The organism is Microbacterium sp. NPDC060132 (genome assembly GCF_042729675.1).
Taxonomy (GTDB): Bacteria; Actinomycetota; Actinomycetes; order Actinomycetales; family Microbacteriaceae; genus Microbacterium; species Microbacterium sufflavum.
Window position 1 is genome coordinate 942,391 of the sequence record NZ_JBHWXU010000001.1, and the last position, 111,215, is coordinate 1,053,605.

Here is a 111,215-nt window from a genome sequence, read left to right on the forward strand (position 1 = left end):
GCGCAGATCGAGCAGGCGGGCTTCGCGCCCGGCAACCAGGTGCCCGGCACGGGCATCTCGCCGGACAAGATGCTGATGGGCCGCATCTTCGCGTACCCCGACGCGCAGCGTCACCGCATCGGCGCGAACTACAACCAGCTGCCGGTCAACCAGCCGCACGCGGCCGAGGTGCGCAACTACCAGCACGAGGGCTCGATGCGCTACCAGTACAACGACGCCGCGCACCGCACCTACCAGCCGAACTCGTTCGGCCCCGCCGGCGGCCCCGAGGCCGACCCGGCGAAGGGTGTCGAGGCGAACTGGGCGGCCGACGGCGAGCTGACGCGCTCCGCGGCGACCCTGCACGCCGAGGACGACGACTTCGGCCAGGCCGGCACGCTCTACCGCGAGGTGTTCGACGGGGAGCAGCGCGCCCGCTTCCTGGAGACGCTGACCGGCCAGGGCCGCTCGATCACGATCGACGCGATCCGCGAGCGCTTCTTCCAGTACTGGACGAACGTGGACGCCGAGCTCGGCGCCGCGCTCCGCGACCGGGTCTGACCCGGGTCGGCGCCCCTCCCTCCGTCATCCGGGGAGGGGCGCCGCCGGCGGGGACCCCGACGAACGCCCCCTTCTGCACCGTGCCCGCAGGAGGGGGTTCGTCGTCGGTGCGGCCGTTGCCGCGCGAGAGGGAGCAGGATGGAGGGGTGGCCGTTCCCCTCTCCGACCTGACCGCGATGCCCGCTCCCCAGCACGTATACGCCCCCGACGGCACCCGGCTGGCGACCTACACGTGGGGTGAGCTCGATGCCCCGGTCGTGGTGGCGGTGCACGGCTTCGCGTCGAGCGCGCGCGACAACTGGGTGCTCACGGGCTGGGTGCGCGAGCTCACCGCGGCCGGCTACCGCGTGCTGGCTCTGGACCAGCGGGGGCACGGCCAGAGCGACAAGCCGCACGAGGCCGACGCCTACGCCATCCGCGCCCTGGCGACCGACGTGGAGACGGTGATGGACACCTACCTCGTCGACGACGCCTTCTACCTGGGCTACTCGCTGGGTGCGCGCGTCGGCTGGGAGGTCGTGCGGGAGCTCCCGCACCGGATCGGCCGGGCGGTGCTCGGAGGGGTTCCCGACGGCATCCCCCTGGCCCGGCTCGACCTGGACGAGGTGCGGGCGTATCTCGCCGACGGCACGCCGGTGACCGACCGCACCACCCAGAACTACATCGCCCTGACCGAGCGCGTGCCCGGCAACGACCTGCGGGCCCTGGTCGCGCTGGCCGAGGGGCTGCGCGGCTCCGGCACGATCGACCCCGACCCGGCCGACGCCCCGACCCGGCCGATCCTGTTCGCGACCGGGTCGAAAGACGCGATCATCGAGGGCTCGCGGGCACTGGCGGCCGCGGCCCCCGACGGCCGGTTCGTGGAGATCCCGAACCGGCATCACTTCAACGCGCCGGGCTCGCGCGACTTCAAGGAAGCCGCGCTCGCCTTCTTCGCCGAAGGCTGACCGCGGTCAGCTCGCGGTGGCGTCCTCACGCTTCGGCAGCACCCAGCCCGCGCGCGGGAAATGGCACGTGTAGCCGTTCGGGTACTTGATCAGGTAGTCCTGGTGCTCTTCCTCGGCCTGCCAGAACGGCCCGGCGGGCTCGATGGTGGTGACGGCCTTCGCCGGCCACAGCCCGGAGGCGTCGACGTCGGCGATCGTGTCGCGCGCGACCTGCTCCTGCTCGGGGGTGAGCGGGAAGATCGCGGAGCGGTAGCTCGACCCGATGTCGTTGCCCTGACGGTTCAGCGTCGACGGGTCGTGGATCTGGAAGAAGAACGCGAGGATGTCGCGGTAGGTCGTCTGGGTCGGGTCGAACACGATCTCGACCGCCTCCGCGTGACCGGGGTGGTTGCGGTAGGTGGCGTGGTCGTTCTCGCCACCGGTGTAGCCCACGCGGGTGTCGAGCACCCCGGGCTGGCGGCGGATCAGGTCTTCCATGCCCCAGAAGCAGCCGCCCGCCAGCACGGCGGTCTCGGTCCCGGGGGTGCGGGTGATGGTTCCGGTGTCGGTCATGACTGCTCCTCAGCGGTGTCGGGGGTGTCGGGTGTCGTGGTGGGGTCCGCGGCGAAGAGGCGGCTGTAGCGACCGTACCCCTCCTCCTCCAGCCTGTCAGCCGGGATGAAGCGCAGGGCCGCGGAGTTCATGCAGTAGCGCAGGCCGCCCTCGGCCGCCGGTCCGTCGTCGAACACGTGACCCAGGTGGCTGTCGGCTCCGGTCGAGCGGGCCTCGGTGCGGGTCATCCACAGCGTGCGGTCGGTCTTGGTGGTCACGGCCTCGGCGTCGATCGGGCGCGTGAAGCTCGGCCAGCCGGTGCCGCTGTCGTACTTGTCGCGGGACGAGAACAGCGGCTGCCCGGAGACCACGTCGACGTAGATGCCGTCGTCGTGGGTGTTCCAGTAGGCGTTGCGGAAGGGCGGCTCGGTGGCGTCCTGCTGCGTCACCTCGTACTGCAGGTTCGTCAGGGCGCTGACCGCCTCGGGGGTCTTGCCGTAGTCGTTCGACATGAGTGGCTCCTTGTCCGGCGCCGCTGGCTGCGGCGTCATAGAGGAGAACCCGTACCGTCCCCGTTTTGGTCCCGCGGGACTGGGAGCGGGCTGTGAGTTTCGCGACGGCTCAGGCGGAGGCGCGCACGAGGTCCAGGTTCGCGGTGGCGGTGCGGAGGATGTCGGCGACCGTGCGGTCGTCGGGGCGGCGCGCGACCTTCAGGCCGAGCCACGCGACGTCGCCGGCGGCGGTGAGGGCCGCCGCGACGTGGGCGCGGTCGAGCAGAGAGCGCGACGCGGGGTGGGTCTCCGCGATCGGGAGGTGCGCGTCGATCCACGGGTACCCGTAGGGGCTCTCCACGGCGGCGGCACCGGAGAGGGCGAGCCCGGTCAGCAGGCCGGACGCCGCGGCGTCGGCGATCTGCGCGGTGACCGCGTCGGCATCGCGGAGCTCGATCGCGGAGCGCCCCCAGTTCAGCCACAGCCCCACCGGGACGTCGGCCAGGCGGATCGCGGCGATCTCGTCCGCGAGGGGCAGGAACCCCTTCTCGGGCGTCCGGTCCGGCACGTGCGCGTCGCAGTGCTCGATCGCCAGGACGGCGCCGGACCAGTCGAGCGCGGTCACCTCGTCGAGCGACCGGGCGAGGGCGGCGGCGTCTCCGGTCGCGCGCGGCGCGGTGTGCAGCGTGACCACGGCCACGTGGGCGGCGCTCTCGTCGCGGAGCCGGACGATGTCGGCGGCCACCCGGCGCAGATCGGCGACCGCGGCCGCACGGCCCTCGGCGTCGGGCGACGCGAGACCGTAGCGGGGGTCCTCCCCCACGCGGCGCATCACGAACGGCACGGGCGTGACCGCGAGCGGCACCCCGGGCACGTGCGCGAGGAACCAGTCGTCGTCGTGCGGGTGGAGGCCGCCCATCCACGGCACCTCGAGCCCCGCGACCCCGGGGAGGGCGCAGAGCGCCGGCAGCAGCTCGGCCTCCAGCGCCGGATCCCACTGGGCGTGGGCGGGCGAGAGCGGGTAGGCGCTGACGAGCAGCGGTGCGGTCACGCCCGGGCCTCCGCGATGCCGTCGACGAACCACGACGTGAGGGTGGACGGGTGCGTGATCGCGGTGCCCACGCACACGGAGGCGGCACCGGCGCGGAGGGCCGCGGCGGCGTGCTCCGGGCGGTGCACGCGGCCCTCCGCCACGATCGGACGGGTGCAGCGCCCGGCGATCAGCTCGATCAGCTCCAGGTCGGGCCCGTCGGTCTTCGGCCGCTCGCCCGTGTACCCGGAGAGCGTGGTGCCGAGCATGTCCGCCCCCGCCTCCTCCGCGGCGACCGCGTCGTCGAGCGAGCCGCAGTCGGCCATGATCAGCGCGTCGGTGTGGGCGCGGAGCCCGGCGATCGTCTGCGCGAGCGTGAGGCCGTCCGGCCGCGGGCGACGGGTGCCGTCGATCGCGACGATGTCGGCCCCGGCATCCGCCACGGCCCGCGCGTGTGCCAGGGTCGGGGTGATGAAGACGTCGGACTCGCCGTCCTTCCACAGGCCGACGACCGGCACCGGGAGGTCGGCGACCGCGCGGATGTCGTCGATGCCCTGCACCCGGATGCCCGCAGCACCGCCGGCGAGGGCGGCCGCGGCGACCTGCGCCATGGTGCGCGGGTCGCGCATGGCCTCGCCGGGGTAGGCCTGGCACGAGACGATCAGGCCGCCGCGCAGCCGGTCGATGGTGTCGGTGAATCTCATGAGTTCCTCCAGGCCGATGCGGCGGCTCCCCGCAGCGGTGCGTCATCGCCGAGCGCACCCGGCAGGATCGGGGTGGACTGCAGCGCGTCGATGGCCTCGGCGCGGTACGCGGCGCGCATCGGACCCCACCACGCCTCGCCGATGTTCGGCACGCCCCCGGTGACGACGAAGCGCTCCGGGTCGAGGATCGTGGCGGCACCCGCGAGCGCACGGCCCACGGCGGCCGCGGACTCCTCGAGCGCGCGCCGGGCCACGGGGTCTCCGGCGGCGGCCGCGGTCGCGACACCGCGGGCGTCGCGGATCGTGGGGTCGCCACCGAGCGACAGGAAGTGCCGGTGCATGCCGATGCCGGAGCCGATCGCCTCCAGGTGACCGCGGCGACCGCAGGGGCAGCGCAGATGCTCGGCCCCGGGTGTCGGGAGGTGCGCGATCTCGCCCGCCACGTGATGGGCGCCGCGCGCCGCGCGGCCGTCGAGGATCAGCCCGGCGCCGACGCCCGTGCCGACCGCGACGATCAGGGCGCTCGCGGCCCCGGACGCCGCGCCGTGGCGGTGCTCCCCGGCGGCATGGGCGTCGACGTCGTTCTGCACGGCGACCACGGCGTCGGGCTGCAGCCGCGGACCGAGGGCCGCGCGCACGAGGGCGGCGAGCGGGGTGCCCGGCCAGTCGGCGAACGTGTCGGTGGCCGACACGATGGTGCCCGTCGACGCGTCGACGACCCCGGCCGTGCCGATGCCGACACCCGCGAGCGTCGTGCCATCGGGGAGCAGCCGCTCGGCCAGCGCGGCCACGGTCGCGACGACCGCGGCCGGCCCCTCGGCGGCGGGCGTGGGGGCCACCTCGGTGCGCAGCAGCACGTCCGAACGGTCGGCGACCGCCGCGGCCGTCTTGGTGCCGCCGATGTCGACGGCGAGGACGACCTCGCCCATCACACCGCGACCGGGAGCAGCCCGAGCTCGTCGAGGATGGCGCGGATGCCGGCGACCGCGTCGGCGTCGAGCGCCTGCACCGTGTCGGCCATGGTCGCGTGGTCGATGATGCCGCGGGCGTGCATGGCCGCCTTGAACGCGCCGACCCCGGTCGCGTCGCCGGAGAGGCCCCGCGGCTGGAACACGATGTCGAACAGGCGGTTGATGCGCTCCTGCTCGGCGCGGGCGGCCGTCCAGTCGCCCTGCTGCGCGGCGTTCCACAGGCGCACGTAGCCCGCAGCCTCGACGTTCGCGAGGCCCGGGACCACGCCGGCCGCGCCGACCAGGGCCATCGCGTCGACCACGACCTCGTGCCCGGTGAGCAGCTGCAGCGGGCGGCCGGCCGCCTCGTTCGCGGCGACCAGGCGGCGGAACGACACGTCGTCACCCGAGGAGTCCTTCACGCCCTGGATCACGCCCTCGGTGCCCAGCTGCACGAGCAGGTCGACCCCGAGCTTCGTGTGCACCCGGACGGGCACGTCATAGGCCCACAGCGGGGCGTCGATCGCCGCGGCGATGGTGCGGAAGTGGTCGGCGACCTCGGCGGCCGAGTTGAGCGTGTACAGCGGGGCGGTGGTGACGATGGCCTGCGCACCCGCCTCGACCAGGCGGCGGGCGGTCTCGATGATGCGCGGGGCGGTCAGCTCGATGGCGCCCGCGATCACCGGCACCCGGCCGGCGTTCGCGGTGACGATCGTGCGCAGCAGCTCGACGCGCTGGTCGTCGGTGAAGTACGCGGTCTCCCCGGTCGAGCCGAGCGCGAAGAGGCCGGAGACGCCCTCGTCGATCAGCCGTTCGACGAGCCGGGTGAGGGAGGCGTGGTCGATCGTGCCGTCCGGCAGGAGCGGGGTGGCGACGGGAGGGACGACGCCGGAGAACGAAGGGGCGGGGGAAGCAGAGGACATGTGTGTGTTCCGGTCGTTTCAGTGGTGGGGTTCGAGCAGCGAGGGCGCGGCGCCCAGCAGCGTTCTGGTGTAGGGATCGGCGGGATCGTCGAACACGCGGGCCGCGTCGCCGAACTCGACGACCTTCCCCTTGTTCATCACGGCGATCTCGTCGGAGAGGTAGCGCACGGTCTGGATGTCGTGGGAGATGAAGACCATGCCGAGGCCGAGCTGCTCCTTCAGGTCGGTGAGCAGGTTCAGGATCTGCGCGCGCACCGACACGTCGAGCGCGGAGGTGGGCTCGTCCGCGACGATCACCTGCGGGTCGAGCACCAGCGCGCGGGCGATCGCGACGCGCTGCCGCTGCCCGCCCGAGAGCTGACTGGGCAGGGCGTCGAGCGCGGAGGCGGGGAGCCCGACGAGCCCGACCAGGTCGCGCACCTTCCGCGACCGGGTCGCGGCGGTGCCGAGGCGGTGGACCTGCAGCGGGTCGAGCAGCGCGTCGCGCACCGTCATGCGGGCGTTCAGCGCGGTCGCGGGGTCTTGGAACACCACCGAGAGGATGCGTCCGAGGCGCTTGCGCACGGCGGGGGTGAACGAGCGCACGGGCTCGCCGTCGAACACGACCTGCCCGCTGGTGGGCTTCTCGAGTCCGATCAGCACCTTCGCCGAGGTCGACTTGCCCGATCCGGACTCGCCCACGATGCCGAGGGTCTGGCCGCGGCGCACCGTGAGGGAGACGCCGTCGAGCGCGTCGACGTAGCGGGGCCGGAACAGCGACGACGCCCGGGTCTTGTAGCGGACGTGCACGTCCTGCAGCTGGATGACGGGGTCGCTCATCGTCCTGCTCCGATCGCCTCGACGGGCGCATCGTCGGGATGCGCGGAGTAGTAGTGCTCTGTGCCCTCGATGTGCCGCCGCACGGGCTCCACACCCGCGTACCGGGCGGGGTCGGACGAGCGCGGCGCGAAGCGGTCGCCCGCGGGGAAGTCGCGCGGCGACGGCACGACGCCCGACACCTGGTGCAGCCGGTCGGATCCGGCCTCGATCGACAGCACGGCCCCCAGGAGGCCCTGCGTGTACTCGTGCACCGGCTGCGTGAGCACCTCGCGCGTGGTGCCCTGCTCGACCACCTGCCCCGCGTACATGACGGTGATGCGGTGCGACAGCTCCGCGACCAGGGCGAGGTCGTGCGACACGAACACGAGCGCGAAGCCGAGCTCGCGCTGCAGCCGCATCAGCAGTTCCACGACCTGCGCCTGCACGGTCACGTCGAGGGCCGTGGTGGGCTCGTCGGCGATCACCAGGCGCGGGTCGCGCGTGAGGGCCATGGCGATCAGCACGCGCTGCCGCTGACCGCCCGACAGCTCGTGCGGGTACGAGGCGAGGGTGCGCTGCGGGTCGAGCCCGACCAGCTCCAGCAGCTCCTCGGCGGTGCGGGTGCCGCCGCGCGAGGTCAGCTGCTTCATCTGCGAGCGGATCAGCATCGCCGGGTTCAGCGAGCTCAGTGCGTCCTGGTAGACCATCGCGATGTCGTGTCCGCGGAGGCCGTTGCGCTCCCTCGGGGACATCTGCAGCAGGTCCTTGCCGTCGAACAGGATGCGTCCGCGGATGTCGGCCTTCGGGTCGAGCAGGCCCATGATCGCGAGCGAGGTGATGGACTTGCCGCAGCCCGACTCGCCCACGAGCGACATGGTCTCGCCGGGGCGCACGGTGAAGCTGACGTGGTCGACCACGTTCACGTCGCCGTGGCGCGGGAAGGAGATGCACAGGTCCTGCACCTCGAGCAGCGGGGCCTGGTCGCCCGCGTAGACGAGGCGGTCGGTGCGGTCCAGCTCGCGGGCGCGCAGCTCGGCCAGGCGCGCGGCGAGCGGCACGGCCTCGGCGGTGGGTACGAGCACGTCGGGCACGCCGCTGGGCACGGACAGGTTCACGGACGTGTCGACGGTGGGGATCACGTGCGTGTCGTCGGGGGCGGCCGCGGCCTCCAGCTCGTGCGTCGACTCCTCGGTGTTCGCGGCGTCCGCGGTGACCTTTCGGGCGCGCGGCGACACCATCGCGTCGGTCATGCCCTCGGACAGGATGTTGAGGCACAGGACCGTGATCATGATGAGGATGCCGGGGAAGAAGGTCGCCCACCACGCACCGCTCATGAGGAGGTTGCGGCCGGCGGCGATCACGTTGCCCCAGGACGGCTCGGGGTCGGGCACCCCGGCCTGGAGGAACGACAGCGAGGCCTCGAACACGATCGCGTCGGCGACGAGCACCGTGGCGAACACGAGCACGGGGGCCATCGCGTTGCGGGCGACGTGCCGCACGATGATGCGCGGGGTGCCCGCTCCCATCACCCGCACGGCGGAGACGTAGTCCTCGCCGTACTGGTCGAGGATGTTGGCGCGCACGATGCGGGTCAGCTGGGGCACGTAGAGGAACGCGATCGTGAGGACCAGCACCGGGAGGGACTTGCCGAACACGGCCACGAACACGGCGGCGAGCGCGATGCCGGGGAACGACATGATGACGTCCATGACGCGCATGAGCGTCTCGGAGATCCACTTGGGCGCGGTCGCGGCGATCGTGCCGAGCACACAGGCGACGGCGAGGGCCACGAGGGTCGCGCCCAGGCCGATCACGAGCGAGTAGCGGGCGCCGTAGACCAGGCGCGAGAAGATGTCGCGGCCCTGACGGTCGGTGCCGAACCAGTGCTCGGGGCTCGGCGGCTGCACGGGGGTGCCCGAGGCCAGCGGGTCGTAGGGCGAGATCAGCGGCGCCAGGACGGCGGCCAGCGCGATGAGCGCGAGCACCGTCAGGCAGATGATCGAGCCGAGGGAGAGGCGGCCCCAGCGGAGGCCGGGGACGGAGAGTCGTTCCGTGAGTCTGCGTCGCATGTCACACCGCCCGGATTCGAGGATTGATGAGCACGTACAGGAGGTCGACGATGATGTTGATCACGACGAACGCGAGGGCGACCGCGAGCGTCACTCCCTGCACGAGGTTGGGTTCGTTGTTGGTGACGCCGTTGAGGATCAGCGTTCCCATGCCGGGGATCGCGAAGATGATCTCGATCACCACGGCCCCGCCGAGCAGGTAGCCGATGCGCAGGCCGAGCACGGTGACGGGGGTGATGAGGGCGTTGCGCAGCACATTGCGGCCGACCACGATCACGCGGGGGATCCCGGCGCCGAGCGCGGTGCGCACGTAGTCGCGGTCGAGCTCCTCGACCATCGAGGTGCGTACGACGCGCGAGAGCTGGCCGATCACGGGGACGGCGAGGGCGACGGCGGGGAGCGTCATGCGGGCGAGCCAGCCCGACGGATCGGTCCAGAAGTCGGGCAGGGGGCCGGACGCCGGCAGCAGTCCGAGCCCGAGCGTGAAGAGCTGGATGAGCAGGATCGCGAGCCAGAACGAGGGCGTGGAGAGGGCGGCGACGCCGAACACGCGGATGACCTGGTCGGGCCAGCGGTCGCGGTAGACGGCGGCGAGCACACCGATCGCGAACGCCACGATCACCGCGATGAGCAGGCCGAGGAAGGTCAGCGCCAGGGTCACGGGGAACGCGCGGGCCACCTCGTCGATCACGGGCAGGCTGCGGGCGGAGTAGGTGCCGAGGTCGCCCTGCACGAGGCCGAACAGGAAGTTCACGTAGCGCACGAACAGCGGAAGGTTCAGTCCGTGCTCTTCGCGGTAGGCCTCGAGGGCTTCGGGGGACGCGGTCTCGCCGAGCGCGGTGCGCGCCGGGTCGACGGGCGAGAACGACATCACGAAGAAGACCAGGAACGTGATGCCGAGGATCATCAGCGGCAGCTGCAGCAGTCGCCGGCCGATGAGGCGGAGCGTGTTGGACACGTGCCGCTCCTTCCGGGTGGGGGTGGTGGCGGGGACGCGCTCTTCGGGCGAGCGCGCCCCCGCGGGGTGGGGCCGGGGCTACTTCGCCGCCACGCCGACGTCGAGGAACGAGAGGCCGGTGGTGGGGACGGGCTGGAAGCCGACGAGCTCCTGGCTGCTCCAGGCGGTGGGCAGCTTGCGGTGGAACAGCGGGTACAGCACGGCCTGGTCGGAGATCAGGTCGAACGCCTGGTCCCAGGTCTTCTGCTGCTCGTCGCCCTCCTGGGTCACGGCGGTGTCGAGGAGCGTGCGCAGCTCGGCGTACTCGGGCGAGTCGGCCCAGGCGGTGCGCGTCTGGGTCCAGACGTTCTCGCCGTACCACCAGTTCATGAGCAGGTCGGGGTCGACGCCGAACACCGACGGGTCACCGGGGGCGATGGCGACGGTGTAGTCGCCGGAGTCGATCTTCTCGTACATCGACGCGGACTGGCTGATGTCGAGCGTGGTGTCGATGCCGATCGCGTCGAGCGACTCCTTGATGAGCGGGGCGACCTCCTTGACCCAGCCGGTGTCGGTCATGCGGAGCGTGATGGCGAGGTCGGCGACCCCGGCCTCGTCGAGCAGCTCCTTCGCCTTGTCGGGGTCGTAGGTGTAGACGGTGGACGCCTCGTGGTAGTTCGGGTAGTCCTCGGGCAGGAACGAGGTGGCGGGGGTGGCGTTGCCGAGCATGCCGGTCTCGATGATCTTGTCCATGTCGAGCGCGTAGTGCAGCGCCTGGCGCACGCGCACGTCGTCGAAGGGCGCGGCCTTCGTGTTGAACATCATGAACAGCAGGCCGAACGACTGCACGCTCTCCACGTCGGCGGAGGCGGCGAGCGCGTCGGCGTCGATGTAGGGCACGTCCTCGATGGCCTGCACGGTGCCGGTCGACATCGCGGTGACGCGGGCGGAGGCGTCGGCGAGCAGGTTCCAGTTCATGCCGGCGGCGAGCGCGGGGCGCGGGCCGTTGTAGTCGTCGTAGCGCTCGAAGACGAGCTTGTCCTCGGGCACCGCGGAGACCAGGGAGTACGGGCCGGACCCGACGGGGTTCGCACCGAAGTCCTCGGGGTCGGCCTCGACCACGGCCTTCGGCACGATCTTGACGACGCCGAGGCGGTCGTCGATCAGCGAGAACGGGTAGTCGGTGGTGATGCGGACCGTGTCCTCGTCGACGGCGGTGACGGTGTCGATGAAGTCGACGAACGAGCGGAACAGCGAGTTGTTGGCCGGGTCGAGCACGCGCTCGTAGCTGAAGACCACGTCGTCGGCGGTGACCGGGTCGCCGTTCTGGAACGTGGCGCCCTCGCGGAGGTCGATCTCGTACGTGGTGTCGTCGACCTTGGTCGGGAAGTCGGCGGCGAGCGCGGGGGCGGCCTCCTGCGTGACCGGGTCGAGGTCGACGAGGCCCTCGAAGATGTGCCAGTTGGCGGAGACCGTGACGGCGCCGGAGGCGACCATCGGGTCGAAGCTGCCGTTGAGCGTGTAGGAGATGCCGGCCTCGATGATGCCGTCGGGGTCGACCTCGCTCGCGGCGGGGCTCTCGTCCGGCGTGCTGGCGGCGCCGCCGCCGCAGCCGGCGAGGGCGAGGGACGCGGCGACCGTGCCGGCGACCGCCATCGCGAATCGACCCGCGCGGCGGCGGGTGATGTGTCGGTTCATGTGTGCTCCAGGGTGAAGGGGGGACATCTTGAGGACATCTGATGTCTGATGTACTCTAAACACACGTTCGATCAGATCACAAGAGTGAGATGATCGGAGCGTTTTCCGTCAGGCACGAGAGGGGCCCCATGAAGTCCACCACGGGGAGGGCATCGCGCATGCGCCGTGCCACGACGGCCGACCAGATCAAGCAGCTCATCCTCACGCGCGGGCTCACCCCCGGCGACCCGCTGCCCACCGAGGCCGAGCTGTGCGAGGAGCTCGACGTGTCGCGCTCCTCCGTCCGCGAGGCCATCCGCACGCTCTCCACCCTCGACATCGTCGACGTCCGCCACGGCCACGGCACCTACGTCGGCCCGATGTCGCTCGACCCGATGGTGGAGGCGCTCGTGTTCCGCGGCGTGCTCTCGCCCGAGGGGTCGCTGCAGGCGCTGCGTGAGGTGGTGGAGGTGCGCCTCGCCCTCGACCTCTCGATGGCCGAGCGCGTGGTCGAGGCCGCCCAGGCACAGGAGGATCCGGAGCTGGACGAGCTCGTGGCCGACATGGTCGACAAGGCCGGGCGCGGCGAGTACTTCCTCGAAGAGGACAGGGCCTTCCACACGCGGCTGTTCGGCGCGATCGACAACCGCCTGGTCGGACAGCTCGTCGGCGCGTTCTGGGACGTGCACACCGCGGTGCTCCCGCAGCTCGGCATCGCCCAGCCCGACGACATCACCCAGACCGCCCAGGCGCACGGCGACATGCTCGACGCGGCACGCGCCGGCGACGTGGAGCGGTACCGCCGGGCCGTGATCGAGCACTACCAGCCGCTGCAGCGCGTGCTCGCCACCGCGGAGGACGCACGAGCCTGACCCAGGGAGTCGGTAGTCTGACCTTCCCCCCACCGGAAAGAGGACTGCCATGTCCGTTGGACTGCTCGCCGTCGTCGACGACATCCTGAGCGCGGCCATGAAGGCCTCCGCCAAGGCCGCCGGCGTCGTGATCGACGACGCCGCCGTCACCCCGCAGTACGTGCAGGGCATCACGCCGGCGCGTGAGCTCCCGGTGGTGGGGAAGATCGCGCTCGGGTCGCTGGTGAACAAGTTCGTCATCATCATCCCGATCGCGCTGCTGCTCACGGCATTCGCCCCGTGGGTGCTCCCCTACCTGCTGATCCTGGGCGGCTCGTACCTGTGCTTCGAGGGTGCCGAGAAGGTGCTCGAGTGGTTCGGGGTGCAGCACGGTCATGCCGACGAGGGCGCGCGCGACGAGCGCAAGCTCGTGTTCGGCGCCATCCGCACCGACCTCATCCTGTCGACCGAGATCATGCTCATCTCGCTGGCCAGCCTCGACAAGGGCCTCGACGTCTGGTCGACACTGGCGATCCTCGCCGTGATCGCGCTGCTGATGACGGTGGCCGTGTACGGCGTGGTCGCGCTGCTGGTGAAGATCGACGACATCGGGCTGAAGATGGCGAAGAACCCGGTGCAGCGGGTGCGCCACACCGGCACCCGGATCGTGCGGTCGATGCCGGCGGTGTTCCGCTTCATCAGCGTGCTGGGCACGGTCGCGATGCTCTGGGTCGGCGGTCACCTGGTGCTGATCAACCTCGGCGAGGTCGGCCTGCACGCCCCCGCCGATCTGCTGCACGCGGTCGAGCACGCGCTCGAACCCCTCGGCGGCGTCGTGGTGTGGATCGTCGACACCCTCATCTCCGCGATCGCCGGCCTCGTGTGGGGCCTCGTGATCGTCGGGATCGTGCTGGGCATCGCGCGCCTCTTCGGCAAGAAGCCGAGCTTCCACGAGGGCGAGACCTCCCCCGCCGACGTCCACGCCTGAGCGCGTCGCGCCCGGGGAGATCGATCGCACCAGAGGAGACCGGTTGCGCCAGGGGATGTCCGGGGTGAAATGTTAGATTTCACCGATGCGCCCACGTCCGCCGTCGCCGATCACCGTCACCTCCTTCGCTGCAGACCGGTGGTTCCGGGCGCAGGGGCTCCCGACCTTCGTGCCCTGGCGTCGCTGGTTCCATGACATCGTGCCGCGGTCGGCGCCGCTCATCGCCGCCGCGTCCGTCTACTGGACCCTCGCGGGCGACGGGATCGACGACTTCTCGTTCGCCCTGCACCTGCTCGTGGAGACCAAGGACGGCACGGGCCTCGCGTTCGCGATCCTCGCCGCGCTGCTGACCAGTCTCGTCCTCGCCTGGGCCGGGTTCGCCGTGGTGCGCGTCACGCTCCGCCACCTGCGCGGGGTTCGACGCACGGCGGCCGCGATGGTGGTCATCGCTCTCTGCGCTGCCGGCGTGATGCTCGAAGGAGGCGTCACCGAGGGCGCGCCCGCAGCGCCGGTCGCGGAAGCCCTCTCGATCGTCGCGGGGAGCGTGCTGCTGGTCGCGTTCGGCGGCGGCGCGCTGCTGTCGTGGGCCACGAGGCTCGCAGCCCGCAACCTCGCCGCGATCGGGCACATGGCGACCATCGCACTTCCCGTCATCCTCATGCTCGTGCTGTTCGCGTTCTTCTCGGTCGAGGTCTGGCAGATGGCATCCGTGCTGTCGTGGTCCGCGCTCGGGCTCCTGGCACTGGTGGTGGCCGCGCTCGCCGGCGCGGTCGTGCTGCAGGTGAGCGCGACCGAGGTCGACCCGGCGACGCTCGCGCTCACCGTCGACGAGGAGCGCGACCTGCTGCGGGGCACACCGGCCGAGGGTCGCCCGGCGTCGACGGATCCGGCGTCGACCGTCGGCCGTCCGCAGCGGATCAACATGCTGCTCGCGATGACCCTCGCGCACCTCGTCCAGGCGGCCGTCTTCGCTCTGCTGCTCGCCGTGCTGCTCGTTCTCATCGGGGCGATCGCCGTTCCTCCGGATCTCGCGCAGACCTGGCTGGGTGATCCCACGTCGGTGCACGCGCTCGTGGTGCAGCCGCTCGTGGTGCAGGGCGTGGCACTTCCGCTCACGGTCAACCTCCTCAAGGCGGCGACGCTGGTCGCCATCGTCTCGGCGCTGCCGTTCGTGTTCTCGGCCGTGAGCGAGAGCCGCTACCGCGCCCGCTTCTCGGAACCGATCGTGGCCGACATGCGGCGCGCGATCCTCGTCCGCGCTGCGCTGTCCGACTCCGAGCGCATCGGCTGACCGCCGGGGCCACGGCGGGTCGCCCGACCAGCCCGGGCGCTGCGCTTCAACCCCCGGCGGGCCGCGCCGAATCGGTCGGCCTCGACCCCGCGGGCCTGTTCCCCACCCTGTCCATGACGCGATGCGCTGGTCACCCCCGATAGAGTGCGGAACGTGACTGCATCCCCGTCTCGACCCTGCTGGTGAGCACCCCATGACCGCCGTGCAGCTCAGGCCAGCCCACGATGCCGACCTCGACACGATCACCGAGATCCACAACCACGCCGTCGTGCACACCACGGCGATCTGGAACGAGGAGGCGGTGGACCGCGCCGACCGCGCCGCGTGGCTCGCCGACCGGACCGCCCGCGGATACCCGGTGATCGTCGCCGCCGACGACACCGGCGTGCTCGGCTACGCGTCGTACGCGCAGTGGCGGCCGCACAGCGGCTACCGGCTCACGGTCGAGCACTCCGTCTACGTGCGGGGTGATCAGCGCGGCCGCGGCATCGGCCGAGCGCTCATGGAGGAGCTCATCGCACACGCGCGCACCGCCGGGATGCACGTGATGATCGGCGGGGTGGAGAGCGGGAACGCGGCGTCGATCGCCCTGCACGAGCGCCTCGGCTTCCGCGAGGTCGGACGCATGCCGCAGGTGGGCGCGAAGTTCGGCCGCTGGCTCGACCTCAGCATGCTGCAGCTCGTGCTCGACGACCGCCCCTCGCCCGACGCGCGCCCCGGCACCGAGGACTGACGCCGGTGGACCTGCTGCAGTGGCTCGTCGACGCCTTCAATTCGCAGTGGCTGCTGCCGGGCGGGCAGACCCTGCTGGTGCGCGAAGTGGTGGGCAACGCGTTCGGGCTGGCGAGCGCGCTCGGCGGCATGCGGCGCAAGGTGTGGGCGTGGCCGGTCGGCATCGTCGGCAACCTGCTGCTGCTGACCGTGTTCCTCGGTTCGGCGCTCAGCCCCGACCCCTCGCTCCCCCACCTGCTCGGCCAGGCCGGCCGGCAGGTCATGTTCATCGCCGTCGCGGTGTACGGCTGGATCCGCTGGCGCAACGCCGAGGGCGGCCGCGTGGTGCCGCGGTGGGCGCCGACGAGCGCCCGCGTCGAAATCGTGCTGGTGATGATCGCCGGCACGGTCGCGCTCACCCCGGTGTTCCGCGCGCTCGGGTCGTGGGAGCCGGTGTGGGCCGACGCCTGGACGTTCGTCGGCTCGCTCCTGGCCACGTACGGCATGGCGAAGGGGTGGACGGAGTTCTGGCTCATCTGGATCGCCGTGGACGTGGTCGGCGTGCCGCTGCTGTTCAGCTCCGGCTACTACGCGACCGGCCTCATGTACGTGTTCTACGGCGTGTTCACCGCGGTCGGGTTCGTGATCTGGTGGCGGGCGCAGCGCCGTGCCGACCACGGGATCGAGATCCTGCCTCCCGACCCCAGCCCCCGACGCCTCGACGAGGACGCCCCCTGACCCGCCGCGACGTCTACGACCGCTGACCCCGCCCGCCGCCCTCGCGATTGTTTCGGTGCGTGTCGGCGGTGCTCGACCGCGGCCCCGTGTGTCCCGTTTCATGGGTCGCATGACCCGACAGATCCGCTTCAACGCCTTCGACATGAACTGCGTCGCCCACCAGTCGTCCGGGCTGTGGCGGCACCCCGACGACCGGTCGCGGCAGTACAACACGATCTCGTACTGGACCGAGCTGGCGACACTGCTGGAGAGCGCGACCTTCGACGGCATCTTCATCGCCGACGTGCTCGGCACCTACGACGTGTACGGCGGCACCAACGAGGCCGCGATCCGCAACGGCGCCCAGGTGCCGGTGAACGACCCGATCCTGCTCGTGAGCGCGATGGCCGCGGTGACCGAGCACCTCGGCTTCGGCATCACGGCCGGCACGGCGTTCGAGCACCCCTACCCGTTCGCACGGCGGCTCAGCACGCTCGACCACCTCACGCAGGGCCGCATCGGCTGGAACGTCGTCACCGGCTACCTGCCCAGCGCCGCCCGCAACATGGGCCAGGAGGATCAGCTCGGTCATGACGACCGCTACGACCACGCCGACGAGTACGTCGAGGTGCTGTACAAGCTGTGGGAGGGGTCGTGGGAGGACGACGCCGTGGTCGAGGACCGCGAGCGCGGCATCTTCACCGACCCCGCCAAGGTGCACCCGATCCGGCACGAGGGCACGCACTTCCGCGTGCCGGGCATTCACATCTCCGAGCCGTCGCCGCAGCGCACCCCCGTCATCTACCAGGCCGGTGCGAGCCCCCGCGGCGTGCGGTTCGCGGCCGAGAACGCCGAGGCGATCTTCGTCGCCGCCCCGTCGAAGGAGGTGCTGGCCGGCACCGTGAAGCGCATCCGCGACGCCCTCGAGGCGGCGGGACGCGACCGCTACGACGCCCGCATCTACACGCTGTTGACCGTGATCACCGCGGCCACGAGCGAGGAGGCGACCGCGAAGCACGCGGAGTACCTGTCGTATGCGAGTCCCGAGGGTGCCCTCACGTTCATGTCGGGCTGGATGGGCGTCGACCTGTCGCAGTACGGCGAAGACGAACCCGTGGGGAACGTGGAGTCCAACGCGATCCAGTCGGTGCTCCAGCACCTGAAGGAGGAGGCGGATCTCGGCCGGGAGTGGACGGTCGGCGACTTCGGGCGACACAACGCCATCGGCGGACTCGGACCCACGGTCGTCGGCTCGGGCGAGGAGATCGCCGACGAACTGCAGTCGTGGGTGGAGCAGACCGACATCGACGGCTTCAACCTCGCCTACGCGGTCACGCCCGGCACGTGGCAGGACGTGATCGAGCACGTGATCCCGGTGCTGCGCGAGCGCGGCGCGTACCCCGAGGAGTACACGCCCGGCACGCTGCGCCACAAGCTCCACGGGCGCGGCGACCGCGTGCAGGACACGCACCGCGCCGCGCAGTACCGCGTGGGGGCGGCGGCGCGGGCCTGAGCGGCGTCAGTCGGCGTCGCGGGAGAACAGGTTCCGCAGCACGAGGAACACCACGACGGCCACGACCGCGACGATCGCGAGCTTCGCGATGAACCACAGCACCGAGAACAGGGCGCTGACGATCCACCACGCGATCACGACAGCGAGGATCACGCCGAGCACGGTCCAGATGTTCTTGGTCATACGTCCAGCCTAGGGGCGCGGGCCGCGGGATCCTCCCCTCCCGGACCGCCGGCTCCGGCGGGCGTCGCGGTGTCCGCGCCGCCCGCGCGGTCGGTGTCGGCGAGCAGTGCATGCAGGCTGCCCGCCGCCGCCAGCAGCGCGACGCTGCGGCGGGTGAGGGCGTCGAGCCGGGCGGCGAGGATGCTCTGCAGCCCTCCGTTCTCGCCGTGCGCCCGCAGCTCCTCCAGGATCCGGGTGATGGCCGGGATCCCGTAGCCGCCCGACCGGAGTGCGGCGACCACGCGGGCCTCGGTGATCGCGCCCGAGCCGTAGCGGCGGGCGCTCCTGCCGTCGCGCATCGGGCGGATGAGCCCCTCGCGCTCCCAGTGGCGCAGCGCCGAGGTCCGCACGCCGAGAGCCTGGGCGAGCTCACCGACCGTCATCTCGTCGGCGTCGTCGAACACGTCGTCGGCGTCGGACACCGCGACCTCCAGACCGCGCAGCGCCTCCCGCAGCCGGCTGCGCTCGTCGGCGAGGTCGGCGTGGAGGGCATCGATGCGCTCGGCGGCCCGTTCGACCGACGACCGGATGAGCATCGGCATGAGCGCGCGGGCCGCCACCGGACCGATGGCCGCGGCGAGCTGCCGGTACGCCCGCGCCGCGGTCTCGTGCCGTGCACCGTAGCGCCGGTAGCCGTTCGCCGCGCGGACCGCCGGGGGAATGATGCCGAGCCGCTCCAGGTCGCGGACCTGCTGCACCGAGTAGCCGACGCTCCGGCCGATCTCCGCCGTGCTCCTGACCCGCTCTGGAGGGTTGCTCACCTGTAACCCCCTGTTCTCCGCAGCCAAGTCTCCATAGGCACTGCAACCGGACCATTGAAGCATGGACAGACAGCAGATCGTCGAGGCCGTGCGATCGTTCGACGGCGCGCTCGCCATGACACCGCAGCCGGGAAGCGAGTTCCCTGAGCTGTCGTGGGGCCGAGGGCGGTGACGGTGGGTACCGCTCAGGGCATGACCGAGGGGCAGCGCCGGACCGTCGCCGTGTGGGCCGCGGACTGCGCCGACCGCGTGCTGCCGCTGTTCGAGGCGGAGGCCCCCGGCGATGACCGCCCGCGCGACGCCATCGCCAGGAGCAGGGCCTTCGCGCGCGGGGAGCTCTCCGCCGCGGGTGAGATCCGGCGGCGGTTCGTGGCGGGCCGGGCGGCGGGGAGTGCCGCGACCCCGGCCGGACGAGCGGCCGCGCGTGCCGCCGCCCAGGCCGCGGGGGTGGCGCACATGGGAGCGCATGCACTCGGGGCGGCCGCGTATGCCGCGGTCGCCGTGGGGCTCGCGCATCCCGACGACCCCCGCGCCCGCGACCGGGAGGTGACGCAGCAGCTCGCCCTCCTCTCCCCCGCCGCCACCTCGGCCCTGCGCTCCCTGCCACTCGTCGGCACCGACACCGCCGGACCGCTCGGCCCCGGGCTGCTGGCCGCGGGCGACCTCGGCGCGGTGATCCGGCGGGTGCAGGCCGCACTCGCCTGACCCCGCTGCACGCCGCGCTTCAGCGGCGATTCAGCGTCGAGCCGCCACACTGGGGTGATGCGGATCCTGGTGGTGGACGACGAGGTGCGCCTGGCGGAGGGCGTGCGTCGGGGGCTCGAGGCCGAGGGCTTCGCGGTCGACGTGGCACACAACGGGGTCGACGGACTGTGGCGGGCACGGGAGACGCGGTACGACGCGATCGTGCTCGACCTGATGATGCCCGGCATGAGCGGCTGGAAGGTGTGCGAGGCGCTGCGGGCGGAGGAGAACTGGACGCCCGTGCTCATGCTCACCGCGAAGGACGGCGAGTGGGATCAGGTCGAGGCCCTCGAGACCGGCGCCGACGACTACGTCACGAAGCCGTTCTCGTTCGCGATCCTGGTCGCACGGCTGCGGGCCCTGGTGCGCCGCGGGGCCGTGGCCCGTCCGACCGTGCTGGAGGCGGGGGATCTGCGCCTGGATCCCGCGGCGCATCACGTATGGCGCGGCGACACGCCGATCAGCCTCACGGCCAGGGAGTTCGCGGTGCTCGAGCACCTGATGCGGCACCGCGGCCAGGTGCTCTCCAAACGCGACCTGATCGCGGGGGTCTGGGACGACGACTTCGACGGCGACCCGAACATCGTCGAGGTGTACGTCGGCCATCTGCGGCGCAAGGTGGACAAGCCGTTCGGGCGCGCGGCCATCGAGACCATCCGCGGGGCGGGCTACCGGCTGGCGGCCGACGGTGGCTAGCCGGTTCCTCCGTTCGGTGCGCGGCCGGACGACGCTCGGCGCGACGGTGGTGGTGGCGGTGGCCCTGCTGATCGGCGCCTTCTCCTTCTACGGCGTGCTCAGCGCGAGCATCCACGGCGCCAGGGAGCGCGCCGCCGAGCAGCGCCTGGAGGAGCTGGTGCAGCGCTTCGAGGGTCCGGGGCGCCCCGGTCCCGAGCTGCTCGACGACGACATCGTGCAGCTGATCGGACGCGACGGGACCGTGCGTCGCGCGAGCGAGGAGGCGCAGGAGCTCCTCGGGTCGGGGTCGCTGCCCGTGCACGACGACCCGCGCAGCTTCGTGATCGACGGCGAGCGGATGGTGGTCGTGTCGGACGACCTCGACGACGGTGAGAGCCTGGTGCTGGCGGTGCCGATGGAGGACGACGCGGAGACGCTCGCCACGGTCGCGACGCTGTTGGCCGTCGCCGTCCCCGCCCTGCTGGTGCTCGTCGCCGCGACCACCTGGCTCGTCACGGGGCGGGCCCTGCGTCCGGTCTCGCGCATCCGCACGGAGGTCGACGGCATCACGGCGGAGCGCCTCGACCGCCGCGTGCCCGTGCCCGAGACGGGCGACGAGATCGCGTCCCTCGCGACCACGATGAACGGCATGCTCGACCGGCTCGACGCCGCCGCGACCGCCCAGCGCCGCTTCGTGTCCGACGCCTCGCACGAGCTGCGGTCGCCGCTCGCGACCATCCGTCAGCACGCCGAGCTGGCACAGTCGCACCCCGAGGTCACGAGCATCCGCGAGCTCGCCGACGTGGTGTCGGAGGAGGGCCTGCGCCTGCAGGGCATCGTCGAGTCACTCCTGCTGCTGGCCCGCCTCGACGAGGGGGTGGCGGGTGCCGCGGAGCCGGTGGACCTCGACGACATCACCCTCACCGAGGTGCGACGCCTGCGCGCGGCGGGGCTCGACGTGGACGGGTCAGGCATCGGCGCCGCCCGGGTGTCGGGCGACCCCCGGCTGCTCGCGCAGCTCGTGCGCAACCTCGCCGACAACGCCGCCCGCCACGCCCGCGGTCGTCTGGCGATCGGGGTCACCACGGTGCAGCAGCACGTGTTCCTGACCGTGGAGGACGACGGGTCGGGCGTGCCGGCGGCCGAGCGGGAGCGGATCTTCGAGCGGTTCGTGCGACTCGACGAGGCGCGCAGCCGCGATGCGGGCGGCAGCGGTCTGGGCCTGGCGATCGCCCGCAGCATCGCGACCGCGGCGCACGGCACCGTCACGGTGGACGACTCGCGATGGGGCGGGGCGCGGTTCGTCGTGACCCTGCCCTCCGCGGACTGAGACGCCGCACGGCATTCCTGAAGAGCGCTTCAGGACGCTTCAGGGTGGCTTCAGCGCCCCCGCGAGACCATCGGGACATGGACGACAAGAACCCCACCCCCGAGAACCCCACCCCGGAGCAGCCCGGCACCCCGGAGCAGCCCGGCACCCCGGAGCAGCCCGCCGCCGCGCAGAGCCCGGCCCCCGCGCAGCCCGACGCGACCCCAGCCGCCGACGCCCCCACCGTTCCGGTCGAGCCGACCGCGCCCGCCGCCGCACAGCCCGCCCCCGCTTCCACGGCGCCCGCAGGCGAGGCGACTCCCCCGGCGAAGCCCGGACGCAAGCGCGCCTTGCTCATCGGCGGTGGCATCGCCGCGGCCGTGCTGCTCGCGGGTGGCGGAGTGGCTGTCGGCGCGGCGATCGGCGATGAGTTCGGCGACGACGACCACCCGTCGATGGAGGGACCGCGCCACGGCGACCACCGCGACGGCGACCACGGCCCCCGCGACGACGACGGTCCGCGCGAGGGCGACCGCGACGACCGGCCGGCCGGTGCGGGTGGACCGGTGACCGGTATCGGCACGGCCTCGATCGACCAGCTGCTCGACATCGCCGAGGCGGCGCGTGGAGCCGCGGACGGCGAGGTGACCTCGATCGACGCGAAGCGCGACGGCACGTGGGAGGTGCAGCTGACCGCGGCCACGGGCGACGAGAGCGACGTGCGCGTGGACGACGACCTGAAGGCGTCCGTCGTGGCGACCGAGAAGGCGGACGACGACGACACGGGGCCGACGCTCACGCTCGACGACGAGACCATCCGGGCGCTGGTCGAGGCCGCGCTCGCCGAGGCCGACGGCATGATCACCGACCTCGACGTCGACGCCGACGATGTGAGCCCCTACGACGCCTCCGTGCTCACGGCTGACAACCGCTCGGTCGACATCGAGTTCGATGCCTCCTTCGCCGTGGTCGGCACGGACCTCGACGACTGAGACGCGGCGGGCGGCCGATACGATGCAGGCATGACGAACTCCGATCCGATCGACGAGGTCTCCATCGGCGGTGAGGTCATCCGCCTCGGCCAGTTCCTCAAGTTCGCCGGTCTGCTCGATTCGGGCGGCGACGCGAAGGAGGTCATCATCGACGGCTTCGTGACCGTGAACGGTGAGGTCGACCGCCGCCGCGGTCGTCAACTGCACGATGGCGACGTGGTCGCGTTCGAGGGCCGGGCGGTGCGCGTCCGGCCCTGAGCCTCCGCCCCCTCGGTCCGCGCCTCCCGCTCGCCCGCGAGCACGAGCGTCACACCCCCGGCGCACAGGACGAAGCCGGCGACGGTGAGCACGGTCAACGGCTCACCCAGCAGCAGTGCCCCGGCGAGTGCGGTGGCCGGTGCGATGAGGAACAGCAGGGCCTGCAGTGCGGTGATGCCCACGCGACGCAGCAGCCACCAGTACAGGCCGTAGGCGCCGAGCGTCGGGAACACGGCGGCGAGCGCGACCGAGATCCAGAACCCCGCCGTGGCCGGAGGGACGAGCGCTCCGGCGAGCAGGGCGATCACGAGCAGCACGACGGCCGTGACGGTGACCTGCACGGCGAGGGTCACGAGGACCCCCGTGTGCGCGGACGACCGCCGCTGCAGGAACGTCCCGATCACGAGGCACACCATCGCCGCCAGGGGCAGCAGGTAGGCCGCGGGAGTGGCCGCGGCGGAGCCGAGCTGGGAGTGCACGACGAGGGCCACGCCGATGGCACCCACCCCGAGCCCCGCCCACTGGGCGCCGCGCACGCGCAGGCCGAGGAGGGGGCCGACCAGGGCGGCGACGACGAGCGGCTGCACGGCGTCGATGAGGGCGACCGTCCCGGTGGCGATGCCGGCCGCGACGGCGCCCCACACGGCGGCGCAGTAGCCGAACTGCGCGAACAACCCGATCGCGGCCTGGACGCCGAGTTCGCGCGGCGTGACACCCCGTGCCGCCCGGGTCGCGCCGACGAGAAGGAGCAGCACGATCGCGAGAAGGACGAACCGCCAGACGAGAAGGGTGAGGGCGGAGGTATCGGCCGTGGCGAAGGCGGCGATCACGAAACCCGAGCTCCACGTGGCGACGAAGGCGACGGCGGCGGCGACGGTCAACGCCCCGTGAAGTATACCGATCTGTTTAATCATGATCCTGACTATACAGGGCGGTATACTCGTGTCATGCCCCAGGAGACCCCGCAGCTCGTTCCCCTCACCCCGGGAGCACAGCGCGTGCTCGACGCGGCGTCCCGGCTGTTCTACGAACGGGGGATCCACACCGTCGGCGTCGACACCATCGCGGCGGCCGCCGGAGTGACGAAGAAGACGCTGTACGACCGGTTCGGCTCGAAGGAGGCGCTCGTCGTCTCCTACCTCCAGCACCGAGACGCCCGCTGGCGCGATCACGTCGCCGCGCACCTCGCCCGCGTGTCGGAGCCGGGCGTCGACCGCGTGCTCGCCGTGTTCGATGCCGCCATCACCTGGTCCGACGAGAACAGCCCCAAGGGGTGCAGCGCGATCAACGCCCGCGCGGAGATCGACGGCGGAGACGACGAGCGCCTCGTGCTCGCCGAGGCGTCGCGGCAGAAGACGTGGCTGCTGTCGGTGTTCCACGAGCTGCTCGCCGAGGCGGGCTTCGACCATCCGGACCGGCGTGCCGAGGCGATGATGCTGCTCTACGAAGGGGCGATCGTCACGGTCGGGATGGGGACGTTCAACGGTCCGTTCCTCGTGGCCCGGGACTGCGCACGGACGCTCCTGGAGCCGGCGTCGCCGCAGGATCGGGCAGCACCGAGCGCACGGTGACGATCGTGAGCGCCACGAGCAGCACGACCAGGATCGTGTCGGCCGCGATGTAGGCATAGTGCGCCCCGTCGGTCCCGGGAGCGGCAGACCCCGCGATCACCAGATCACTGCGGCGGTTGAGCACGGGACGGATCACCGCGACCTCGACGGCGAACACGACCCAGATCGCGGTGAGCAGCACCCCGACGGTGCGTCCGGCGCGCGCCCGCACCGTGACGACCGTCAGCACGAGGAGCACGACACCCGCGAGCACGTTGAGCGCGGTGAAGACCAGGCGCCCGATGCCGAGTCCGATCGGGATGGTCACGCCCGGCGCCAGGAACTTGAGCGGCGCCTCGAGGAACGAGATGGCGACCATCGCGCCGAGCAGGAACGCGGGCAGCAGCAGTCGCAGTGCTGTGGTCAGACGTCCGCCGGTCATGGCCCCACGCTACCCAGGCGGCCGGGAGCCTGCGCAGACGCGGGCCGTGCAATTCGTCGGTTCTCCGACCTGCGCGGATAATAGGTAACATGCCACGTCCTATCGACGCCTACCGCGGTCTTGCCCAGTCGAGTCGCCTGCGGGTCCTCGACGCCCTGCTCGACACCCCGGGGATCGGTCTCGCCGAGTTGTCCGCCATCACCGGCCTGCACGTCAACACCCTCCGCGATCACCTCCGGATCCTCGAGAAGGAGGGGCACGTGCGCTCCGAGGTCGAGCACACCGGCCGCCGTGGACGACCCCGGCTGCGCTTCGCGGTGGTGACAGCGACCGATCGCAACGAGGTCGCGGAGCGGCATCTGCGTGAGGCGATCCGGCACGGCGATCTCATGCGCGCGGTGCTCCCGGCGACCGAGTCCACCCTGCCGACCGACGCGACGCACCAGCTCGACGCGCTCTACCACCACCTGGACGAGGTGGGGCTGGAGCCCGAGGTCGACGAGGAGGCGCTGACGATCGAGCTCGCACCGTGCCGCTTCCACGCCCTGCTCGCCGACGACGGACCGGTCGCCTGCCGCGTGCACGAGGAGCTGCTGCGCTCACTGCTGGAGCGCGCGGGCGGACCGGTCGTGATCGATCGCGTGCTGCCGTTCACCGACGCGCATTCCTGTCGCGTGCACCTCGCCCTGCGCGAGCACGCGGCTCAGGGAAGGGTCTTGCCCTCCAGCGTCGCGACGAACGAGACGCCGGGAGTCGAGCGGTAGTTCAGGTGCGTCGACACGGCGATCACGTTGACGCCGGCGCGCAGCGACGACGCGGGGATCGGGATCACGAGCGGTGAGGCGACCGCGGCGGCCGTGTTCGGCGCCGCGGTGGCGTACGTGGTCGAGGTGACGGCCGTCGTCGGCATGCGGAGCCGGCCGACCTCGACGCCGTTGACCGTCACCACCGCCCCGTCGTCCGCGCGCGCCGTGAGCACCAGGTCGGAGAGCTTCGCGGGGTCGGTGACGGTGAACGACGTGCGGAACAGCATGCTGATGGGGCGCTGCGTGGTGGGGGGTGGCACGTCGACGACCGTCGTGATGCCGCTGCCGAAGCCCAGCGGTGCGGCGCCCTGCCCCCACGCCGTGTCGTCAAAGGCGACGCCGGTCCATCCGGTCGGCCAGGCTCCGGCCGCGTAACGGAAGCGCCAGGCGGCGTCGCTGCGTACGAGCGTGACCGGCACGGGCGTCGCCGCGGGAGGTGTGGTGACGGAGACCGTGGTCGCGGCGGACCGCGCACCGTCCGGCCCGATCGCGACCACCGCGTACGACACCGCACTCCCCGCCGGTGCCGCCGCGTCCGTCACCACCCCCGTCGCCCCTGTCCCCGTGAGCGTCGTCATTCCAGGGCGCGACACCTCCACACCGCTCACCGCACCTCCGGGGCCCGGCGACCACGCGATGTCCACGCTCGTGGGAGACGTGGCGGTCGCGGTGGCCGCGGGGGCGCCCGGAGGGTCCTGCGGGGGGTCGACGGTCGTGCGGCGTGCGGTCATCACCAGGTCGAACGTGCTGTCCGGCGTGCCGCGGTAGTTCACGTGGGCCGAGGCGGCGATCACGTTCGCCCCCTCGCGCAGCAGTCCGGACGGCACCGCGAACACGGCGGGGTCGGCGGTCGCGACACTCGTCGAGCGCACCGCGTCGGCATAGGTCGCGCTGGTCGGCGCGGTCGACTGCAGGTGCGAGGTGCCCAGCAGCGTGCCGTTGACCCACACCGCCACCCCGTCGTCGGCCCGGGTGCTCACGGTCACGCCACTGAGCTCGTCGATGTCGGCGAGGGTCACGGTGGTGCGGAAGAGCATCGCGCGGGCGCGGTTGGTGCTCGGCGGCCCGAGGTCGATCGAGGTGACGGCACCGGTGCCCCATCCGAGTGGGGCCCTCCCCGAACCCCACCCGGAATCATCGAAGCCGAGGGTCGTCCACCCCGTCGGCCACGCCTGCGTCGAGTTGCGCCACTTCCACGTCGACCCGCCCGCGAGCAGCACCTCGTCCGTGCCGGGTTCCAGGTCGACCGGGAGGGTGAAGCGGCTCCCGGCGTCGGTCTCGTACTGCTGGAGGGTCGGCGAGTAGGTGAAGGCGTCGACCGTGCCCGCGGCGGGATCGAACGTGTAGTACCGCAGCCAGCCGTTGCCCCCGTTCGCGCGGCTCTGGTAGTTCGACAGGATCTGGTGCACGGGCGTGCCGCAGGAGTTCGGGTCGGTGCGTCGCGCCTCGCCGATGTCGCCGTCGTGCCAGTGGCCGTTGACGACAAGGAAGATGGAGCAGTTCTGCGACACGAAGTCGTTCCACAGCGTCACCGCGGACACCGGGGTGACGTCGGTGCGGATGACGTGCGTGGCGCGCGTGCCCCCCGTGTTGATGAAGCCGTGCGTGGCGAGGATGACCTTGCGGTCGGGGTGGGCGTCGAGCACGCGCTGGGCCCACGCGAGGGTGTAGGCGGGCGACTCGAATTCGAGGCTCAGCAGCAGCAGCTTCGTGTCGCCGACCGTGAGCAGGCTGTAGCTGTCCTTGTTCTTGCGGTCGATGCCGTCGGGCCCGAACTGGTTCTGCCCCAGGTATCCGCCGTACGACACCGTCGGGCTGTTCCACGAGGCGGCGGAGTACCGGCTCGGCGGGAAGTAGCTGTCGTACGTGCTCGACTCGCCGGTCGTGATGTCGAGGTCGTGGTTGCCCGGCAGCACCGAGTTCGGCACGCCCGCGTCGTCGAGCGTCTTCATGTACCGGCTCGCGCGCTCCCAGTGGTTCACGTTCGGCCACGACTCGACGAGGTCGCCCACCTGGATCACGAACTTCGTGTTGAGCTGCGCGCGGGAGTCGACGATCCACTGCGTCTGCGCGGCCATGGTCTGCTCGTACGTGCTCGACACGGTGTAGCCCTGTGTGTCGGGCAGCACCACGATCGTGAAGGTCTCGTCGGCGGCGGAGGCGACGGCGGGCACGAGCGCGCCGACCAGCATCACGGTCGCTCCGACCACCGCCAGCGCACGACGCCGTGCGCGCGTCCACGTCCCCATGTCGAACCCCAGTCCATCGACTGGCTCCGTCTTACACCCGCCGGGGCGGGAGCCACAAGGGCCTGTGGCGCGAGGTCACGGGAAGAGCTGGTGCAGCACGTCCCAGTCCTCGTCGGCGAGGGCCTGCGTGACCACGGCCTGCCCCTCCGGCGAGACGTCGGGGCCGAGGCGCTGCCACACGACGCGCGCCGCGCCCAGGTCGCCCGCGGCGATCGCGTTCGAGAACTCGATGAACGCGTTGGCGTAGGGGATGGTGGAGGTGCCAGCCTCCGCCTGGAACGGCCCGTACTGGTCGATCCACGGGAGGGCGGGGTCGGGTCGGAGGATCAGCACGTCGCCCGGGTGCACGGTCATGCCGTCGACGTGGTTGTACATCGAGACGGTGACGTAGTCGATGCAGAACCGCTGGCCGATCGCGATCAGGCTGTCGCCCGGGGCGACCTCGTAGGCGACGACCGTGCCGTCGCCGCCGAGCACGGGGGTGCCGTTCGCGAGGTCGGACGCCCCCATCTCGACGAGGTCGCCGAGCAGCTTCGCATGCGGTGCCTCTCCGTCCTGGGCGACGATGTTGATGAGCGAGTTCGTGGTGCACTCCCCCGGACCGCCCGCGGGCACGGAGACGCCGTCGCCGAGATCGACCAGGTCGCCCTCGCCCGGTGCGGACTCCGACTCGTCGACCGCGGCGGGGGCCGGTGCCGGCGCGTGCGTGAACGTCTCGGATGGCGCGGAGACGGCGGAGACGACAGCCGGGACGGCGAGGGCCGCGACACCGGCGACCGCCACCCCCGCGACGACGGCGACGATGGCGCGGGTGCGGTTCATCCCGTCAGCTTGTCAGGATGCGCCCGCCCGCGCCAGCGCGACGGGCCCGGGCGACCGGCGTTCCGTGCGCAGATCAGTTGAAGTCGCCGCCGGGGGCCATGTCGGCGAAGCGGGAGTAGTGGCCCTGGAACGCGACCGTGATGGTGGCCGTCGGGCCGTTACGGTGCTTGGCCACGATCAGGTCGGCCTCGCCCGGACGCACGTCCTTGTCGTACACGGAGTCGCGGTGCAGCAGGATCACCATGTCGGCGTCCTGCTCGATCGAGCCCGACTCACGCAGGTCGCTGATGGCGGGCTTCTTGTCCTGCCGCTGCTCGGGACCACGGTTCAGCTGCGACAGCGCGATCACCGGCACCTGCAGTTCCTTGGCGATGAGCTTGAGGCTTCGCGAGAACTCCGAGACCTCCTGCTGACGGGACTCGACGCGCTTGCCCGAGGTCATCAGCTGCAGGTAGTCGATGATGACCATGCGCAGCCCGGCACGCTGCTTGAGCCGCCGGCACTTGGCGCGGATCTCGACGAGCGTCATGTTCGGGCTGTCGTCGATGTAGAGGGGCGCGTCGTTGATGCGGCCGCGGGTCGCGGCGACCGTGGTCCAGTCGCGCGGGTCGAGCGTTCCCTTGCGCATGTTCTGCAGCGGGATGGCTCCCTCGGCGCTGAGCAGACGCATCGCGATCTCGCTCTTGCCCATCTCGAGCGAGAAGAAGATGGAGGGGAAGTCATGGCCGATGGAGGCGGCGCGCGCGAAGTCGAGCGCGAGCGTCGACTTTCCCATGGCCGGTCGGGCGGCGACGACGATCATCTGGCCGCCGTGCAGGCCGTTGGTCAGCTCGTCGAGCTCACGGAAACCGGTCGGGATGCCCGTCATGGAGCCGTCGCGGCCGTTCGCCGCCTCGATCTCCTCGACCGCCGCGTCGACCGCGACCGTCAGCGGCACGTAGTCCTCGGCGGTCTCCGAACCGGTGACGGAGTAGATCTCGGCCTGCGCGTTGTTGACGATGTCGGTCGCGTCGCCCTGGCCGTCGTAGCCGAGCTGCACGATGCGGGTGCCCGCGTCGACCAGCCGGCGGAGGATGGCCCGCTCCGACACGATGCCCGCGTAGTAGCCTGCGTTCGCGGCAGTCGGCACGATCGAGGTGAGCGTGTGCAGGTAGTCGGCGCCGCCGGCCTTGCTCAGCTCGCCTGTCTTGATGAGCTCGTCGGTGACGGCGACCACGTCGGTCGGCTCGCCGTGCGAGTAGAGCGACAGGATCGCCTCGAAGATCAGCTCGTGCTTCGGGATGTAGAAGTCGGCGCCCTTGAGGGTCTCGATCACGTCGGCCACCGCGTCCTTCGACAGCAGCATGCCGCCCAGGGCGCTCTGCTCGGCGAGGAGGTCGTGCGGCGGGGTGCGCTCGGGCGGACGCTGCCCTCCCAGGCGCTCCTCCGAGATGTCGGCGATCGACACAGTGTTCCCTTCGATGCGACGGTTCCGATGCGGAACTCCGACAGCGGATGACGAGTGGTCGTCGGTGGTTCCACGCCCGCGCGGCGGCCGGTTCCAGACAAACAGGGGCCCCCGACATTCGGTCGCTCGACCACGCTATGAGCGGTCTCCACACGGTGCAACACAGCCTGTGGATAACCATGTGGAGAGCGTGCGGAGAAACGCGGAGTGTCTGTGCAGAACGGGTGTGGATAACCCGGTGGAGTGTGGTGAAGAAGAACTTTTTTATGACGCTTGAACTGGGATTTCTCGTTTCCCCACCCTGTGGATGGAAACGAGCTTAAATCGCGCGTTGAAGGTTTCCCCTGCCGGAGCGACATGTGTAGAACTTGGGGAAAGTCAAGCCGGAAATCCGCCGGGCGCGTCACGATCTGACACCACCCGTCGCGGTTGTAAATGGGCCTGGACAGGGTGGGACCCCGCGAGTATTCTGCTCCCCATCGACACACCCGTATCGATATGGCGTTGCCTTCAGAGGGGGAGGACGACGTGAGCGCTCGAGCGACCCGACGCGGCGTACCCGCCGTCGTTCTCTGGGGTGGCCTCGGCGCGCTCGCGTGGGCCGCACTCACGGTGCTCACCGGTGGCGGATCCGCTCACGCGGACGAGCAGAAGCCCGGCCCGCTCGACTCCCTGACCACCGCGGTCACGCAGACGGTGACCGCCGTGACGGCACCCGTCGTGAACGAGGTCGTCGCCCCGGTCGTGACCCAGGTGGCCGCGCCCGTCGTCACGCAGGTGGTCGCCCCGGTGGTGACGCAGGTGGTCGCCCCCGTCGTCTCGCAGGCGGTCGCCCCCGTGCAGGCCGCGCCCGCCGTCGTCGAGACGGTCACGGAGACGGTCGAGAGCGTGCCGGTCGTGGGGTCGGTCGCGGCGCCCGTGCTCGGCACGGTGACGGACGCGACCTCGTCGGTCGTCGACACCACCACCGACCTCCTCGCGGACTCGCCCATCTCGCGCGTGACCGCACCGATCCTCGACGCCGTCGGCCGCCTTCCGATCGTCGGCGGGATCGTCGTGGACTCCGGCGCGTCCGACCTCGTGACCGAGGTGGTGGGCGTGGTCGATGACGTGACCGGCGTGATCGGCGGCACCGTCGACGAGACCGTGCCGCCCGTGATCGACGGCCTCCAGCCCGGAATTCCGCCGGTGAGCGACGGATCGCTCCCCGCCGCCGCGGTGGCTCTCACCTCCGCGCCCGCGTCCGCGCTGCCCGGCGCGACGACGCCCGGCGTGTCCGCCGCGATCTCCGGCGCCTCCGACGAACGCGCCGAGGGGGCCACGCCGCCCGCCGACCCTGCCGAGGGCGATCACACCCCCACGCCCGGCAACGCACCCCCCGGTGCCCCCGCCGCCCCGTCTTCCTCCGCCACCTCCGGCGGAGGCACCCCGTACGCCCACGCTCGCCTCGGCGACGACGGCGTGCTCCCGCTCCGTGCCTGGGAGCGGGTTGCCGGCGCCTCGGACGATGCCCTCCCCGGCTCGCCCGTCGCCGACACCGACGTCTCTCCTGACTGACTGACCGTCGCGCCATCCCCGCGGATGGCAGATGCCGTGCTGCGCGCGCACCTCATCGCGTGCACCCATCAGACACCCCAGTCATGTCAGGAGAACCATCATGCGTACTTACGCGAAGCGAGCCCTGTGGGGCGCGCTCCTCGCCGGCGGGATCACCCTGCTCGGCGCGACGGCCGCCAATGCGGCCGAGACATCCGGAGACGACGGACTGCTCTCCGGCACCCAGGCGGTGGCACCCATCACGGCGCCGATCACGGTCGTGGACAACGCGATCTCCGTGCTCGGCGATGCGGTGGCTCCCGCACCGGCCCCGGCTCCGGCCCCGGCCCCCGCTCCGGCACCGGCCCCCGCTCCGGCTCCCGCACCCGCTGCGGAGACGGACGGCGGCTCGGGCACCGCGTCGGGAACCCAGGCGGTCGTGACCGTGAACCTGCCCGTCACCGTGTCGGGCAACGCGATCAGCCTCACCGACGACTCCACGACCAGCACCCCGGCCGCCGCTCCACCCCAGAGCGCGGCTCCCCAGGCCCCTGACGCGGCCGGGGTGCTTTCCCTCGACACCGACGGCATGGACGGTGTGCTCTCGGGCACGCAGGCCCTGCTCGCGGTGAACGCCCCGGTGACCGTGTCGGGCAACTCGCTGTCGCTCCTGGGCGACAGCGAGTCGGCCTCGACCGACGCGGAGGCCGCAGCACCGGCTCCCGCGACCGGCGTCGATGCGGGCACCAGCGGTGAGGACGGCACGGCCAGCGGCACGCAGGTCGTCGCCCCCGTGACGGCTCCCGTGACCGTGACCGGCAACGCCATCTCGCTGCTCGGCGACAGCGCCAGCACCGGCGGCACCGGCACCGGCACGGCTCCCACCGCACCCGCGAACGGCGGCAGCCCCGCCACCTCGGGTGAGGACGGCGTCGTCGGCGGCTCGCAGGGCGTCGCACCCATCACCGCCCCCATCGGCGTGACCGGCAATGCCATCTCCGTGCTCGACGACGCCACCGTCACCGGCGGCACCACCGGTACCGGGACCACGGCCCCGACCGCACCCGCGAACGGCGGCGCCCCCGCCACCTCGGGTGAGGACGGCACCGCCAGCGGCACCCAGGTCGTCGCCCCGGTGACGGCCCCCGTGACCGTGACCGGCAACGCCATCTCGCTCCTGGGAGACAACGCCACGAGCGGCACCACCGGCACGGGCGGCACCCCGTCCGCACCCGCCACCGGCGGCATGCCCGCCACCTCGGGTGAGGACGGCACCGCCAGCGGCACCCAGGTCACCGCGCCCGTCACCGCCCCCATCGGCGTGACGGGCAACGCGATCTCCGTGCTCGACGACGCCACCGTCACCGGCGGCACCACCGGCACCGGGACGACGGCCCCGACCGCACCTGCGGCCGGCGGCAGCACCACCACCGGTGAGGACGGCACCGCCAGCGGCACCCAGGTCACCGCACCCGTCACCGCCCCCATCGGCGTAACGGGCAACGCGATCTCCGTGCTCGACGACGCCACCGTCACCGGCGGCACCACCGGCACAGGCACGGCCCCGACCGCACCCGCGGCCGGCGGGATCACCACCGGTGAGGACGGCATCCTCGGCGGCACCCAGGTCACCGCACCCGTCACCGCCCCCATCGGCGTGACGGGCAACGCGATCTCCGTGCTCGACGACGCCACCGTCGCCGGCGGGACCACCGGCACCGGGACCACCCCGACCGCTCCGGCGACCGGCGGCGGGATCACCACCGGTGAGGGCGGCATCCTCGGCGGCACCCAGCTGGGTCTGCCCGTGACGCTTCCGATCACGATCGGCGGCAACGCCATCTCGGTCGTGGGCGAGAGCACCGTGACCGGCCCGGGCACCACGCCCGGAACCGACCCCGGAACTGACCCGGGCACGGACCCCGGTACGGACCCGGGTACGGACCCGGGAACCGACCCCGGAACCGACCCGGGCACGGACCCCGGCACCACCCCCGGAACGAACCCCGGCACCACTCCGGGCGCGTCCGGGATGGCCTGGGCGTCGGGCGCAGCCGTCTCCGGTGAGGCCACCGGTCTCGCCATGACCGGCGGTGCACCGTCGCCCGCGCTGTGGGCGATCGCCGCCCTGCTGCTTCTGGGAGGTGCGGGCCTGCTGCGCCGTCGCACGGCGTAGGCGCTGAGCCCCGGCGGCGCCGGTGTCCTCGGGGGAGGAGACACGGCTCCGCCGGTGCGCGGCAGCGTCCGCTCGTGCGGTGCGTCCCCCGCACCTCCTCTGCCGAGCGCGACGGCCGCGCGACACGCGGATGCCCCGTGGCGAACCGCCACGGGGCATCCGTTCACGCCTGCGCTCAGCTCGTCAGCGCGGGTATCGGCTGACTCGCGTGGGGCTGGTCGCCCAGCTCGGCCTGCAGCTCCCACAGCCGCACCTTGAGCTGCTCGCGCACCTCCGCGTAGGCGGGGTCGTGGTACACGTTCACCAGCTCGTCCGGGTCGGCCTCCAGGTCGTACAACTCCCACTCCGGCGCGAACCGGAACGGCGACGACCCGGGCAGACCCATCCCGTCGCTGTAGAAGTAGATGAGCTTGTGGGCCTCCGTGCGGATGCCGTAGTGCGCGAGCACGTGGTGGTTCTCGTCGTCGTTCTCGTAGTAGCGGTAGTAGAACGCGTCGCGCGTCGGCTCGTCCGATCCGGTCAGCTGCGGAAGGAAGCTCTTCCCCTGCATCCGCTCGTGCGCATCGACCCCGGCGGCATCCAGGAAGGTCTGCGCGAAATCGACGTTCGTCACGATCTGCTCCATCGGGGCCGCGGGCGCGATCCGCTCCGGCCACGACACGAGCAGCGGCATCCGGATCGACTCCTCGTACATGAAGCGCTTGTCGAACCACCCGTGGTCGCCGAGGAAGAAGCCCTGGTCGGAGCTGTACGTGAGGAGGGTCGAATCCCGCACGCCGTGCGCGCCGAGCCAGTCGATCACCCGCCCGACGTTGTCGTCGACCGAGGCCACGCAGCGCAAGTAGTCCTCCATGTACCGCTGGTACTTCCACAGCGCGAGCTCGTCGGGCGTCAGGTCTTGCGGCGGCTCCACCTTGAGGTCGTCCAGCGTCAGGTGCTCCGCGATGCGCATGGTGGCATGCTTCGCCGCGCTCGCCCGGCCCGCGTAGTCGTCCGTGAACGTGGACGGCACGGGGATCGGGTCGCTGTACAGGTGGGCGTGCGCCTCGTCGGGCTCCCACGCGCGGTGCGGCGCCTTGTGATGGATCAGCAGGCACCACGGCTCATCGCCCTCCAGCGACTCGAGCCACTGCAGCGACAGGTCGGTGATGATGTCGGTCGCGTAACCCTTCTCGATGTGCACGCCGTCGGCGGTGAGGATCTGCGGATCGAAGTACTCGCCCTGATCGCGCAGCACCGCCCAGTAGTCGAAGCCCTGCGGATCATGGCCGGGCCCCTCCCCCATGTGCCACTTGCCGACGATGGCCGTGCGGTAGCCCGCCTCCTTGAGCTGCGACACGAACGTCGGCTGGCTCGCGTCGATGGGGGTCACCAGGGTCGAGACGCCGTTGACATGGCTGTACGTGCCGGTCAGGATGCTGGCGCGGCTCGGGGTGCACAGCGAGTTCGTGCAGTAGCAGTGATCGACGCGACGACCGGACTGCGCGATCTCGTCGATGCGCGGGGTCGTGTTCACCACCGACCCGTAGGCGCCGATCGCATGCGTGGCGTGGTCGTCGGTGAGGATCATGAGGATGTTCGGTCGCCGGGCGGTCATCGTGCTTCTCTCTCTGCGGGGCGGTGGTACGCGTCGGTGACGATCTCGGCGGGAGGGGCCGTGAGCCCGGAGAGGTCGATGGGCTCCCAGCGACCGGTCGTCATGGAGCGATAGGCCGCGTCGATCACCGCGTTGTCGATGACGCCGTCGGCCAGGGTCTGCCGCGGCGCGACACCCGCGCGGAAGCTCTCGATGAAGTGCGCGAACTGGCCGTGGTACCCGTACGTGCGCGGCTCGTCGAGCACGGGCCGCAGCCAGCCGCGGGTCGAGCCGGCCTTCTCCCCCACGTAACCGAGCTCCTGTCCCGCGAACGCCGCGAGGGCACCGGGGCCGGTCTCGTCCACGCCGAGCCAGCCGTCCGAGCCGTGGATCTCGCGCCGGTTGTCCAGCCCGGGGCGATGCGTCCAGCCGGCCTCGACCTGGGCGACACGACCGTCGTCGAACCGCACGAGCAGGACCGCGTTGTCCTCGGAGTCCACGTCGTCGCGGTCGAGCCGGTCCCCCCACGCGAAGGCCTCCACGGGGGTCGCGCCCTCCAGGAACCAGCGCCCGACGGCGACACCGTGGCAGCCGAGACCGCGCAGCGGCCCTCCGCCCATGCGCGCGATCTCCCTGGCGTGCTTGTGCGGGCTGCCGTGGGCCTCGCGGGCGCGCACGGTGAGCACCCGACCGATGCCGCCCGCGTCGACCATCGCCTTGGCATGCATGACCGCGGGCGAGAAGACCGCGGTCTCCGCATAGCCGTGCCACACGCCCGCGGCGGTGACGGCGGCGAGGCACGCCGCGGCCTCCGGGCCGCTGCGCCCGAGCGGCTTGGTGCAGATCACGGCCTTGCCCGCGGCGGCCGCGGCCGTCACCGCGTCGAGGTGCGCGTCCTGCGGCACGGCCACGACCACGATGTCGACATCGGCCAGGGCGGCCAGCTCCTCGACGCTGGCGACCACGTCGCGCACGCCGAACCGGCCGGCGAGCTCTCTGCCCCGTTCGGGCGAGCGCGCGGCGAGGGCGACGACCTCGTGGTCGCGCACCTCCGCCAGGGCCCGGAGGTAGAACTCGGCGACGAAACCGGAGCCGACGATGCCGAGCCCGACGGGACCGGTCACGAGCGGTCCTTCATGGCGGCGGCGAACAGCTCGGTGTTGACGAACGACGCCGGATCGGTCATGTCCTCCATGCGACCGGACTGGACGAACACCCGCATGATCGACTCGTACTGCTCGAACGTGGTGCCGTCCTCGTTGTTCGCGAGGATCTCGTCGGACGGCGTCCACCCGGAGATGCTCGCCTGCTGCGTCAGCTGGTCGACCGGGGCACCGGACGCGGCGGAGGCCCACTCGACGACCTGCTCCGTGTCGTCGATGCGGTAGTCGTTCACCTCGGCGTACACCTCGAGGAAGCGCTGCAGGGCGTCGGCCTTGCCGTCGACGGCCTCGTTCGACGCGACCCACGACCCGAGGAACGACGTCTCCGGGAACGAGGCGTTGTCGGCCACCGTCACGGTGTCCGGCACGCTGTCGAGGATCTGCGCGCTCAGCGGCGAGAAGATCGCGGCGATGTCGATCTGCCCGCCGACGTAGGCGCTGACGACGCTCGGCGGGTCGAGCACCACGCGCTCGACGTCGTCGAACGTGAGCCCGGCCTCCAGGAGCGTGAGCGCGAGGATCATCTCCCCCGACCCGCCCTCGGGCACGCCGACGCGCTGCCCCTTGAGGTCTTTCGGATCCTCGACGCCGCTGCCCGGGCGGGCGAGCACCACGTCGCCGAGCGAGGTCTCGCTGGGCACGATCACGGTCGCCTGTCCGGTCGCCGGAAGCCAGGTCGCCCCGGCGCCGATGTACCCGACGTCGATCTGTCCGGCCTGCATCGCCTGGATCTGGGTGGGGCCGTTCGTGAACGGCGTCAGCGTCACGTCCAGCCCGTACTTCTCCCACAGACCCAGCTCGTTCGCGGCGGCGATCACGCCGACGCCGTTGATGCTCGTGTCGATGTAGCCGACGTTCAGGGAGACCGGCTCACGGGCCTCGCCTCCGGCGTCGGACGAGGGGGCCGGTTCGGCCGAGCCCGTGCAGGCGGACAGGGCGATCGTGAGTGCGGTGACGGCCGCGGCGGCGACGGCCGCGCGACGGGTCCGGGTGGGGAAGCGCATCATCGGGTTCCTTACGTGATCGGGTGGGAGTGCGGTGGGTCGTGCGGGTGCGGATCCGCCGGGTCAGGCGGTGGTGGGTTCCGGCTGGTGGTGCACGCCGCGCCAGACGCGGGCGCGGAGGGCGGCGAACTCGGGAGACAGGCGCATCTCCTCGGTGCGCGGGTAGGCGAGCGGCACGTCGATCACCTCGGTGATCCGTCCGGGCCGCGGGCTCATCACGATCACGCGGTTGGCGAGGAACACGGCCTCGTCCACGTCGTGGGTGATGAACACGGCGGTGCGCCGCTCCTGCTGCCACGTCTCGAGCAGGTTCTCCTGCATGCTCACCCGGGTCAGCGCGTCGAGCGCGCCGAACGGCTCGTCCATCAGCAGGATCGACGGCTGCGCGGCATAGGCGCGGGCGATCGCGCAGCGCTGCTTCATGCCGCCCGAGAGCTCCTTCGGCAGCGCGCCGGCGAAGTCGCCCAGGCCCACGAGGTCGAGGTAGTGCTGGGCCACCTGCTCGCGCTCGGCCTTCTTCATGCCGCGGATCCGCAGGCCGAACTCGACGTTCTGCCGGGCCGTGAGCCACGGGAAGAGCGCATACTGCTGGAAGATCACGCCCCGGTCGGGCCCGGGCCCTGTGACGGGTCGGCCGCCCACGAGCACCTCCCCCTCGGTGGGGTCGAGGAGCCCCGCCATCAGGTTCAGCAGGGTGCTCTTGCCACAGCCGCTCGGCCCGACGAGGGTGATGAACTCCCCGTCTGCCACGTCGAGGTCGACGTCGTCGAGGCTGCGGACCGTGCCGCGGCTGGTCTCGTAGTGCTTCGAGACCCCGCGGATCGAGATCATCGCGGTCATTTCCGGACCTCCTGCCAGGCGGTGAGCTTGTTCTCGGCGAAGAGCAGGGCACGGTCCATCGCGAACCCGAGCGCGCCGATGAGGATGATGCCCACGACGATGCGCGGGGTGTCGAGGAACTGCGAGGCGGCCTGCATCATGCGGCCGAGACCGAAGGCCGCCGCGATGAGCTCCGAGGCGACGACCGTGGCCCAGGCCGCGCCGAGGGCGACGCGGGTGCCGACGAAGATGAACGGCAGCGAGGCCGGGACGACCACGCGGAGGAAGATCGTGCCGTCGCTCGCGCCGAGCACGCGAGCCGCGTTGACGAGGGTGGTGTCGACGTTGCGCACGCCCTGGAAGGTGGCGAGCACGCACGAGAGGAACGACGCGAGGAAGATGACGAAGATCTTCGCCGGCTCCCCGATGCCGAGGAACACGATCACGAGCGGGATGAGCGCGAGCGGTGGCACGGTGCGGAAGAACTGCACCCACGGCTCGAGCAGCCCGCGGCCCCAGCGATACCAGCCCATGATGAAGCCGGCGGGGACGGCGACGATCACGCCGAGGAGGAAGCCGATGACGACGCGCTGCACGCTCGCCACGGTGTTCAGCAGCAGGCTGCCGTCGAGCAGTCCCTCCCAGAAGCTCTGCACCACGGCGATCGGCGTGGGGGCGAGCGGGTTGTCGCTGACGACCGCGATGATCCACCACACCGCGATGCCGAGCACCAGGGTGGAGAGGTAGAGCAGCGTCAGCGGTTTCTCGGTGCGGACGGTCGTGCGGCGCGCTCTCGTGGCGCGCGGCACCGAGAGCGTCGTGGTCGCCGTCTCGGGTGTGGCGTCGATCATGGCTCTTTCCCTTCGTTGCGTGGGAGCCCGTTGGTGTCAGCCGACCGGGGCGGTCGGAAGGAGGGGAGGCCCGAACACGAAGGTGTCCAGGGCGATGGTGGCGGCGCCGATCATGCCCGCGTCGGCACCGAAGCGCGGCGGCTCGACGCGGATGCCGTCGCGCAGCACGGGCATGACCTGCTCCGCGAGGGCCGCCCTGACGGGTTCGATCACGACCGGGGCCAGGTCGAACAGCAGTCCGCCCAGCACGATCTGCTGCGGGTTGAGGAGGTTGACCATGCTCAGCAGCGCGGTGCTGAGGTGCCGGACGAGGTCGTCGCGCACCTCCAGCGCCCGCGGGTCGGCGGCCTCGACGGCGGCGACGAAGTCCTCCGTCCAGGTGCGGTCGTCGGAAGCGCGGTCGTCGTCGAGCAGCCCGGCGTCGATCATGCGCCGCCGGAGCACGCCATCGCTGACCACGGTCTCCAGGCAGCCGCGGCCGCCGCAGGTGCAGGTGGGGCCGTCCTGCTCGACGCGCAGGTGACCGATCTCGACCGCGCCGTGCGTGCCGCCGCGGTACTCGGCGCCGCCCAGGATCAGGCCGGCGCCGACACCGGTGCGCACGTAGACGAAGGCGAGGCTCTCGAGCCCCTGGCCGGTGCCGTAGCGGGACTCGCCGGCGGCCATGGCGCGCACGTTGTGGTCGAGCACGACGTCGAGCCCGAGGGTGCGTTCGAAGTGCTCGGCGATCGGCACGTCGGTCCAGCCGAGCGTGGGGGCGGAGATGTTCACGCGGCGGCTCGCGTCGACGATGCCGGCCACGCCGACGCCGAGGCCGAGCACCTGCTCCAGCGAGATGCCCGCCGTGTCCATCACCCGCTGCAGCAGCTCGCCCGCGAGGTCGAGCACGGCCTCGGGCGCGGTGGGGACCGGGAAGCGGATCTGCTCGGACGCCACGACGCGCGAGGTGAGCTCGACCACTCCCGCCTGGAGGAACCCGGCGCCGATCTGCAGTGCGAGCACGTGGTGGGTGCCGGTGAGGGCGACGTCGGTGCTCGGGCGGCCGACCCTGGCCTCCCGGGTGGCGGGGATCTCCTCCGCCACGAGGCCTGCGTCGACCAGTTCCACGACCACGTTCATCACGGCGGCGGCGCTCAGGCCCGAGGCGCGGGACAGATCGCGACGCGACAGCGGGCCGTGCGAGCGCAGCAGCTGCAGCAGCACGCGACGGTGGTGCGCGCGGATCGCCGCGGCGTCGAGCCGGACCTCGGATAGTTTTTTTTGCACGTAGCTAAATAAACAGCACGTGCGGAAATCCTGTCAAGAGCGGATCTTCTCCGCCCGCCTCAGAGGATGTCGTCGACCTCGCCGTGCGGGATGATCGCCGCCCGGTAGCGCTCCACGAGCTCGCGCCAGCCGAAGCCCTCCGTGTACTCGTGCTCGTACACCGCCTCCGTGAAGTGCCACAGCAGGTACGGATGCGCCCCGAGGCCGTACAGCGCCCCGTAGTCGCGCGCGATGAAGGCCGCCCGCTCCTGCGGCGTCAGCGCCCGGTCGTCGGCGACCGCATCCGGCCCGGCGCCGCCCGCCAGCCACCGGTCGACGAAGCCCTCGGTATCGGCGACGTATGCGTTCACGTTGGCCGTGCTCATCTCGACAGCCCGCATGAACTTGCCGATCATGTACCTGCTCACGATGCAGACCTCCACAGGAAGAACGGGCTCGAGGCGAAACGCGACGTGGTGGCCTCCGCCAGCTCGGCCGGGCGGCCCTGCATCGCGGCGAGCGCCGTGACGATGTTCACGTACTGGTAGGTGACGTTGCCCGCCGCCATGATGCGGTCGAACCGGCAGCCGGCGATCGCGGCGTCGAGGTCGCCGTCGCGCATCCACCCGACCGCCTCGGCGTCGAACGCGGGGTCGGGCGAGCCGTTGAACGTGCGCGGCCCTCCGACGTCGGTGGCCATGTGGCCCGAGGTGAGCAGCGCCACCCTGGCCCCGCCGTCCCACGACTCGACCGCGGCGCGCAGGTGATGTCCGAGGGCGGCGAACCGCGCGGCCGAGGGCAGCGGCGGCAGGATGGCATTCGCGTGGATGGGCACGATCGGCAGGTCGAGCTCGGGCCGTACGTACTGCAGCGGGAGCACGAAGCTGTGGTCGAGCCGCCACTCGTGCGACACCGAGAAGTCGATCGCCTCGGGCAGCACCTCGCGTCCGGCGATCTGCGCCGCGAGCTCGGGATGCCCGGTGAGCTCGGCGTACTCCATGCCGAACGTGCGCACCTCGTTCTCGTACGTGCCGTGGTACGACGCGGCTTTGCCGACGATGAACGCGGGCGAGTTGTCGGCGAAGAACTGCCGCACGTGGTCGGTGCCGAGCACGATCAGCGCGTCGACCTCGGCCTCGGCGATCGCCTCACGGATGCGCCGGAAGTTCGCCTCCACCGCGACCAGGTCGGGCGGATACGGCTCCCGCATCGCGCGCCACAGCAGCGGGTTGTGCGGGGTCGCCGCCGCCAGCACCAGTTCAGCCACGGTCGGCTCCCTTCTCCGCGGTCACAGCCGGAACAGCTTCCGCGCGTTGTCGATCAGGATCTTGCGGCGCGACTCCTCCTTGAAGCCGAGCTCGTCGAACTCCGCCATCCACCGGTCCGCGGTCATCACGGGCCAGTCCGAGCCGAACAGCACCCGGTCGGAGATGAGCGAGTCCGCGTAGCGCACCACCTCGGGCGGCAGGTACTTCGGAGCCCAGCCGGAGAGGTCGAGGTACACGTTCGACTTGTGCCACACCATCGCCAGGTTCTCCAGGTGCCACGGCCACGCCGGGTGCGCGCTGATGATGTTCAGCTCGGGGAACTCGGCCGCGACGTCGTCGATGTAGGGCACGGGGCGGGCGTTCTCCAGCCGGTACCCTCCGCCGCCCGGGGTGCCGGCGCCCGCACCGGGGAACCCGGAGTGGAACATGACCACCAGCCCGAGCTCGGCGCAGGTCTCCCAGATCGGCCAGAACCGACGGTCGTTCGCCAGGAACCTCTGCCGCGACGGGTTCAGCTCGCCCACGCCCTTGATGCCGTACTCGTCGTGCATGCGGCGGATCTCGGCGATCGCCGCCTCGCCCTTCCACGGGTCGATGCCCGCGAAGGCCAGGAACACGTCGGGGTGGTCTCGCTGCGCCCGGCCCAGCAGGTCGTTGGGGGCGCCCTTGATCCCGCTGGTCGTCTCCGAGTCGGAGTTGACGATCACGGCCATCATCCTGCTGTCGCGGTACTGGTCGGCCTGCTCGGCGAACGACACGACCGGCCGCTCCCGTCCGAAGTGCGCGGCCATCTGCGTGTGCCGCGTGCCCATCGCCGCGATGAACTCCTCGGTCTGCGGGTGGGTGTGCACGTCGATCGCCACCAGGTCGTCGATGCCGGGCATCAGGCCGCTCCTTCGTTCAGGGTTCCGGCCGCGATGCGCAGGCCGGTCAGCTCCTCGGTGTCGGCCCCGAGCGCGGGCGCATAGACCAGCTCGGGCCGGCCGCTGCGGTGGAACCGGGTGCTCGGCACCGGCACGCGCACCGCGCCGCCCGGTCCCGCGATCTCCTCGACCAGGCCCATGCTCGCGATCTGCGGGTCGTCGAACAGGTCGCCCATCGTGTTGAGCGGGCCGTGCGGGATGTCGTGCGCGGCCAGGCGCTCCAGCCACTCGGCGCGCGGACGGGTGGCGGCGATCTCCTTGAGCACCGCGTCGAGCTCGTCGTAGTTCCGCACGCGCCCCTCCCTGGTCGCGAACCGGGGGTCGTCGGCGAGGTCGGGCCGCTCCAGCACGTCGAGCAGCCCGGTCCAGAACTTCTCCGGCACCGACATGTGGATCACGAACGCCTTGCCGTCGGAGCCGCGGCACGCGTACGCCTGGGCGCGACGCGGACGCGAGTCCGGCGACGACACCTGCCCGGTCTCCAGGAACGCGGAGGCGGACTCGGTGAGGAAGTCGAGCAGCGCACCCACCATCGACACCTCGACGTGCTCGCCCTCCCCGCTCACGTCGCGGGCGTGGAGGGCCGCGAGCACCGCCTGCACCGCCGACATCCCCGACAGCAGATCGGAGAACGCCGGGCCGAGCGGGCGGATCGTGTCGGCGGGGACGACCTGGCTGTACATGCCGCCGGTCGCGGAGATCACCGTGTCGTAGGCGGGACGCTTCGCCGAGGGTCCCGTGGGGCCGAAGCCGGTGATGGAACAGGTGATGACGCGCGGGTTGTGCGCGTGCAGGGCCTCCGGACCGAAGCCGAGCCGCTCGGCGACGCCCGGTCGGAAGTTGTCGAGCACGATGTCGGCGTCGGCGACCAGGGCGAACAGCGCCGCCAGCCCCTGCGGACTCTTCAGGTCGAGCACCACCCCGCGCTTGCCCCGGTTGTACGCGGCGAACTGCGGACTCATGGTCGCTCGACCCTCCCACCGGCGCATCGGGTCGCCCTCCGGCGACTCGACCTTGATCACCTCGGCACCGAGGTCGGCCAGGAGCTTCGCCGCGAAGGGACCGGAGATGTACTGGCCCAGCTCGACCACCCGGATCCCGGCGAGCGCCCCGGCGCCCGGCAGTGCAGTACTCGTCACGTCTGGTCTCCTCTTCGATACCCGTGGTCAGCGCACATCCACGATCACCTTCCCGTCGCCGGCGCGGGGGAAGTCGCGGTAGGCCGTGGCGATGTCGTCGAGCGCGTACCGGGCGCCCGCGAGCGGCGGCAGCACTCCGGCGGCGGCGAGGGCGAGGGCCTCCGCCACGTCGTCGTACCGGGCGCTCGCGGCACCCGCGAGGCGCTTGCGGCGCAGGTAGAAGTCGCGCGCATCGATCCGCAGGTCGGGGTCGACCGAGGCCGAGCAGAACACGGCCCGTCCACCCCAGCCGAGCGCAGCGACCCCGGCGCTCAGCGTGGGGCCGTGGCCGGAGACGTCGAGCACCACGTCGAAGCCGTCCTCCGCGGCGAGGGCGGCCGTGAGGGCGGCGGGATCGGGCGCGTGCAGGAGCCGCTCGTCGCCGACCGGCGTCAGGGGCCGGCGGGAGGCGGCGACCACGCGGGCTCCCCGGGCGAGCGCGATCGCGACGGCTGCGCGACCGAGCGTTCCGCCCGCACCGGTGACGAGGATCCGCTCGTCGGCGGCGAGCGCGGCGATCCGCAGGGCGTTGAGCACGATGGGGGCGCTGTGCACCACGGCCGTGGCGTCGGCGGCGGTCAGGCCGTGGCGGTCGATCGCGTTGCGCGCGGGCACCGCGACGAACTCGGCGGCGCCGCCGTCGCGGTGCACGCCGACGACGGTCTGCGATGGGCAGTCGGCCTCGTCTCCCTCGCGGCAGCGGGGGCACGTGCCGCAGGCGATGTTGGGCTTGACGACCACGGCCTGGCCGAGGCGCGCGGGGTCGACGCCGGAGCCGACGGCGACGATCTGCCCCGCCGGGTCGATGCCGAGGATGCGCGGGAGCCGGGCGTGCGCTCCGGGGCCGACGCCGGCGATGACGTTGAGGTCGAGCTGGTTGATGCCCACGGTCTCGACGCGGATCAGCACTTCGCCCGGAGCGGCCGACGGCACCGCCGACTCCGTGACGGTCAGGCCGTCCAGGTCGTGGCTGCTCAGCACGGCGGCACGCATGGTCACCTCTTCATCGTGGGACTGTTTCGGATACTGTATCCAATTTTCATCGTGGTCGTCCAGACCCCGTTGTCAGCACGATATCGGCCGAAGCATGGACAGCCGATACCAAATTGGATACCGTATCCCAAAATCCGCGTGAGACGCCCCCCTCACGAAGGGGCGCACGCACTGCCCGAATGGAGAGTCATGCGCACGACAAGAACCAGGCTCGGCCTCGCCGTGGCCGGAGGCGCAGCAGCACTGACGCTGCTCGCCGGCTGCACCTCGCCGACACCCGCACCCGAAGGCCCGGTCGACCTCGGTGACGGGGAACCCGGCGCCGCCGAAGACACCAGCATCACGGTGGCCATCCCCTTCCCCGACGTCACGATGTACTCGATGTTCGTCCTCGGCACCGACCTCGGCTACTACGAGGAGGAGGGCCTCACCGTCGAGGTCATCACCGCCGACAACGTCACCGCCGCGGTCGCGAGCGGCAGCGCCGACATCGGCGTGGAGTCCACCGGCACCGTGATCGACGCCATCCGCGGCGGCGTGGAGATCGACCTGGTGTCGGGCCACTACTGCCGCCAGAACTTCGACTTCGCGGCCCAGTCCGACGTGGAGAGCGTCGAAGACCTCGACGGCACCTCGATCGTCCTCGCCGGAACCCCCGGCGACCCGGCCGAGTTCCAGCGGGCACAGGTGCTCGCGGAAGAGGGCTGGGACCTCGAGAGCATCAACGCCGAGGTCGTCTACCCCGGACCCGGCTCCGAATCGTGGACCGAGTTCTTCGTGAACGACCGCATCTCGCTGCAGCCCTTCTACGCCGACGACCGTGCGGCGCTCGAGGAGCACGGCGCGAACATCGTCGTGGAGTCGCTGCGCAACTGGGCCAACGACGTGCAGATCGCCGGCACGGCCTGGGTGAAGGAGAACCCGAACTCGCTCGTGCGGTTCCTGCGCGCCACACTCAAGGCCACCGACTTCATGACCGCCCCGGCACCGGGCGAGTTCCCGGAGAACGCGGAGGAGGCGCTGGACATCTACGAGGCCAACGACTTCGACGTGCAGGAGCTCCGCGACTCCGACAGCGTCTGGATCCTCGACGGCCACCTCGCCTGCCCGAACCTGTACTTCGACGCGGACGCCTGGGACACCACGATCGAGACGCAGAAGCTCGAGCCGCTGGAGTTCGACGACGCGCAGCTCGCGCACCTGTTCAAGGCGCAGGAGCTGCTCGGGCTCGACAACGAGGGACCGGCGACGCTCCCCTACCCCTGAGCCGCACGACCCCGGACGAGGCCCCACCGTTGCGCATGGCGGTGGGGCCTCGTCGCGTCCGCGGGTCAGTAGTGATCGCGGGCCTGGAGGATCACGATCTGCTCGTCGCTCACGTAGTACACGAGGCGGTGGGTCTGGTCGATGCGGCGGGACCAGGCGCCGGAGAGCACGTGCTTCAGGGGCTCCGGCTTGCCGATGCCCTCGAACGGGTCACGGAGGACATCGGCGATCAACTGATTGATCCGTCGCAGCGTCTTCCGGTCCTGGCCCTGCCAGTCGGTGTAGTCCTCCCACCCGTGCGGGTCGAAAGCGAGCCGCCTGCTCACTCGTCGATCAGGTCGTGCTGCTCGGACTCACCTCGGCGGGCGCGCTCGAGTGCCGAGAGGAGCCGCTCCGCGCCGACGGGGTTGCGCAGCAGGTAGGCCGTCTCCGTGAGCGCGTCGTAGTCGTCCTTCGACATGAGCACGGCGTTGCCGCGGCGGGACACGACCTCGACCGGAGCATGGTCGTCGTTCACCTGCTGGATGAGACCGAAGAGACTCTTCCGCGCCTCGGTTGCGGAGATCGCCGTCATCTCGTCACCTCCTGAGTGGTACAGAAAAGCGTACCACTCGGCGAGGCGAGAAGGCGGACCCGACCCCCGTCGCGCATGAGACGGGGGCCGGGAGTCGGGGGCGGCGTCAGCCGACGATCTTGCGCTCGTCGTACCAGGGCGCCAGCCTGCGGCGCAGCACCGAGATGAGGAACAGCGTCAGGTTCGCGATGATCACCATCACCACGACCATCGCGATCGCCTCGTCCATGCGGAACTGATACGCCGCGAACTCCAGCAGGTGACCGAGGCCCCCGGTGCCGCCGAGGAACTCGCCGAGCACCTCGCCCGTGAAGCCGAGGGCTGCACCGCGCTGGATGCCGGACAGGCTGTAGGGCAGCGTCGCCGGGAAGATGACCTTCCACCCCAGCCCGATGCCCTTCGCGCCGTACACGCGTGCCGCGTTCACGAGCGACGGGTTCACGGTGACCGCGCCCTCCATCGTGTTCAGCAGGATCGGGAACACCGCGAGCAGGATCACGAGGGCGATCTTCGACTCGCTGCCGAGCCCGAGGCCCAGGATGAACAGCGGAGCGAGCGCGACCTTGGGCGTGGAGTACAGCACCCACAGGAACGGGGCCACCATGAAGCGCAGCACCGGGGACCAGCCGACCGCGAGCCCCACGACCACACCCACGACGATCGCGATGGCGAGGCCGATGAGCAGGTTCGTGACGCTGAAGCCGAATGCGCCCCAGAACTCCGGGTCGACCATGAGCCGCCCGAAGGCCACGGCGATCGCGCTGGGGGCGGGCAGGAACGCCTCGGGCACCCACTGGAACCAGGTGACCGCCGCCTCCCACACGAGCAGCACGGCGGCAACGACCGCGATCAGCAGCAGCGTCCACCTGCCCTCGCCCGCACGCACCACGCGCCGGGGCCGCACGATCCGCACGGTGCCGGTTGCCGAGACGACGCTCATCGCCTGCCCTTCCTCGTCCACGGCGCGACGCCGCGCTCGATCGCGGTGACCACCTGGGTCATGCCCACGCTCCACACCACGACGATCGCGATCGCCGCGAACGCCTGATCCGTCTGATACGTGTTGGAGGCGCGGATGATGAGCGCGCCCATGCCGCTCGACGACCCGGCGAGCTCGGCCACGACCATGCCGATCGTGGCGAGCACGACCGCCTGGCGGAGACCGGCGAACAGGAACGGGATCGTCGACGGCAGGTACACCGAGCGGTACAGCCGCAGGCGGCCCGCGCCGTACACGCGGGCAGCGCGGATGATCGACGGGTTCGTGGTGCGCATGCCCGCGGCGACGTTCAGCAGGATCGGGAAGATCGCGCTGATCGTGACGAGGAAGATCACCGGTCCGATGCCGAAGCCGAACCAGGCCTTCGCGAGCGGCTGGTATGCGATCGACGGGGTGGCGTAGATGGTCCAGGCGATCGGACCGACCACGCGGTCGACCGGGAGGGACGAGCCCATCAGCAGGCCGACCGGGATGCCCACGACCACGGCGAGCGCGAAGCCGGTCAGCCACGCCTGCGCCGAGATCCCGGCGTTCGCGGCGAGCGACCCGTTCGCGATGATCTCCCCGAAGCCCTGCGCGATCGACAGCGGGGGCGGCAGGAAGACCGGGTTGATCCAGCCGAGGACTCCGACCACGAGCTGCCACAGCAGCAGGAGCACGACGACCTCGACCGCGATGACCGCGGCCTTGCCGCGCGTGCTCAGCCCCGCGAGCCAGGCGGCGACCCCGCCGCGTCCGAGGTTCGGTCCCGTGGCGAGCAGCGCGCTCATTTCGACACCGCTGCCGCCGTGGCCTCGCCCTCCAGCGCCTCCCAGAGGTGGTCGCGGAGTTCGAGGAAGCGGGGATCGTGCTGCACCGACCGCTCGGAGCGCGGCCGCTCGATCCCGGTGGTGATGATCTCCTTGATCGCGCCGGGGTGACTCTTGAACACCACGATGCGGTCGCCCAGGAGGATCGCCTCCTCGATCGAGTGCGTGATGAACAGGACGGTCTTGCCGGTCTTCTCGATCAGCTTCTCGATCTCGTCGCGCATCACCTCGCGGGTGAGGGCGTCGACGGCGCCCAGCGGCTCGTCCATCAGCAGGATGCGCGGCTCGGCGACGAACGCCCGGGCGAGACCCACCCGCTGCTGCATGCCGCCGGACAGCTCCCGCGGGTACGACGACTCGAAGCCCTTGAGGCCCACCATGTCGATGGCCTCCTGCACGCGCTCGCGCCAGTCGGCCGTGCGCAGGCCCTTCTGCATCTCGAGCCCGAACTTCACGTTGTCGAACACCGTGCGCCAGGGCAGCAGCGCGTAGTCCTGGAAGACGACGGCCCGGTCGGGTCCCGGGCCGTCGACCTCCGTGCCGTCCACCAGGACGGACCCGGTGCTCGGCGCGACGAGGCCGGCGATGACGTTCATGAACGTCGTCTTGCCGCACCCCGACGGGCCGAGCACCGTGATGAACTCGCCCTCGAACACGTCGAGGTCAACGTTCTCGATCGCGATCAGCTTCTTCCCCGTGCGCGCCACGTCGTAGCTCACGGAGAGTCCGGTGACCGAGATCAACGGGTCCGTGGCGGAGGGTGCGGTGTCTTTCACGTCAGTCATCGTCGACCTCTCGTCTTGTCGCCGCGCTCGGGTGCGCGGCTTATCGCAGCTTAGGAAGCACCTCGGTGCCGAGGAGCTCGATCTGCTCGAAGAACCGATCGAACTTGAACCGGAAGTCGAACACCAGGTGCTCGGTGCCGATCTCCTCGAACCGGCGGATCTGATCGACCGCCTCGTCGGGGCTGCCGACGATGAGCTGACCCTCCAGGTCTTCCACGGTCTCGAAGCTGCCGGACGGCGGCTTCACCGCGAACTTCGCCTTGTTCGCCCACGCCAGCAGGCCGGGGATGTTCACGTGCTTGAGCGCCTCCTCGCGGGTGTCCTCGATGGAGGTGGGCGGGATCACGGCGATGGTCGGCATCGGCCGGCCGTTCTCGTCGGTCATCTCGCGCATGGTCTGGATGCGCTTCTCCATCGTGGCGAGGCCGGTGCGGCCGGGCATCCAGCCGTCGGCGAACTCCGCCGCGAGGCGGGCCGACCGCGGGGTCGCGCCGCAGTACCAGAACGGGATGCGACCGCCGACGGGCTTGGGCTCGATGGTGACGTTCTCGAACGAGAAGATGCCGTCGTCGTAGGTGACGTCGTTCTCGGTGAACACGCGGCGCAGGATCTCGGCGTTCGAGCGCACCATCTCCACACGGTCCAGGTCGCCCCAGCCGATCGCCTCGAACTCGTGGTCGAACGTGCCGGCGCCGAAGCCGAGGATCAGGCGCGGGCCGAGCAGCTGGGTCATGGTGCCGGCCATCAGCGCCGTCACGAGCGGGTGCCGGAACGGGATGAGCGACCCGGTGCCGAGCTCGATCTTCTCGGTCACCGCGCCGATGGCGGTGAGCGTGGTGAGCGCGTCGTAGAACGTGCGGTTGGGCTTCTCCATCTCGCCGTGCGGCTCGAACACGAGGTGGTCGCGCACCCACACGGAGTCGAATCCGAAGCTCTCGGCGAGCTTCGACCCCTCCAGGAGCTTCTCCTTGCTCGCCTCCTCGCCGAAGTGCGGCAGCAGCAGTCCGAATTTCATGTCAGTTCCTCTCTGCGGCCAGTGCCGCCCTGTCTTCCGCCGAGGCGGCGAGCTTTCCGAAGGCGGGGTCGCCGACGACCTCGCGGTCGACGTACACGTCTTCTCCGCGCACCAGCGTGCGCTGGATGCGGGCGCTGATGGTGCGCCCGTCGTACGGGGTCCAGCCGATCTTCGACAGCACGTCGTCGTTCGTGATGGTCCACTCGTCGGCCAGGTCGGCGATCACGATGTCGGCGTCGGCGCCGATCGTGAGGGAGCCCTTGACGCCCTCCAGGCCGAACTTCGCGGCGGGGATGTGGGCGACCATGTCGATCGCACGCTGCAGGTCGAGCTCGCCCTTGTTCACGGCGTCGAGCATGAGCTCGTAGTAGTACTGGATGCCCGGGGTGCCCGTGTGCGAGCTCCACATCTTGGTCCAGCCGACCTCCTTCTCCTCGCGGGTGTGCGGGGCGTGGTCGCTGGCGGCGATGTCGATCGTGCCGTCCCGCATGCCCTCCCACACGGCGGTGCGGTTGTCGTCGGGCACCCAGTAGCTCAGGGCGTAGGGACCGAGGGTCTCCACGTCGTCCCACGTGGACAGGAACGGCGCCCAGTGGTTGACCTCGCATGTGACGTCGATGCCGTTCTGCTTGGCGCGGCGCACGGCCTCGATCGAGCGCCGGGTCTGGATGTGCGCGATGTGCACGGGGCAGCCGGAGGCCTCGGCGAGCCGCAGCACCACGTCGATCGCGGTGTCCCAGATCACGCCCTCGCGCGCGGCGTAGGCGGAGGCGTAGCCCTGCGGGGTGTTCTCGCCGCGGGCGAGGTAGGCGCCCTCGATGTAGTCCATGAGCGCCTGGTCGTGCGGGTGCACGATGAAGCGCTTCCCGGTCTGGGCGATGTGGTCCATGATCTCGAGCAGGTGCCCGTGGTCGTGGATGCCGGTTCCGGAGGGGTGCGGGTAGTCGCGGCCCGTGTCGACGACCATGTAGATCTTGTAGGCGCGGATGCCGAGGTCGCTCATGCCCGCGATCTCGTCGAACTTCGTCGGGGCGGGGTTGTGGTTCCAGTCGACGATCGACGACTCCTCGTAGCGCCGGAACACGTCGGTGAGGGTGGCGACGTCGGTCGTGGGCGGCTTGAGGTTGGGCATGCCGAACATCGTCGTGACACCGCCGGCCGCGGCCTGGAGGCTGGTCGTGTAGATGTCGTCCTTGTGCTCGTAGCCGGGCTCGCGGGTGTGCACGTGCACGTCGACCATGCCGGGCAGCACGAGCTTGCCGGTGGCGTCGATCGTGCGCGCGGCGTCGATGTCGGTGTCGGCCGCGACGATGCCGGCGACCCGGCCGTCGGCGACGAGCAGGTCGGCGACGACCGGTCCTGCGGGGGTGACGACGGTGCCGCCGGTGATCTTCAGATCGACGCTCATCGCGCGACCTCCTGTTCCTGAACGGATTCTGTCTGGATGGACTCGCCGATCGCGGGCGACGGCGTGGTCCGGTGGATGAGATGCGCGGGGCGCACGTGCGTGTCGAACCAGCCGACGATCACCGGGGTGGTCTGCTCCCAGTACGTGTCGTAGGCGGCGTAGTGCGTGGTGTGCCGCTGCATGATGAGCTGCTTGGGGCCGCGCGCCGCCTCGTACAGCGCCTCGGCGTGATCGGTCGGCGTGGTCGCATCGCCCTCGACGCCGATCACGAGCAGCGGCGTGGTCAGGCGGGCCGCGGCGTCGATGGGGCGGTAGGCGATGATGCCCTCGGCGCACGCGAGCGGCACGGCGGAGGGGATGCGGTCGTCGACGTCGGCCTTGATGGTGGTGGCGCGACGCTCGGCCGTGGGGATCATGATCTCCTCGCGGGGGTGCACGATGCGGCCCTCCCCCGTGGTGACGCGCCGGCGGCGGTCGTCGTCGAGCGACTTCTGGAAGTCGAGCCACTCGTACTCGCTGCGCATGCGGTGCAGCCAGTCCTCGCCGTCGGCCACGGGAACCTGGCTGACGGCGGCCTTGACGCGCGGATCGACGTCGGCGAGCAGCACCGCGTTGCCACCGCCGGTGCCGCCGGTGCCGAACACCCCGATGGCGTCGGCGATCACGTCGTCGCGCGTGGTGAGGTAGGTGACGGCGTTGACGAGGTCCTGTAGCTGCCAGGCGGGCGAGAGGTAGCCGCGGTCGCCGTCGGAGTCGCCGAAGCCGCGGTAGTCGATCACGAGCACCGCGAAGCCGGCCGCGACGAGGGCCTCGTGGTAGCGGACGTAGAGCTTGGCGTCCTTGAGGCCGAGCCAGCCGGGCCCCTGCACGATCGCGCGGTACGGGCCGTCATGGTCGGGGGTCCGCCAGATCGCGGAGATGCGGGAGCCCTCGCTGAAGAACGAGACGGGTGTGGTCTGCATGGATTCCTCTCGGCTGAACGCGGCGTCGCGATCGGGCGATGTGCGCCGCGGCGGTGGGCTTCTTCATCATGACCCATTTTGGATCCAGAATCCAGTATTGATTGGATCCAGAATCCGAGCTAGCATGACCGCATCGCGCCGACCCGATTGGCCGGCGCCGGTGGTCCCGACCTGGACTGCGACCGCGCACACACCCGCGCCTCCCCGCCCACGTCCTCCGGAGAACCATGACCCCCACCGCCCGCGCGCTCGGCGCCACCCCCGTCCTCGCCCTCCTCCTCGCCGCGGGCCTCAGCGGCTGCGCGAGCGGCCCCGCCTCCCCCGCAGCCGCCGACGCCGACCGGCCCCGTGCGACCCTCGACAACTGCGGCACCGAGGTGACCCTCGACGGACCGCCGCAGCGCATCCTCACGGTCAAGTCCTCCACCCTCGAACTCGCCCTGGCCCTCGGCGCGGGCGACCGCATCATCGGCTCCGCCTTCACCGACGGCCCGCTCCCCGAGGCGCTCGCGGCGGAGGCCGACGGCATCCCCACCGTGTCGGACAAGGTGCCCTCGAAGGAGGCCGTGCTCGATCTCGAACCCGACCTGGTGTTCGCCGGATGGGAGTCGAACTTCTCGGTCGACGGCGCCGGCGAGCGCGACGACCTGCAGCAGCTGGGCATCGCCACCTACGTCGCCCCGGCGGCGTGCAAGGCGCCCGGCTACATGCCCGACCCGCTCACGTTCGACGACGTGTTCGACGGTTTCACCGAGGCGGGCGAGCTGCTCGGCGAGCAGAGGGCCGCGGCGGCCCTCGTCGCGGAACAGCGGACCGCCCTCGACGCGATCGCCCCCGACGACCGCGGGCTCTCCGCCGTCTGGTACTCGTCGGGCAGCGACCAGCCCTTCGTCGGCGCGGGCATCGGCGCCCCGCAGATGATCATGGCGGCCGCGGGGCTGGAGAACGTGTTCGCCGAGGTGCACGACACCTGGACCTCGACCTCGTGGGAGCTGATCGCGGAGGCCGACCCCGACGTGATCGTGCTGGTGGACGCCGCGTGGAACACCGCCGCGTCGAAGCAGGAGCTGCTGGCGTCGAACCCGGTGACCGCCCAGCTCGACGCCGTGCGGAACGAGCGGTACGTGGTCGTGGACTTCCCGGCGACGGAGGCTGGGATCCGCAACGTCGACGCGGTGGCCGCGATCGTCGCGCGGCTCGGAGAGCTGTGAGCGTCGCGGCGCCGCTGCGCACGGCGGCCCCGGCCGCGGTCGTCCGCCCGGCACGGCGACGGGGGCGCGCGGCCTCGGCGACCGCGGTGCTGCTGCTCGCGCTCGCGGGGTCGGTCGTGGCGGCGGTCGCCATCGGTCCCGCCGACATCACGCCGTCCGAGCTGCTGGCGAGCGCATGGTCGCACCTGACCGGGGCCGCGAGCGGGCTGAGTCCGATCCGCGACGCGATCGTGTGGGAGGGACGGGTGCCCCGGGTTCTCACGGCCGCGGCGGTCGGTGGCGGCCTCGCGCTGTGCGGCGCGGTCATGCAGGCCCTCACCCGCAACCCCCTCGCCGACCCGTACCTGCTCGGCTTGTCGTCGGGAGCGTCCACCGGCGCCGTGATCGTGATCGTGCTCGGCGCCGCCGTGGCCCTGCCGTTCGCGGCGTTCGCCGGTGCACTGCTCGCCCTGGCGCTCACCCTCGGGCTGGCCAGGGCCGCCGGCGCCTCGTCCGCGACCGCGGTGGTGCTGGCCGGACTCGCCGTGTCGGCGGTGCTCGGCGCGCTCACCAGCCTCGTGATCTTCTGGAGCGCGACGACCGACAGCTACCGCGAGATCCTCAGCTGGCTGCTCGGCTCCCTCGGCGGCGCCGACTGGTCCTCGGTCGCGCTGGCCGGGACCGCCGCGCTCGTGTGCGCCGTGCCGCTGCTGGCGGCCGCCCGCCCGCTCGACAGCCTCGTGCTCGGCGACACCGCCGCCGAGGCGCTGGGCCTGCCGGTCACCCGGCTGCGCGTGCTGCTGTTCGTCTGCACGGCACTGCTCACCGGGGCCCTGGTCGCCGTGAGCGGATCGATCGGCTTCGTCGGGCTGATCCTGCCCCACGCGGTGCGCGCGGTCGTCGGCTCACGGCACCGGGTGCTGCTGCCGGTGTCGTTCCTGGCGGGGGCCGTGTTCCTCATCTGGGCCGACACGATCGCCCGCACCGTGTTCGATCCGCGCGAACTGCCGGTCGGCATCGTCACGGCGCTGATCGGCGGGCCCGTGTTCGCCGCCCTGATGCTGCGCATGCGGAAGGCCAGGGCATGAGCGGGGCGACTGGTGGGCTGAGCGCGCCGAGCGCCGGACCCGCATCCGCTCCGCGGCGGTGCCCACGGACGGCACGCTCGTGAGCCCGAAGACCGACGGCCTCGACGCGCGGCGGCTCCGGTTCGGCCACGGCGACCGGGCGATCCTCGACGACCTGTCCCTCACGGCGCCCGGCGGTGCGGTCACGGCGCTTCTCGGCCCCAACGGCTCCGGCAAGAGCACGCTGCTGCGCCTGATCGCCGGCACCCTCCGCGGCGAGGTGGAGGCTCTCGCGCTCGACGGGGTGTCGCTGCCCGACCTGCGCCGCCGCGCCCGTGCGCAACGCGTGGCCCTGGTCGAGCAGGAGTGGTCGGCGGCCGAGGGGCTGACCGGACGCGACATCGTGGCGCTCGGGCTGCTGCCCCACCGCGGATGGCTGTCCTTCGACGGCGAGGAGGGCGACGCCGCGGCCGTGCACGACGCCCTCGTCCGCGCGGGGGCCCTCGCCGTCGCCGACCGCGACGCCGCGACGCTCTCCGGCGGCGAGCGCCAGCGCGTGAACCTCGCCAGGGCGCTCGCCCAGCGCCCGTCGCTGCTGCTGTGCGACGAGCCGACCAATCACCTCGACATCCGCGCCCAGCTCGACGCGCTCGCACTGCTCCGTCACCTCGCCGACGACGGCCTGACCGTGCTCGCCGCACTGCACGACCTCAACCACGCCGCCGCCTTCGCCGACCGCATCGTGGTGATCGCGGACGGACGGGTTCAGGCCGCGGGAACCCCGGGCGACGTGCTGACGCGGGAGCTCATCGCCCGCGTCTGGCAGGTCGACGCGCAGGTGCTGTCCCGCGCGGGCAGCGGCCGCCCGCTGATCGTGTTCGACCCCGAGCCCGCCGTGCTGCGGTGACCCCGCGCGTGCGTGTGCTCAGGCGGAGCGCGGGCGGAGGACCGCCAGCGAGCGCAGGGCCCAGCCGAACAGGATCGACAGCACGCCGATGCCCATCGCGAACGCCGCGACGCCGAACGACACCACGGAGGTGAACAGGGACGCCCGCAGGAACGAGGCGTTCATCAGGGTGGCCCGCACCGGGTCGTCCATCGCGAGCTCCGCGTAGGTCTTGCCGTCGGACGCCTCGAGCGCGTGGTGCTGGATGATGTCGGCCTGCACGTAGGCGGTGAGCGGTCCGGCGACCGTCTGCCCCTGGAAGGCCATCGCGTCGTCGGGGATCGTGATGTTCTCCGCCCGCAGCTGCGACGACACCATGATCCAGACGACGATGCCGGCGACGATCAGCACGATGCCGCCGACGATGCCCAGCACGCCGACGACCTTCACGATCCGTCTCCTGCCGTCGTCGGGGTGACGGACTTCGGTGGTCTCGGTCGCTTCGCTCATGGCCGCTCTCCTCGCCTCGGGGACTGCGCCTCCAGGCTAGGGCCGGGGCCGCTGCGCCTCTCGCGGCACGGCCGGAAATAAGCCGGGTGATTCCCCGAGTGCCTCCCCGAGAGCGGCCGCGGCGAGGGCGGCGGCGGTGTCGAGGTCGCGCATCCACAGCGGGTGCACGGGCGCGGGCAGCCCCTGCGCCTCGAGGTCGGGCGCGAGAGGGGCGTCTTCCTCGGCGATCAGCCACGCGTCGAGCAGGCCGCCCGTGGCGCGGGGGCCGTAGTGCCGTCCGACCGCATCGGCCGTGGGGGGAAGGCCGACCGCGGCCAGGCACGCATCGGCCATGCCCCGCACGGGGGATCCCGCGATGATCGGCGACACCCCCACCACCCGACCGGAGGCCGCCCGCACGGCCGCGGCGAGCCCGGGCACGGCCAGGATGGGCCCGAGCGACACGACGGGGTTCGACGGGGCGAAGAGCACGGCGTCGGCCGCGGCGATGGCCTCGACCACGCCCGGCGCCGGGGTCGCGCGCTCGATCCGCGGGTTGTCGAAGCGCTGCGCGGGGACGGTCGCCCGGTGGCGCGTCCACCACTCCTGGAAGTGCATGCGCCCGAGGGTCGTGTCCACGTGCGTGTCGACCTCGGTATCGGTCATCGGCAGCAGCGCGACCCCGAGCGGCCAGCGCGACGCGAGCCGCGCGACGACCTCGGTCACGGTCGCGCCCTCGTGCAGCCACCCGGTGCGGGCGATGTGCGTGCCGAGGTCGAGGTCGCCGAGCGTGAACCACGGCCACCCGGCACCCCAGGCGTGCAGCTCGGCGGCGGTGCGTTCGGATTCGCCCGCCCGGCCCCAGCCCCGCGCGGTGTCGTTGACCCCGGCGAGCGCGTAGACCATCGAGTCGACGTCGGGCTGGAGTCGCAGGCCGCTCAGCCACAGGTCGTCGCCGGTGTTCGCGATCACGGTGATCCGGGCGCGCGTGCCCCCGGCGCCGTCCGGCCAGCATCGCCGTGCGGCCTCGCGCACCCCCACCGTGAACTTCGCGCCGCCGACGCCCCCGGCGAGCACGACGATCCGCGGGGCGGCCTCGGGCCCGGGTTCGACGTCGGTCGAGGCGGCCGCTCCGGCGACCGCATCCCCGCGCGCCGACGGGGTCGCGGACGAGACGGGCTCAGCCCGCCCGACACCGACGCCGGACGGGACGGGGTCCTCCGGCCCGGTCATGATGCCAGCACGAGACGTGGGGCGAGGAGCGCCGCCGTGCGCGGACCGAGACCGCACCGTCGGGCGGCTCGGAGGTGATCGGCGTGGTCGAGGTCGCGGCGCAGCCCGCTCAGCACGGGGAACCCCACCTCCGCGAACCCGGCAGCGCGGTGCGCGGCGGCCGAGTCGTCGCCGAAGCAGGGCCGCAGCGGTACGTCGGCGCGGGCGGTCGCGAGCACGGTGCCGGTGCCCTCCGCGTCGGGCACGAAGGCCCGCGGGTGGGCCGCGGCGTAGTCGAGCGCCCGGGTGAGCTCGTCGGGCAGCAGCGCCGGGAGGTCGCCGAGCAGCACGGCCCGCGGGAGCCGCGTCGACGCCGCAGACACCCCCTGCGCGATCGCCGCGGTCAGCCCCTCGACGCGGTCGCGCACGATCCGCACGCGGGGCACCGGGAGCAGGGCGGCCGCGGTGACCTCGTCGCTCGTGACCACCACGACCTCCGCGACCCGCGGGCACAGCGCGGTGGCCTCGACCGTGTCGAGCGCGATCGCCCTGGCGAGCGGCTCGCGGTCGACGCCCGGGAGCCGCAGTCGCGTCTTCCCGAACTCCGCCCGCTTCACCGGGATCACGACCACCCACTCCCGCGCCGGGGCGTGCGGTGACGCCCCGGCACGCAGACCGCCCGTCATGGCCGCGCCCTCACCCGCGCAGCCGCGGCGCGATGTCGCGCTCGAACAGCTGCAGGAACCGGCGCTGGTCGTGACCGGGCGCGTGGAAGACGAGGTGGTTGAAGCCCCAGTCGATGTACTGCTGGATCTCGGCGGCGACCGCGTCGGGGTCGTTGCCGACGATCCACCGCTTGGCGATGGTCTCCAGGGGCAGCGCGTCGGCGGCCTTCTCCATCTCGACCGGGTCGGTGATGTCGTGCTTCTGCTCCTTCGACAGCGACAGCGGGGACCAGAACCGGGTGTTCTCCAGCGCCGCCTCCCTGGTCTCCTCGTACGACAGCTTGATCTCGATCATGCGGTCGTACGTGTCGAAGGAGCGCTCGGACTGCTCCAGGCCCTCCTTCACGGCGGGCAGCAGCTGGTCGACGTAGAGCTCCTGGCCCTTGCCCGACGTGCAGATGAAGCCGTCGCCCGCGCGGCCGGCGTAGCGGGCGACCATCGGGCCGCCCGCGGCGATGTAGATGGGGATGCCGCCCTCGGGCCGGTCGTAGATGGAGGCGTCGTGCGTGGAGTAGTACTCGCCGTCGAAGCTCACGCGGTCGCCCGACCACAGCGCCCGCATGAGCCGCACCGACTCGCGCAGGCGGGCGTAGCGCTCCTTGAACTCGGGCCAGTCCTGCTCACCGGCGCCGCGGAAGCCGGTGGCGATCTCGTTGAGCGCCTCGCCGGAGCCGACCCCCAGGATCACCCGGTCGGGGTACAGGCAGCCGAGGCTCGCGAACGCCTGGGCGAGTACCGCCGGGTTGTAGCGGAAGGTGGGGGTGAGCACGGACGTGCCGATGCGGATGCTCGACGTGCGCTCGCCGACAGCCGCCATCCAGGTGAGCGAGAACGGCGCGTGACCGCCGGTGTGCCGCCACGGCTGGAAGTGGTCGCTCGCGAACACGGACTGCATGCCGTGCGCCTCGGCCGCGACCGAGATCTCGACCAGCTCACGCGGGTCGAACTGCTCGGCGCTGGCCTTGTATCCGAGGGTCAGTGTCATGTCGCATCCTTCTGTTCGGGTGGGGAGAGTTCGGCGCGCGCGGCCGCATAGCCGTCGCGGTAGCCCTGGTCGAGCGCCTCGGCGGTGCCCAGCCAGAAGAGGTCGCGGTCGGCGCCGCGCACGATGCTCGACGCGCCGGGCAGGTCGAGCGGACCCACGAGGTCGCCGCGGCCGCGCACGACGGCGACCGGGTTCCCGCTGGCCTTGCCCTTGACGAGGTCGGCGGCGGCGGCGAGCTCGTCTGCGACGCACGGGGTCGTGACGCTGAGCACCTTGCCCGCCTGGTCGGTGGTGCCGCGGAGGTCGGCGACCATGTGCACGCCGCCGCCGCCGATCGCGACGTCGGTCTGTCCTTCGCGCCAGGGCCGCCCGAGGGTGTCGCTGAGGAGCACACCGACCTCGGCCCCGGTCGCGGCGCGCAGCCCCGCGGCGAGCGCGCGGGCGGAGCGGTCGGGGTCTTCGGGCAGCAGCAGCACCCAGCCGTCGGGGGTGTTGCTGGCGTCGACGCCCGCGGCCGCGGCGACCATGCCGAGGCGGTTCTCGACGATGCGCATGGTGTGGCCGTCGTGGGTGCGGGAGGCGACGAGGCGCACGGTCTCCGCCGTGATCGCGGCCTCCCGGTCGGCGGCCTGCACGTAGCGCCCCTCCGCCTTGGACACGATCTTCGACGTGACGACGAGGATGTCGCCGTGCAGCAGTTCCACGCCCGTGGCGAGGATGAGCGCGACCAGGTCGTCGCCCGGGCGCACCTCGCCCATGCCGGGGAGGGCGAACACGTGCAGGCCGGGGGCGGTCATGCGCGCACCTTCGGCAGCACGTCGCGCCCGAAGACCTCGAGCCACTCCCGCTGGTTCGGCCCCACGTTGTGCAGGTAGATGCGGGTGAAGCCGAGGTCGGCATAGCGCTGGATCTGCGCGCGGTGCACGTCGGGGTCGGCGGAGATCAGCATCGACGCGCGCATGTCGTCGGGAGTCACGCCGCGCACGAGCTGCTCGAAGTCGTAGGGCGAGCGCACGTCGCCTCGCCGCATGCGCAGCGCCGCGATGGGCCACTCGGCGTGGGCCTGGGCGAGCGCCTGCTCCTCGGTCGGCGCCCACGACAGCGGCAGCTGGAGCACGCGCGGCAGAGTGTCGGCGTCGCGCCCGGCCTCCCTCGCGCCCTCCGCGAAGCGTGCCAGCAGCGGGGCGAGGCGCTCGACCTCGGCCGCGACCGTGATGAGGCCGTCGGCGTTGCGGCCGGCGCGGCGCGCGGTGACGGGGCCCGCGGTGGCGACGAACACCGGGGGCGCGGCCGGGGGCATGGTCCACAGCCGGGTGGACTCCATGCGGAAGTGCTCGCCGCGGTGGCGGGTGTCGCGGCCCGCGAGCGAGGCGGTGAAGAGCTTGCGGATGATGTCGACGGCCTCGAACATGCGGTCGATGCGCTCGGCGGGCTCGGGCCAGTAGCCGCCCGTGATGTGCTCGTTCAGCGCGTCGCCGGAACCGACCCCGAGCCACGCGCGGCCGGGGTACAGCGTGGCCAGCGTGGCGGCGGCCTGCGCGACCACGGCCGGGTGCGTGCGGAACCCGGGGGTCGTGACGCCGGGACCCAGGTCGCCCGTGGTGTGCGCGCCGATCGCGCCGAGCATGGTCCACACGTGCGCGGAGGCCCGGTGTCGCGGGAGCCACGGCTGGAAGTGGTCCGTGGCCATGATGCCGCGGAACCCGTGGGCCTCGGCGGCGATGCAGTTCTCGATGACGGCGGAAGGCTGGACCTGCTCCAGCATCGCGGCGTACCCGATGTGCATGGCCCCTCCTCTCGCGTCGTCGCTGTCTCCATTGAATGGATACTGGATCCAAAAGTCAAGCGGCTAGCTGTGGGATTGAGATTTGTTGCTCCCGGGGTCGGCGCCATGCGTTTGGCGTCGAGCACAAAAGCGTGGGTGGCGTGCCTGAACACACCACCCACACCCTCGTCATTCGTTGACCGAACTACAGCCCCTCGTCCAACGCGCCTCCATTCGCACGATGCCGAGTTCGTCGCTGGATGAAACGAACAACGCCGCGCACGAGAATGAAGGCGACAGCGAGAATCGCCGCGACGACCAGCAAGCTGATGATCAGCCCCGACCAGCTGAAAAGTGACGCGTCCATCTTCGTACTCCTTACGGCAGCGCAAACGACCCGGAGGTGGTGTATACGTAAGACCGACAATCCATCTGCATGTACGCTACTGCGCCCGTCACTCTTCCGTTCCGGGAGAACGACCAACTACTCGCCCCGCTTGGTGAGGTGGCGCTGTAAGACTTCGAGTAGATCAGTCCGACAAACGGCCAAGCAGCCACCGCCCCGAATGCATCTGCCTTCATCGAACTCGTGATCTTGGTCAGCGCTTTGCCACCCGTGCGCTTGGTCGTCCACGAAACGCCCCAGTTGGCATCCACGAGATTGATACCACCAGTAATGCGGCCACTAGCGTTCGCTGTGGCGCCAGCCCCCGATCTTGCCACGTTGAACGACTGATTGAGGTTGTACAACGCAGCGGGGACGATGCGGGCTTCGGCACCGCCGTATGCCGCAGCCTCGATCGCGGGTGAACTGGCACTTGCGGGAGGCTCCGCGTCTATCAAGTACGCGCGCATGAACTCAAGGTCCTCAGCGCTCAGTGGCTGTCCCACTGAATAGTGGTCGGCTAGTGCATCTTTTCGTTCCTCAACTTCCGCCCTCGACAACGCCGTGTTCTCGTCGAACGTCACGTCGGTCTGGTCGATAGGAGTCGTGTTCTCCTCATAGGCTTCGGCGGCTTCACCCGTCAGAGTCGAGGCCTCACCGCCGGCTGATACGGCCTCCATGCCGCTCGAGGCCTCGGACGTCAGAGTCCCGTTGAGGGTCGAAGCCGGCCGGGCCGAAGCGGAGCCAGCGATGTAGCCCAGCGACCCGGTCGCGAGCAGGCTCACCGCCACACACGCGCCAAGCGCAATCCGCCGATTCGGATGTACACGCACAGTTTCTCCATCCATCGCGCTCACCGTGAGCAGCCGACCCGCCGCAGCTCAAGCTATGACGCGCATTCGAACCTGTCTGTCCGCCGTTCGGGGGACTCGGCTTCAGGAGAGGCTGACGCCGCAGAGAGTTCCCCGTCAAACCGCAGGAGCTCGTCGATGCAGGCTCAGCAGTATTCCGGCACTAAGCACGAACTCGATGCCCGGAAGGCCGGGCCGATACGCGGCCGCGGTACTCGACCCGTCCTCTTTCGGAGTCACGCCCTCCGCCATCCGAGGAGGGCGGCAAGACCGATCGTCCAGGAGACAGCCGACGCGACCGACCCGCCTGTACCGCCCACTCAGCGGCGACGGCGCTGCACGGCGAGGGTCACGGTGGCGGAGTCGGCGGGGGCGGGTGCGGCGGCGGCGAGGTCGGGGAGACCGGCGGCGACGGTCTTGCGGGTGCGGCCGATCGCTCGGCGCGACAGCGCCCACTGCAGGCCGTAGCCGATCGCGAACACCATGAGGGTGAAGATCAGCGCCATCGCCGCGCCCTGGTCGGGCGCGTAGAGCTGCGCCGACCGCGGGTTGATCATGGCGTAGATGTACATCGACAGCGGACGAGACGACGGCGTCGCCAGGAACGCGGGCAGCGTGAACTCGTTCGTGCCGAGGATGAACATCTGGATCCACACGGCCATCACGGTCGGCATCAGCAGCGGCGCGATGATGCGGCGGAACCCCTGGAACCTGCTGGCCCCGCTGGTGAGCGCCGCCTCCTCCAGCTCGGGCCTGATCTGCAGCGTCGCACTGTACGACGAGCGGTACGCGATCGACACCCGGTACGAGTAGGCGATCACGAGCGCGAACAGCGTCCCGGCGAGCGGGATGTAGGGGTTCAGCACCATGAAGGTGAGGAACATCGCGAAGCCGGCGATGGTCGCGGGGATCGCGACCGACGACGACGCGAACAGGTCGAGCGCCTTCACCCACCCGGTCTTCTTGCTGCGGGCGATGCCGTACGCGAGCACGGTCGCGAAGACCACCGCGATCGTGGCGCTCCCGCCCGCGATGAGCACCGTGCGCCCGAGCGACACCCAGAACTCGGAGTCGGCGAGCACCACCCCGAACGCCCCGAAGTCGGTGCGGCTCAGCATCGCGTCGATCGAGAACGCCACCGGGTACGGGGTGATCGCCGCCCACAGCAGCGCCAGCAGCGGCAGCACCGCGGTCAGCAGCACGAACACGGCCACCAGCACCATGACCGGGATCTTCCACGGCCCCATCCGCATGGTCGACGGCCGGAAGCCCTTGCCCGACACGGAGGCGCGGCGCTCCGCGTTCCTGGTCGCCCTCAGGTACACCGCGAACGCGATCGTGGTGATCACCAGGAACACCAGGCCCCACGCGGCGGCGAGGCCGTACTGCGGCAGCTCCCCCGCGTTCGAGCTGATCAGCGTCCACAGCTTCAGGGCGAAGATGCTGCGCCCCGACTCCTGGCCGAACAGCAGCGGCACCTCCAGGCTGCCGAGGCCGAGGATGAACGTCAGCACCGTCACCCCGAGCAGCCCCGGCCACAGCATCGGCAGCGTCACCCGCCGCAGGGTCTGCGGCCATGACGCGCCCGACACCCGCGCCGACTCCTCGAGCGACCCGTCCATGTTCGTCAGGATCGGCACGATCATCAGGTACGGGAAGGTCACGTTGGTGAGCGCCTGGATGACGATCATCGTCGGGAACGCATACGGGTCGATCGGCACGTCGCTCGCGAACGGCAGCAGCCGCAGCAGCTGGTTCAGCACACCCGACTCGGGCGACAGCATCAGCAGATACGCCTGCGCCTTCACGATCGGCGGGATGATGTACGGCACGATCACGAGCACCGAGATGAGCCGGCGCCACGGGGCGTCGGTGCGGACGGTGACCCAGGCCAGGCCGAACGCCATCAGCAGCGTGAGCAGGGTCGAGCCGCCGACGAAGGCCCCGGTCGCGCCGAGCACGCCCCAGAAGTCCTCGCGCAGCTGCCACAGGGTGACGAAGTTCTCGACGCCCCACTGGGCGGACGAGACCCCGAAGGGCAGGAACGGACCACGGAACGCGGTGATCACCTGAACGATCAGCGGCACCGCGAGCAGGAGGAAGATGACGATCCCGGAGACGACCATCGCGATCGTCATCGAGGTGGGACGCCGGCGCCCCGTGGTCCGTCGTGCCTGGAACATGGTTATCCGTTCAGCGCCTTGTCGGCCGCGTTGATCATCGCCTGCCAGTCGTCGCGGGTGTCCTGCGTCTCGGTCTCGGCACCGCTGTCGAGGCCGAGCAGCAGCGCATCGGCGTTCGTCTTCATGAGGCCCGTGGCCTCGCCGAAGGTCGCGGCGGGGAGCCCGGCGAACGGCACCTGCGTGCTGGCGAAGCGCTCGTCGGTCATGCGCAGGTGGATCCAGTCGGGGTCGAACGCGTTCCACAGGGTCCACAGCGCGGCGCCCGGCTTGTTCTTCGCATCGGAGTTGACGCCCGAGAACTGCGCCCACACCCCGGAGTGCTCGAACGGCGCCACCTGCAGCGACGGGTTCGGGTTGAACAGGGTCTGGTTGAGCGCGACCGGCACGTCTCCGCTCGACAGCGGGGCACCCTGGTCTTCGAGCAGCTTCATGGTGCCGGACGACATCAGCTCGTCGATCAGGTCGAGCATCGCGTCTTCGCCCTCGGCCATGCCGTAGCCCGCGAAGACCACCGCGTTGTAGCCGGCGACCGACACCTTGCCGGTGTACTCGGGGGCGAGCAGGCCGTCGAGCGACGCCGGGACCTCCGCGATCTTGTCGGTGTTGTACTGCAGCAGCGACCCGTTGATGCTGTCGGGCATGAGCTCGGGGGCACCGAGGGTGAGGTACTCCTCCGGCACGCCGAAGCTCTGCCAGTCGACCTTCTCCCAGAAGCCCTCGTCGTACATCGCGGCCATCGAGGTGATCGATCCGGAGACGACGTCGGTGTTGCGCGACCCGGTGGCCTTGGCCGAGATGATCGCCGACGACAGGTTGTAGGTGAGGCCCCGCGTCTCGACCTTGATGTCGGGGAAGCGCTCGTTGAACTGCGCGATCACGTCGGGCGACAGCTCGTACCAGTCCCAGATGACCAGGGTGCCGCCGTCCTCCTCCTTCGCCTGCTCGTAGAGGGCGTCGAGCTGCTTGTCGATCTCGGGCCAGTAGTCGTCGTAGAAGTTCTCGCAGCGCGTGATGGCTCCGACGTCGACCGCGTCGCACGTGGCCGCGGCGGCGTCGCCCTTCAGCGAGCTCTCGCCGTCGCCCGCCTCGGCCTGCGTGCCGCAGCCGCTCAGGGCGAGTGCGACGACCGCCGCTCCGGCGACGGCTCCCAGTGTTCTCTTCATGATCCGAATGTCCTCTCTGACATCAGGTGCGTGATCTCGGGTGTGGTGCGGGTTGCGTCATGCGGCCAGCACGCGGCAGGCGTGCGGGACCAGTTCGAGGAAGACCCTGCCGCCCTCGGGGGGTGTCGCCAGCGGAGCTCCGCGGCCGACGATCGTGCCGACCGTCTCGCCACCGGCGAGCACCTCGGCCTCGTACTCGACGATCTCGCCGAGGAACTCCACCCGCACGATGCGCACGGGGACGACGTTGGGGCGCTCGACCGCGGTCTCGTGCCAGCGCACGGCCTCGGGCCGCAGCGTCAGCGTGACCTCGTCGCCCGTCGTGACCCCGTCGGGGACGGGCGTGTGCAGCCGGGTGCCGAGTGCCTCGACCACCGCGTCACCGCTGCCGTCGCGGTCGACCACACGGGCGGGCACCATGTTCACGCGGCCGACGAAGTCCGCCACGAACCGGTCGGCCGGCTGGTCGTAGAGCTCGCGCGGGGCGGCCTCCTGCACGATGCGGCCGCCGTTCATCACGGCCACCCGGTCGGACATCGACAGCGCCTCGGACTGGTCGTGGGTGACGTACAGGGCGCTGATGCCGAGGCTGCGCTGCAGGCTGCGCAGCTCGTTGCGCATGGTGTCGCGCAGCTTCGCGTCGAGGTTGGACAGCGGCTCGTCCAGCAGCAGCAGCCGCGGACGGTGCGCGAGCGCGCGGGCGAGGGCGAGTCGCTGCTGCTGCCCGCCCGACAGCGCGGTGGCGGGGCGCTGCGCGAGGTGGTCGAGCTGCACGAGCTCCAGTGCCTCCATCGCGCGCTTCTTCGCCTCCTGCTTCGGCAGCCGGGAGCCGGCGACCTGGAGGGGGAAGATCGCGTTGGCGAACACGGTCATGTGCGGCCAGATGGCGTAGTTCTGGAAGACCATGCCGATGTCGCGCTTGTCGGGCGACACGTGCTGGGTGCCGGTGGACAGCACGCCCCCGTCGAGCGAGATGACTCCGCCGTTGCTGCGCTCGAGCCCGGCGACGCAGCGCAGGGTCGTGGTCTTGCCGCAGCCCGACGGCCCGAGGAGGGAGTAGAACGTGCCGGGCTCGATCGTGAACGTGACGTCCTTCACGACGGGGACGGCGGCGCCGTCGAGCTCGTAGTCCTTCTTCAGGGCGTCGACGACGAGTCGTCCGCCCCCGGCGTTCGCGGTCATCGGCGTCCTCTCTCGGGCGTCTGTTCTGGATTCTGGATCCACAATCGTCGCTGCCATCATCGTCCCTCTCCCGTCGTCGCCGCCACCGGCTGCGGGGCGGCGGGTGCACCCCACGGCCGCGGCCTCACGAAGAACAGCACCACGAGCGCGCACACCCCGAAGGCCACGGCCGACAGCAGCAGCGACTGCGCCATCGCCCGCGCCAGCCCCGCGCCGTCCTCGTCAGACAGCACACTGCCGGGGTGGATCGCACCGGGCACGAACCCGCGGATCTGCGCCGCCAGGGTCACGTTCATCAGCACGGCCAGCAGGGCGGAACCGATGACGGAGCCCATCTGCCGCGTCGTCGAGTAGACCCCGGAGCCCGCCCCGGCCTGCGTGTGCGGCAGGTTGCGCGTGGCGGTCGAGGCCAGCGGCCCGAACATGCCAGACACCCCGACCCCGAGCAGCGCCGACGGCAGCAGCAGCAGCCAGAACGGCGCATCGAGCGTCATGGTCGCGGCGTACCAGGCCATCGCGACCGCCGAGATCGTGAACGCGGCGAAGGTCACCCAGCGCGGTCCGACCCGGTCGCTGAGCTTTCCGACGAACGGCCCGAGCACTCCGGACACCACCGCCATCGGCGCGAGCATGAGGGCCGCGAGCGTGGGGTCGAGGCCCCGGGCGACCTGAAAGTAGAAGGCGAGCGGCACGGGCATCGCGGTGATGCCGACCCCCACCAGGAAGATCGTGGCGTTCGCGACGGAGAAGTTGCGGTCGCGGAACAGGGCCAGCGGCATCAGCGGCTCGGCGCGGTTGACGCGCTGCCACACCACGAACAGCACCAGCAGCACGACGCCCGCGGCGATCAGCCCCCACACCGTGACCGGACCGGCGATCACACCCCAGTCGTACACCTCCCCCTCCTGGAGTCCGAAGACCAGGAGGAAGAGCCCGGCACCCGAGAGGATCACGCCGAGCAGGTCGAACCGATGGGGGTGGCCGTCCAGATCCGGCACCAGCCGCCACGCGACGACGAACGCCACCACGCCGACCGGGACGTTCACGAAGAAGATCCACTCCCAGCCGACCGTGTCGGTGAGCACGCCGCCCAGGATCGGCCCGACGAGGGTCGCGAGGCCGCCCACGGCACCCCACGCCCCCATCGCCTGGCCCCGGCCGCGCGGCGGGAAGACGCGGGCGATGATCGCCATGGTCTGCGGCGTCATCAGCGCGGCGCCGAAGCCCTGCACGGCCCGCGCCGCGATCAGCATCTCGATGCTGCCGGACAGGCCGCACGCGAGGGAGGCGAGGGTGAACAGCACGAGTCCCGTGAGGTACACCCGCTTGGGGCCGAACCGATCGCCGAGGCGGCCCGTGATCAGCAGCGGCACCGCGTAGGCGAGCAGGTACGCGCTGGTCACCCAGATCACCGTCGTGAGGTCGGCGTCGAACGCCGCGAGGATGACCGGGTTGGCGATCGCCACGATCGTCGTGTCCACGAGGATCATGAAGAAGCCGATGCACAGGGCCCACAGGGCGGGCCACGGCCGGACTGTCTGCGTCATGAGCTGCTTTCGGGTGGGGCGTCACGGGGGGGGCGGGTGGTCCGGGGTCCGTCCTGTTCGCCCCCGAGTGCAGGACGGACGCCGGAGTTCCGGTGGCCGGGGTCAGCCGTCGGCGGAGGGGATCCCGGTGACGGGCTCCCCCAGCAGCGGCGTCGACACGGCGTAGATGCCGTGGTTCGCGAACAGCCAGATGAGGTTGCGGTCCCACTCGACGAAGATGCCGTGCACGGGTGCGGCGAGATCGTCGTCGTCCTTCAGTCCCATCGGCGGCACGAAGTAGGCGCCCACCTTCGGGTCCTCGGGGTCGCGCACGTCGAAGATCTGCAGACCGGCGGCGTAGAACGCGTACGGGATGACCCCGCCGTGCGGCGTGCCGGTGTTGGTGAAGTAGCCGGAGCGCTTGGGACCGAACGAGCCGCGGCGCTGCGCCCAGTCGGTGAAGGCCGCCTCCGCGGGCGGCGTGGGCCGGGGCAGCGTGCGCACGACCCGCGGGTTCGTCGGGTCGCTCACGTCGATCTGGTAGATCTCCTTGGCGGGCTCGTAGCAGTCGGTGTTCATCGGGTAGCCGGAGACGTAGACGTACCCGGTCTCCTCCACCTGGGTGGTGTCGACGTTGTCGCCCTCGGTGCCGGCGACACTCGTCGGCAGCGGGCACCAGCCCACGTGATGGATGTCCGTCGGGTCGGAGACGTCGAGCACGAAGAAGCCCTGGCCGCCCTGCGCCGCGTAGCCGTACTTCCAGCCCGACTCGACCGAGCGGGGCAGGAACACGCCCATGCGCGAGCCGAACCAGGAGGTCTTGTTGTTCCAGCGGTCGTTGTCGGCCAGGTACGGGGAGTCGTCCTCCTCGCCGGCCCGCGAGCCGGGCACCCACCAGGTCGACAGCAGCTCGGGCTTCGCGGGGTCGGACACGTCGTAGGCCGCGTGGCCCGCGGTCCACAGTGTGGTGCGGTACGGCTGGTTGGTGAAGGTGTTGTCGGGCGCGGTGGCCACGAACAGGTACTTGTCGCCGTAGTACACCGGGAGGTCGAGCACGCCGTTGCCCTCCTGGATCTCGCCGGGCGAGTGGTTCGGGTCGGTCGACACCTCGGTGAGCAGCGTCCACTCGCGCGGGCTCGGGCCGTCCATCCGCCAGGTGCGGAAGCCCCGCAGGCCCTCCCACTCCTTCAGCTGCCCCTCGACCGTGTCGTCGAGCCACTTGTTGGCGACGCGCCCCTGGAGGAAGTACCGCGGGGTCTCGCTCGCCTGGATCGCGATGTACGCGCCGAGCTCCTGGTTCCACTGCACGGTGGTCGCGCCGAACTGCGGGCGGGGGTCGCCCCAGCCCCACTGCTCCTCGTCGACGATCGTGAGGTCGCGCGGGTCGGTGATGTCGTACAGCTTCCAGTGGTTGCCGCCGCCGTAGTGCAGCATCAGCCGCCGCCCGTCCCAGTCGTAGATGCACTGCCACGAGTGGCTCGTGTTCACCACGATCGGGTAGAACGCCTCGGCCTTCGCGTTGAGCGTGTAGGTCTCCGGGTCGCGGTAGTCGAGCTGACCGGGCCAGTCGACGAACACGTCGCGCGGGACGGAGGGGGTGTGGGCGGGCGGCAGGAACGTGCCGTCGGGCTGCATGCCCCACGTGGAGGGGTCGGGATCGGCCGGTTCTCCGGCGACGCGCTCGAAGTCCTCCGGACGGTACTTCTTCGCATCGGGCACGTAGGGAGAGCCGGCCATGTCGCCTCCATTGGCTGAATCGGGTGGGATCGTCACGACGTCGTGTCGTCCCCCTCAGATTCACCCGGTGCCGCGATGCTGTCCAATATCCATACGGGTCAGAGCCATGACCATCCGGGCATATCAGCCGAGCGGTCGCGGCTCCCCCTCCGTGTACTCGCTTTCCAGGGCCGCGAGCCGCGCGCCCTCCTCGCGCAGGTGCGTCAGCAGGGCGGTCGCGGCGGGCGAGGGCGCCCGGTCCTTGGGCAGCGTGACGCCGACCGAACGCCGGATCGAGCTGAGCGGCGTGGGCAGGATCCGCAGCTCGCGGTCGTCGACCGCGATGAACATCGGCAGCGCCGCGATCACGTCGGTCGAGATCAGCAGCGTGCGCAGCGTCAGCATCGACGTGCACTCCACGCGGTCGGGAGGCAGGGGCAGCCCTTCGTGGAAGAACACCGCCTCCAGCTCCGCGCGCAGGGCGGTCTGGGCGACGGGGAAGATCCACGGGTAGGAGATGAGCTCCGCGAGCGAGTGCGCCTTGGCACCACCGAGCACCGGATGCCCGGCCCGCGCGACCAGGCGGATCGGCTCGAGGTGCAGCCGCTCCTGCTCCAGTCGCACCGGCACCGTGGGCGACAGCCGCCCCACCGTGAGGTCGAGGTCGCCCGCGAGCAGCAGCTGCTGCAGGGTGTCGGGCGTGCCCTCGCGCACCACCACCGTGAGCCGGGGATGCTCGGCCTTCAGCCCCGCGATCGCCCGCGGCAGCAGCAGGTTCGACCCGGCCAGGTGCGTGCCGACCGTGACCGTGCCCAGCTGTCCGGACTGCAGCAGCCGCACCTCCTCCCCCGCCGCCCGCAGCTCGGCGAGCACGGACCGGGCCCGCTCGATGAACGCGTGCCCGTACGGCGTCGGTCTGACCCCGCGCGGCAGGCGCTCGAACAGTGCGACCCCGAGCACCTCCTCCACCTCGCGCAGTCCGCGCGTGACGACGGGCTGGGTGATGTGCAGCGACTCGGCCGCGCGCACGAGCGTGCCCTCGTCGGCGATGGCGGTGATGAGGACGAGGTGCCGGATCTTGACCCGGCCGTCGAGCAGTCGATCGGTGACCATGAGCGGGACTATAGCCGTGGGGGCATGGCAGTGCATCAAGAGAGTATTTGTCGGCATCCCTTCGACGTTCCTAGCCTGAGCGCATGCCTTCCGAGACGATGACGCCTCCCCGCCCTGCCGCCGAGCAGGGCCGGGTGCCCCGCGCGATCCACAACCTGATCGCCGGCGAGCGCGTCGAGGGCATCGGCTCCTTCGCCAAGATCAGCCCGATCGACGGCACGCTGATCGCCGAGGTGCACGAGGCCGGGGCCGAGCAGGTCGACCGTGCCGTGGCTGCCGCCCGTGCCGCGTTCGACGGACCGTGGGGTCGCATGACGGTGGCCGAGCGCGCCCGCCTGCTGCGGGGCGTCGCCGACGCGATCGACCGCCGCGCCGACGAGCTCGTGGCCGCAGAGGTCGGCGACACCGGCAAGCCCGAGTCCCTCGCCCGCGACCTCGACGTGGCCAGGGCCGCCGCGAACTTCCGCTCCTTCGCCGACACGGTCTCCGCCACCGGGCTCGACTCGTTCCTCACCGAGCTGCCCGACGGCCGCCGCGCCCTCAACTACGCGGTGCGCAAGCCCCTCGGCGTGGTCGCGGTGATCGTGCCGTGGAACCTGCCGCTGCTGCTGCTCACGTGGAAGCTCGCGCCGGCCCTCGCCACCGGCAACACCGTGGTGATCAAGCCGTCCGAGGAGACGCCGTCGTCGGCCACGCTGCTCGCCGAGATCCTCGCGGAGGCGGGGGTGCCGGCCGGGGTGGTGAACGTGGTGCACGGCTTCGGCACGGGTTCCGCGGGCGAGGCCCTCACGAAGCACCCCGGCATCGACGGTGTGACCTTCACGGGCGAATCGTCCACGGGCTCCGCGATCATGCGGGCCGTCGCACCACGCGTGCGTCCGGTGTCGTTCGAGCTCGGGGGCAAGAACGCCGCGCTCGTGTTCGCCGACGCCGACCTCGACGCCGCGGTGGCCGGACTCGCCCGCAGCACCTACCTCAACACGGGCCAGGTGTGCCTGTGCACCGAGCGCATCTACGTCGAGCGGTCGGTGTTCGACGACGTGGCGGCCGGGCTCGCCGAGCACGCGGGGCGGCTGCGCCTCGGTCGGCCGGAGGACCCCGCGACCACCACGGGCCCGCTGATCTCGCAGGCGCACCGGCAGAAGGTGCAGTCGTACTTCGACCTCGCGGTGTCGGAGGGCGCCATGGTGCTCGCGGGCGGCGGGGTGCCGACCCTCGGCGACGGACTCGACGGCGGCTCCTGGATCGAGCCGACGCTGTGGACCGGGCTCGACAACAGCCACCGCACCGTGCGCGAGGAGGTGTTCGGCCCGGTCGCCGCCCTCATCCCGTTCGACAGCGAGGAGGAGGCGATCCGGCTCGCGAACGACACCGACTACGGGCTCGCCGCCGTCACCTGGACCACCGATCTCACCCGCGGTCACCGCGTCGCCCAGCAGATGCGCACCGGCATGTCGTGGGTCAACACCTGGTACCTGCGCGACCTGCGCAGCCCGTTCGGCGGCGTGGGGCTCTCCGGCATCGGTCGCGAGGGCGGCCACCACTCGCTCGAGTTCTACACCGAGCCGACGAACGTGTGCGTGCAGCTGTGACCGGGGTCCTCGACACCGAGGCCGTGCGGGCCGCCGACGAGCGGCTGCGGCGGGCGGCCGAGACCGGTCGCCCGTGCGCTCCGGTGCGCGACCTGCTCGGCGACACCGACCAGGACGCCGCGTACGCCGTGCAGTCGCTCGGCATCGCCCGTCGCGTGGACGGGGGCCGGCGCATCGTGGGGCGCAAGATCGGCCTCACCTCGCCGGTCGTGCAGGCGCAGCTCGGCGTGGACAGCCCCGACTACGGTGTGCTGCTCGACGACATGATCCACGCCGACCGGGAGCCGCTCGACCTCGGGCGCTTCCTGCAGCCGCGCGCCGAGGCCGAGGTGGCGTTCGTGCTCGGGCGCGACCTCGACTCCCCCACCGCGACCGTCGCCGACGTGCTGCGGGCGACGGAGTTCGTGCTGCCCGCGATCGAGGTCGTGGACTCCCGGGTGGCGGGATGGGACATCCGCCTCACCGACACCATCGCCGACAACGCCTCCAGCGGCGCGGTCGTGCTGGGCACCACCCCCCGCCGGCTCGACGGCTTGGATCTGACCGCGCTCGGCATGGCGCTCGACCGCGACGGGCGCCCCGTCTCGACCGGCAGCGGCGCCGCGTGCCTGGGCAGCCCCGTGATCGCGGTGGCCTGGCTGGCGCGCGAGGTCGCCCGGCGCGGACAGCCGCTGCGCGCGGGCGAGGTGATCCTGTCCGGGGCGCTCGGGCCCATGGTCGACGCGACGGCCGGCGTGTTCCGCGCCCGGCTCGACGGACTCGGAGAGGTGCGCGCCGACTTCCACGGCACGGCCTCCGGCACGGCGACGGAAGGGGCGGCGGCATGACCACGGGAATCGCCATCATCGGCTCCGGCAACATCGGCACGGACCTGCTCATCAAGGTGAAGCGGCTGTCGACCACGCTGCACGTGGTGGCGATGGCCGGGATCGACGAGCACTCGGACGGCCTCGCGCGCGCCCGCCGCCTGGGTGTCGCCACCACGCACGAGGGGGTGGACGGGCTGCTCGCCCTGCCCGAGTTCGCCGATGTCGAGCTGGTGTTCGACGCGACCTCGGCCGGCGCGCACTCCCGCAACGACGCCCTCGTGCGCAACGCCGGACGGCTCATGGTCGACCTCACCCCCGCCGCGATCGGCCCCTACGTGGTGCCCGTGGTGAACCTCGACGCGCACGCCGGGGCCACCAACCTGAACATGGTCACGTGCGGCGGGCAGGCGACCGTGCCCATGGTGGCCGCCGTGTCGCGCGTGGCCCCGGTCGCATACGCCGAGATCGTCGCCTCGATCGCCTCGAAGTCCGCAGGACCCGGCACCCGCGCGAACATCGACGAGTTCACCGAGACCACGGCCCGCGCGCTGGAGGTGATCGGGGGCGCCGAGCGGGGCAAGGCCATCATCGTGCTGAACCCCGCCGACCCGCCGCTCATCATGCGCGACACCGTGTACTGCCTGGTCGAGGGCGACCCCGCCACGCTCGACCGCGACGCCGTCCGCACCTCGGTGACCGATATGGTCGCCGCCGTGCAGGGGTACGTGGGCGGCTACCGGCTCGCGCAGGACGTGCAGTTCGACGCGGTCGACGAGGGGTACGTCCCGGCACTCGACCGGGCGTTCCGCGGCACGCGCGTGACCGTGCTGCTGGAGGTGACCGGCGCCGGGCACTACCTTCCGGAGTACGCGGGCAATCTCGACATCATGACCTCGGCCGCCCTGCGCACCGCCGAGCGACTCGTCGCCCGACGGACGGGGGTTCCCGCATGACCGGCTCGACTCCGCGCGTGTACGTGCAGGACGTGACGCTGCGCGACGGCATGCACGCCATCGGCCACGGCTACACGACCGACCAGGTTCGCGACATCGCCCGGGCCCTGGAGGCGGCGGGCGTGGATGCGATCGAGGTCGCGCACGGCGACGGCCTGGGCGGATCCAGCGTCGCCTACGGGCACGGCGCCCACACCGATTGGCAGTGGATCGCGGCCGCCGCCGAGGTCCTGGACCGGGCGGTGCTGACGACCCTGATCCTGCCCGGCATCGGCACGATCGACGACCTCGCCCGCGCCCGCGACCTCGGCGTCGCGAGCGTGCGGGTCGCCACCCACTGCACCGAGGCCGACGTCGCGATCCAGCACATCACGTGGGCGCGCGAGCACGGCATGGACGTGTCGGGGTTCCTGATGATGAGCCACCTGAACGATCCGCGCGGGCTCGCCGAGCAGGCGCGGATCATGCAGGACGCGGGAGCGCACTGCGTGTACGTGACCGACTCCGGCGGACGCCTCACGATGCACGATGTCGCCGCGCGCGTGGACGCCTATCGCGACGTGCTCGACCCCGGGACGCAGATCGGCATCCACGCGCACGAGAACCTCTCGCTGAGCGTCGCCAACAGCGTGACCGCCGTCGAGCACGGCGCATACCGCGTCGATGCCTCCCTCGCGGGCCAGGGCGCCGGAGCGGGCAACTGCCCCGTCGAGGCGTTCGTCGCGGTGGCGGATCTGCTCGGGTGGGAGCACGGCTGCGACCTGTTCGCCCTGCAGGACGCCGCGGAGCAGCTCGTGCGTCCGCTGCAGCACCGTCCGGTGCGCGTCGACCGCGAGACGCTCACCCTCGGCTACGCCGGCGTGTACTCCAGCTTCCTGCTGCACGCCGAGCGCGCGGCCGCGAAGCACGACCTCGACGCGCGGGACATCCTGGTCGAGCTCGGACGACGGCGCATGGTGGGCGGCCAGGAGGACATGATCGTCGATGTCGCGCTCGACCTGGTCGCCGCGCGTTCCGCGGGGGCGGCCTCATGAGCACCGACGCGGTCTACGCCGCCGCCCTCGACACCGCCCAGCGCACGGCCGCGCCCATCAACCAGCTGTCGCCCACGGAGGAGGTCGACCTCGCCACGGCCTACGCCACGCAGCACGCCCTCATCGCCCGACGGGTCGCCCGCGGCGAGCACATCACCGGGGTCAAGCTCGGATTCACGAGTCGGGCCAAGGCGCAGCAGATGGGTGTGCACGACGTGATCCTGGGCACCCTGACCGATGCCATGCGCCTGGACGACGACGGCGTGTTCGCGCGGCGGTCCGCCATCCACCCGCGCATCGAGCCCGAGGTCGCCTACCTCCTTCGCGCCGGCCTCGACGCATCCGCGGTCGACCGGCCGCTGTCGGAACTGGTGGCCGCGGTCGCCCCCGCCCTGGAGATCATCGACTCCCGGTACCGCGACTTCCGCTTCAGCCTCGCCGACGTGGTGGCCGACAACGCCTCCGCCGCGGCCTACACGATCGGCCCCTGGACACCGCTCGACCGCGCGGGCGCCATCGACAACCGGGCCGTGCGGCTCGAGGTCGACGGCCGCATCGCCGCGACGGGCTCGACCGCCGCGATCCTCGGCGACCCCGGTCGCGCCGTCCTCGCGGCCGCTCGACTCGGCGCCCGCCACGGCTTCGTGCTGCGGGCGGGCATGGTGCTCCTCGCCGGGGCCGCGACCGCCGCTGTTCCCCTGCCCGACCGCGGTGTGGTCGAGGCGACGGTCACCGGTCTGGGCGGCGTCACGATCCGCACGGACGACGGTTCCGCGTCGTCCGGCCCGAAGGGAGCATCATGACCGAGTCCCGCGGCATCCTCGTGGAGGGCAAGGCCACCCCGCGCGGACGCTTCCCGCACGCCAAGCTCAGCGGCGACCTCGTGTTCGTGTCGGGCACCTCCAGCCGCCGCCCCGACAACACGATCGCGGGCGCCGAGGTCGACGAGTTCGGGGCGACCCGGCTCGACGTCGCGGTGCAGACCCGCGCCGTGATCGAGAACATCCGCGCGGTGCTGGCCGCCGCGGGCTGCGACCTCGACGACCTCGTGCAGGCCACGACGTTCCTGGTCGACATGAACGACTTCGCCCCCTACAACGCCGTCTGGGCCGAGTACTTCGACGAGCAGGGCCCGGCCCGCACCACGGTCGCCGTGCACGCCCTGCCGCATCCGCACCTGCGCCTCGAGATCCAGGCGATCGCGAGGCGCCCCGACCGCACCACCCCTGCCACTCTCGAGGAGGAGAAATGAGCACCATCCCACCCGTCATCGACTTCGCCGCCTGGATCACGGAGAACGAGCACCTCCTGAAGCCGCCGGTCAACAACAAGGCCGCGTGGACGCCGATGGGCGACTTCATCGTGCAGGTCGTCGGCGGCCCCAACCAGCGCACCGACTTCCACTTCGATCCGTACGAGGAGTGGTTCTACCAGTACCGCGGCAACATGCACGTGAACATCCAGACGGAGGACGGCCCGCAGCGCATCGACATCCGCGAGGGCGAGATGTGGCTGCTGCCCGGCAACGTGTTCCACTCCCCGCAGCGCCCCGAGGAGGGGTCGATCGGCATCGTGATCGAGCGCATCCGCGAGGAGGGCACGCTGGAGAAGTTCGCGTGGTTCTGCCCGAACTGCAACACCAAGGTGCACGAGGTCGAGCTGCAGGTGCGCGACATCGTGGAGGACCTGCCGCCGGTGTTCCGCGAGTTCTACGACAGCGAGGAGGGGCGCACCTGCCCCGAGTGCGGCACCGTCCATCCCGGCAAGGGCTGACGCGGCGTTGGGCACGATCGACGTCCACACGCACTTCGTGCCGAGCGCCTGGCCCGACCTGTCCACGCAGGTCGGGCCGGGGCTCTGGCCGACCCTGCGCGTGGACTCCGAGCGCGAGGCGATGATCATGCTCGGCGAGTCCGAGTTCCGTCGCATCGGCGACGACTGCTGGGATGCCGAGGTGCGCCTGGCCGACATGGACGCTGACGGGGTGGAGATGCAGGTGGTCTCCCCCACCCCGCTGTTCTTCTCCTATGACAAGTCGGGAGACGAGGCGGTGAAGGTCGCGCGCCTCTTCAACGACCTGGCGCTGGAGATCTGCGCCCCCGCACCCGATCGGCTCATCCCGTTCGCGCAGGTGCCGCTGCAGGATCCGGATGCCGCGTGCGTCGAGGCCGACCGCGCGATCGCCTCCGGTCACGCCGGCGTCGAGATCGGCAACCACGTCGGTGACCGCGACCTCGACGACGCCGGCATCGTCACGTTCCTCCAGCACTGCGCCGAGCGCGGGATCCCCGTGTTCGTGCATCCGTGGGACATGGCCGGCTCGCCGCGACTCGATCGCTGGATGGCCCGCTGGCTCACGGGCATGCCCGCCGAGACGCACCTGTCGATCATCGCGCTGATCCTCGGCGGAGTGTTCGACCGCGTTCCGCCGTCGCTGCGGCTCGCGTTCGCGCACGGTGGCGGCTCGTTCGCGTTCTGGCTCGGCCGCTTCGAGAACGCGTGGCGGCAGCGGCCCGACGTGATCGGCGTGAGCGCACAGCCGCCCTCCGCCTACCTCGACCGGTTCAGTGTCGACAGCGTCGTGTTCGACCCGGCCGCGCTGCGCCTGCTCGTCGACACGCTCGGCGCCTCGCAGGTGATGGTCGGCAGCGACTACCCGTATCCCCTGGGCGAGCGACCGGTCGGCGACGTCGTCCACCGCTCCGCCTTCCTCGACGACGCCGAGAAGACCGCCATCCTCCGCGACAACGCCCTGCGCTTCCTCGGCCGCTGACCGCACGACCCGAACGGACCCGCCCCATGAGCACCACGACCCCGCCCAGCGCCACGACCCGCCCCGCCCTCGACCGCGCCACCTGCGAGGCGCTCGACGCCTCCGATCCGCTCGGGTCGTTCCGCGACCGCTTCGTGCTGCCGGAGGGCGTGATCTACCTCGACGGCAACTCCCTCGGCGCGCTCCCCCGGCACACCCCGGCGCACGTGCAGCGCGTGATCACCGAGGAGTGGGGCACCGGGCTCATCCGCAGCTGGAACGACGCGGGCTGGTTCGCGAAGCCGCGTACGGTCGGCGACCGGATCGCCCCGCTGATCGGCGCCGCGGAGGGCGAGGTCGTGCTCGGCGACTCCACGTCGGCGAGCCTCTTCCAGGCCGTGGTCGCGGCGGTGCGCATGCGGCCGGGGCGGCGCGTGATCGTCGCCGAGCGCGGCAACTTCCCCACCGATCTGTACATGCTGGAGGCCGTGCAGGAGCTGCTCGGCGGCGGCGAACCCCTGGAGCGGCGGCTGATCGCCGACGACGGCCCCACGCTCGACGACATGCTCGACGACCACGTGGCGGTGGTCGTGCTCACCCAGGTCGACTACCGCACCGGGCGGCTGCACGACCTGGCCGAGGTCACGCGCCGCGTGCAGGCCGCCGGGGCGCTGGTGGTGTGGGACCTGTGCCACAGCGCCGGGGCGCTGCCGATCGACCTGAACGCCGCCGGGGCCGACTTCGCGGTGGGCTGCACCTACAAGTACCTCAACGGCGGCCCGGGGTCACCCTCGTTCCTGTGGGCCGCGTCCCGCCATCACGCCGCCGCCCGGCCCGCGCTCACCGGCTGGCACGGCCACGCCCGTCCGTTCGACTTCACGGTGGACTACGCCCCGGCGCCCGGCATCGAGCGGTTCCGCGTCGGCACACCGCAGCTGCTGTCGGTCGCGGGACTGGAGGCGAGCCTCGACATCTGGGACGACGTCGACCTGGAGCTGCTGCGCGAGAAGAGCCTGCGGCTGACCGAGCTGTTCCTGTCGCTCGTCGACGCCCGGCTCGCAGAGCGCTGGGGCATCGTGTCGGTCACACCGCGCGAGTCGTCCCGCCGCGGCAGCCAGGTGTCCCTGCGCCACGACGACGGCTATGCGGTGATGCAGGCCCTGATCGAGCGCGGGGTCATCGGCGACTTCCGGGCGCCCGACCTCATCCGCTTCGGGTTCACCCCGCTCTACACCTCCTACGCCGACGTGTGGGATGCGGTCGACGTGCTGCACGACGTGCTGGAGACCGAGGTGTGGCGCGAGCCCCGCTTCGCGCGCCGCGGCACCGTCACCTGAGCCCCGGGCTGTCCTGCGCCCGCGGAGCGGTGTGTCGGCGGAGTCGCCCGCCGCGAGTCGTGCGCCGCGTCAGGAGTTGTCCGCGCCCTCCGCGGCCGCGTCGTCGAGCAGGGCGATCACGCCGTCGCGCACCTGGGTCAGGTGGGCCTCCAGCACGCCCAGCGCCTTCTTCGCGTCGCCGGCCGCGACCACGTCGACGAGCTCGGTGTGCGAATGATCGTGCGAGCCCGCGGGCCCCAGCCGCCACCCCAGCACGTAGCGCCCGAGCTTGAGCCGCAGCTGCTCGATCATCTCCCACAGCAGCGGGCGGGCCTGCGCGTCGTACAGGGTGGCGTAGAACTCGGTGCGCGCCTCGACGAACTCGCCGCCCTCGGAGATGTCGTCGGCGGTCTTCGCGAGCTCCCGCAGGCGCTCGACCCGTTCGGGCGTGATCTCCGCCATCGCCAGGCGCAGCGCCTCCTTCTCGAGCAGCATGCGCAGGTGGTAGACCTCCCCGGCCTCCTCCGTGGACAGCGCCCGCACCATCGCGCCGCGGCGGGCGTGGAACACCACGAGCCCGTCGGCCTCGAGCTGGATGAGGGCGGAGCGGATCGGGAGGCGGGAGATGCCGATCGATTCGGCGAGGGTCTCCTGGCGCAGTTTCATTCCGGGCGGGAGCGTGCCATCGAGGATCGCGTCGCGGATGATGTCGTACGCCATCGCGCCGACCGACCGATACCCGGCCCCGTGTCGCTGGGCGAGCTTCTGCAGCGCATCGGCGCGATCCTTCGCAGACGCGGCCGCGTCCCCTGACTTCACCATGGGTCAGAGGCTATCGGATCGAAGCCCTCAAACTCTGCATTCTGGATCCAAGATCACCGAACGCGTCGCGGCCGGAGAACGACGAACGCCCCCCGTCCCGGAGGACGGAGGGCGTTCGACAGACGTGCCTTACTTGGCGGCGACGACCTGCAGCGTGATGACCGCGGTGACGTCCTCGTGCAGTCGCACGGTCGCCTCGTGCTCACCGGTCGCCTTGATGGGCGACGTGATGTGCACCTTGCGCTTGTCGATCGCACCGAGACCGGCGGCCTCGACCGCGTCGGCCACGTCGGCGGTCTTGACCGAGCCGAAGAGACGACCCTCCTTGCCGGCCTTGACCGCGAGGCGCACCTTGGCGGCCTCCAGCGAGTTCTTCAGGGCCACGGCCTCGTCGCGGTCGTGGATCGCACGCGCCTGGCGTGCGGCCTGGATCGACGCGACCTGCTTCTCGCCACCGCGCGTCCACGCGGTCGCGAAACCCTGCGGGATGAGGTAGTTGCGGGCGTACCCGTTCTTGACCTCGACCACGTCACCGGCGCTACCCAGCCCGGCGACCTCGTTCGTGAGAATCAGCTTTGCCATCTCAGTACCCCTTACCGGCCGGCGCCAGCGTAGGGCAGGAGCGCCATCTCGCGGGCGTTCTTGATCGCCGTGGCGATCAGACGCTGCTCCTGCACCGACACACCGGTGATGCGACGGGCGCGGATCTTGCCGCGCTCCGAGACGAACTTGCGGAGGGTGGCGACATCCTTGTAATCGATGACACCGACCCGGATGGACTTCGCGGGGGCGGCGTTCTTCGCGCCCTTCCGCGGCTTGCGGCGGTCGCCGCTCGACTTTCCAGCCATTGCTCTTCCTTAGTGATGATGATCGGACGCTGCGCGCTCGCGCGCATCCGGAGAATTGATCAGAACGGGGTGTCGTCGCCGAAGCTGCCCGGAGTGCTCCAGGCGTCGGCGCTGGTCGACGAGCCGGGCGTGGACCACGGCTCCTCCGACACCTGCTGCTGCTGCGGACGGGACTGCCCGCCACCGCCACCGCTCGAGGCCGCACGGGTGACCTGCGCGGTCGCGTACCGCAGCGAGGGGCCGATCTCGTCGACCTCCAGCTCGATCGCGGTGCGCTGGTTGCCCTCGCGGTCCTGGTAGGAACGCTGACGCAGACGGCCCTGCGCGATCACGCGCATGCCCTTGGTCAGCGAGCCCGCCACGTGCTCCGCGAACTCGCGCCAGACCGACGCGCGGAGGAACAGCGCTTCGCCGTCCTTCCACTCGTTCGCGGCACGGTCGAAGTTGCGCGGCGTCGATGCGATGGTGAAGTTCGCCACCGGCAGCCCGTTCTGCGTGTACCGCAGCTCGGGGTCGGCCGTGAGGTTTCCCACCACGGTGATGACGGTTTCGCCGGCCATGAGACTTAGGCCTTCGCAGCCTTGGCGGCCTTGCGGGCAGCCTTCTCTTCGGAGCGCTTGGCCTCGGACGCGATCATCGCCTGAGCCTCTTCCGCGCGCAGGACCTTGGTGCGCATGATCTGCTCGTTCAGCTTGAGCTGACGGTCGAGCTCCTGCGTGGCGGCGCTGGTCGCGGTGAAGTTGACGACGGCGTAGATGCCCTCGGTCTTCTTCTGGATCTCGTAGGCCAGACGGCGCTTGCCCCAGATGTCGACGTTCTCGATCGAGCCACCATCGTTGGTGATGACCTTCAGGAACTTGTCGAGCGTCGGGGCGACCTGGCGCTCGTCGATCTCGGGGGTCAGAATGACCATGAGTTCGTACTGGTGCGTCACTTACCCACCTCCTTCGGACTAGAACGGCTCTCGGGACTTTCCCGGGAGCAGGAGGGTGTGTGCACGTGCCCGCCCGTGGAACCCGAGTGGGTGCCGGAAGGCAGACAACCTCGACAGTCTAGCGGACATTCCTCCGAGCCGCCTCCCACCGATCGGCCCGCGGCTTGGCATGCTGGAGGGCGTGCCCGATGACCGTCATCGGGCACATGACTGGAGGGGGGCGCCATGCGCGTCAACAAGTGGGGGGTCGGCGTCGTTCTCGCCGCCGCCGTCATGCTCACCGGATGCTCGGCGGGCGGATCGGACAAGCCGGCCGACGCGAAGCCGAGCACGGCCGCATCGCAGGAGGCCGACGCACCGGCCACGGACTGCCCCGAGCTGGCCGAGGGCGCGACCGTCGACGGCACGGCGCTCGGCACGTGCATCGCCGACGCGATGGCCGACTCCGCGGGCTACGCCGCCAAGACGAGCGTGCTGGGCATGGAGAGCACCGCCCGCGTGAACCCCTCCGAGAACGCCCTCGAGTCGATCTCGCCGATGGGCTCGATCGTCGCGATCGGCGACGACGTGTGGGTCAAGTCGCCGTCGAGCGACTGGCAGCCGGCCGACCCGGACTCCAGCGACCCGATCATCGCGGGCCTCAGCACGAGCGCGGCCGACGTCGCCGCCATGGACCCCGCCGCCGCGGCCGAGGCCCTCGCGGGCGACTTCGCCGTGAGCGGCACCGGCGAGCGCCTCGGCCAGAAGGTGTTCCTGATCACCGGTTCGGTCGACCAGCAGGGCACGACGGTCGACGTGGCGTTCGAGGTCACCGCCGACTACGTCAACCTCGCATCGAAGAGCACCGCGTCCGTCGAGGGCCAGTCGCTGGAGATCGCGATGGAGATCACCGAGTGGGACGTGAAGCAGGACATCGTCGCCCCGGTGTGATCCGGGGATGACACGAAGGGCCGGGGCATGCGCCCCGGCCCTTCGTCGTCCGGCCCGGCGTCAGTAGGCGACGGGCGGGACCTCGGCCCACACGGCGCGGTCGTCCGTGGAGGGGGCGTCGGGGATGCGGCCGGCGCCGTCCGGCTCGGGGATGGCCGCGAGCAGGGCCTGCGTGTAGGGGTGCTGCGGCGCGGACCACAGCTGCTCCGTGGGGCCCGACTCGAGCACCCGTCCCGCGAACATGACCAGGGTGCGATCGGCGATGCGGCGCACCACGGCGAGGTCGTGCGAGATGAAGAGCATGCCGGCGCCGGACTCGGCCACCAGGTCTCGCATCAGTCCGGCCACGCTCGTCTGCGTCGAGGCGTCGAGCGCCGAGATGGGCTCGTCCGCCACGAGCAGCGAGGGCCGCGCGGCCAGGGCCCTGGCGATCGCGATGCGCTGCTTCTGCCCGCCCGAGAACTGGTGCGGGAAGCGGGTGCGGACGTTCGCGGGCAGCCCGACGCGTTCGAGCCACTCCTCCACGGTGGATCCGGCGGCACCGCGCGCTCGGGCGGTGGCGATGCCGTCGGAGATCTGGTCGCCGATGCGTCGGCGAGGGTTCAGCGAGGTCGACGGGTCCTGGAACACCATCTGGATCCCGGTCAGGGCGGTCGACCGGCGGCGGATGCCGAGCGGAGCGACCGGGGCCCCGCGGAACTCGACCGTGCCGGCGGCGGTCTTCTCGATGCCGACGACGGCGCGGGCGAGGCTCGACTTGCCGCTGCCCGACTCGCCGACCAGCGCGACGGTCTCCCCCGCGGCCACGCGGACCGACACCCCGTTCACGGCGATCACCGGCGGATTGCCCGGGTAGCGCACGACCATGTCGCGCGCGTCGAGGACGCTGACCTCACTCATGCGCATCCTCCTCGATCGGGTCGACCGCATCGACCTGGTCCGTCGCGTCGACCGTGGGCGCCTCGATGCGCGAGCCGGGGAGGGCGGCGAGCAGCATCCGCGTGTACTCGTGCTGCGGGTGCAGGAACAGGGTCTCGCGGTCGGCGAGTTCCACGATGCGGCCGTCCTTCATGACCGCGACGGTGTCGGCGATCGCGCTCATCACGCCGAGGTCGTGCGTCACGAGCAGCACGGCGAGGTTCCGTTCGATCGCGAGGTCGCGCAGCAGCTGCAGGATGCCGGCCTGCACCGTGACGTCGAGCGCCGTGGTGGGCTCGTCCGCCAGCAGCACCTCGGGGTCGCACGCCAGGGCGCACGCGATCGCGATGCGCTGCCGCTGCCCGCCCGAGAACTGGTGCGGGTAGCGCTTCAGCGCCTCCGCCGGGTTCGGCACCTGCACGGTCTGCAGCAGCTCCACCGCCCGCTCGCGCGCCGCGGCGCCCGTGAGGCCGAGGTGCACGCGCATGTGGTCGGTGAGCTGGCGGCCGACCGGGAGCTGCGGGTGCAGCGACGCCGACGGGTCCTGGAACACCATCGCGATGCGCTTCCCGCGGATGCGGTTGAGGCCGCGGCGCTTCAGGCCGAGCAGCTCCTCCCCCGCGAGGGTGATCGAGCCGCCCGTGCGGGCCTGCCGCGGCAGCAGCCCGAGCACCGCGAGCGAGGTGAGGGTCTTGCCGGAGCCCGACTCGCCCGCGAGGCCGTGGATGCGCCCGGCCTCGAGCTCGAGCGACACGCCCTTCACGAGCGGACGGCCGATGTCGACCGTGAGATCGCGGATGCTCAGCGCGGCGGTCATGCGGGCACCCCCGTCGCGGAGGCCTGGTGGTCGGCCTCCTTCTCGTGCGTGACCTCGGCGGTGGGGTCGAGCACGTCGCGCATCGCATCGCCGAGGAAGTTGAACGCCAGCACGACCGTGAGGATCGCGAGACCGGGGAACACCCCGAGCCACCAGGCGTCGAAGTTCTGCATGGCCCCCGAGATCATCGACCCCCACTCGGCGGTGGGCGGCTGCGCGCCGAGGCCGAGGAAGGAGAGGCCGGAGAGCAGCAGGATCGCGGCGCCGATGTCGAGCGTGGCGAGCACGAGCACGGGCCCGGCGATGTTGGGGAGGATGTCGACGAACAGGGTCCGCAGCGGCGAGTGGCCGAGCAGGCGTCCGGCGATCACGTAGTTCTGTCCGCGCAGGCCGAGCACGATGCTGCGGGTGACGCGGGCGTACTGCGGCCACGACACCACGATCGCCGCGATCACCGCGTTGAACAGCGACGGGCCGAGCGACGCGGCGACCACCATCGCGAGGATCACGGTCGGGAACGCCATGAAGAGGTCGGTGATGCGCATCAGCGTCTCGTCGACCGCGCGGCCGAAGTAGCCCGCGACGGCGCCGATCAGCGTGCCGATGATCATCGCCGCGATCACGAGCATGAGCGCGAGCGGCAGGCTCACGGTCGCTCCGGTCATGAGTCGCGAGAAGATGTCGCGGCCGTTGCCGTCGGTGCCGAGGATCGTGTCGATGCCCGGCTCCTGCAGTCGCGGCAGCACCTGCGCGTTCGGCGGGTACGGCACCCACCACTGCGCCGTGAAGGCGATGACGATCCAGGCCGCCGCGATCACGGTGCCGATGATGCCGAGCGGGGTGCGCCAGGCGCGGGGCCAGCGGAAGCGGAAGCGCCAGGGGCCGGCGGCGGCGTCGATGCGGCTCATGCGATCCTCACTCTCGGGTCGAGCACGCCGTAGAGCAGGTCGACGATGAAGTTGATGAGGAGGTAGATGACGCCGACGACCAGGCCGACGCCCATGATGCCGGGCAGGTCGAGGTTCGCGGCGGAGTTGTAGGCGTACGTGCCCAGGCCCGGCCACGCGAACACCGACTCCACGAGCACGGTGCCCGACAGCAGGGCCCCGAATGCGACGCCCACCACGGTGAGGATCGGCAGCGAGGCTCCACGGAGCACGTAGTCGAGGATGACGCGCATGGCCGGGAGGCCCTTGGCGCGGGCGGCCCGCACGTAGTCGCTGCCCAGCACCTCCAGCACCGACGTGCGGATGAACCGGGTGAGCAGGCCGATGGTCACGAGCGAGAGCACCATGACGGGAAGAGCGAGGTGGGCGAGCGCATCGAAGAAGCCGACGCCGTCGCCGTTGAGCAGGTAGTCGACCGTGTAGAGCCCGGTCACGCGCGGCGGCGGGGTGATCGACGGCGAGATGCGACCGGAGCCCGGCGCGATGCGCAGCTCCAGGAAGAAGACGTAGAAGCTGACCAGCGCGAGCCAGAAGGTGGGGACGCTGAGGCCGACGAGGGTGACCACGCGGATGACCTGGTCGGTGACGAGGCCCCGGCGGTAGGCGGCGAGCGTGCCGAGCACGATGCTGACCGCGAGGCTGACGATGATCGCCCCGATCGCGATCTCGATCGTCGCGGGCACCGCGGTGGCGAGGTCGCTGGTGACCGGGCGTCCGGTCACCAGCGACGTGCCGAGGTCCCCGCGGAGCAGGTTCCCCATATAGATGAAGTACTGCACGAACAGTGGCTGGTCGAGTCCGTTCGCCTTGATGAACGCCTCGCGGGTCGCCGGGTTCTGCGACGCGCCCTCACCGAGGGCGGCCGAGACCGGGTCTCCCGGCACCAGGTTGGTGAGCGCGAACGTGACGATCGTCACGCCCACCAACAGGAGCAGGGAGGTCCCGGCCCGCCGCAGCAGGTATCCGACGAGAGGCGAACGGCGCCGCTGCGCCTGCCTCTGCACGGCCACTGTCGTCATGGAAGGTCCGTTCAGCCGGCCGGGGCGATCTCGGCGATGTCCATCTCCCACACGGAGTTGTACACGGCACCGGTCACGTCGCTCGCGGAGGAGATGTTGCGGCCGGGGACGATGAGCGGCACGAACGGACCCTGCTCCTGCATCGCCTCGGCGAACTCGGTGAACGCGGCCTCGCGCTGCGCGGGGTCGGTGGCGCTCGCGGCACCCGCCGCGATGCCCGCGATCTCCGGGTTGGCCTCGGCCGCCCAGCCGGCGCGCAGGCCGACCTTCAGACCGGGAGCGAAGGGGAGGAAGTTCGCCGAGTCGGCGTAGTCCGGACCCCAGAACCACAGGCCGAAGCCCTCGGTGCCGTTGACGTACGCGTCGAGCTCGGTCGCGAACGGGGCCGGGGCGAGCTCGACCGTGATGCCGGCGTCTTCGAGCTGCGCCTGCACGCGCTCCGCGAGCGGGGTGAACTCCACGCCGCCGACCGGGTAGTCGTTCGGGAACTGCAGCTTCAGCGTCTGGCCGGTGTAGCCGGCCTCGGCGAGCGCGGCCTTCGCCTTGTCGAGGTCCTGCTCCACGCCGCCGTCGAGCGCACCCTCGAATCCGGGCGGGATCACGCCCGTCGCCTGCACGGCGCCCGCACCGGCGAGCTCGAGCAGGGCGTCGTAGTCGAGTGCGTAGCGGATCGCCTCGGCGATCTTCACGTTGGCCAGCTCGCCGGCCACGGCGGGCGACTGGTTCAGCAGCAGGAAGATGGTCTGGCCCGACGGGACCGAGTCGACCGTGATGTCGTCGCCGAGGCCCGCGACCTGGTCGCCGTTGAGGTCCATCGCGACCATCGAGTCGCCGCCCTTGAGGTTGGCGAGCTGCGTGGCGCTCTCCGACACGTTGCGCACGACCACGCGGCTGTAGGCCGACTTCTCGTCGCCGTTGTACTCGTCGTTGCTCTTCAGGACCACCTGCGAGCTGAGGTCGAGCGTGTCGAGCACGAACGGCCCGGAGCCCGCGGACTCGCCGTCGAGGAACTCCTGCGCCGAGTCGGTGCCGTCGATCGCGCCGCCGTTCTCGATCACCACGTCGGAGTTCACGATGCCGAGGGCCGGGTTCGCGAGGATGGCCGGGAGCTGCAGCAGCGGGGTCTCGGACGTGAACCGGATGGTCTTGTCGTCGACCTCGGTGATGGTGAGGCCGCCGAGCAGGAAGTTGGGCTTGGCGTCTTCCATGCCCTGGATGCGCTGCAGCGAGAACACGACGTCCTTCGCCTCGACGGGCGAGCCGTCGGAGAAGACGCGGTCGCCCTCGAGCGTGAAGGTGAACTCGGTCGCGGCGTCGTTCTGCTCCCACGAGGCGAGACCGGGGACCGGCGTGGAGACGTCGGAGCCCTCGAAGTCGACGAGGGTCTCGTACAGGGCCTTCGCGATCATATTGCCGGTCGGGTCGTAGGTGTGACCAGGGTCGGCGGTCTCGATCGAGAACGCGGTGTCGATGACGAGCGAGTCGGAGCCCTGGGACGCGTCGGAGTTGTTCGCCGAGTTCCCTCCCGAGCAACCCGCGAGCGCCAGGAGCGCGACGGCTCCGAGCGCGATGACCGGCGTGAAACGGCGTGACGACATGAGGGCCTCCAAGGGCGAGGAGTACATTCGGGTTCCGGTGATGTCCGATGTGGACGACCGGTGATCAGATTCGCATCATATGCGACGATGTGTCCAGCAAGTGCGGGTCACATCGGCACGCTTTGTCCAGAACCTCGGATGTCAGGAGCAATATGTCCAGCAAGGATGCGGATCCGTCGAAGCTTTCTGGACGAAGTGCCGCCCCACTGGATGAGACGGCGTACAGAATCCTCGATGTGCTGCGTGATAACGGTCGCGTCTCGATCGCCGCACTGGCCGAGAAGGTCGGCATCTCCCGCGCCAGCGCGTACACCCGGGTCGAGTCCCTGGTGCACGACGGCGTCATCACCGGCTTCAGCGCCCGCGTCGATCACGCCAAGGCCGGACTGTCGATCGGCGCGCTCGTGTTCGTCACGGTCATGCCGCAGGCCTGGGCCTCGTTCCGGGAGCGCATCATCGAGATGCCCGACGTGGAGTGGTGCGCCATCACCACGGGCGAGCACGACGCGATGCTGCTGATCCGCGCGGTCGACGTCAGCGGGGTGCACGAGTTCTCCACCGGGGTGATCGCGCAGCTGCCCGAGGTGCGCACCGTGGTCAGCGTCGTGGTGCTCGACGAGGTGGTCCGCCGCCCCTACCTGCTGCCCGCCGACCTCCCGGAGCGCGACACCGAGGTGCCGCTCGGCATGACCCGCTGGACGCCCGCCTCCCCCGGCCGCGACACCCTCCCGCCCCGCTGACCCGGGGTCAGGCGGCGGGGATCTCCTCGACCACGCTCAGCTGCGGCAGGCCGTGCATCTCGTAGTGCTCGACGAGGCGGATGCGGCCGTCGTCGGTGAGCTCGAGCTCGCTCTCGCCGTCGCCGGTGACGACGGTGCCGTCGGTCTTGAGCACGTGCACGAACGACACCCAGATGGTGTCGGCGGTGCGGGTTCCGACGAACTTGCCGAACGTGACCGTGTCGCCCTCGTACCCGCCCCAGATGGCGCCGTCGCGCTCGAAGTACTCGAAGATGCTGGGGGCGTCGGGGTCGACGGCGGAGGTGGTGGACGACACCATGCGGAAGCGTCGGCCGTCGAGGGAGGGAAGGGTCGCAGTCGCAGTCACCCCTCGATTATGGAGGATGCCGCAGACGCCGCCGCGCGGGAGGCCGGGCGCCCGGGCCCGGCCGGTACCGTGGGTCGCATGGAGTGGATGGCCGACCCGAGCCCCGGCGCCTGGCTGCGCGACCGCCTCGACGACGACGTGACCGCGAGCATGCACGGCGTGGTGCCGCGCGGGTTCCCCGCCTACGCGCGCGTGTTCCATCCGGGGGTCGTGCGCTCCCTGCCCGACCGCCCGTACCCCACCCCCGACGAGTGGGAGCGCCTGCCGGAACCCGAGCGCCGCCGGCTCGACGCACAGTTCTCCGGCGAGCGCGTGACCTGGGCCGACACCGCCGCGGTCTTCGGCACCACGATGCACGCACTCGCACAGTGGCAGCGGATCGTGCGCACCCCGGTCGAGGGCGACTGGCGCACCCGGATCGGCCCGGACGGGCGCGAGTACAACGCCCCTGCGGAGGGGGAGCTCGACCCCGACCTGCTGTCCGTGCTGGCGGGCCACCTCGCCGCGCACACCGCGACACCCGACGCGGGGGTCGCGGCGCTGTGGGAGGGATGGGGCGGGCTGGTCGGCTTCTTCGGACAGACGCCGTCGCGCGCGTTCCTCGGGTTCGACGACGACCCCCACCACCGGGCGATGCTGGAGCGCAGCACCCACGATCCGTTCAACAACGGCTTCCGCAAGCCCACCTGGCAGGAGGGCATCCTGTCGCGCGAGATCTCGGAGGGGCCCCGGTTGCGGCTCCCCCAGCGCGACCACGTGCCGTTCACCGCCGGAGCATCGGAGTTCGCCGATCCGGACTGGGTCCTGCGGGCGCCGTGGCGCGACCTCGCCGCCGAGGAGCACGGGTTCCCGCCGTCGGCGCAGAGTCCGAGCCTGCTGTGGCCCGACGACCGCGCCTGGGTCCTGGTCTCGGAGATCGACTTCGACTCGACGATCGTCGCGGGCTCGCCCGAGCTCGTCCGCGCGATCTGCACGGACGAGCGCCTGGAGGCGCTGGCCCTGCGCGAGGGCGCCGACCTCACGTGGGACGCCGACGAGGTGAACCGGTGACGGCGCCCGCTCCGGCGCCGAGCTTCGACGCCCGTCCCCTCACGGAACCGGTCGACCCGGCCGCCGTGCGCGCCTTCGCCGCCGAGCTGCGGTCGCGGCGCACATCGGGCATGGCGGTGTCCTCCATCATCGCGATCGTCGCCGTGTCGATCGCCGGGCTGGTGATGCTGCCGATCCTGTTCACGGTGGTGCTGAGCCTGGCCGCATCCACCGGATCCCCCGGCGCGGCCGCGATCCCGCTCGTGCTGATCGTGCTGCTCGCGGCCGCGGTCGGCGTGCTCATCTGGATGGCCGTGCGCAACGGTCAGGCCACCCGCTACCGGCTGCACCGCTTCGCCCAGGCCAACGGCATGACGTACGAGCCGCGCGTGGACGACCCGCCGCTGCCCGGCATGATCTTCCAGCTGGGCCGGTCGCGCCTCGCCACGGACCTGGTGCGCGGCAGCCACCCGCGGTTCGTGGAGTTCGGCAACTACCAGTACACGGTGCAGTCGGGGAAGAACTCCACGACCTACCGCTGGGGCTACGTGGCCGTGAAGCTCGACGTGCCGCTGCCCAACATCGTGCTCGACGCGACGGGCAACAACGGCTTCGGCTCCAACCTTCCGGCGTCGTTCCAGCGGGCGCAGCGGCTGTCGCTCGAGGGCGACTTCGACCGGCACTTCACCCTGTACTGCCCCGAGGGCTACGAGCAGGATGCGCTCTACCTCTTCACGCCCGACATCATGGCGCGGTTCATCGACAACGCCGCACAGCTCGACGTGGAGATCGTCGACGACTGGCTGTTCCTGTACACGCAGCGCAAGGCGTCGACGCTGGATCCGGCGACGTGGGCGTGGCTGTTCGGCGCGGTCGGCGCGCTGCTGACGAAGTTCGACCAGTGGGCGCGATGGCGCGACGATCGGCTGGCTGCGCAGGGGACGCCGCCCGTCACGGCGGGATCCTCCGGCGGGCACGCACTGCCGTTCGCTCCGCCGGTCGGCCTGCTGACTCCGCCGCCGGGCGTCGCGCCGCAGGGACGACGCCTCAAGCGCACCGGGACGTGGCTTCCCCTGATCGTGGTGATCGGCTTCGCGGCGTTCTGGTTGCTGACGCGCTGGAACTGACCGCGTGCGAAGTGGGGGTGGGTGTCGTCTGGGGATCGACTCCCACCCCATCCCCCCTCGAGATCGAAAGGAATTCCGACGTTCCCTCCGCATGACGGCGATGCCGTCTCGCCCGCCAGGTCAGCTGGGGACTGACACCGGGAGGCGCCTACCCAGGATGGTATACCGGTCGACGTTGCGTCCTGTTGCGTCCATGCGCCGGAATGGACCGCTCGTTCAGCTCTCCGCGACGGTCTCCCGCGCCGGCCACGACCGCGTCACCCGGTCGAGCACCCCATCCAGGGTCGACCACGCATCGGCCGAGCGCATCGACGTGCCGATGCGCTCCGCCGCCACGCGGAACGACGGCTGCGCCAGCACGCGGTGCACGGCCGCGGCGATCTGGGCGGACGCCGGGGTGTTGGTGCGGAGGTTTACGCCGGCGCCCGACCAGCCCACGCGCGCCGAGACCTCCACCTTGTCCTCCGTCTGGCCGGCGACGACGATCGGCACCCCGTGGGCGAGGGCCTGCTGCACGCCGCCGTACCCGCCGTTGGTGACCAGCACGTCGATCTTCGGCAGCAGCCGGTCGTACGGCAGGTACTCCGCCACCCGCACGTTCTCCGGCAGGTCGGCGGGAAGGCTGTTCCTCGGGCGCCCGCCCGTCGTCACCACCACGAGCAGGTCGGACGGCGCGAGCCCGTGCACCGCGGGCAGCACGAGCTGGGTGAAGTCGGAGTTGGCGATGGTGCCCTGGGTGACGTGCACGACCGGGCGGTCGCCGTCGAGGTCGTCCCACCAGTCCGGCAGCGGGGCGTCGGACGCGGTCGTGGGCAGCGGTCCGGCGAAGTGCACCGTGTCGGGGAGGTCACCGCGCGGATACTCGAACTCGGGCACCGTGAACTGCACGTAGGCGTCGGTGCGTCCCGCCCAGTCCAGCACGAAGCCGCCGAGGTCGCGGCCGACGGTCTGCCGCGCCATGTCGTCGGCATCCCGCTGCACCCCGCCGAAGATCGCGCGCTCGGCGACGAGCCGCAGGGCCGCGTTGCGCAGGCGCCCCAGCGGCCCGCGCATCGGGGTGACGCCCAGCCCGAACGGCGCGGTGTCGACGCTGCGGGCTCCGAGGGGGAAGATCCCGAGCGCGATCACGGGCGGCCGCTCGGCCGCGGGCAGGAGCTGCAGCAGCGCACCCCCGACGAAGAGCGGCTCGGTGAGGACGGCGTCGATGCGACGGGAGGCGAGCTCGGCGCGCACGGCCGCGAGCTGGGCGGCACCGGGCCGCACGAACAGCGTGCTCATGTCGAACCGGAGTGCTGCGGGGCCGGTGAGACCCGCACGCTCGGGGAACGCGCCGTCGGCGTCGTCGAGGTCGACGTCGGCCTCGGGCGGCAGCGGAAGGAAGCGGGCGCCGCTGGCCAGCACCCGGTCGGCGTAGCGGGCGCTGGTGAGGAATCCGACCTCGTGCCCGGCGTCGACCAGGTGCCGGGCGACCTGCAGGAGGGACAGCACGTGACCGTGAGCGGGAGTGCAGGTGAGGAGGTAGCTGGACATGGCGTGCCTTCGGTTAGGATTGACTGTACCGTCGAAGTATTCATCACCCCCTGAGGAAAGTCAATGGCTGAAGCCGCCCCGCGTGCCTACACGTCCGCCCTGCGCACCCGCCAGGCCCAGGAGACGCGAGCGCGCATCGTCGCCGCGGCCGCCCGCCTCTTCGCGTCGCAGGGGTACCAGGCGACCACGATCGCTGCCATCGCCCGCGAGGCCGGGGTGTCGGCCGAGACCGTGAAGACCACCGCGGCGAAGGCCGAGCTGCTGATCGCCGCGTTCGAGGTGACGTTCTCCGGGTCGGAGGCCGCGGAGTCACTCGTGGAGACGGAGGTCGCCTCCGGACTGCTCGACCTGCCCGACGACGCATTCCTCGACGGCGTGCTCACCCAGATCACCACGGCCAACCAGCGCGGGCACGGCCTGTGGACCGTCCTGCTCGGGGCCGCGCTGTCCGACCCCGTCGTCGACGAAGCGCTCCGCCGCATCCTGGACAACCGGGCGGCGGACTACCGCGGGTTCGTGGCGGAGCTGGTGCGGCGCGGCATCGCCCCCGCGGCCACCGACACCGACGCGACCGCCGATGCCCTGTCGTTCCTGCTGTCGCCCGAGAGCTACCAGCAGCTGGTCGCGCAGTCCGGGTGGACGCCCGCCCGCTACGTCGACTGGCTGCGCACGACGGTGCTCGCCGAGGTCACACGACCCTGACGCGCTTGCGCGTCAGCGCGCCGACCAGCCGCCATCCATCGTGTGGCTTGCTCCGGTGATCATGCCCGCCGCGTCGCCCGCGAGCCACAGCGCGAGCGCCGCGACCTCCTCCGGTTCCACCAGCCGCTTGATCGCGGACTCGGTGAGCAGCACCGATTCCAGCACCTCGTCCTCCGCGATGCCGTGCAGCCGCGCCTGATCCGCGATCTGCTTCTCCACCAGCGGCGTGCGCACGTAGCCCGGATTCAGGCAGTTGCTCGTCACCCCGTGGGCCGCGCCCTCCAGCGCCGTGACCTTCGACAGGCCCTCCAGCCCGTGCTTGGCCGCGACATACGCCGCCTTGAACGGCGAGGCCCGCAGGCCGTGCACGCTCGACACGTTCAGCACCCGCCCGAACCCTCGCTCGTACATGCCGGGGAGGGCGGCGCGGATCAGCAGGAACGGCGCCTCCAGCATCAGCCGCAGGAGGAACGAGAACCGCTCCGGATCGAACTCCTCGATGGGGCTGACGTGCTGCACGCCCGCGTTGTTCACAAGGATGTCGGTGTCGATCCGCACCTCGGCGAGCGCGGCGACGTCGGACAGGTCCACCTGCCACGCCTCCCCGCCCACCTCCGCCGCGAGGGCCCGCGCCGCGTCGCCGTCGATGTCGGCGACGGTCACCCGGGCCCCCGCGGCGGCGAACGCGCGCACGCACGCGGCGCCGATCCCGCTCGCTCCGCCCGTCACGAGGGCCCGGCGTCCGGACAGATCCGTCATGCGGTGGCCTTCTCCGCGTCCAGCCGCGCCGCGGTGCGCGCCGCGTCCTCGTCGTCGATCGCCTGCAGGGAGATCCCGGTGGTCTCGCGCAGCGACAGCACGGCGATCGCCGTGACCACGCAGGCGATCACGATGTAGATCGCGATCGGCAGCCAGGAGCCGAAGTCGCGCAGCCACTGGATCGCCAGGATCGGGGCGAGCGAGCCGGCGAGGATGGCCGTCACCTGCGAGCCCAGCGAGACGCCCGAGTAGCGCATGCGCGTCGGGAACAGCTCCGCCATCACGGCCGGCTGCGGCGCGTACATGAACGCGTGGAAGCAGAGCCCGATCGTCACCGCCAGCACGATCAGCACCGGGTTGAGGGTGTCGAACAGCGGGAAGGCGAAGAACGCCCACGTCGCGCTGAGGATCGCGCCGGTCAGGTACACGGGCTTGCGGCCCCAGCGGTCGGCGAGCCGGCCGAGCTGCGGGATGACCGCGAAGTGCACCACGTGTGCGATCAGCAGCGCCAGCAGCAGCTGGCTGGTGTCGTACTCGTGCACGGACTTGAGGTACACGATCGTGAAGCTGACGACGATGTAGTAGACGATGTTCTCCGCGAACCGGAGGCCCATGGCCTGCACGATGCCGACCGGGTAGCGGCGCAGCACTTCGACGACGCCGTAGGAGGTGGCCTTCTCGGTCTCGACCTGGGCCTTCGCCTCCAGGAAGATCGGCGCCTCCTCCACGTGACGGCGGATGTAGTAGCCGACGAGGACGATCACGGCGGACAGCCAGAACGCGATGCGCCAGCCCCACTCGAGGAACGCGGCGGAGCTCATGACCCACGAGCTCACGAGCAGCACGAGCGTGGCGAGCAGGTTGCCCACCGGGACGGCGGCCTGCGGCCAGCTCGACCAGAACGCACGCGAGCGGTCGGGGCTCTGCTCCGCGACCAGCAGTACCGCGCCGCCCCACTCGCCGCCGACCGCGAAGCCCTGGATGAACCGCAGGGCCACGAGCATCGCGGGGGCCCAGTAGCCGATGCTCTGGAACCCGGGCAGGCAGCCCATCAGGAAGGTCGCGGCGCCGACGATGATGATCGTGGCCTGCAGGGTGGGCTTGCGGCCGAAGCGGTCGCCGATCTGCCCGAACACGATGCCGCCGAGCGGGCGCGCGATGAAGCCGACCGCGTAGGTGACGAAGGCGGCGATGATGCCGTCGAGCGGGGAGCCGGTCGCGGGGAAGAAGTAGGTGCCGAACACCAGGCTCGCGGCGGTGGCGTAGAGGAAGAACTCGTACCACTCGACGACGGTGCCGGCCATGGAGGCCGCGACGACGCGCTTGAGCTTCGACGGGGGTGCGGCGGTCGGGGATGCAGCAGTGGGGGATGCCATGTCTCTCCTTCGGGTGTCGACGGTGACACCTCCCGACCAGTGTCGGCGGGCGCTAAGGCTGCAGCAATGCCCAGTCACGCGCAGCCCCTGTGCATAATTGCAGAATGGAGGCGACGAGGCGACCCCGGGCTGACGACCTGCTCGTGCTGCTCGCGGTCGCCCGCACCGGTCGCTACACCAGCGCCGCGACGCACCTCGGCCTCGACCACACCACGGTCGCCCGGCGCATCGCCGCCCTGGAAGACGCCCTCGGCGGACGGGTCGTGGCTCAGTCCGCATCCGGATGGGAGCTCACCGACCTCGGGCGCACCGCCGCCGAGACCGGAGGACGCATCGAGGCCGCACTGTCGCAGCTCGACGATGGCGGCGGCGACACCCCCGACCCGGTCGCGGGCGTCGTGCGGATGTCGGCCACGGACGGCTTCAGCGCCTACATCGCGGCGCCCGCCATCGCCGACCTGCGCCTCGAGCATCCGCGGCTGACCGTCGAGATCGTCGCCGCGACGCGTCGGGCGGCCGAGCACCGCGCCGGGCTCGACCTGGAGGTGGTGGTCGGCGCACCCCAGACCCGTAGAGCCCACGCGGTGAAGCTCGGCACCTACACGCTCGGCATGTACGCCTCGCGCGACTACCTCGCGCGCACGGGCACGCCGGCCACGCGGGAGGAGCTGGAGCGGCATCGCCTGGTGTACTTCGTCGACTCGATGCTGCAGGTGGACGCACTCGACCTCCCGCGCCGGCTCGTGCCCGGGATGCAGGACGGCCTCACGTCGACGAACGTGTTCGTGCACGTGGAGGCGACCAGGGCGGGCGCGGGCATCGGGCTGCTGCCGTGCTTCGCCGCCGACCGCCACGACGACCTGGTGCGACTGCTGCCGTCGGTGTTCGCCGAGAAGCTGCCGTACTACATGGTCGCCCGGCCCGAGTCGCTGCGGCTCCCCGCGGTCGCCGCACTCGCCGACGCGCTGCGCGCCCGCACCCGCGCCTCCCGGGCGATGCTCGACGGCCTCACCGCGTGAGCGTCGCGCGGGCGTCCTTCGTCAGCAGGTACAGCGTGCGGCGCTCTCCGGGAAAGCTCGTGAAGCCGAAGCGCTCGTAGAAGGGCACGACCTCGTCGCTGATCGCGTGCACCAGGACGGCGTGGATGCCGATCGTGGCCGCGGCCTCCAGCGCACGGAGGGTCGCGTGCTGCAGCAGCGAGGCCCCGAGCCCGAGCCCAGAGAACTCCTGATCGACGGCGAGCCGACCGAGGAGCACGACCGGCACGGACCACGGCATCCCTGCCGACACCGGACGGGGACCCTCGGCACGGTCGAGCGAACTCGCGGACAGACAGTAATACCCGGCCACCCGGCCCTCGCGCGTGACCGAGACCATGGTGCGCGATGCGCCGCTCTTCTCGTTGCGACGCGCGCGCCCGCGGAGCCAGATATCGAGGCTCTCCACCCCGCACCGGAAGTCGGCGACCGCGTCGCCCACGGCGAGCGGCCGCGGCGTGAGGAACTCAGTCAACGAACACGGACTCCCGGTCCAGGAGCGTGCGCAGCCCGTCGATGGACCGCGCCGGGCGGTCCATCACCTCGATGAATGCGTCGAAGCGCACCATGTCGACGAGCATCCTGCGGTCGCGCTGGATCACCTCTTCCGCCCGCTCCACGAGGGCCGCAGCGGAGAAGTCGGTCACCGTACGACCCTCGATGGCAGCCGCCTCCTCGATCGCCGCTTTTTGCTCCGAGGTGACTCGGAACTCCAGGCGGGCGTTCTTCAGGGGAGTACTCATCGCCCCAGTGTACGGCAGATCACCGTACGGTCAGGCGAGCCCGAGGGAGAGGAGCTCGGCGGGGTCGAGCATGCGCGAGCGGATGAGGAACCGCAGACCCGTCGGGCCCTCCACGCTGAAGCCGGCGCCGCGACCGGGGACCACGTCGATCGTGAGGTGCGTGTACTTCCAGTACTCGAACTGCGACGCCGACATGAACACCTCCACGGGCTCGGTCAGCCCCACGTCGAGCCGTCCGAGCAGCACGTCGCCCGGACCGGTGAGGAACATCCCCACGGGGTAGCACATGGGCGCGGAGCCGTCGCAGCAGCCGCCCGACTGGTGGAACATGAGCGGACCGTGCTGCGCGGTCAGTTCACGCACGAGTGCGGCCGCGGGCTCCGTCACCGCGACCCGCTCGGGGGTGCTCGCCGTCATGTGCTCGTCCTTCCGTGGTGCCCGGTCGTCGAGCGAGACCCCGCCGCTCGCGCGTCGCTCGCTCGACGACCGGAGTATCCCGGGCGGACGCTGCCGCGCCCGCCCGGGAGGCGGATCAGAAGAAGCCCATCGGGCCCTCGGCGTACGACACCAGGAGATTCTTCGTCTGCTGGTAGTGGTCGAGCATCATCTTGTGGTTCTCCCGGCCGACGCCGGACTGCTTGTACCCGCCGAACGCGGCGTGCGCCGGGTACTGGTGGTACGTGTTCGTCCACACCCGGCCGGCCTCGATCGCCCGGCCGGCGCGGTAGGCCGTGTCGCCGCTGCGGCTCCACACCCCGGCGCCGAGACCGTACAGGGTGTCGTTGGCGATCGAGATCGCGTCGGCGAAGTCGTCGAACGAGGTGACCGACAGCACAGGGCCGAAGATCTCCTCCTGGAAGATGCGCATGTCGTTCGTGCCCTCGAACACGGTCGGCTGCACGTAGAACCCGTCGCTCAGGTCGCCGCCGAGGTCGGCCCGCTCACCGCCCGCGAGCAGTCGCGCCCCGCCCTGCTTCCCGATGTCGATGTAGCTGAGGATCTTCTCCAGCTGGTCGTTCGACGCCTGCGCGCCGATCATCGTCGCCGGGTCGAGCGGGTTGCCCTGCACGACCTTCTTCACCCGCTCCAGCCCGTCGGCGAGGAAGCCGTCGTAGATCGAGCGCTGGATGAGCGCCCGCGACGGGCACGTGCACACCTCGCCCTGGTTCAGCGCGAACATCGTGAACCCCTCGAGCGCCTTGTCGTAGAACGGGTCGGTCGTGGAGCGCGCGACGTCTTCGAAGAACACGTTCGGGCTCTTGCCTCCCAGTTCCAGCGTCACCGGGATGAGGTTCTGCGACGCGTACTGCATGATCAGCCGCCCGGTCGTGGTCTCGCCCGTGAACGCCACCTTGCGGATGCGCTTGTGCTGCGCGAGCGGCGCCCCGGCCTCGATGCCGAACCCGTTCACGATGTTCACGACGCCGGCCGGGATGAGGTCGCCGATCAGGTCGAACAGGAACAGGATCGAGGCGGGGGTCTGCTCGGCCGGCTTGATGACGATGCAGTTGCCCGCGGCGAGCGCCGGCGCCAGCTTCCACACGGCCATCAGGATCGGGAAGTTCCACGGGATGATCTGTCCGACCACGCCCAGCGGCTCGTGGAAGTGGTACGCGACGGTGTTCTCGTCGAGCTGGCTGATGCCGCCCTCTTGCGCCCGCAGGACCCCGGCGAAGTAACGGAAGTGGTCGATCGCGAGGGGGATGTCGGCGGCGAGGGTCTCCCGCACGGGCTTGCCGTTCTCCCAGGTCTCGGCGACCGCGATGGCCTCCAGGTGCTGCTCCATCCGGTCGGCGATGCGGTTCAGCAGCACCGAACGCTCGGCGGGGCTGGTCTTGCCCCAGGTGGCGAACGCCTTCCACGCCACGTCGACCGCGCGGTCGACGTCTTCGCTCGTGCCGCGGCCCACCTCGGTGAAGGGCTTGCCGTTGACCGGGCTGATGTTCTCGAAGTACTGGCCCTTCACGGGCTCGACGAACTCGCCGCCGATGTAGTGCCCGTAGCGGGGGCGATAGGTGGCCACGGCACCGGGCTGCCCCGGAGCGGCGTAGGCGAGGGACACGTCTTCTTCGACGATGGTCATGGGGTCTCCTTCGACGGGTGGGCCGCGGCCTCGATGCTCAGCGGCTGTCTCCGACGCTAGGCGGCTCCCCGTTGCAGCCCCGTGCGCAACGTTGCAGGAGGTTGCAGCCTCAGGGGAGCGCGGCGAGGAAGGCGCGGAACCGCTCGGCCATCGCCCCCGGCACCTCGGCGATCGTGAAGTGCCCGCCGTGCTCGAGCCGCTCGAACACGCGCAGGTCGCGGTAGTAGCCGCGGGCGAGCCCCTCGGGGTAGTCGTGCTCGTGGCGCTGGATGAACACCGCGGCGGGAACCGTGACCGGCGGCATCGGAGCCGGAGTGTCGGCGCCCTCGTAGTACGGCCGGAAGGAGCTCGCGATGCTCTGCGTGACCCAGTAGATCATCGCCTCGGTGAGGATGCGGTCGCGCGAGATCACGGCCTCCACGGCCGCCGGGTCGTCGCCGTCGGTGTCGGCCCACTCCGACAGCTTTTCGGCGATCCACGCGAGCAGCCCCGCCGGGGAGTCGTTGAGCGCCGCGGCCAGCGTGTCGGGCCGCGCCCACTGCACGTGCCCGTACGACCCGTTCGGTCCGTGCTCGGCGTCGAGCCGGGCGAAGAACGCCTGCACCTCCGGGTCGTCGCTGGCCGCCCGCTCCTCCGGCGTGCCGAAGTGCGCATGGGTCGCGACGATGCCCGCCACCTGCTCGGGGTATGACGCGGCGATCAGATCGCTCACGTTCGCCGAGACGTCTTCGCCGTAGGTGACGTAGGAGTCGTAGCCCAGCACCTCGGTCATCAGCCGGTGCATCGTGGCGGCGAAACGCCGCTCGTCGGCCGGACCGTCGGCGTAGGGCTGCGAGAACGCGAAACCGGGCAGGCTGGCGACCACCACGTGGACGTCGTCGAGGAGCGCCGCGGCGTCGAGCTGCAGCGCGAACGTGTGCGGCCAGCCGTGCATGAGGAGCAGCGCCGGGGCGTCGGGCCGCTCGGAGCGCAGGTGCGCGAAGTGGATGTCGGTGCCGTCGACCTCGGCGAGGAACTGCGGGAAGCCGTTGAGCCACTCCTCCCGCGCCCGCCAGTCCCACTCCGCCCAGGACTGCACGAGCTCGCGCAGCCAGGCCGCGTTCATGCCGGAGCGCATGCGCCGGGGCGAGTCGTCGAGCAGCCGCGCGCGTCGAAGGCGGGCGCGCAGATCGTCGAGCACCTCGTCGGACACGTGCACCCGGAACGGACGGATCTCGGTCATGCCCGGACGCTACGCGGGGCCACCGACAGCGCGTTCGATGCGGGTGACCAGGCCCGCCCGCCGCGGCGAGCGCGCGGGCAGCATCTCCAGCGCGAGCCGCAGCACCTCCGCGTCTTCCCGCCCCTCGGGGATGTCCGCGTACGCGAGCAGCACGTCGAGACTCGCCTCCGACAGCATCGCCTCCCGGAGCGCGGCGCGCACGGTGTCGCGGAACTCCTCCACGCCCGGTGAGGTCGACTCGGGCAGCACGGCACCGCGGTAGGCGGTGAGCGCGACGCGGTGGGCGCCGCGGTCGAGCAGCGACAGCACGTCGTGGGCGTCGGTCTCGAGCGGCACGGGCAGCCGGTACGGGCGGGACTCGGGCACCAGGTCGGGAGCCGTGCGCTCCAGCACCTTCCGCAGCCGCACCATCTCCGGGCGCAGGGTGTCGGGCGACACGTCGGGCCCGTACACCAGCTCGCACAGCCGTTCGGCGGAGAGCCCCTGCCGGTGCACCGCGAGCATCAGGAGGATGGCGGCGTGCCGCGCGCTCAGCTCGATCACCGCCTCCTCGTGCGCGGACTCCGTCTCCAGCCGCGCGCGGTCGCGGCCGAGCACGTGCAGCCGCACGCGGGCGGTCGCCGTCGCTCGGGGCTTCGGGGAGGGACGGCCGCGCGGGGATTCGGCGCGCCGCCGCAGCCGGGCCACCATCAGCTCGGACTCGACGGCACGGGCGGTCGCGTCAACGAGCAGCCGGGCCTGCGGGGTGACGACCTCGGCGCCGCCGGTGATGTCGATCACGCCGAGCACCCGCTGGGTCTCCGGGTCGCGCACGGGCGCCGCGCTGCACGACCACGGGTGCACGAGCCGGTTGTAGTGCTCGGCACCGCGGATCTGCACCGACTGCCCGAGGGCGAGCGCGGTGCCCGGTGCGCTGGTGCCCACGGCGGCCTCCGACCAGTTCGCCCCCGCCACGAAGCCCATGCCGTCGGTGAGCGAGCGCAGCTGCGCGTCGCCCTCGATCCACAGCAGCCGCCCGGCCTGGTCGCCGACGGCGATCACGACCCCGGAGTCCTCCGAGGAGCCCGGCAGCAGCAGGGCACGGATCAGGTCCATCGCGGAGGCGAGCGGATGCGCGAGGCGGTACTCCTCCAGCTCCTCGGCGTGCAGGTCGAGCGGCGGAAGCCCTTCCGGTCCGACGCGACCCCGCCATGACCGCTCCCACGACTCCCGGACGAGCGGGCGCACCTCCTGCAGGCGGCGGTCGTCGAGGTTCCCGGCGATCAGCTCCTCGTGCGCACGCTCGACGAGCAGGCGCGGGGCCTCGGGGAGAGACCCGTGGGTTCCCTGCCACGGTGCAGACACGCGATCTCCTTCGTCGAGAACGGGCGTGCCCTCAGTGTAGGAGCGTTGGACCTGCGGCGGAATATCGCCTCGCGCCCCCGCGGGACTCCTCCCGGGCAGGGGCTCGAAGGCTCAGCGGAGCAGGCCCGCGACCAGGGCGTCGATCACGGCATCGGTCGAGGTGTCAGGGTCGATCGGGGTGGTGAGGCGGTCGAGCAGGAGGCCGTCGATCGCGTAGTGGAACAGGGCGATCTCCGCGCGTCCGCCGGGCAGGCCCGCCGCGGTGTTGAAGGCCACGTCGGCGTCGAAGCCCGCGCGCTGCCACGCGCCGAGCACGGCCGCGAGCTCGGGGCGCCGGGCGCTCTCCAGGCGCAGCTCGAACAGGGCGAGCGTCACGTCGCGGTCGCCGGTGAGCCGACGCACGATGTCGCGCACGTAGTCGGCGAACAGCGCGGGGCCGGGGGTGCCGGCGGCGCGACGCTCCAGATCCTCGGGGGTCGGAGCGAGCCGTTCCCCGATGCGGTCGACGAGTCCTTCGATCAGGGCCTCGCGGCTGCGGAAGTAGTTCGACGTGGTCCCCATGGGCACCTGCGCCTCGACGTCGACGGCCCGGTGGGTGAGTCCGCGCGAGCCCTCGCGGGCCAGCACCGTCAGCCCGGCGTCGGCGATCACGCGGCGACGCGACTCGTTCTTGACCATGCCTCGACCCTAGCGCAATCACTACGGTTGTTGTAGTCTCAACCGCGACAGATGTAGTGATTGGAGAATCATGCGAGAACTCGTGTACTACGTGGCCGTCACGCTCGACGGCTTCATCGCCGGACCGGGCGGAGAGTTCGACGCCTTCCTCGTCGAGGGCGACCACATGGACGGCATCAACGCCCGGTTCGCCGACACGATCCCCACCGTCGCCGCCGAGGCGCTGGGCATCGAGCAGCGCAACGACGTGTTCGACACCGTGCTGATGGGCTGGAACACCTATCAGGTGGGCGGCCTGCCGAGCCCGTACAGGCACCTGCGCCAGATCGTGTTCAGCCGCGCGCACACGGCCGAGGCCGAGAACCTGGAGGTGACGGCGGAAGACCCGGTCGAGGTCGTTCGCCGGCTCAAGCAGGAGGACGGCGGTGCGATCTGGCTGTGCGGAGGCAGCGCCCTCGCGGCCACCCTCGCCGACGAGATCGACCGGCTCGTGCTCAAACGCCAGCCGCTCCTCTTCGGCTCGGGCATCCCCCTCTTCGGAGAGCGCCCGTATCGCCCAGAGCGGTTCGACGCCGTGGAGACGACCGCGTACGAGTCCGGCGTCGTGTTCTCCGAGTTCGAGAGGCGCCACGAGAACTGAGCGCCCGGCGGCCCGGAGGGCGGGTCCCATACCCCCTCCCGGCCGCCCTGGCAATGGCGTTCTCCGAATCCGTCCCGCTTCCTATCGTGAGGTCACACCCACGAGTCAGGAGAGACGCCATGAACGTCGAGACCCCCATCCCCACTGGCTCCCCGCAGCGCACGCAGACGCCTCCGTCCGCCGGTGCCGCTGAGCAGTCCTGCGAGCGGATCGACTTCGACAGATATGTCGTCGACCCCGCCTCGCCCGTGGGTTACATTGACGTCGTGCCGCCCCTCTACGTCTGCTACCTCGGTCACCCCTATGCGCGCGCCGTCGAGGTCGCGCAGGTCTACGAGTTCGACCACGCCGTCGGCATCGTCAGCGCCATGGCCGCCGGTTCGCGCCACCACACCCTCGCCGGATGAGCCGCGAGATCTGGCCGGGCGAGGCCTACCCGCTGGGCGCGACGTTCGACGGACAGGGCACCAACTTCGCCCTCTTCAGCGAGGGCGCGGAGAGCGTGGAGCTCTGCCTGTTCGACGACGACGGCACCGAGACCCGGGTGCCGCTCACCGAGGTCGACGCGTACGTGTGGCACGGCTACCTGCCCACCGTGCAGCCGGGGCAGCTGTACGGGTATCGCGTGCACGGCCCGCACGACCCCGCGCAGGGCCGGCGCTTCAACCCGAACAAGCTGCTGCTCGACCCCTACGCCAAGGCCGTCGCCGGCGACATCGACTGGGGGCAGTCGCTGTTCGGCTACGACTTCGGCGACCCCGACTCCCGCAACGACGACGACTCCGCCGCCGCGATGGTCAAGGGCGTCGTGATCAACCCGTTCTTCGAGTGGGCGGGCGACCGTCGCCTCAAGACCCCGTACGCCGAGACCGTGATCTACGAGGCGCACGTGAAGGGCCTCACCCAGCGTCACCCCGAGATCCCGGAGGAACTGCGCGGCACCTACGCCGGCATCGCCCACCCCGCCGTCGTCGAGCACCTGCAGCGCCTCGGCGTCACCGCGCTGGAGCTCATGCCCGTGCACCAGTTCGTCAACGACTCGGTGCTGCAGGACAAGGGTCTGTCGAACTACTGGGGCTACAACACCCTCGGGTTCTTCGCCCCGCACAACGCCTATTCGGCGACCGGTCAGCACGGCCAGCAGGTGCAGGAGTTCCGCGCCATGGTGCGCACCCTCCACGAGGCCGGCATCGAGGTCATCCTCGACGTGGTCTACAACCACACCGCCGAGGGCAACCACCTCGGGCCCACCCTCTCGATGCGCGGGATCGACAACGAGGCGTACTACCGCCTGGAAGAGGACCGCCGCTACTACACCGACTACACCGGCACCGGGAACAGCCTCAACGCCGGCAACCCGCACGCCCTGCAGCTGCTCATGGACTCGCTGCGCTACTGGGTCACGGAGATGCACGTCGACGGGTTCCGCTTCGACCTCGCCTCCACGCTCGCCCGCGAGTTCTACGACGTCGACCGCCTCGCCGCGTTCTTCGAGCTCGTGCAGCAGGATCCGGTGGTGTCGCAGGTCAAGCTGATCGCCGAGCCGTGGGACGTGGGGCCCGGCGGCTATCAGGTGGGCAACTTCCCGCCGCAGTGGTCGGAGTGGAACGGCAAGTACCGCGACACCGTGCGCGACTTCTGGCGCGGCGAACCGCAGGCGCTGGGCGAGTTCGCGGCCCGCCTCACCGGCTCGGCCGACCTGTACGAGCACTCCGGACGGCGGCCGGTCGCGTCGATCAACTTCGTCACCGCGCACGACGGCTTCACGCTGCGCGACCTCGTGTCGTACAACGACAAGCACAACGAGGACAACGGCGAGGACAACAACGACGGTGAATCGCACAACCGCTCCGACAACAACGGCGTCGAGGGCCCGACCGACGACGTCGAGGTGAACCGGCGGCGAGCGCGCCAGCAGCGCAACTTCCTCGCCACGCTGCTGCTGTCGCAGGGCGTGCCGATGATCTCGCACGGCGACGAGCTGGGGCGCACGCAGCACGGCAACAACAACGGCTACGCACAGGACAACGAGCTCACCTGGATCGACTGGGACGCCGCCGACCTGCCGCTCGTGGAGTTCACCGCCGCGGTCGCACGACTCCGGCGCGAGCACCCGACCTTCCGCCGCAGCCGCTTCTTCGACGGGCGACCGGCGAGCGCGGACGACGGCGAGCGGATCCCGGATGTCGTCTGGCTGCGGCCCGATGGCGGCCCGATGGCACCGGAGGACTGGGACTCGGGCTTCGGACGCTCGGTGGGGATGTTCCTCAACGGCCGCGGCATCCGCGAGAACGACCGCCGCGGCCGCCCGGTGGAGGACGTGAACTTCCTGGTGTACTTCAACAGCGGAGACGAACCCGTCGAGCTGGTGCTGCCCGACGAACGCCACGGCCGCGAGTGGTCGGTGGCCGTCGACACCGCCGGCGAGATCGACGACGCCCGTCCGCTCGATGCCCGCGCCGCAATCCCGCTGGAGGGCAAGGCCATGATCGTGCTGCGCGAGATCGACGGCGAACCCCTCGCGACCGACGACTCCGTAGACGCCTCGCTCCGCTCGCAGAGCGAGCAGGCCGACGCATGACCCGACGGCCACTGTCGACGTACCGCCTGCAGATCAGCCGGGACCTCCCGCTCGACGCGGCGGCCGAGCTCGCGCCGTACCTCGCCGACCTCGGGGCCTCGTGGGTGTACGTCTCGCCGCTGCTCGCGGCCGTGCACGGCTCCACCCACGGGTACGACGTGGTCGACCACACCCGCGTGGACGCGGACCGCGGCGGCGAGGCCGGTCTCGAGCGCTTCGCCGCGGCCGCGCACGACGCGGGGCTGGGCGTGCTGGTCGACATCGTGCCCAACCACGTGGGCGTCGCGGTGCCGCGACAGAACCCGTGGTGGTGGGAGGTGCTGCGGCTCGGGCGGCAGACCAGGCGCGCGGCGGCCTTCGACATCGACTGGGCGGCCGGCGGCGGACGGATCCTGCTGCCGCTGCTCGGCTCCGCGCCCGACGAGGCCCGCGCGAACGGCGAGCTCGTGGTCGACGCGACCCCGGCCGCCGACGCCCCCGACGGCGTGCTGCGCTACTTCGAGCACGAGCTGCCCCTCGCCCCCGGCACCGCCGCGCTCGCGGACGACCTGCCGCGACTGCTCGCCGCCCAGCACTACGAGCTGCGGTACTGGGAGGACCAGAACACCGACCTCACCTACCGGCGCTTCTTCGCGGTGTCCGAGCTCGCCGGGGTGCGCGTGGAGCTGCCGGACGTGTTCGCCGACTCGCACCGCGAGATCCTGCGCTGGCTGCGCGAGGGCCTCGCGGACGGCCTCCGCGTCGACCACCCGGACGGCCTGGTCGACCCGGGCGGCTACCTGGAGCAGCTGGCCGACGCGACCGGTCGCGCGTACACCCTCGTGGAGAAGATCCTGGAGCCGGGCGAGGCGCTGCCGGCCTGGTGGCGCACGGACGGCACCACGGGATACGACGCGCTGGCCGAGTTGGACCGGCTGTTCGTCGACCGCGACGGTGTGGCCGCACTCGACCGCCTGGACGCACGACTGCGCGCCGAGACGGGGCTTCCGCCCGCACTGGCATGGCCCGACCTGATCCACGACACGAAGCGGATGATCGCGGACACCCTGCTGGTCGCGGAGGTGCGGCGCCTGGTGCGCACCCTGCCGCGCGGCATCGTGCACGCCGACGACGCCCTCGCCGAGCTGGTCGCGTGCTTCCCGGTGTACCGCGCCTATCTGCCCGAGGGCAGCGAGCACCTGCGCGCGGCGTTCGCGGAGGCGCGGCGGCGACGCCCCGACCTCGACGCGGCGCTCACCGAGCTCGAACCCCTGCTGAGGGACACGTCGCTGGAGGTCGCGCAGCGGTTCCCCCAGGTGACCGGCGCTGTCATGGCGAAGGGCGTGGAGGACACCGCGTTCTACCGGTACACGCGGCTGGGCACGCTCACGGAGGTCGGGGCCGACCCGTCGATCCCCGCGGTCACGGTCGAGGAGTTCCACGAGGCGCAGCGGGCCCGGCTCGCCGCCTGGCCGTACTCGATGACCACGCTCTCCACGCACGACACCAAGCGCTCGGAAGACGTCCGGGCGCGGCTCGCGGTGCTGTCCGAGGTCCCGGAGCGATGGGCCGAGGTGCTGGAGGAGCTGCGCGCCGTGGCGACCACGGGCCACGGTCCGCTCGACGCCCTGCTGTGGCAGGCCGCGGTCGGCGCGTGGCCGATCCCGTCCGAGCGTCTGCTGGCGTACGCCACCAAGGCCGCGCGCGAGGCGGCGGAGCGCACCACCTGGCAGCGCCCCGACGCCGCGTTCGAGGAGGGTCTCGCGGCCGTCGCCCAGGCCGTCGAGGGCGACGCCGCCCCGATCCTCGACCGCTTCGTCGCGGAGATCGCGGGCCACGGCCGCTCGAACTCGCTCGCCGCCAAGCTGCTGCAGCTCACCGGCCCCGGCGTGCCCGACGTGTATCAGGGCTCCGAGCTGTGGGACCTGTCGCTGGTCGACCCCGACAACCGTCGTCCGGTCGACTTCGCGCTGCGGGCGCGGATGCTGAGGGAGCTGGATGCCGAGGTCGCCCGCGGCATCCTCCCGCCGATCGACGACTCCGGCGCCGCGAAGCTCCTGGTCACCTCCCGGGCGCTGCGCCTGCGCCGCGACAACCCGGAGCTGTTCCGCTTCTACCGCCCGGCCGTGGTCGAGGGGGCGGCCGCCGAGCATGCCGTCGCGGTGCACCGCGGCGGGGCGACCGCGATCGCGACGCGGTTGCCCGTGGGCCTCGCGCGGCGCGGCGGCTGGGGCGACACCGTGATGATGCGGCCGGACATCCCCGGGACCGACCTGCTGACCGGGCGCCGCATCGCCCCGGGGCCCGTGCGGCTGGCCGAGCTGCTGGACACGTATCCCGTGGCGCTCATCGAGCTCGCGCGGTGAGGGGGACACGCACGGTGAGGGGAGCACGGTCGTGATGGAGGTGTGGGCTCCGCGGGCACGGCGGATGCGGCTGCGGCGGCTCGCGGCCGACGGCACCGCGACCGACACGGAGCTCACGGCTGCGGCCGACGGCTGGTGGCGGGGCGACGGCATCCTGGCGGACGGGGAGCGCTACGGCTTCCTGATCGACGACGACGAGCACCTGCGCCCCGACCCCCGGTCGCGGCGGCAGCCGGACGGCGTGCACGAGGCCTCGGCCGCGTTCGACCCCGCCGCGTTCGCGTGGACCGACAGCGACTGGACCGGAAGGCAGCTCGCGGGCGGGCTGATCTACGAGCTGCACCTGGGCACGTTCACACCCGAGGGCACGCTCGACGCGGCGGTCGCCCGGCTGGACCATCTGGTCGAGCTCGGCGTGACCCACGTCGAGCTGCTGCCCGTGAACGCCGTCAACGGGCGGTGGAACTGGGGCTACGACGGCGTGCTCTGGTTCGCGGTGCACGAGGAATACGGCGGCCCGGCGGCGTATCAGCGCTTCGTGGACGCCGCGCACGCCCGGGGCCTCGCCGTGGTGCAGGACGTCGTGTACAACCACCTCGGCCCGAGCGGCAACTACCTGCCCCTGTTCGGTCCGTACCTGCGCGAGGGCGACAGCACCACGTGGGGCGACTCGGTCGACCTCGACGAGCCGGCCGTGCGCGCGTACATCATCGACAACGCCCTGATGTGGCTGCGCGACTTCCACGTCGACGGCCTGCGGCTCGACGCCGTGCACGCCCTGCACGACACCCGGCCCGTGCATCTGCTGCGCGAGCTGTCGGAGCGGGTCGACGCGCTGTCGGCGCAGCAGAACCGTCCGCTCACGCTGATCGCCGAGTCCGACCTCAACGACCCGACGCTGATCCTGCCGCGCGAGGCCGGAGGGTACGGGCTCACGGCGCAGTGGTCGGACGACTGGCACCACGCGGTGCACGTCGCGCTCACCGGCGAGACCACGGGCTACTACGAGGACTTCGCATCGCCGGAGGCCGTGGCGAAGGTCACCGACCGGGGCTTCTTCCACGACGGCACGTTCTCCACGTTCCGCGACCGCCCGCACGGAGCGCCGATCCCGCCCGAGGTCCCGTCGTGGCGGCTGGTGACCTTCGCGCAGGATCACGACCAGGTCGGGAACAGGGCGGCGGGCGACCGGCTCTCCGCCACGCTTTCGCCTGATCGCCTCGCGGTCGCCGCGGTGCTCACGCTCACGGCCCCCGGCACGCCCATGCTGTTCATGGGCGAGGAGTGGGGGGCGACCACGCCCTGGCAGTTCTTCACCTCGCACCCGGAGCCGGAGCTGGGCCGCGCGGTCGCGGAGGGCCGCACGGCCGAGTTCGCGCGCATGGGGTGGGATCCGGCGGCGGTGCCCGACCCGCAGGACCCCGACACCTTCGCCCGCTCGCACCTGGACTGGGCGGAGGTCGAGCGACCGGAGCACGCGCGACTGCTGCGCCTGTACCGCGACCTCGCGCGACTGCGCCGGGAGCGGCCGGAGCTGACGGAGCCCGACACGACGCACGCGAGGGTCGAGGTGCGCGCCACCGACGGCCGCCCGGAGCATCGCGTGTACCGCATCGACCGGGGGGCGCTGTCGGTGCTGGTGAACCTCTCCCCCGCCCGGGCGGTCTTCGCGGTCGCGGACGAGGCGGTGGAGCTCGTGTCGACCGGAGCCCACACGCGCGCGGACGGCCTGCTCACGCTGCCGCCGGACAGCGCCGCGGTCGTGGGTCCGCCGTTGCACTGAGCCCCGCGCGGGGAGGGGGCGGTCAGCCGCGGGCGGCCCACCATTCGCGCAGGCGCTGCTCGGCAACCTCCGGCCCGAGCACGCCCTCGTCGAGGCGCAGGTCGAGCAGGAACTTGTACGCCTCGCCCACCTCGCGGCCCGGGCGGATGCCCAGCACCTGCTGGATGCGGTTGCCGTCGAGCTCCGGGCGGATCGCGTCGAGCTCCTCCTGCTCACGCAGCGCCGAGATGCGCGACTCGATGTCGTCGTAGGCCGCGGAGAGCCGGGCGGCCTTGCGCTTGTTGCGCGTGGTCACGTCGGCCCTGGTGAGGATGTGGAGGCGCTCCAGCAGATCGCCCGCATCGCGCACGTACCGGCGCACGGCCGCGTCCGTCCAGGTGCCCTCCGCGTAGCCGAAGAACCGCAGGTGCAGCTCGATCAGGGCGGCGACGGCATCGGTCGTGGCGGTGTCGAAGCGCAGGGCCTGCAGGCGCTTGCGGGCCATGCGCGCGCCGACCACGTCGTGGTGGTGGAAGGTCACGGCCCCGCCCGGTTCGAGCTTGCGGGTGCGCGGCTTGCCGATGTCGTGCAAGAGGGCGGCGATGCGCAGCGGCACGTCGGGCGCGGCGCCGGGGTGCCGGGAGTGCTCCAGCGCGATCGCCTGGCGCAGCACCGTGAGCGAGTGCTCGTACACGTCCTTGTGGTGGTGGTGCTCGTCGACCTCGAGGCGCAGCTCGCTGACCTCGGGCAGGAACTCCTCGATGAGGCCGGTGTCGACGAGCACGCGGATGCCGCGCACCGGGTCGTCGGTCTGCATCAGCCGCACGAGCTCGGACTGGATGCGCTCGGGGCTGACGATCGCCAGGGTCTCGCGGAGCTCGGTGATCGCGGCGGCGGTGTCGTCGTCGACGCGGAAGCCGAGCTGGG

General features: G+C 71.5%; 113 protein-coding genes (2 of these 113 only partly in view). 41 read left to right on the top strand and 72 right to left on the bottom strand.

Annotation, left to right across the window (positions count from 1 at the left end; translation table 11 throughout):
* Window positions 1-540, top strand: the 3' portion of a protein-coding gene (locus ACFWCH_RS04715) for a catalase (protein WP_136035556.1). It extends 930 nt beyond the left edge of the window; the window shows 540 of its 1,470 coding nt (coding positions 931-1,470); its start codon lies beyond the left edge, outside the window; it ends in the stop codon at window positions 538-540.
* Between the two features lie 146 nt (window positions 541-686).
* Complete coding sequence (locus ACFWCH_RS04720) at window positions 687-1,487, top strand: alpha/beta fold hydrolase (RefSeq protein WP_136028561.1); 801 nt, start codon at window positions 687-689, stop codon at window positions 1,485-1,487.
* A 6-nt stretch (window positions 1,488-1,493) separates the two neighbouring features.
* On the opposite strand, the gene msrA is transcribed toward ACFWCH_RS04720, so the two are convergent.
* From msrA to ACFWCH_RS04770, 10 genes are all read right to left on the bottom strand, one after another.
* Window positions 1,494-2,039 carry a peptide-methionine (S)-S-oxide reductase MsrA gene (gene msrA, locus ACFWCH_RS04725; RefSeq protein WP_136028560.1) on the bottom strand — a complete coding sequence of 182 codons (546 nt, stop codon included), beginning with the start codon at window positions 2,037-2,039 and terminating at the stop codon, window positions 1,494-1,496.
* Window positions 2,036-2,530, bottom strand: coding sequence for a peptide-methionine (R)-S-oxide reductase MsrB (gene msrB / locus ACFWCH_RS04730; RefSeq protein ID WP_136028559.1), 495 nt, complete (start codon window positions 2,528-2,530; stop codon window positions 2,036-2,038). Before msrB ends, msrA begins: the two co-directional genes overlap by 4 nt.
* A gap of 109 nt (window positions 2,531-2,639) precedes the next feature.
* Window positions 2,640-3,560 carry a DUF4862 family protein gene (locus tag ACFWCH_RS04735; RefSeq protein WP_378803013.1) on the bottom strand — a complete coding sequence of 307 codons (921 nt, stop codon included), beginning with the start codon at window positions 3,558-3,560 and terminating at the stop codon, window positions 2,640-2,642.
* Complete coding sequence (locus tag ACFWCH_RS04740; protein ID WP_378803014.1) at window positions 3,557-4,243, bottom strand: N-acetylmannosamine-6-phosphate 2-epimerase; 687 nt, start codon at window positions 4,241-4,243, stop codon at window positions 3,557-3,559. Before ACFWCH_RS04740 ends, ACFWCH_RS04735 begins: the two co-directional genes overlap by 4 nt.
* A complete protein-coding gene (locus ACFWCH_RS04745; RefSeq protein WP_247637973.1) occupies window positions 4,240-5,172 on the bottom strand; it encodes an ROK family protein in 933 nt (310 codons plus the stop codon). The genes ACFWCH_RS04740 and ACFWCH_RS04745 overlap by 4 nt, the downstream gene beginning before the upstream one ends.
* Window positions 5,172-6,116: a dihydrodipicolinate synthase family protein gene (locus ACFWCH_RS04750; protein ID WP_136031955.1), complete on the bottom strand. Its 945-nt coding sequence runs from the start codon at window positions 6,114-6,116 to the stop codon at window positions 5,172-5,174. Before ACFWCH_RS04750 ends, ACFWCH_RS04745 begins: the two co-directional genes overlap by 1 nt.
* Before the next feature lie 18 nt (window positions 6,117-6,134).
* Window positions 6,135-6,935, bottom strand: a complete 801-nt coding sequence (locus ACFWCH_RS04755; RefSeq protein ID WP_136031953.1) for an ABC transporter ATP-binding protein — start codon at window positions 6,933-6,935, stop codon at window positions 6,135-6,137.
* Window positions 6,932-8,983: a dipeptide/oligopeptide/nickel ABC transporter permease/ATP-binding protein gene (locus ACFWCH_RS04760; RefSeq protein WP_378803015.1), complete on the bottom strand. Its 2,052-nt coding sequence runs from the start codon at window positions 8,981-8,983 to the stop codon at window positions 6,932-6,934. The genes ACFWCH_RS04755 and ACFWCH_RS04760 overlap by 4 nt, the downstream gene beginning before the upstream one ends.
* Window position 8,984: 1 nt before the next feature.
* Window positions 8,985-9,941 (bottom strand): ABC transporter permease, encoded by a 957-nt coding sequence (locus ACFWCH_RS04765; protein WP_136031948.1) that lies wholly within the window; start codon window positions 9,939-9,941, stop codon window positions 8,985-8,987.
* 78 nt (window positions 9,942-10,019) lie between these two features.
* Window positions 10,020-11,618, bottom strand: a complete 1,599-nt coding sequence (locus ACFWCH_RS04770) for an ABC transporter substrate-binding protein (RefSeq protein WP_378803016.1) — start codon at window positions 11,616-11,618, stop codon at window positions 10,020-10,022.
* Window positions 11,619-11,746: 128 nt separating this feature from the next.
* On the opposite strand from ACFWCH_RS04770, the gene ACFWCH_RS04775 reads away from it, so the two are divergent.
* The 6 genes from ACFWCH_RS04775 (at window position 11,747) to ACFWCH_RS04800 (ending at window position 17,668) form a co-directional block, all read left to right on the top strand.
* Window positions 11,747-12,469 carry a FadR/GntR family transcriptional regulator gene (locus tag ACFWCH_RS04775; RefSeq protein ID WP_240745299.1) on the top strand — a complete coding sequence of 241 codons (723 nt, stop codon included), beginning with the start codon at window positions 11,747-11,749 and terminating at the stop codon, window positions 12,467-12,469.
* A 49-nt stretch (window positions 12,470-12,518) separates the two neighbouring features.
* On the top strand, window positions 12,519-13,436 hold the full coding sequence (locus tag ACFWCH_RS04780) for a DUF808 domain-containing protein (protein ID WP_247637975.1): 918 nt from the start codon (window positions 12,519-12,521) through the stop codon (window positions 13,434-13,436).
* Between the two features lie 85 nt (window positions 13,437-13,521).
* Window positions 13,522-14,727, top strand: coding sequence for a hypothetical protein (locus tag ACFWCH_RS04785; RefSeq protein ID WP_136035574.1), 1,206 nt, complete (start codon window positions 13,522-13,524; stop codon window positions 14,725-14,727).
* Between the two features lie 193 nt (window positions 14,728-14,920).
* Window positions 14,921-15,460, top strand: coding sequence for a GNAT family N-acetyltransferase (locus ACFWCH_RS04790; RefSeq protein WP_136031939.1), 540 nt, complete (start codon window positions 14,921-14,923; stop codon window positions 15,458-15,460).
* A gap of 5 nt (window positions 15,461-15,465) precedes the next feature.
* Complete coding sequence (gene pnuC / locus ACFWCH_RS04795) at window positions 15,466-16,176, top strand: nicotinamide riboside transporter PnuC (RefSeq protein ID WP_378803017.1); 711 nt, start codon at window positions 15,466-15,468, stop codon at window positions 16,174-16,176.
* Between the two features lie 109 nt (window positions 16,177-16,285).
* Window positions 16,286-17,668 carry an LLM class flavin-dependent oxidoreductase gene (locus ACFWCH_RS04800; protein ID WP_247637978.1) on the top strand — a complete coding sequence of 461 codons (1,383 nt, stop codon included), beginning with the start codon at window positions 16,286-16,288 and terminating at the stop codon, window positions 17,666-17,668.
* A 6-nt stretch (window positions 17,669-17,674) separates the two neighbouring features.
* Here the strand turns inward: ACFWCH_RS04800 and ACFWCH_RS04805 are convergent, their stop codons facing one another.
* Window positions 17,675-17,851 carry a hypothetical protein gene (locus ACFWCH_RS04805; protein ID WP_168443063.1) on the bottom strand — a complete coding sequence of 59 codons (177 nt, stop codon included), beginning with the start codon at window positions 17,849-17,851 and terminating at the stop codon, window positions 17,675-17,677.
* Complete coding sequence (locus tag ACFWCH_RS04810; protein WP_378803018.1) at window positions 17,848-18,651, bottom strand: MerR family transcriptional regulator; 804 nt, start codon at window positions 18,649-18,651, stop codon at window positions 17,848-17,850. Before ACFWCH_RS04810 ends, ACFWCH_RS04805 begins: the two co-directional genes overlap by 4 nt.
* A 174-nt stretch (window positions 18,652-18,825) precedes the next feature.
* Between ACFWCH_RS04810 and ACFWCH_RS04815 the strand changes: the two genes are divergently transcribed.
* From ACFWCH_RS04815 to ACFWCH_RS04835, 5 genes are all read left to right on the top strand, one after another.
* Window positions 18,826-19,356, top strand: coding sequence for a putative immunity protein (locus ACFWCH_RS04815; RefSeq protein ID WP_378803019.1), 531 nt, complete (start codon window positions 18,826-18,828; stop codon window positions 19,354-19,356).
* A 57-nt stretch (window positions 19,357-19,413) separates the two neighbouring features.
* Window positions 19,414-20,091, top strand: coding sequence for a response regulator transcription factor (locus ACFWCH_RS04820; RefSeq protein ID WP_136030477.1), 678 nt, complete (start codon window positions 19,414-19,416; stop codon window positions 20,089-20,091).
* Window positions 20,084-21,400: a sensor histidine kinase gene (locus ACFWCH_RS04825; RefSeq protein WP_378803020.1), complete on the top strand. Its 1,317-nt coding sequence runs from the start codon at window positions 20,084-20,086 to the stop codon at window positions 21,398-21,400. Before ACFWCH_RS04820 ends, ACFWCH_RS04825 begins: the two co-directional genes overlap by 8 nt.
* Before the next feature lie 77 nt (window positions 21,401-21,477).
* Window positions 21,478-22,371, top strand: coding sequence for a hypothetical protein (locus ACFWCH_RS04830; RefSeq protein ID WP_378803021.1), 894 nt, complete (start codon window positions 21,478-21,480; stop codon window positions 22,369-22,371).
* Between the two features lie 30 nt (window positions 22,372-22,401).
* Complete coding sequence (locus ACFWCH_RS04835; protein ID WP_136028492.1) at window positions 22,402-22,629, top strand: RNA-binding S4 domain-containing protein; 228 nt, start codon at window positions 22,402-22,404, stop codon at window positions 22,627-22,629.
* Here the strand turns inward: ACFWCH_RS04835 and ACFWCH_RS04840 are convergent.
* A complete protein-coding gene (locus tag ACFWCH_RS04840; RefSeq protein WP_378803022.1) occupies window positions 22,569-23,543 on the bottom strand; it encodes a DMT family transporter in 975 nt (324 codons plus the stop codon). The two genes, ACFWCH_RS04835 and ACFWCH_RS04840, sit on opposite strands and share 61 nt — an antisense overlap.
* A gap of 33 nt (window positions 23,544-23,576) precedes the next feature.
* On the opposite strand from ACFWCH_RS04840, the gene ACFWCH_RS04845 reads away from it, so the two are divergent.
* A complete protein-coding gene (locus ACFWCH_RS04845; RefSeq protein WP_378803023.1) occupies window positions 23,577-24,200 on the top strand; it encodes a TetR/AcrR family transcriptional regulator in 624 nt (207 codons plus the stop codon).
* On the opposite strand, the gene ACFWCH_RS04850 is transcribed toward ACFWCH_RS04845, so the two are convergent.
* The gene (locus tag ACFWCH_RS04850; RefSeq protein WP_378803024.1) at window positions 24,109-24,621 is read right to left on the bottom strand and encodes a hypothetical protein; all 513 of its coding nucleotides are present in this window, start codon (window positions 24,619-24,621) and stop codon (window positions 24,109-24,111) included. The two genes, ACFWCH_RS04845 and ACFWCH_RS04850, sit on opposite strands and share 92 nt — an antisense overlap.
* Before the next feature lie 89 nt (window positions 24,622-24,710).
* Here ACFWCH_RS04850 and ACFWCH_RS04855 point away from each other — a divergent pair, with 89 nt between their 5' ends.
* On the top strand, window positions 24,711-25,385 hold the full coding sequence (locus ACFWCH_RS04855; RefSeq protein WP_136028494.1) for a winged helix-turn-helix transcriptional regulator: 675 nt from the start codon (window positions 24,711-24,713) through the stop codon (window positions 25,383-25,385).
* On the opposite strand, the gene ACFWCH_RS04860 is transcribed toward ACFWCH_RS04855, so the two are convergent.
* The 3 genes from ACFWCH_RS04860 to dnaB form a co-directional block, all read right to left on the bottom strand.
* Window positions 25,325-27,676 carry a metallophosphoesterase gene (locus ACFWCH_RS04860; protein WP_378803025.1) on the bottom strand — a complete coding sequence of 784 codons (2,352 nt, stop codon included), beginning with the start codon at window positions 27,674-27,676 and terminating at the stop codon, window positions 25,325-25,327. The genes ACFWCH_RS04855 and ACFWCH_RS04860 overlap by 61 nt on opposite strands.
* 75 nt (window positions 27,677-27,751) lie before the next feature.
* Window positions 27,752-28,498, bottom strand: a complete 747-nt coding sequence (locus ACFWCH_RS04865; RefSeq protein ID WP_247637987.1) for a LysM peptidoglycan-binding domain-containing protein — start codon at window positions 28,496-28,498, stop codon at window positions 27,752-27,754.
* Between the two features lie 73 nt (window positions 28,499-28,571).
* Window positions 28,572-29,945: a replicative DNA helicase gene (gene dnaB / locus ACFWCH_RS04870; protein WP_062637804.1), complete on the bottom strand. Its 1,374-nt coding sequence runs from the start codon at window positions 29,943-29,945 to the stop codon at window positions 28,572-28,574.
* A 528-nt stretch (window positions 29,946-30,473) separates the two neighbouring features.
* Here dnaB and ACFWCH_RS04875 point away from each other — a divergent pair.
* Both ACFWCH_RS04875 and ACFWCH_RS04880 read left to right on the top strand, forming a co-directional pair.
* Entirely contained in the window at window positions 30,474-31,502 is a 1,029-nt protein-coding gene (locus ACFWCH_RS04875; RefSeq protein ID WP_247637988.1) for a hypothetical protein, read from the top strand.
* A 100-nt stretch (window positions 31,503-31,602) separates the two neighbouring features.
* Window positions 31,603-33,657, top strand: coding sequence for a beta strand repeat-containing protein (locus ACFWCH_RS04880; RefSeq protein WP_378803026.1), 2,055 nt, complete (start codon window positions 31,603-31,605; stop codon window positions 33,655-33,657).
* 175 nt (window positions 33,658-33,832) lie between these two features.
* On the opposite strand, the gene ACFWCH_RS04885 is transcribed toward ACFWCH_RS04880, so the two are convergent.
* Genes ACFWCH_RS04885 through ACFWCH_RS04935 form a run of 11 tightly spaced genes read right to left on the bottom strand, consistent with a single transcriptional unit; the run spans window position 33,833 to window position 44,677 of the window.
* Window positions 33,833-35,254 carry a sulfatase gene (locus ACFWCH_RS04885; RefSeq protein WP_136035159.1) on the bottom strand — a complete coding sequence of 474 codons (1,422 nt, stop codon included), beginning with the start codon at window positions 35,252-35,254 and terminating at the stop codon, window positions 33,833-33,835.
* Window positions 35,251-36,357, bottom strand: a complete 1,107-nt coding sequence (locus tag ACFWCH_RS04890) for a Gfo/Idh/MocA family protein (protein WP_378803027.1) — start codon at window positions 36,355-36,357, stop codon at window positions 35,251-35,253. Before ACFWCH_RS04890 ends, ACFWCH_RS04885 begins: the two co-directional genes overlap by 4 nt.
* Window positions 36,354-37,403: an ABC transporter substrate-binding protein gene (locus ACFWCH_RS04895; RefSeq protein WP_136035161.1), complete on the bottom strand. Its 1,050-nt coding sequence runs from the start codon at window positions 37,401-37,403 to the stop codon at window positions 36,354-36,356. Before ACFWCH_RS04895 ends, ACFWCH_RS04890 begins: the two co-directional genes overlap by 4 nt.
* A gap of 60 nt (window positions 37,404-37,463) precedes the next feature.
* On the bottom strand, window positions 37,464-38,240 hold the full coding sequence (locus ACFWCH_RS04900; protein WP_136035162.1) for an ABC transporter ATP-binding protein: 777 nt from the start codon (window positions 38,238-38,240) through the stop codon (window positions 37,464-37,466).
* Window positions 38,237-39,070 (bottom strand): ABC transporter permease, encoded by an 834-nt coding sequence (locus ACFWCH_RS04905; protein WP_136035163.1) that lies wholly within the window; start codon window positions 39,068-39,070, stop codon window positions 38,237-38,239. The genes ACFWCH_RS04900 and ACFWCH_RS04905 overlap by 4 nt, the downstream gene beginning before the upstream one ends.
* Window positions 39,071-39,106: 36 nt before the next feature.
* Entirely contained in the window at window positions 39,107-40,336 is a 1,230-nt protein-coding gene (locus tag ACFWCH_RS04910; RefSeq protein ID WP_378803028.1) for an ROK family protein, read from the bottom strand.
* A 59-nt stretch (window positions 40,337-40,395) separates the two neighbouring features.
* The gene (locus ACFWCH_RS04915) at window positions 40,396-40,743 is read right to left on the bottom strand and encodes a hypothetical protein (protein ID WP_378803029.1); all 348 of its coding nucleotides are present in this window, start codon (window positions 40,741-40,743) and stop codon (window positions 40,396-40,398) included.
* Window positions 40,740-41,582 (bottom strand): hypothetical protein, encoded by an 843-nt coding sequence (locus ACFWCH_RS04920; protein WP_136035166.1) that lies wholly within the window; start codon window positions 41,580-41,582, stop codon window positions 40,740-40,742. Before ACFWCH_RS04920 ends, ACFWCH_RS04915 begins: the two co-directional genes overlap by 4 nt.
* A 21-nt stretch (window positions 41,583-41,603) precedes the next feature.
* The gene (locus ACFWCH_RS04925) at window positions 41,604-42,467 is read right to left on the bottom strand and encodes an amidohydrolase family protein (RefSeq protein WP_378803030.1); all 864 of its coding nucleotides are present in this window, start codon (window positions 42,465-42,467) and stop codon (window positions 41,604-41,606) included.
* A complete protein-coding gene (locus ACFWCH_RS04930; protein WP_136035168.1) occupies window positions 42,467-43,645 on the bottom strand; it encodes a CaiB/BaiF CoA-transferase family protein in 1,179 nt (392 codons plus the stop codon). Before ACFWCH_RS04930 ends, ACFWCH_RS04925 begins: the two co-directional genes overlap by 1 nt.
* A gap of 27 nt (window positions 43,646-43,672) precedes the next feature.
* On the bottom strand, window positions 43,673-44,677 hold the full coding sequence (locus ACFWCH_RS04935) for an alcohol dehydrogenase catalytic domain-containing protein (protein ID WP_378803842.1): 1,005 nt from the start codon (window positions 44,675-44,677) through the stop codon (window positions 43,673-43,675).
* Window positions 44,678-44,866: 189 nt separating this feature from the next.
* On the opposite strand from ACFWCH_RS04935, the gene ACFWCH_RS04940 reads away from it, so the two are divergent.
* Window positions 44,867-45,943: an ABC transporter substrate-binding protein gene (locus tag ACFWCH_RS04940; protein WP_136035170.1), complete on the top strand. Its 1,077-nt coding sequence runs from the start codon at window positions 44,867-44,869 to the stop codon at window positions 45,941-45,943.
* A 65-nt stretch (window positions 45,944-46,008) separates the two neighbouring features.
* Here ACFWCH_RS04940 and ACFWCH_RS04945 read toward each other — a convergent pair whose 3' ends face one another.
* The 8 genes from ACFWCH_RS04945 to ACFWCH_RS04980 all read right to left on the bottom strand — a co-directional run bounded on the left by ACFWCH_RS04945 (window position 46,009) and on the right by ACFWCH_RS04980 (window position 52,496).
* Entirely contained in the window at window positions 46,009-46,269 is a 261-nt protein-coding gene (locus ACFWCH_RS04945) for a Txe/YoeB family addiction module toxin (RefSeq protein WP_247637995.1), read from the bottom strand.
* On the bottom strand, window positions 46,266-46,517 hold the full coding sequence (locus ACFWCH_RS04950) for a type II toxin-antitoxin system Phd/YefM family antitoxin (protein ID WP_136035172.1): 252 nt from the start codon (window positions 46,515-46,517) through the stop codon (window positions 46,266-46,268). The genes ACFWCH_RS04945 and ACFWCH_RS04950 overlap by 4 nt, the downstream gene beginning before the upstream one ends.
* Window positions 46,518-46,623: 106 nt before the next feature.
* Complete coding sequence (locus tag ACFWCH_RS04955; protein WP_136044371.1) at window positions 46,624-47,457, bottom strand: ABC transporter permease; 834 nt, start codon at window positions 47,455-47,457, stop codon at window positions 46,624-46,626.
* Window positions 47,454-48,287 (bottom strand): ABC transporter permease, encoded by an 834-nt coding sequence (locus ACFWCH_RS04960; protein WP_136044370.1) that lies wholly within the window; start codon window positions 48,285-48,287, stop codon window positions 47,454-47,456. Before ACFWCH_RS04960 ends, ACFWCH_RS04955 begins: the two co-directional genes overlap by 4 nt.
* Window positions 48,284-49,111 (bottom strand): ABC transporter ATP-binding protein, encoded by an 828-nt coding sequence (locus ACFWCH_RS04965; RefSeq protein WP_136035175.1) that lies wholly within the window; start codon window positions 49,109-49,111, stop codon window positions 48,284-48,286. Before ACFWCH_RS04965 ends, ACFWCH_RS04960 begins: the two co-directional genes overlap by 4 nt.
* Window positions 49,112-49,151: 40 nt before the next feature.
* Entirely contained in the window at window positions 49,152-50,126 is a 975-nt protein-coding gene (locus tag ACFWCH_RS04970; RefSeq protein ID WP_136035176.1) for an LLM class flavin-dependent oxidoreductase, read from the bottom strand.
* Between the two features lies 1 nt (window position 50,127).
* Window positions 50,128-51,534 carry a dihydroorotase family protein gene (locus ACFWCH_RS04975; RefSeq protein ID WP_136036801.1) on the bottom strand — a complete coding sequence of 469 codons (1,407 nt, stop codon included), beginning with the start codon at window positions 51,532-51,534 and terminating at the stop codon, window positions 50,128-50,130.
* A complete protein-coding gene (locus tag ACFWCH_RS04980) occupies window positions 51,531-52,496 on the bottom strand; it encodes an alpha/beta hydrolase (protein ID WP_136035178.1) in 966 nt (321 codons plus the stop codon). The genes ACFWCH_RS04975 and ACFWCH_RS04980 overlap by 4 nt, the downstream gene beginning before the upstream one ends.
* Window positions 52,497-52,723: 227 nt before the next feature.
* Here ACFWCH_RS04980 and ACFWCH_RS04985 point away from each other — a divergent pair, with 227 nt between their 5' ends.
* Genes ACFWCH_RS04985 through ACFWCH_RS04995 form a run of 3 tightly spaced genes read left to right on the top strand, consistent with a single transcriptional unit; the run spans window position 52,724 to window position 55,660 of the window.
* A complete protein-coding gene (locus ACFWCH_RS04985; protein WP_378803031.1) occupies window positions 52,724-53,707 on the top strand; it encodes a putative F420-0 ABC transporter substrate-binding protein in 984 nt (327 codons plus the stop codon).
* Window positions 53,704-54,774 (top strand): putative F420-0 ABC transporter permease subunit, encoded by a 1,071-nt coding sequence (locus ACFWCH_RS04990; protein WP_378803032.1) that lies wholly within the window; start codon window positions 53,704-53,706, stop codon window positions 54,772-54,774. The genes ACFWCH_RS04985 and ACFWCH_RS04990 overlap by 4 nt, the downstream gene beginning before the upstream one ends.
* 58 nt (window positions 54,775-54,832) lie before the next feature.
* Window positions 54,833-55,660 carry an ABC transporter ATP-binding protein gene (locus tag ACFWCH_RS04995; protein WP_240745272.1) on the top strand — a complete coding sequence of 276 codons (828 nt, stop codon included), beginning with the start codon at window positions 54,833-54,835 and terminating at the stop codon, window positions 55,658-55,660.
* Window positions 55,661-55,678: 18 nt separating this feature from the next.
* On the opposite strand, the gene ACFWCH_RS05000 is transcribed toward ACFWCH_RS04995, so the two are convergent.
* From ACFWCH_RS05000 to ACFWCH_RS05065, 14 genes are all read right to left on the bottom strand, one after another.
* Window positions 55,679-56,149, bottom strand: coding sequence for an aromatic ring-opening dioxygenase LigA (locus ACFWCH_RS05000; RefSeq protein WP_136033914.1), 471 nt, complete (start codon window positions 56,147-56,149; stop codon window positions 55,679-55,681).
* A gap of 36 nt (window positions 56,150-56,185) precedes the next feature.
* A complete protein-coding gene (gene cofD / locus ACFWCH_RS05005) occupies window positions 56,186-57,361 on the bottom strand; it encodes a 2-phospho-L-lactate transferase (RefSeq protein ID WP_378803033.1) in 1,176 nt (391 codons plus the stop codon).
* A complete protein-coding gene (gene cofC / locus ACFWCH_RS05010; protein WP_378803034.1) occupies window positions 57,358-58,026 on the bottom strand; it encodes a 2-phospho-L-lactate guanylyltransferase in 669 nt (222 codons plus the stop codon). The genes cofD and cofC overlap by 4 nt, the downstream gene beginning before the upstream one ends.
* A 10-nt stretch (window positions 58,027-58,036) precedes the next feature.
* A complete protein-coding gene (fgd, locus tag ACFWCH_RS05015; protein ID WP_378803035.1) occupies window positions 58,037-59,050 on the bottom strand; it encodes a glucose-6-phosphate dehydrogenase (coenzyme-F420) in 1,014 nt (337 codons plus the stop codon).
* On the bottom strand, window positions 59,047-59,847 hold the full coding sequence (cofE, locus tag ACFWCH_RS05020) for a coenzyme F420-0:L-glutamate ligase (protein WP_136035289.1): 801 nt from the start codon (window positions 59,845-59,847) through the stop codon (window positions 59,047-59,049). Before cofE ends, fgd begins: the two co-directional genes overlap by 4 nt.
* Entirely contained in the window at window positions 59,844-60,836 is a 993-nt protein-coding gene (locus tag ACFWCH_RS05025; protein WP_206252202.1) for a TIGR03557 family F420-dependent LLM class oxidoreductase, read from the bottom strand. The genes cofE and ACFWCH_RS05025 overlap by 4 nt, the downstream gene beginning before the upstream one ends.
* A gap of 184 nt (window positions 60,837-61,020) precedes the next feature.
* The gene (locus ACFWCH_RS05030) at window positions 61,021-61,182 is read right to left on the bottom strand and encodes a hypothetical protein (RefSeq protein ID WP_168443074.1); all 162 of its coding nucleotides are present in this window, start codon (window positions 61,180-61,182) and stop codon (window positions 61,021-61,023) included.
* An 11-nt stretch (window positions 61,183-61,193) separates the two neighbouring features.
* A complete protein-coding gene (locus ACFWCH_RS05035) occupies window positions 61,194-62,057 on the bottom strand; it encodes a hypothetical protein (RefSeq protein WP_378803036.1) in 864 nt (287 codons plus the stop codon).
* Between the two features lie 314 nt (window positions 62,058-62,371).
* Window positions 62,372-64,234 (bottom strand): ABC transporter permease, encoded by a 1,863-nt coding sequence (locus tag ACFWCH_RS05040; RefSeq protein WP_378803038.1) that lies wholly within the window; start codon window positions 64,232-64,234, stop codon window positions 62,372-62,374.
* A 2-nt stretch (window positions 64,235-64,236) separates the two neighbouring features.
* Window positions 64,237-65,397: an ABC transporter substrate-binding protein gene (locus ACFWCH_RS05045; protein ID WP_136035839.1), complete on the bottom strand. Its 1,161-nt coding sequence runs from the start codon at window positions 65,395-65,397 to the stop codon at window positions 64,237-64,239.
* A gap of 57 nt (window positions 65,398-65,454) precedes the next feature.
* Entirely contained in the window at window positions 65,455-66,579 is a 1,125-nt protein-coding gene (locus ACFWCH_RS05050) for an ABC transporter ATP-binding protein (RefSeq protein ID WP_378803039.1), read from the bottom strand.
* Between the two features lie 56 nt (window positions 66,580-66,635).
* Window positions 66,636-68,126 carry a DHA2 family efflux MFS transporter permease subunit gene (locus ACFWCH_RS05055; RefSeq protein WP_378803040.1) on the bottom strand — a complete coding sequence of 497 codons (1,491 nt, stop codon included), beginning with the start codon at window positions 68,124-68,126 and terminating at the stop codon, window positions 66,636-66,638.
* 102 nt (window positions 68,127-68,228) lie between these two features.
* Window positions 68,229-69,842 carry a hypothetical protein gene (locus ACFWCH_RS05060; RefSeq protein WP_206252196.1) on the bottom strand — a complete coding sequence of 538 codons (1,614 nt, stop codon included), beginning with the start codon at window positions 69,840-69,842 and terminating at the stop codon, window positions 68,229-68,231.
* Between the two features lie 123 nt (window positions 69,843-69,965).
* Window positions 69,966-70,934: a LysR substrate-binding domain-containing protein gene (locus tag ACFWCH_RS05065; protein WP_136033891.1), complete on the bottom strand. Its 969-nt coding sequence runs from the start codon at window positions 70,932-70,934 to the stop codon at window positions 69,966-69,968.
* Between the two features lie 83 nt (window positions 70,935-71,017).
* Between ACFWCH_RS05065 and ACFWCH_RS05070 the strand changes: the two genes are divergently transcribed.
* From ACFWCH_RS05070 to kynU, 9 genes are read left to right on the top strand one after another with little or no spacing between them, the layout of a single operon-like run.
* Window positions 71,018-72,526, top strand: coding sequence for a 2-hydroxymuconic semialdehyde dehydrogenase (locus tag ACFWCH_RS05070; protein WP_378803041.1), 1,509 nt, complete (start codon window positions 71,018-71,020; stop codon window positions 72,524-72,526).
* On the top strand, window positions 72,523-73,353 hold the full coding sequence (locus tag ACFWCH_RS05075; RefSeq protein ID WP_378803042.1) for a 2-keto-4-pentenoate hydratase: 831 nt from the start codon (window positions 72,523-72,525) through the stop codon (window positions 73,351-73,353). Before ACFWCH_RS05070 ends, ACFWCH_RS05075 begins: the two co-directional genes overlap by 4 nt.
* A complete protein-coding gene (locus ACFWCH_RS05080; protein WP_378803043.1) occupies window positions 73,350-74,288 on the top strand; it encodes an acetaldehyde dehydrogenase (acetylating) in 939 nt (312 codons plus the stop codon). Before ACFWCH_RS05075 ends, ACFWCH_RS05080 begins: the two co-directional genes overlap by 4 nt.
* Window positions 74,285-75,322 carry a 4-hydroxy-2-oxovalerate aldolase gene (gene dmpG / locus ACFWCH_RS05085; RefSeq protein ID WP_378803044.1) on the top strand — a complete coding sequence of 346 codons (1,038 nt, stop codon included), beginning with the start codon at window positions 74,285-74,287 and terminating at the stop codon, window positions 75,320-75,322. Before ACFWCH_RS05080 ends, dmpG begins: the two co-directional genes overlap by 4 nt.
* Window positions 75,319-76,125, top strand: a complete 807-nt coding sequence (locus ACFWCH_RS05090; RefSeq protein ID WP_378803045.1) for a 2-keto-4-pentenoate hydratase — start codon at window positions 75,319-75,321, stop codon at window positions 76,123-76,125. The genes dmpG and ACFWCH_RS05090 overlap by 4 nt, the downstream gene beginning before the upstream one ends.
* Window positions 76,122-76,574 carry a RidA family protein gene (locus ACFWCH_RS05095; protein ID WP_136033882.1) on the top strand — a complete coding sequence of 151 codons (453 nt, stop codon included), beginning with the start codon at window positions 76,122-76,124 and terminating at the stop codon, window positions 76,572-76,574. Before ACFWCH_RS05090 ends, ACFWCH_RS05095 begins: the two co-directional genes overlap by 4 nt.
* On the top strand, window positions 76,571-77,095 hold the full coding sequence (locus tag ACFWCH_RS05100) for a 3-hydroxyanthranilate 3,4-dioxygenase (protein ID WP_136033880.1): 525 nt from the start codon (window positions 76,571-76,573) through the stop codon (window positions 77,093-77,095). Before ACFWCH_RS05095 ends, ACFWCH_RS05100 begins: the two co-directional genes overlap by 4 nt.
* 7 nt (window positions 77,096-77,102) lie before the next feature.
* Complete coding sequence (locus tag ACFWCH_RS05105) at window positions 77,103-78,095, top strand: amidohydrolase family protein (RefSeq protein ID WP_247638011.1); 993 nt, start codon at window positions 77,103-77,105, stop codon at window positions 78,093-78,095.
* Between the two features lie 26 nt (window positions 78,096-78,121).
* Window positions 78,122-79,411 carry a kynureninase gene (gene kynU / locus ACFWCH_RS05110; RefSeq protein ID WP_378803046.1) on the top strand — a complete coding sequence of 430 codons (1,290 nt, stop codon included), beginning with the start codon at window positions 78,122-78,124 and terminating at the stop codon, window positions 79,409-79,411.
* Window positions 79,412-79,480: 69 nt separating this feature from the next.
* Here kynU and ACFWCH_RS05115 read toward each other — a convergent pair whose 3' ends face one another.
* The 5 genes from ACFWCH_RS05115 to rpsF all read right to left on the bottom strand — a co-directional run bounded on the left by ACFWCH_RS05115 (window position 79,481) and on the right by rpsF (window position 81,994).
* Window positions 79,481-80,212, bottom strand: a complete 732-nt coding sequence (locus ACFWCH_RS05115) for a GntR family transcriptional regulator (RefSeq protein ID WP_136033873.1) — start codon at window positions 80,210-80,212, stop codon at window positions 79,481-79,483.
* Window positions 80,213-80,341: 129 nt separating this feature from the next.
* Window positions 80,342-80,794: a 50S ribosomal protein L9 gene (gene rplI / locus ACFWCH_RS05120; protein WP_136033871.1), complete on the bottom strand. Its 453-nt coding sequence runs from the start codon at window positions 80,792-80,794 to the stop codon at window positions 80,342-80,344.
* An 11-nt stretch (window positions 80,795-80,805) separates the two neighbouring features.
* Window positions 80,806-81,060: a 30S ribosomal protein S18 gene (gene rpsR, locus ACFWCH_RS05125; RefSeq protein ID WP_017203799.1), complete on the bottom strand. Its 255-nt coding sequence runs from the start codon at window positions 81,058-81,060 to the stop codon at window positions 80,806-80,808.
* A 59-nt stretch (window positions 81,061-81,119) separates the two neighbouring features.
* The gene (locus tag ACFWCH_RS05130) at window positions 81,120-81,620 is read right to left on the bottom strand and encodes a single-stranded DNA-binding protein (RefSeq protein ID WP_136033869.1); all 501 of its coding nucleotides are present in this window, start codon (window positions 81,618-81,620) and stop codon (window positions 81,120-81,122) included.
* 5 nt (window positions 81,621-81,625) lie between these two features.
* On the bottom strand, window positions 81,626-81,994 hold the full coding sequence (gene rpsF / locus ACFWCH_RS05135) for a 30S ribosomal protein S6 (RefSeq protein WP_021201450.1): 369 nt from the start codon (window positions 81,992-81,994) through the stop codon (window positions 81,626-81,628).
* Window positions 81,995-82,219: 225 nt separating this feature from the next.
* On the opposite strand from rpsF, the gene ACFWCH_RS05140 reads away from it, so the two are divergent.
* Entirely contained in the window at window positions 82,220-82,924 is a 705-nt protein-coding gene (locus ACFWCH_RS05140) for a hypothetical protein (RefSeq protein ID WP_378803047.1), read from the top strand.
* A gap of 60 nt (window positions 82,925-82,984) precedes the next feature.
* Here the strand turns inward: ACFWCH_RS05140 and ACFWCH_RS05145 are convergent, their stop codons facing one another.
* Genes ACFWCH_RS05145 through ACFWCH_RS05165 form a run of 5 tightly spaced genes read right to left on the bottom strand, consistent with a single transcriptional unit; the run spans window position 82,985 to window position 88,223 of the window.
* The gene (locus ACFWCH_RS05145) at window positions 82,985-83,824 is read right to left on the bottom strand and encodes an ABC transporter ATP-binding protein (RefSeq protein ID WP_378803048.1); all 840 of its coding nucleotides are present in this window, start codon (window positions 83,822-83,824) and stop codon (window positions 82,985-82,987) included.
* Window positions 83,817-84,659: an ABC transporter ATP-binding protein gene (locus ACFWCH_RS05150; protein WP_378803049.1), complete on the bottom strand. Its 843-nt coding sequence runs from the start codon at window positions 84,657-84,659 to the stop codon at window positions 83,817-83,819. The genes ACFWCH_RS05145 and ACFWCH_RS05150 overlap by 8 nt, the downstream gene beginning before the upstream one ends.
* Window positions 84,656-85,567: an ABC transporter permease gene (locus tag ACFWCH_RS05155; RefSeq protein ID WP_136033863.1), complete on the bottom strand. Its 912-nt coding sequence runs from the start codon at window positions 85,565-85,567 to the stop codon at window positions 84,656-84,658. The genes ACFWCH_RS05150 and ACFWCH_RS05155 overlap by 4 nt, the downstream gene beginning before the upstream one ends.
* Window positions 85,564-86,625 (bottom strand): ABC transporter permease, encoded by a 1,062-nt coding sequence (locus ACFWCH_RS05160; protein ID WP_136033861.1) that lies wholly within the window; start codon window positions 86,623-86,625, stop codon window positions 85,564-85,566. Before ACFWCH_RS05160 ends, ACFWCH_RS05155 begins: the two co-directional genes overlap by 4 nt.
* A gap of 11 nt (window positions 86,626-86,636) precedes the next feature.
* Window positions 86,637-88,223, bottom strand: coding sequence for an ABC transporter substrate-binding protein (locus tag ACFWCH_RS05165; RefSeq protein WP_136035825.1), 1,587 nt, complete (start codon window positions 88,221-88,223; stop codon window positions 86,637-86,639).
* Window positions 88,224-88,375: 152 nt separating this feature from the next.
* Between ACFWCH_RS05165 and ACFWCH_RS05170 the strand changes: the two genes are divergently transcribed.
* Window positions 88,376-88,963 carry an Lrp/AsnC family transcriptional regulator gene (locus tag ACFWCH_RS05170; protein WP_206252186.1) on the top strand — a complete coding sequence of 196 codons (588 nt, stop codon included), beginning with the start codon at window positions 88,376-88,378 and terminating at the stop codon, window positions 88,961-88,963.
* A 7-nt stretch (window positions 88,964-88,970) separates the two neighbouring features.
* Here the strand turns inward: ACFWCH_RS05170 and ACFWCH_RS05175 are convergent, their stop codons facing one another.
* Window positions 88,971-89,330, bottom strand: coding sequence for a hypothetical protein (locus ACFWCH_RS05175; RefSeq protein ID WP_206252185.1), 360 nt, complete (start codon window positions 89,328-89,330; stop codon window positions 88,971-88,973).
* A gap of 78 nt (window positions 89,331-89,408) precedes the next feature.
* Between ACFWCH_RS05175 and ACFWCH_RS05180 the strand changes: the two genes are divergently transcribed.
* Window positions 89,409-90,380 (top strand): hypothetical protein, encoded by a 972-nt coding sequence (locus ACFWCH_RS05180; RefSeq protein ID WP_378803050.1) that lies wholly within the window; start codon window positions 89,409-89,411, stop codon window positions 90,378-90,380.
* The gene (locus ACFWCH_RS05185; protein ID WP_378803051.1) at window positions 90,377-91,486 is read left to right on the top strand and encodes a hypothetical protein; all 1,110 of its coding nucleotides are present in this window, start codon (window positions 90,377-90,379) and stop codon (window positions 91,484-91,486) included. The genes ACFWCH_RS05180 and ACFWCH_RS05185 overlap by 4 nt, the downstream gene beginning before the upstream one ends.
* Before the next feature lie 216 nt (window positions 91,487-91,702).
* Here the strand turns inward: ACFWCH_RS05185 and ACFWCH_RS05190 are convergent, their stop codons facing one another.
* Entirely contained in the window at window positions 91,703-93,016 is a 1,314-nt protein-coding gene (locus tag ACFWCH_RS05190; RefSeq protein ID WP_378803052.1) for a glycosyltransferase, read from the bottom strand.
* A gap of 63 nt (window positions 93,017-93,079) precedes the next feature.
* Between ACFWCH_RS05190 and ACFWCH_RS05195 the strand changes: the two genes are divergently transcribed.
* Window positions 93,080-93,718: a TetR/AcrR family transcriptional regulator gene (locus ACFWCH_RS05195; RefSeq protein WP_378803053.1), complete on the top strand. Its 639-nt coding sequence runs from the start codon at window positions 93,080-93,082 to the stop codon at window positions 93,716-93,718.
* A gap of 12 nt (window positions 93,719-93,730) precedes the next feature.
* Here the strand turns inward: ACFWCH_RS05195 and ACFWCH_RS05200 are convergent, their stop codons facing one another.
* Window positions 93,731-94,477 (bottom strand): 3-hydroxybutyrate dehydrogenase, encoded by a 747-nt coding sequence (locus ACFWCH_RS05200; protein ID WP_378803054.1) that lies wholly within the window; start codon window positions 94,475-94,477, stop codon window positions 93,731-93,733.
* A complete protein-coding gene (locus ACFWCH_RS05205; protein WP_378803055.1) occupies window positions 94,474-95,853 on the bottom strand; it encodes an MFS transporter in 1,380 nt (459 codons plus the stop codon). Before ACFWCH_RS05205 ends, ACFWCH_RS05200 begins: the two co-directional genes overlap by 4 nt.
* A gap of 104 nt (window positions 95,854-95,957) precedes the next feature.
* On the opposite strand from ACFWCH_RS05205, the gene ACFWCH_RS05210 reads away from it, so the two are divergent.
* The gene (locus ACFWCH_RS05210; RefSeq protein WP_136033845.1) at window positions 95,958-96,872 is read left to right on the top strand and encodes a LysR family transcriptional regulator; all 915 of its coding nucleotides are present in this window, start codon (window positions 95,958-95,960) and stop codon (window positions 96,870-96,872) included.
* On the opposite strand, the gene ACFWCH_RS05215 is transcribed toward ACFWCH_RS05210, so the two are convergent.
* The 7 genes from ACFWCH_RS05215 to ACFWCH_RS05245 all read right to left on the bottom strand — a co-directional run bounded on the left by ACFWCH_RS05215 (window position 96,862) and on the right by ACFWCH_RS05245 (window position 102,960).
* Complete coding sequence (locus ACFWCH_RS05215) at window positions 96,862-97,365, bottom strand: GNAT family N-acetyltransferase (RefSeq protein WP_378803056.1); 504 nt, start codon at window positions 97,363-97,365, stop codon at window positions 96,862-96,864. The genes ACFWCH_RS05210 and ACFWCH_RS05215 overlap by 11 nt on opposite strands.
* A complete protein-coding gene (locus ACFWCH_RS05220) occupies window positions 97,358-97,633 on the bottom strand; it encodes a DUF1778 domain-containing protein (RefSeq protein WP_136033841.1) in 276 nt (91 codons plus the stop codon). The genes ACFWCH_RS05215 and ACFWCH_RS05220 overlap by 8 nt, the downstream gene beginning before the upstream one ends.
* A gap of 30 nt (window positions 97,634-97,663) precedes the next feature.
* A complete protein-coding gene (locus ACFWCH_RS05225; RefSeq protein ID WP_206252180.1) occupies window positions 97,664-98,050 on the bottom strand; it encodes a DUF779 domain-containing protein in 387 nt (128 codons plus the stop codon).
* Between the two features lie 115 nt (window positions 98,051-98,165).
* Window positions 98,166-99,716, bottom strand: a complete 1,551-nt coding sequence (locus tag ACFWCH_RS05230) for an aldehyde dehydrogenase family protein (RefSeq protein WP_206252179.1) — start codon at window positions 99,714-99,716, stop codon at window positions 98,166-98,168.
* A 109-nt stretch (window positions 99,717-99,825) separates the two neighbouring features.
* Entirely contained in the window at window positions 99,826-100,938 is a 1,113-nt protein-coding gene (locus tag ACFWCH_RS05235; protein ID WP_378803057.1) for an epoxide hydrolase family protein, read from the bottom strand.
* 9 nt (window positions 100,939-100,947) lie between these two features.
* Window positions 100,948-102,282, bottom strand: a complete 1,335-nt coding sequence (locus ACFWCH_RS05240; RefSeq protein ID WP_378803059.1) for a GAF domain-containing protein — start codon at window positions 102,280-102,282, stop codon at window positions 100,948-100,950.
* A 111-nt stretch (window positions 102,283-102,393) separates the two neighbouring features.
* A complete protein-coding gene (locus tag ACFWCH_RS05245; RefSeq protein ID WP_378803060.1) occupies window positions 102,394-102,960 on the bottom strand; it encodes a TetR/AcrR family transcriptional regulator in 567 nt (188 codons plus the stop codon).
* A 70-nt stretch (window positions 102,961-103,030) separates the two neighbouring features.
* Here ACFWCH_RS05245 and ACFWCH_RS05250 point away from each other — a divergent pair, with 70 nt between their 5' ends.
* The 5 genes from ACFWCH_RS05250 to treZ all read left to right on the top strand — a co-directional run bounded on the left by ACFWCH_RS05250 (window position 103,031) and on the right by treZ (window position 110,309).
* Complete coding sequence (locus tag ACFWCH_RS05250) at window positions 103,031-103,600, top strand: dihydrofolate reductase family protein (RefSeq protein WP_378803061.1); 570 nt, start codon at window positions 103,031-103,033, stop codon at window positions 103,598-103,600.
* A 119-nt stretch (window positions 103,601-103,719) separates the two neighbouring features.
* Window positions 103,720-104,007: a hypothetical protein gene (locus ACFWCH_RS05255; RefSeq protein WP_247982463.1), complete on the top strand. Its 288-nt coding sequence runs from the start codon at window positions 103,720-103,722 to the stop codon at window positions 104,005-104,007.
* Window positions 104,004-106,181 (top strand): glycogen debranching protein GlgX, encoded by a 2,178-nt coding sequence (gene glgX, locus ACFWCH_RS05260; RefSeq protein ID WP_378803062.1) that lies wholly within the window; start codon window positions 104,004-104,006, stop codon window positions 106,179-106,181. Before ACFWCH_RS05255 ends, glgX begins: the two co-directional genes overlap by 4 nt.
* Window positions 106,178-108,526 (top strand): malto-oligosyltrehalose synthase, encoded by a 2,349-nt coding sequence (gene treY / locus ACFWCH_RS05265; protein ID WP_378803063.1) that lies wholly within the window; start codon window positions 106,178-106,180, stop codon window positions 108,524-108,526. The genes glgX and treY overlap by 4 nt, the downstream gene beginning before the upstream one ends.
* Before the next feature lie 34 nt (window positions 108,527-108,560).
* Window positions 108,561-110,309 (top strand): malto-oligosyltrehalose trehalohydrolase, encoded by a 1,749-nt coding sequence (treZ, locus tag ACFWCH_RS05270; protein ID WP_378803843.1) that lies wholly within the window; start codon window positions 108,561-108,563, stop codon window positions 110,307-110,309.
* A 22-nt stretch (window positions 110,310-110,331) separates the two neighbouring features.
* Here the strand turns inward: treZ and ACFWCH_RS05275 are convergent, their stop codons facing one another.
* On the bottom strand, window positions 110,332-111,215 hold the 3' portion of the coding sequence (locus ACFWCH_RS05275; RefSeq protein ID WP_247982465.1) for a CCA tRNA nucleotidyltransferase. It continues 544 nt past the right edge of the window; 884 of the gene's 1,428 nt are visible here — the last part of the coding sequence; the start codon falls outside the window, past its right edge; it ends in the stop codon at window positions 110,332-110,334.

Coding starts and splice junctions, on each gene's coding strand:
- msrA (WP_136028560.1), bottom strand. CDS start 2,039: ATGACCGACACCGGAACCATCACCCGCACCCCCGGGACCGAGACCGCC.
- msrB (WP_136028559.1), bottom strand. CDS start 2,530: ATGTCGAACGACTACGGCAAGACCCCCGAGGCGGTCAGCGCCCTGACG.
- ACFWCH_RS04740 (WP_378803014.1), bottom strand. CDS start 4,243: ATGAGATTCACCGACACCATCGACCGGCTGCGCGGCGGCCTGATCGTC.
- ACFWCH_RS04745 (WP_247637973.1), bottom strand. CDS start 5,172: ATGGGCGAGGTCGTCCTCGCCGTCGACATCGGCGGCACCAAGACGGCC.
- ACFWCH_RS04750 (WP_136031955.1), bottom strand. CDS start 6,116: ATGTCCTCTGCTTCCCCCGCCCCTTCGTTCTCCGGCGTCGTCCCTCCC.
- ACFWCH_RS04755 (WP_136031953.1), bottom strand. CDS start 6,935: ATGAGCGACCCCGTCATCCAGCTGCAGGACGTGCACGTCCGCTACAAG.
- ACFWCH_RS04760 (WP_378803015.1), bottom strand. CDS start 8,983: ATGCGACGCAGACTCACGGAACGACTCTCCGTCCCCGGCCTCCGCTGG.
- ACFWCH_RS04770 (WP_378803016.1), bottom strand. CDS start 11,618: ATGAACCGACACATCACCCGCCGCCGCGCGGGTCGATTCGCGATGGCG.
- ACFWCH_RS04775 (WP_240745299.1), top strand. CDS start 11,747: ATGAAGTCCACCACGGGGAGGGCATCGCGCATGCGCCGTGCCACGACG.
- ACFWCH_RS04780 (WP_247637975.1), top strand. CDS start 12,519: ATGTCCGTTGGACTGCTCGCCGTCGTCGACGACATCCTGAGCGCGGCC.
- ACFWCH_RS04785 (WP_136035574.1), top strand. CDS start 13,522: ATGCGCCCACGTCCGCCGTCGCCGATCACCGTCACCTCCTTCGCTGCA.
- ACFWCH_RS04790 (WP_136031939.1), top strand. CDS start 14,921: ATGACCGCCGTGCAGCTCAGGCCAGCCCACGATGCCGACCTCGACACG.
- ACFWCH_RS04800 (WP_247637978.1), top strand. CDS start 16,286: ATGACCCGACAGATCCGCTTCAACGCCTTCGACATGAACTGCGTCGCC.
- ACFWCH_RS04805 (WP_168443063.1), bottom strand. CDS start 17,851: ATGACCAAGAACATCTGGACCGTGCTCGGCGTGATCCTCGCTGTCGTG.
- ACFWCH_RS04820 (WP_136030477.1), top strand. CDS start 19,414: ATGCGGATCCTGGTGGTGGACGACGAGGTGCGCCTGGCGGAGGGCGTG.
- ACFWCH_RS04830 (WP_378803021.1), top strand. CDS start 21,478: ATGGACGACAAGAACCCCACCCCCGAGAACCCCACCCCGGAGCAGCCC.
- ACFWCH_RS04835 (WP_136028492.1), top strand. CDS start 22,402: ATGACGAACTCCGATCCGATCGACGAGGTCTCCATCGGCGGTGAGGTC.
- ACFWCH_RS04840 (WP_378803022.1), bottom strand. CDS start 23,543: ATGATTAAACAGATCGGTATACTTCACGGGGCGTTGACCGTCGCCGCC.
- ACFWCH_RS04845 (WP_378803023.1), top strand. CDS start 23,577: ATGCCCCAGGAGACCCCGCAGCTCGTTCCCCTCACCCCGGGAGCACAG.
- ACFWCH_RS04850 (WP_378803024.1), bottom strand. CDS start 24,621: ATGACCGGCGGACGTCTGACCACAGCACTGCGACTGCTGCTGCCCGCG.
- ACFWCH_RS04855 (WP_136028494.1), top strand. CDS start 24,711: ATGCCACGTCCTATCGACGCCTACCGCGGTCTTGCCCAGTCGAGTCGC.
- ACFWCH_RS04860 (WP_378803025.1), bottom strand. CDS start 27,676: ATGGGGACGTGGACGCGCGCACGGCGTCGTGCGCTGGCGGTGGTCGGA.
- ACFWCH_RS04865 (WP_247637987.1), bottom strand. CDS start 28,498: ATGAACCGCACCCGCGCCATCGTCGCCGTCGTCGCGGGGGTGGCGGTC.
- ACFWCH_RS04880 (WP_378803026.1), top strand. CDS start 31,603: ATGCGTACTTACGCGAAGCGAGCCCTGTGGGGCGCGCTCCTCGCCGGC.
- ACFWCH_RS04885 (WP_136035159.1), bottom strand. CDS start 35,254: ATGACCGCCCGGCGACCGAACATCCTCATGATCCTCACCGACGACCAC.
- ACFWCH_RS04895 (WP_136035161.1), bottom strand. CDS start 37,403: ATGATGCGCTTCCCCACCCGGACCCGTCGCGCGGCCGTCGCCGCCGCG.
- ACFWCH_RS04900 (WP_136035162.1), bottom strand. CDS start 38,240: ATGACCGCGATGATCTCGATCCGCGGGGTCTCGAAGCACTACGAGACC.
- ACFWCH_RS04905 (WP_136035163.1), bottom strand. CDS start 39,070: ATGATCGACGCCACACCCGAGACGGCGACCACGACGCTCTCGGTGCCG.
- ACFWCH_RS04925 (WP_378803030.1), bottom strand. CDS start 42,467: ATGCCCGGCATCGACGACCTGGTGGCGATCGACGTGCACACCCACCCG.
- ACFWCH_RS04935 (WP_378803842.1), bottom strand. CDS start 44,677: ATGCGTGCCGCCGTGCTGAGCAGCCACGACCTGGACGGCCTGACCGTC.
- ACFWCH_RS04940 (WP_136035170.1), top strand. CDS start 44,867: ATGCGCACGACAAGAACCAGGCTCGGCCTCGCCGTGGCCGGAGGCGCA.
- ACFWCH_RS04950 (WP_136035172.1), bottom strand. CDS start 46,517: ATGACGGCGATCTCCGCAACCGAGGCGCGGAAGAGTCTCTTCGGTCTC.
- ACFWCH_RS04955 (WP_136044371.1), bottom strand. CDS start 47,457: ATGAGCGTCGTCTCGGCAACCGGCACCGTGCGGATCGTGCGGCCCCGG.
- ACFWCH_RS04960 (WP_136044370.1), bottom strand. CDS start 48,287: ATGAGCGCGCTGCTCGCCACGGGACCGAACCTCGGACGCGGCGGGGTC.
- ACFWCH_RS04965 (WP_136035175.1), bottom strand. CDS start 49,111: ATGACTGACGTGAAAGACACCGCACCCTCCGCCACGGACCCGTTGATC.
- ACFWCH_RS04970 (WP_136035176.1), bottom strand. CDS start 50,126: ATGAAATTCGGACTGCTGCTGCCGCACTTCGGCGAGGAGGCGAGCAAG.
- ACFWCH_RS04975 (WP_136036801.1), bottom strand. CDS start 51,534: ATGAGCGTCGATCTGAAGATCACCGGCGGCACCGTCGTCACCCCCGCA.
- ACFWCH_RS04980 (WP_136035178.1), bottom strand. CDS start 52,496: ATGCAGACCACACCCGTCTCGTTCTTCAGCGAGGGCTCCCGCATCTCC.
- ACFWCH_RS04985 (WP_378803031.1), top strand. CDS start 52,724: ATGACCCCCACCGCCCGCGCGCTCGGCGCCACCCCCGTCCTCGCCCTC.
- ACFWCH_RS05000 (WP_136033914.1), bottom strand. CDS start 56,149: ATGAGCGAAGCGACCGAGACCACCGAAGTCCGTCACCCCGACGACGGC.
- cofD (WP_378803033.1), bottom strand. CDS start 57,361: ATGACCGGGCCGGAGGACCCCGTCCCGTCCGGCGTCGGTGTCGGGCGG.
- cofC (WP_378803034.1), bottom strand. CDS start 58,026: ATGACGGGCGGTCTGCGTGCCGGGGCGTCACCGCACGCCCCGGCGCGG.
- fgd (WP_378803035.1), bottom strand. CDS start 59,050: ATGACACTGACCCTCGGATACAAGGCCAGCGCCGAGCAGTTCGACCCG.
- cofE (WP_136035289.1), bottom strand. CDS start 59,847: ATGACCGCCCCCGGCCTGCACGTGTTCGCCCTCCCCGGCATGGGCGAG.
- ACFWCH_RS05025 (WP_206252202.1), bottom strand. CDS start 60,836: ATGCACATCGGGTACGCCGCGATGCTGGAGCAGGTCCAGCCTTCCGCC.
- ACFWCH_RS05030 (WP_168443074.1), bottom strand. CDS start 61,182: ATGGACGCGTCACTTTTCAGCTGGTCGGGGCTGATCATCAGCTTGCTG.
- ACFWCH_RS05040 (WP_378803038.1), bottom strand. CDS start 64,234: ATGTTCCAGGCACGACGGACCACGGGGCGCCGGCGTCCCACCTCGATG.
- ACFWCH_RS05045 (WP_136035839.1), bottom strand. CDS start 65,397: ATGAAGAGAACACTGGGAGCCGTCGCCGGAGCGGCGGTCGTCGCACTC.
- ACFWCH_RS05050 (WP_378803039.1), bottom strand. CDS start 66,579: ATGACCGCGAACGCCGGGGGCGGACGACTCGTCGTCGACGCCCTGAAG.
- ACFWCH_RS05055 (WP_378803040.1), bottom strand. CDS start 68,126: ATGACGCAGACAGTCCGGCCGTGGCCCGCCCTGTGGGCCCTGTGCATC.
- ACFWCH_RS05060 (WP_206252196.1), bottom strand. CDS start 69,842: ATGGCCGGCTCTCCCTACGTGCCCGATGCGAAGAAGTACCGTCCGGAG.
- ACFWCH_RS05065 (WP_136033891.1), bottom strand. CDS start 70,934: ATGGTCACCGATCGACTGCTCGACGGCCGGGTCAAGATCCGGCACCTC.
- ACFWCH_RS05070 (WP_378803041.1), top strand. CDS start 71,018: ATGCCTTCCGAGACGATGACGCCTCCCCGCCCTGCCGCCGAGCAGGGC.
- ACFWCH_RS05080 (WP_378803043.1), top strand. CDS start 73,350: ATGACCACGGGAATCGCCATCATCGGCTCCGGCAACATCGGCACGGAC.
- dmpG (WP_378803044.1), top strand. CDS start 74,285: ATGACCGGCTCGACTCCGCGCGTGTACGTGCAGGACGTGACGCTGCGC.
- ACFWCH_RS05090 (WP_378803045.1), top strand. CDS start 75,319: ATGAGCACCGACGCGGTCTACGCCGCCGCCCTCGACACCGCCCAGCGC.
- ACFWCH_RS05095 (WP_136033882.1), top strand. CDS start 76,122: ATGACCGAGTCCCGCGGCATCCTCGTGGAGGGCAAGGCCACCCCGCGC.
- ACFWCH_RS05100 (WP_136033880.1), top strand. CDS start 76,571: ATGAGCACCATCCCACCCGTCATCGACTTCGCCGCCTGGATCACGGAG.
- kynU (WP_378803046.1), top strand. CDS start 78,122: ATGAGCACCACGACCCCGCCCAGCGCCACGACCCGCCCCGCCCTCGAC.
- ACFWCH_RS05115 (WP_136033873.1), bottom strand. CDS start 80,212: ATGGTGAAGTCAGGGGACGCGGCCGCGTCTGCGAAGGATCGCGCCGAT.
- rplI (WP_136033871.1), bottom strand. CDS start 80,794: ATGGCAAAGCTGATTCTCACGAACGAGGTCGCCGGGCTGGGTAGCGCC.
- rpsR (WP_017203799.1), bottom strand. CDS start 81,060: ATGGCTGGAAAGTCGAGCGGCGACCGCCGCAAGCCGCGGAAGGGCGCG.
- ACFWCH_RS05130 (WP_136033869.1), bottom strand. CDS start 81,620: ATGGCCGGCGAAACCGTCATCACCGTGGTGGGAAACCTCACGGCCGAC.
- ACFWCH_RS05140 (WP_378803047.1), top strand. CDS start 82,220: ATGCGCGTCAACAAGTGGGGGGTCGGCGTCGTTCTCGCCGCCGCCGTC.
- ACFWCH_RS05145 (WP_378803048.1), bottom strand. CDS start 83,824: ATGAGTGAGGTCAGCGTCCTCGACGCGCGCGACATGGTCGTGCGCTAC.
- ACFWCH_RS05150 (WP_378803049.1), bottom strand. CDS start 84,659: ATGACCGCCGCGCTGAGCATCCGCGATCTCACGGTCGACATCGGCCGT.
- ACFWCH_RS05155 (WP_136033863.1), bottom strand. CDS start 85,567: ATGAGCCGCATCGACGCCGCCGCCGGCCCCTGGCGCTTCCGCTTCCGC.
- ACFWCH_RS05160 (WP_136033861.1), bottom strand. CDS start 86,625: ATGACGACAGTGGCCGTGCAGAGGCAGGCGCAGCGGCGCCGTTCGCCT.
- ACFWCH_RS05165 (WP_136035825.1), bottom strand. CDS start 88,223: ATGTCGTCACGCCGTTTCACGCCGGTCATCGCGCTCGGAGCCGTCGCG.
- ACFWCH_RS05170 (WP_206252186.1), top strand. CDS start 88,376: ATGTCCAGCAAGGATGCGGATCCGTCGAAGCTTTCTGGACGAAGTGCC.
- ACFWCH_RS05180 (WP_378803050.1), top strand. CDS start 89,409: ATGGAGTGGATGGCCGACCCGAGCCCCGGCGCCTGGCTGCGCGACCGC.
- ACFWCH_RS05190 (WP_378803052.1), bottom strand. CDS start 93,016: ATGTCCAGCTACCTCCTCACCTGCACTCCCGCTCACGGTCACGTGCTG.
- ACFWCH_RS05195 (WP_378803053.1), top strand. CDS start 93,080: ATGGCTGAAGCCGCCCCGCGTGCCTACACGTCCGCCCTGCGCACCCGC.
- ACFWCH_RS05200 (WP_378803054.1), bottom strand. CDS start 94,477: ATGACGGATCTGTCCGGACGCCGGGCCCTCGTGACGGGCGGAGCGAGC.
- ACFWCH_RS05205 (WP_378803055.1), bottom strand. CDS start 95,853: ATGGCATCCCCCACTGCTGCATCCCCGACCGCCGCACCCCCGTCGAAG.
- ACFWCH_RS05210 (WP_136033845.1), top strand. CDS start 95,958: ATGGAGGCGACGAGGCGACCCCGGGCTGACGACCTGCTCGTGCTGCTC.
- ACFWCH_RS05220 (WP_136033841.1), bottom strand. CDS start 97,633: ATGAGTACTCCCCTGAAGAACGCCCGCCTGGAGTTCCGAGTCACCTCG.
- ACFWCH_RS05225 (WP_206252180.1), bottom strand. CDS start 98,050: ATGACGGCGAGCACCCCCGAGCGGGTCGCGGTGACGGAGCCCGCGGCC.
- ACFWCH_RS05230 (WP_206252179.1), bottom strand. CDS start 99,716: ATGACCATCGTCGAAGAAGACGTGTCCCTCGCCTACGCCGCTCCGGGG.
- ACFWCH_RS05235 (WP_378803057.1), bottom strand. CDS start 100,938: ATGACCGAGATCCGTCCGTTCCGGGTGCACGTGTCCGACGAGGTGCTC.
- ACFWCH_RS05245 (WP_378803060.1), bottom strand. CDS start 102,960: ATGGTCAAGAACGAGTCGCGTCGCCGCGTGATCGCCGACGCCGGGCTG.
- ACFWCH_RS05250 (WP_378803061.1), top strand. CDS start 103,031: ATGCGAGAACTCGTGTACTACGTGGCCGTCACGCTCGACGGCTTCATC.
- ACFWCH_RS05255 (WP_247982463.1), top strand. CDS start 103,720: ATGAACGTCGAGACCCCCATCCCCACTGGCTCCCCGCAGCGCACGCAG.
- glgX (WP_378803062.1), top strand. CDS start 104,004: ATGAGCCGCGAGATCTGGCCGGGCGAGGCCTACCCGCTGGGCGCGACG.
- treY (WP_378803063.1), top strand. CDS start 106,178: ATGACCCGACGGCCACTGTCGACGTACCGCCTGCAGATCAGCCGGGAC.
- treZ (WP_378803843.1), top strand. CDS start 108,561: ATGGAGGTGTGGGCTCCGCGGGCACGGCGGATGCGGCTGCGGCGGCTC.